Below are 87,117 nucleotides of genomic sequence, written 5' to 3' on the forward strand. Positions count from 1 at the left end.
CATCCACGAACATGCCAGCTTCCCTATGGCAATGGACGGAAGTGGGCGCGCTGTGACGGATCTCTTGCCGTAGTTCCGGAACGCCTAACGTCCTCAACAGGGATGTCGGCTTTCACGCGGCAAGGGTTCGTAGGTGAACGGTCGATTTGGCGGCGCGTTGCTGACAGTCAGCCTTGGGCCGGAAGCAGTAGGTCCGCTTGTGGTCAGGGAAGAACGATAGCGGACCTTCAACTCCAAGGTCCGATGTCGTGACTTGACCCTGAGCTGCCCTTCATCAGCTCATTTCGCTGCCGATAGCCGACGTTCACCGCAACCAGCGTTACTGACCCAACCCGGACATTGAGCAGACTTACTACAAATGTCGGGAATTGGCGCAGAAAGCGATCCTTTGGGCTTCAGGTCGCCTGAGGACCTCGGGAAATGAAACTCGGATCAGGCGCGTTCGAGAATATCCGCCTTGATGGGCTGGTCGAAGACAAGTGAACCTTCACTGTTGTGTTCTGCCGCCGCGAGCACGGCAGCTCTAATTGCAGATTCGTCTTGTACCACAATTTCGCGTCGCGATGGATCGACGGCTACGATGCGATCCAAGAAGCCGTCCACGGTTCGAAAGACCTCACGACGAATGTAGTTCAGCGTCGCCACCCGAAAGAGCACTCCAGACAGTGTGGCCGTTTCGATCGCGCGTTGCGCCGCTTGCCGGACAACGGTCTCGTCTTCGATCAATCGTAGGGCGGAGAAGAAATTGCCGGTCGGCAACGGCTCGACAATGATCACGACGCCATTTGGCCTGATTACGCGCGCTGCTTCGCCAAGCGCTGTCTGCATCGCCATTTCGGGAACATGGTGGAGCGCATTGATCATCATGCCGATGTCGAATGTCGCGCTATCAAAGGGAAGAGCCTCCGCCACGCCTTCGAAGAACTTGGCCTGCGGAACAGCCGCAGTAGCAGCCCGTATGGCATCTACGCCGGGATCAATGCCGACCACCTCTGCGCCCTCGGCAGCAAGCTGCCCAGCAAAGTTGCCCGTGCCGCAACCGATATCGAGAATCTTGAGTCCGGCGATCGAGGATCGCACCGACCGGACGACCGCCAGCGGACTGTCTATGGAATGCATTGCCAGCTCTCTTTTTGCCACCGGTCCCAGCCAGTTCGCTGGCGCGTCGTATGCTTTATTCTCCGACCGAGGTCGGCTTATCTCTTTGCGATATGCTCAACCATAATGGCTGCCTCCCCGGCAACGGCGGGTATCGTGCCCGATTTCCGCGTTGACCCAAAATCGAGACCGGCGAAGTAGAGCCCGGGAATGGTGCCGACACCATCCTCGTGCATGGGTTGGCCAGCCTCATCCAGGGCACCGGGAACCTTCACCCATGAGAAGTCGCCCGAGAAGCCGGTGCACCAGATTATCGAGGAGATGCCACTTGCGGCCAGGTCGATCGCGCGGATCGGCGGATCAGCCAGAATCGGCGCAACCGTTTCGGCAGGATCATCGTCGGCCGGCGGCGCATCGAGGCCGGCGCGCTCGATATACTCGTCGATCACACGCTTCGCGTCCGCCGAGGCCCCGTCTGCGAAGCGCATGTGCTCGCCGATCTCGTCGCCGAAGATGAGGCTGCCGTTCTCCACGCCCCGGAAGCGGCCGAGCAGCACCACCCCTTGCGCGCTCAGCGATTGCAGGCTGATCGTGTGGATTGCCCCGAGCAGCGGACGCGGCGGCAGCCTGCCGTTCTCCAGGATAAGCTCCCGGCGCGGGACGTCGGCAAAGCCGGATACAGTGAGCCAGTTGAACGAGTCGCCGCCGCGATAGCGGCGTACCAGGCGGCCAGTGCGGCTCGTCGCTAGATACACAAGACGTCCGGCATGCACCAAGTCCTCGGCTATCTGGCCGCCCGACTGGCCACTCCCGACCACCAGCACGGCGCCGTCAGCGAACTCGTCCGGCTTGCGATAGGCAGAGGAATCGACCTGGCGAACTGCCGTCGGCAAGTCGGACGACCAAGGCGGTCGGATCTGGCGGCTCTGGTTGCCGGTTGCAATCACGACCGTGCAGGCCAGGAGCGTCTCGCGATCAGTCGTGACTCGGTAGGCTCCGTCTTCTCGATTCAGCTGCTCAACCGCCACTCCGGTGCGCACCGGCAATCGTTGTCGGTCAACATAGCCTTCCAGATAGGCGACGAATTCGTGGTGCGTTATCGCCCCCCACGGATCGGCGCCGTCGTAGGAATCACCGGGCAGTATCGTGCGGATGTTCGTCGAGTTCAGCCGGAAGGAGTCCCAGCGCTGCGTTCGCCATGTCTCTCCGATGCGGCCTCGCTCCAGAACATGGTGCGCGCAGCCGCGTTGTTGCAGGTAGTAGCTGACGCCAAGCCCGGCCGAGCCAGCGCCTATGACGACCGCATCAAGAATCCCTCTCATGCGTTCCCCCCCCGCCAAAATTGTGCTGCCGATAACGATCGCATGTGAGGGCGAACGACACTCCGCTCATCCTACAAATGCGGCAGCATACTGCAAAGAGCTAATTCCGGGCATTCCAAAGGACGGAAGCCACCCCGAGGGCGGGTGCCTCCGAACCTCTGTCGACTGTATCGACTGCCAATCTTTTCTAATTACCGGTGTCGTCCGCCAACGGCTGAAACCGGTCACTCACGAGCGCGGTGCAAGGCTGATCTTGGCGCAACCTTTTTGTTCCACAACCGAAAGAATTGACTCAAACATATGGACCGGCTGCCTCACTTGCGAAAGGCAGCCGGTCTGTAAAAACGCCGTGCCTGGCTCCTATCAGATCCGTGATCGTGTACTGTGACGAGACGTCGGATCGAGGATCAGCGGACATGGACGAGAAGGACTTGGCAGAGATCTCAGCCCGGTATATTCGCTTCGCCGATACGGAGGCTCGCGGTCGCTCGCCGCTCTACGAGGAGTTGGCTCGTGCTGTCGCAGGCGACCGGGAGACACTCGGTTTCCTGTCGACCCTCTCGGACGTGAAGCGGCAACCGAATCTTCTGCTCGCCGCGGTGCGTCACCTGTTCGGCACGCCGACAGGGTGGGCCGAGTTTCGCCAAGCGCTTCAGGCAAATCCCGGAGCTATCCGCTCGCTCATGCTCGAGCGCTCGACGCAAACCAACGAGCCGGGAAGGTGCGCCACATTACTCCCCGTCCTGGCGCAGCTGCCGCAGCCGCTGGCCCTCCTCGAGGTCGGGACCTCCGCAGGGCTCTGCCTCATGCCCGACCTCTACAGCTACGACTACGGGCGCAAGGTGATCCGCGCACCCGCGATGGCCTCGGAGCCGCCTGTCTTCCGATGCTCCGCCAGCGAGACAACGCCATTGCCGACGGCCTTGCCGCAAGTCGTCTGGCGGGCAGGATTGGACTTGAGCCCGATCGATGCTTCGGACGCCTCGCAAGTCGCATGGCTTGAGACGCTGGTCTGGCCGGAGCAGGCAGCGCGGCTCGCCAATCTGCGGGCGGCCATAAAGATCGCTGCAACAGTCAAGCCTCGGGTGGTGAAGGGCGACCTGCGCGGAAGCGACCTCGTGCGGCTCTGTAGCGAAGCGCCGAAGGACGCCACCCTCGTCGTCTTTCACACAGCCGTCCTCGACTATGTCTCCGACCCTGCAGACCGAGAAGCTTTCGCTGAGCAGGCGATGCTTCTCTCTCCTTATTGGGTATCGAACGAGTTCCCACGTGTATTCCCGTCCATCGCCACACGCGCCGGAACAAGCTGGCCACCCGGCCGCTTCCTCCTATCTGCGAACGGCTCCCCCGTCGCTTGGACCGACCCGCATGGTGCCTCGCTCGAATGGATCGCTGACGAGACTTAAGTACCCGGCGGATGCGGAGCACTTGCGCCAAGGCTTGCTGAAGGCCGACCTTCCCGAATGAGCTGGATGTCCGGCTGCCTCCGACTGCGGACGTTGGCCGACGTCGCCTTGAATTTCCGCAAATGGCGCAACGTGCTCGTTCTGGCAGATGAGCCGAGCGGCAACTTTCCACCCAACCGCGACGTAGAACGCTCCATTGCGGTACAATCCGAGCCGATGCGCCGGCCGGCTCGGGCGCGCCATGTTCAGACATTCGCGGTGCTTCTCCAGAGCGGACGTTAGCTCATCGGTAGGAGTCGACCTGCGGACCATGCCTGATGGTAGGTGTAAGGGAACGGCGTGACCCCCATGCGATGAAGCGGCGGTAGGCCGCCGCTCCGAATTTGAGCGGCCCGTCCGGCAACGCTATAATTGACCGGCAGGGGACGTTATCGATGACGCAAATCAGAGCCATGACTGAGCAGGACGTGCCGTCGGTATCGCGGCTCATTGGAGAATCTTGGCGCAGGACGTACTCGCCAATCATGGGTGCCGAGACCGCGGCCCGGATTTCGGATGAAGATCACACGCTGCAGCGGATTGCGGCGGAACTGACAGACACCAACAAAATGTCGTTCGTGGCAGAACGGCCAGACGGCTCGATTGCCGGCTACGCGATGGCTAAGATGAATGAAGCCGGCGACGTCATGCTTGACCGGCTCCACATCGATCAAAGCGAGTACGGCACCGGGCTAGCCGCTAATATATCGCACGCTGTCTTTGCCGCCCATTCCGGCATCCCGAGCATCGCACTCGAAGTGCTCGAGGGAAACGACCGGGCAATGGCCTTTTACCGCAAACATGGGTTCGAAGTGGTCGATCGCAGGGCAGCGTCGCACGGTGCAGAAGGCCATGCATCGTTGATTATGCGCAAACTGCTATCGCGCGCCTAGTCGGAACTCGCGCATCGAACAGTACATCACGTCTTCCGTCCCCAGCGCACCGGCGGCCTCCCCGCTCGCAATCCAAATAGACGTCTTTCAGCTGTTTGATTGGCATGTCAGCGTGAGCGAACGCGAGGTCCTGAGCGTCAGAAGCCGACAATGAAGCCGGACTGATTGCGATCAGCACGGTGCCGAGCGTCACAGGCGCGAGGGACTTAACAACTGACATGATCATTTTGAGATCCTCCCCAGCTCCCGTCGGTCAACATTCAGTCCTTGGGGTCGCAGGTGTAGTGCCGTTCGAAGGTCCCGTCCGCGCGCCGCTGCTTGTCGAAGCCGCGATGTAAGGCTCGATCGCGCGCTCGTGGACCAGCCAAAGGGGATCTCGGCCGAGGCGTAGCCACTGCCGGCGGCCAACCGTTTCGGGATCGAGGCCGAAGCGATCCTGGTGCGCTCGATCGTCGTGCCGGCCGCGCCTGCCTCCGCATGACGGATGGCGCGGCTTCGCAAAGCGCACATGATTTCGTCATGTGAGATGCCGATGTCGCCAAGAACGTCATCGGGTAAACGGCTCAACTGGTCCGTTGCCGACAAGAGAGCTTTTCGCTCGGCGCGGAGGCGTAACCACCTGCGAAATGGACCAATGGCGACAGCATGAATTATAACCATGATCAGATCGTCCCTTCATTGATCTGAATTGACCGGTACGGAACGGCGCGAACGGCACTCCGGGCGAGAGCGTCAGCCGTCCGCGAGGCAAGTTAGGCGTAGTGGTCGATGGATTGGTTTTGCCGCGGCGTGCCCATACGGCGGGCGGTGGCTGGCCCCGGGCCACGCATGTAATAAAGCTCCGGGCGGTAGCGCGGCGCGACGAATTTGCGAAACACCGCAGCAAGTTTTGTGACGGGAGCCAAGAATTTCATGACTGTTCCCTTTCCCTTCGCCGGCTTGCACACGAGCCGGCGGGCCTGACGTTGCAACAAGGATATGACAGTCGAACCAGGCTCGGCTGTGGGAATTCCCACACCGGGGAAAACATTGGCAAAATCCGCTTCCAGTTTGCATCCCGGAAAGCGGGGCCTGCGGCCATCAAATTTCCTTGGATAGGGAGTAAGGTGAAGTACACTTGATTGAACAAGAGATCGTTGTGACAGGCTCTCTGGCCTTCATCTCAAGACTTTGCGATGCCGACCTCGCCGCGCTGACCAAACGGTGGCACGAGCGCAGCTATCGACACAACGAGCTAATCATTTCCCACGGCGACACTGGTCGCGATGTCTTCTTCCTGCTGGAAGGACGGGCTCGCGTGACACTGGTTTCAGCGGACGGCAGGGAGATAGCGTATCGCGATGTCGAACCGGGTGACATTTTCGGGGAGCTCGGAGGCATTGACGGGATTGCACGCTCTGCCAGCGTAGTCGCGCTGGAGGCAACCCGCGCTGCACGGCTGTCCGGCACAGCATTCCGGGATATCGTGATGACCCACCCGACTTTCGCCTGGATGCTGCTTGAGCATCTGTCTGCCCAGCTCCGGCGCATGACCGAGCGGGTATTCGAATACAGCACTCTGGTCGTGCGAAAACGGCTGATCGTCGAGCTCCTGCATCGGGCGGAGAAAGCCGCACTCGTGGACGGCGAGGTGTCCATAAGCCCGGCACCGACGCATTCCGAGCTGGCGGCAACGATGAGCACGCACAGGGAAGCGGTCTCGCGCGAAATGAGCGACCTCGCCAAGAGAGGCCTGATCGAAAAGCGCGGCAGCAGGTTATTGCTGCATGACGTCTCGGCACTACGGGCGCTGGTCGACAAGAAGGAATAGCGAAGGCTGGTTGTATGCCTCGATGTAGGTCGTGGTCGCCCCTCTCGCGGGGGCGTGGATCGAAACGCTGAATCGGTCGCCTGGCCGAGGGCGGACGCCGTCGCCCCTCTCGCGGGGGGCGTGGATCGAAACGTATGCAAGCTGCGCCGCAAGATCGCGGGCTCGGGTCGCCCCTCTCGCGGGGGCGTGGATCGAAACCACTCATAGCCCAGCGGCGCATAGCCGAAGGTTGTCGCCCCTCTCGCGGGGGCGTGGATCGAAACAACGAAGGGTGTCCTAAGCCATGGCTGCAAACGTGTCGCCCCTCTCGCGGGGGCGTGGATCGAAACCTCGACATGTCAATTCAGCTGCCGCGTATTCCAAGTCGCCCCTCTCGCGGGGACGTGGATCGAAACTCTTAAGGGGTATAGAGGCTATGAGGGTGAGTATTGTCGCCCTTCGCGCGAGGGGCGTGGATCGAAACTTCGTAGGTTCATGATGTAGCTCATCTGGTTAGAGGTCGCCCCCCCCTCGAGGGGCAGGGGAATCGCATTTGAGTAGTTGGAAAATGGCTTGCCAATTGCCGGGTTGTGGATTCTTGGGAGGGCTCCGTAATTGNGAGCGGACCGACGGGTTCTAGGTCCGCCTGTCATGATAGCTGCCATTCCTGCTTTCAAGGCACCCAGCTCAGGCGGCGGTGGAGCGAAGTTCAATCGGCGTGCCATGCGCAGGCATAGCGACATTTTGCTTACCGATCCGCGTGTGTAGCCAAACCAATCGCTCCTGATTCTCCAGTTACAATTCGACATTGATAAGATCGTGAATCTCCCAGCCCCGCTGTTGGCCAAGCGCGGTCCTTTGTTCTGCAGAAAGGCGGTCTCGGTGCATTGCGACGCAAACGAGATGTCGCGCTCGACTGGCCGCGACATAGGTCCTCTTCTTGAATGTCGCGCGATTCGATGCGGCGGTTTTCGGATGCTCTGGATCGAACACCGGTCGTTGCAGGCCAGGACCTGAAGCTCGTCCTGCTCGCTCGCGCAACCCGACCAGCTACGCGCGGCGAGCGCTATCCGTCGCGCACTACATCAAGGGGGTCAAAATTGGACGCCGATCCGGGGTCAGTTTTGCAAGCCGTTTGACCGGCGCGGGCAACAGCCAGGCTATCCAGCATCTTGAGGCTCCCTGATCTTGCGGGGAACCATTCCCCGCTTCATGGAACCCGAAAGTCAGCACGGGCCACGATCACCGAGGAAGCGGGGAGGGGACTCACAATTGGGAGCCGAGTGCTGGATACCGCCAGGACACCTGCAGGCGCTGGTTAAGAGAGCGAGGCGTTAATGTGTCGTTACCGGGAACCCCTACAAGGCAGAAACGCGCGCAGAGCGCAGGATCGGCCGTATGCCTGATCGTCGCGCGTCAGGGTTCGTTCCACATCTGAAGCTCATAGTCATGTTCCCGCCGGTCCGTTGGCATAGCGACCGTAGGAGTCTGCGAACCGGACTGCGCAGGCGGCGGCGGAGCGTTTCTCGTCACGGTTTCAATGTGAGTTTGCAGTTCGTATGCCCTGCTGGTGGTAGACCCAGATGCCTGATCGACGGCTGATCCAACTTCCTTAGAGATTGTTGCAACTCCATTCGAGCGCACTGTGGGGGTCGAGTGGACGGCAGGAGCTGCAGTGGCTGACGACGCGGTTGACCCGTCCTTGGCCGCGGATGTTCCCTGGATGGCATCGATGGCGTGCAGCGTTGCGACATGCGCTTCGTGGTCGACAGAGACTTTCTCGATCAGTCTGTCGTACTCGCGTACGATACGGCGGAATTCGTCAACGAGGCTAGCCCCGGTGCGGACGTTTTGCTCGGCCGTGAGCTGTAATTCCCCAAGCTTGTTGACGTAATAGACGTTTACGGGAATGGCTTGGGACACCTTTTGAATCAGGTCCGGAAGCTCGTTTACAAGATTTGACAGGCTGTCATACTGACGCTCCAGAGTGTCGAGGCGGTCAGCCTGCTGCGCGCGGCGCTCTTTAAGATTTTCAAGGAATTTAAGGTCCTTGTCCACGAAATCGGCCCATTCCTGGCGGGCGGCTTGGCGGGTTTCGATGTCCTTTGAGAACACGCGATCTCCCTCTACCCTGGGAGCGGCGGGCGGCTGTGACTGGACCTTAAATCGGCGGGCTCTCTGTTCACGCGCTTGCAGCTCGAAGCTGTCAGACATAAGGCCCGGTACATCGCCCGTCGCCATCTTGCTGGCAGCGTCGAGATTTTTGTAGAGCTTGTCGGCCATCTTGATCGTCTTGCCAACGTCCTTGAGGAAGCTCCACCGCAGAGTCATCTGGCTAGGCGGACCAAGCGCATGGGCCGATAGAACCGGGGTCACGGCGAGCATGACCCCGATCGCGAAAGCTTGTCGTGTCGCTTTCTTGAACATTGTCTCAACCTGCCTTGCATGCCAGGGCAGTGCCGCCCTCGCCCAGATACGCTTCGCGCAGCGCCTTGATTTCCTGGCCGATTTTGGCACGAGCATCGGCCGCGCTGGCGACAAAGCGGGCTTGCGCGTCGTCAATCAGTTGGAAAGCCGGAGCGAACGCGGCATCGGCCCTGCCTTGCTGGCCAGCCTGCGAAAGGCGGCCGCGGGCATCGGCGAGTGAACGATTAAGCTCGGCACGCTGATCCTCGAACACTTTGAGCGAGGCCGCCTGCTCCTTGTCGAACGCAGCAAGGGCGTCCGACTCCGAGCGATCAAGAATGGCCGCGATCTGGTTTTTGGCGTCTTCGGTATTACGGTCGGCGATGTTTGCCGTTCCCTGTTCGAGATCACGGTTGATTTTCTTGATGTTTTCGTTCGCCTTATCAAGCTCTTCGCGATTGTCGCGAACCGTAACGGTCGGCAGATCCCACGAAAACTCGACGGTCTTCATTTTTGTCTCCAGGGTGTCGGGCACCTGGATCTCGACACGGCCCATCCGGAACTGGGGCACACTCCATACGATGTCGCTCTCCCGCCAGCACGTTCCCTTGGTCTTGATTTCACCGCCAAAGGGCAGGTCAGTTTTCCACCAGCAGGATTCCATACGGCCAAAGCGCGTACGGGTTTCCTTCCAGCTCGTCTCGGGAACGTCGAAGCTTTTCGTCGTATAGCGAAGGGTAAACTGCGGAATGTCCATGCTGTATTTCTGACGGCTGCCGCCTCCCTCCCAGCTGAACTCGTCACCCTTCCCAACACGCTTGCCGGCACGGTCGGCTCGATTCTGCGCGTCATCAAGCTCCGGGTCCTTTGCGGCAGCCAGGTCGCCGGCCTGTTTCGCAGCTTTGGCCTTGGCGGCCGCGATGGCGTCTTCAATATCGCAAGGGGCTTCCTGCAGAACACCGCGGGCGGTTTCGCTATCGGTGGCGGCCGTGGCAGAACCGCCGGCCTGACCCGCGTTCGTTAGAACGAGGGACGTGGTTGACAGCAGAAAGGCCATCGCCAGGCTCTTGCCTGTCACATATCGCTGGCGGGATTGTCCGCGAGCATCCGGGGCGGGGGTGATCGTTGCATTCTGCATGATGTTCTCCCTGTGGCGTAAAATTTTGCTTGTTGAAGGACGTGGGGAGATCGCCTGCGAACGCCAAGATTCACGTATTATGAATGATAATTGTATGGGACTTTTGGGACCTTAATTCTGCCCTGCTTAGAATGGTTTTCCGCCACAGTCGCATCAAGCCTCTTTGGCCGACTTCGTCTTGTAGTCTACGACGACCGTCTCCAGCGCCAGGCGAACGTCACCCAGCCAGTCCAGATCCTCAGGATCAACGGGGGTGTGCCGCATGGCGTTTCGCAGCTGCCGGACTACCTGCCCGAGACAAACGAGATAATCCTGGCCCACTTTGAAAAGCCCGATCTTGGCCTCGGCGGAAGGAACCAAGCGGAACGCACTTTTCTTGGCATCCTCCATCCGCACGAGAAATCCCAGTTTTTCGAGCAGGTCCGTCCATTTTGCCGCGGTGCCGGATTCCACGTCAAAGCGGCTTTTTATCATGTCCCGGGCGTCCCCGAGGTTCGGCGGATTGTCCAGCAGAGCGCGGCGGTGAAGCTCGACCAAGATTGTGCGAAGTTCGGGTTGCTTGCGGGGCAAATCCGGAAAGTACGTATCCCAGACGGTATCCGCCATCGCATGACTTGCCACCAACGCCGCCGCGCTGGCCGCGAAAGCCTGTAAATCAGAGATCTCTTTCGACGTATCCGACATCCGTGTTCTCCGGCTTTAGGGCGCGCTGCGGCCCCGAATGAAGCCCGCCCTATGAAAACCGGCAAGTCCTTTCTTTTCATAGGGTTCATTCCGTGCGTGTCGTAGGCGTCTACGGCTCGCGCTCGGCCTGACGTGCCCCCGCTAGATCGGACCGTTTTTGGCTGGAATTTTCCACTCATGATCCGTGGATGGGGAGAAGGAGAGTTCCATGAAGGCATCGAGGTTTTTCGGACGCGCAGATCGCCTTTGTGTTGAAGCAGGCTGAAGACGGAACGGCGGTCGTTGAGAAGAACCGCTCGACGGCGTTGCGCTGTCGATAGACCCAGGCACTGAACGGGAAGGTTTTGACGCGCTTCGTCATGGCGAGGATGTTGGTCCATGCGGCCCAGTTCGGCCATTGCGGCGCGCAAGGCGTCGCCATCATAGGCGCGGTCGGCGAGCAGGATGTGCCCGGCGTTGACGGCCTCGAACATGTCGGCGGCCGCGCGACCGTCGTGGGTATGGCCCTCGGTCAGCAGTTGGGCGCCGGCTAAGCAGCCTTTGTCGATACGCGCACTGCCGCGGCTTGGTTGGCTGCCAATCTGTAAACGGGATAACCACCGCAGCTGGTGGGCGTTCCATGCTGACATTGTGGCTAATTAAACAGCGGGCGATGATCGAGGCCAGAGAAGGCCGCTAGGTGGCCGAGGACCTGTCGTTCGCAACGATTTTTCGAATGGCCGAAATGGGCCGATAGCGGACTGACAGGTTCTGGGGAACCTAGCGATGCAGCCATTCGCTGTGCTCCGCTTCCTAGCGGACACTAGGTTAGGCGAAGCTTTGTCAAATCGAGTGCTGAGTTCGCAGGATAGACTGGCCAGTTGTTGAGACGATCCGGGCGACGAACCCGCAGTCTGGTTTTGGCGTAGCCCTTGTACCCCAAAATTGCTACAACTCGTCTAAACCACTGGAGTTTTTTGCTTCGGTTTGTTGCTCGGCATTCTTCCATCTGGCAGTTCATCTGGCGCGAATTGTGATTTCACGTGCCCAGCATTCACCAATCAAATCAATAGCGGGTGCGTCGGAAGCGCGCTTTGTCACGACTGGGTGTGCAATCCGAAATACGACGACAGACTCACATAGGACTTGCTAAAACTAATAAATGCTCGCATCTTCTGGAGTTGGCTCTATGGTCGAGAGGGAACCATGAAGTGGCCTATTTCTTTCCGAATTACAGCGTTTCTGGGCCGTCTGTTGTATCGGCTTGCACGTTCTTTGATAATCCTAATCGGCTTTATGTTGCTCATCATCTTTATTGCCGAGCCGGTTATTCGTAAGCCGTCCGATTTGGAGTGTAGCGAGCAGAGCACAATCGCGCGACAAACTTTAAATAACTTTCCAACATTTGCCTCATCTGATGCTCTTTTCAGGTTATCGGGCAGTTCATTGCAGAACGCGGTCGATCAAGTCGCGGGTTCTCGACTAATAGCGAATGGCAAAGTGTTCGAGGTCCTTGACGTGGGCGCCCACTTTGGGCGGCCGGCGATATCAATGGATTTTTGCGCAGCGAACGCTCGCATTCCTGTTGACCTACGCGTTTGGCAATTTCCGCTACTTCGCTTGGAAGCTGACAGTTTGCTTGCGTATGGATCGGGACGCTACGTACAGGAGAAGCCGACTGACAATGCCGTGTTTAAAATTGACTTTCGATACGACGTCCAAAAATTTCGGTTGCGATATAGTTGGTGGGAGGCGCTTGCGAACTGGTTCCCTAAGGTTTTTGGGCATATTGAGCAAGCGATGGCAGCGATTTTCCCCAGTACGTCAGTTCCCGTCGAAGTCCCCGCCTCATTCACCATCGATTTGGGCATGGAGAACACCGAAGTAGTCGAGTTCGAAAAGCTGTACCTAAAATCCAGGCCCGAAGGCGCGCCAAGAGAGATCGGTGGCAAGGTCACTTTGGCGCTCACGATTCCATCAAATCCGCTGACTACCTACCTCGATTTTAATAGACCTGTGTTTTCCCCTGCCGGCGTTTGGTTGTTGGCAAAAACGGTCGATCAAATACCAGCAAGCGGACCCACTTCAGTCGCACAGTCAGACCGCGTACCACTCGAGCAGGCGGAGACTTGGTACAAAGCGGCCGGAAATGGATTTACTAACAGTGCTGAAGCATCGCTATGGATCAACAATTCCGCGCTCAACAGGCTGGCAAATCGCATCGCGAATCTGCCTGAGGCGTCACGAACAATCAGCGTGGTGTCGATCGCCCGAGAAGGTAATCTTGGCGAAATCGCAGCTAAAGATGACAATCTTGGTCAATTGTTTTCGTTAAAAGCAGAGGTTCCTGAGGACAATGCCTGGTCGGGCAGAGCGGTAGCCGCTTTAAGTGCTGCCGCAAACGATCGCGCCGTCAGCTTGGCGGGAAATGTGAATGTCAATGTAGATGCAAAGATACGACTAACGGTGAAAGGGCCTATTGGCGGTCCGTTATCCGTGGATTCTAATGTTGCTGGGTCAGCCACAGTTCCGATCGGCGGGGATCTCAAAACGTTCACACAGGATGTCGCTGGTTTCCGTTCAGTCTATTGGGGTATCGACCTATCCTGCACAAGTGCGGATGTTCATCTTTCAACCTCTGGCGGCCAGTTTGAAGGTATCCCCATAAAGTACGGCGACATCAAAGCACAGCTCGCTATACCAATCTTCAAGAAACAAGTCCGACCATCTGTTATCATTGATGGCCTACCTATTAGAATTGCCTTAGCTCAGCAAACAAGCGGCACCGCCAGTGGGCGCAAACCGAACTCGGTTGCGTTCGCGCCGTCTGTCCCTGGGTTAGATATGACATTCCAATTTGGCGACGTTCAGCAGCTGAACGGCGGTACCGAGATCTCCACGAACGTTTCTTTTGCGCCGGCAGACGCTGCCACCTGGTCGGAAGCCCAGTTAGCGGCACGCGTCAAGGCTCGTGATGCAATACGAGTCGTGAGTTTTCCTGGCGAAAGACCGCCGTGTCCGCCCGCAAAACCCTCTTGGTTTTCAGTCGACAGCATCACATCTGACGACGTGGCGAAGGTTATTGAAATATTGGGCAACAGCATCAAAACAGAAGAAGAACGACTCAAGGCCATCGAAGATCTATCTAAGCTAGATTTTTCTGGTGCGGCAGAGCATTATAGGAAATCATTAGAGTCACAGGTTGAACAGTTTAAGAATGTACTTGAACTTGGTAAGGGTCAGGTAGATAAGGTCGCCGATGAAATAGATGAATTTCGTAAAAAGCCGATCGACAAGACGATTGAAACATTCAAAAAACTGAGTCCTTTTTGACCTGCGCCCGCCGTGTTGCCGTGTTGCCGAGTTGGCCAGGGTTGCTGCGGCGAACGGGAAGATCATGATCGCGATCGCACATCGAGGCCGGCCAACCCACGGCTTGAGACGACCCACGCACGTTTGTAGCGGTCCGGCATCCACCGAGCTGTTATAAGCGGAGCCACGGCCCTGCAACGAACAGCGTGGTCCGGCCACGAGTGTCTTAGCTCCTAACAAAGAACATTTCGTTAGCCCTGTTCCGACGTTGCACCCAGCCTGCGGGCGACGATGTCCGCTTTCGGTCAGCGGCAAACAGGTCCGCAACGGCCACAATGAGGCGCAAAGCTGCCGTTCCTTACGCCCGCAGAAACCGTCGCCTATGGGTCAAAACAGGCCGTTCACGGATATCCCATTTCTCTGCATGCCGTGGCTTGAATAAAGACAGTCCTTAACCGAAGCACTTCTTCTCGATCTCGTCCGGAAAAGCCAACGCCGGCTATTTCAGGGTCGAAGTCCGACAGGCACCGCCTTGAGCCGGCATTCGCAGGTTCAGCGTGGGCCGTCCTCTCCCCCCACAACCTCCGTATACACCCTCACCTCGCCATCAAGCCCAGGAATCCACCACGTCTCCCCGTCCCGCGCCTCGACATAGCACGGTCCCAGCGGCACCTTCCCTCTGCCCTCCGCCAGCACGGGATTGCGGATGCCCCGCAGGGCGCACAAGGCGCCGCTCAGCGCCTCGCCTACTCGCACTGCCGGCGCGGGCCGCCCGAATAGGGCTGGTAGCTGTTGTCTTCCGGCCGGTAGGAGCTGTAGCGGGTGAAGCAATATTGCACGTGGTCGGGCGGAAGCCGCGCGGCACCGGCCTCATCCGACGGAACGTTCCCATCCATTGACCACGTGTCGGTCGCCTCGACATAGCTGGCGCCATCGTCGGGAGCGACGCGGTGATGCGTATAGACAGTACAATAGTCAGCTTGGCCACGTCGCAAGCGAACGCTTCGGGGGAGTTCGGCGCTACCGTCGGGCTCATACACGACCCGTTGCCAACTGATAGGGCGTATTCGGCGGCTATTGGCGACGTGTCCACGAACCTCCCAGAGTGCCGGACGGCAGCCCGCAGACCGCATGGCGCAGGCTATTTCTCGCAGAGCCTGCGCGACCCGCGATAGGGCTGAAATGTGCAGTCGGCGGGGCGGAACGAGCGATAAGCGCGTGCGCAGGCTCGAAAATTGCAGGAGGCCGATGCCCCTTCGCCTGAGGAACTGGCCACAGTAGCTTCGTGGTCGCCATCCGGAACGCTGTCGTCAAGTGCGGCAAGGGCGGCCCGCATGAAATCCCTCCAGATTCTCGCCGGCAGCTGGCCGCCCGTCACTTTCTTCATCGGCGTCTCGTCGTCGTTGCCGACCCACACACCCACCACCAGCGGCTCGGTGAAGCCGACGAACCAGGCGTCGCGATGGTTTTGGCTGGTGCCGGTCTTGCCCGCCGCAAACACCTCGAGATCGGCTTCTCGACCAGTCCCCCGCTCGACGACCAGCCTCAACAGGCCGACTAGGTCCCGCTGATGCGGACGAAGATCGGTCGTTGGCTGCTTGGACGGCCCAACGCGAAAGGCGCGCGGCTGGCCGTCGGCATGGAACGACACGATCCCCCACGGCTCGATGGGCGCGATGCCTGCGCGCACCGAAGCGTAGGCGCCGGTGAGGTCGAGCAGGCTGACCTCCGAGGAGCCGAGAGCCAGGCTCGGTGTTTCAGCCAGTTTTGCATCGATGCCCAGCTCCCGTGCAGCGGCAGCGACCTTGTCGATCCCGATCTCCATTGCCAGGGCCACCGTGGCAACGTTCAGCGAGCGCGCGAATGCCTCGGATATGCTGACCCGGCCGCTGTAGCCGCCGCCGAAGTTTTCCGGGGACCACCCGCCTATCTCGATCGGCGCATCCTCGACCTGGTCAAAGGGCGTGAGGCCTGCCTTCAGTGCGGCGTAGTAGACGAACAGCTTGAAGGCCGAGCCGGGCTGGCGCATGGCTGCAGTCGCGCGGTTGAACGTGCTCTTGCCATAGTCCCGCCCGCCGACCACGGCCACCACGGCGCCTTGCGGCGTCATTGCCACGAGCGCGGCCTGCGAAGCGCCTGCTTGCGCGCCTTCCTTGTCGAGTGCTTCGGCCACGACCTTCTCGGCGATCGCCTGCAGCCGCGGCACCATCGTCGTCCTGACCTTAATCGTGCCCCGATAGGGCCCGGCAAGCTCGCGCGCCTCCTGCATTACCCAGTCTGCAAGCCAGCTGCCGGACCTTGTCGCGGGCTTCGTTGGACGGAGTTCGGCGAAGTCGGCGGTCGCCGTCGTCGCCTGCTCGGCGGTTGCCTTGCCGCCCTTGACCATGGCATCGAGCACGAGCTCCGCTTGTTGGCGCGCCCCTTCCGGATTGATCACCGGATTGAGTTGCGACGGAGCACGGATGATGCTGGCCAGCATCGCTGATTCACCGAGGTCGAGTTCGCGCACCTCCTTGTCGAAGTAGATGCGGGCGGCCGCCGGGACGCCAGTCGCGCCTTCTCCGAGATAAATGTTGTTGAGGTACCGCGTGAGAATCTCGTCCTTGCCGAGCTTCTGCTCGAGCCAGAAGGCGATCACGGCCTCCTGGATTTTCCGTTTCCAGGTACGGTCCCGCTCCAGATAGAGGATTTTGATCAACTGTTGCGTGATCGTGCTGCCGCCCTGCACGACCTCGCCGGCTCCGACGTTCCTGTACAGCGCGCGTAATATGCCCTTCAGATCGATGCCGGAATGGTCGTAAAAGCGCCGATCCTCTGAGGTGAGCACCGCATCGATCAGATGAGGCGGAAAATCCTCGCGCGTGGCGTAGGGTCCCTGGATGGGTCCCTGCCTGACCAATGGCTTGCCATCGGTCGTCTCGAGCACCACCACCGGCTCGAGTGAGCCGTCGGCAATTTCGTCCCACGGCACGCCGCTCAGGGCCCACGAAAAGAGGACGACCAGGAAGACGAGAGATGCCGCGCCCAGTGCGACCGCACCTCGAACCAAGATCGATCTCCGATGGCGCTGGTTTCCTCGCGCGACTCCGGTATCGGACGAGTGTGTGCGCCGACGAGTCACCCGCGACCAAACGGCTGAGGTGCGCCCCGCCAACTCGGCGGCTGTTGATCTCGCTCTCGAGAAATCCAGATCACGCAGACGCTGCAGGGCGCCGCTGCCGAGTTCGCGAATCCTCTTGGCCGCTGGGCCCGACGCGACAGCCAGGTCGCCTCGCAATGCCCGGCCAAGTCCGACAAGTGTTCGGCTGAGCTCGGAAAACGCCGTCCGGGTCCGCGCGAAAGGTGCACCGTTGGAATCGGCCGCTGGCTCGTCTCCGCTCTGGGTTTCGCCAGGCTCTTGCCTATCGCGGCTGCTATCGGTAGCGGCGGGAGACTCGCCCATCCGTTTGCCCTCTGCTCAAACGCCGATACCAGAACTACCTGCGCCCGCAGAATGGGCAATCCGGCACCTGGCGTTGAAGGTGCGGCTTATTAGCGATGTGCGCTTTGCTCAAGTGCCGCCGATCGAAGGAGCGACTGCGGTCTAATAGCCGCCATAGTCGTAAATGGGACGCCTCCAGCCGCGTTTGCACTTGATTTCTTCCTTATACTCGTCGTCGTCCCACTTCCGCTCTATCTTGCATCGGCCACGGCGGAATTCTTCCTTATAGCTGTTGCGCTCCCGATAATAGCGCCGCAGGCGGTAGTCTTCGCGATGTTCATAGCGACTGATCCAGCGCCCATGCCCGCTTTCATCCTTCCATGGATCGGCCGCAGCTCCGCCCGCCAATGTGGGGAGGGCGATACTGACGGCTGTCATCAAACCGAGAGTTTTCGCGGTAGAGCCCCTGTATGCGCACCCGCCCACGGGTGGCATTTGCGTCAGTTTCGGAATTTGAACCTGAACATCAGCTGAACAGCAGCATCCCCCGACCGGGCACAATGGAACGCGCAAACATCCCTTCCGTTCCCACGTGGGGCCTGAAACAATACCGACAGCGGCAGGTTGGGTTCGATTTCGGCCGGAACCATTCCGACTCTATGATGTTAAGCCCGCTGGTTGAGCCGGGCCTGCGAGATACGCGGGGAGACCCCCAGGCTCGAGAGCCCGCCGCCTCTTCGGGTTTGCGGCGGGCTTTGTGCTGGGGAGAGCGGAACAATGGCCAATTGGTTACCGCTCGCTGGTATCGTGCTGACACTATGGGTCGTGCTGTTCCTGATCTACTTGGTTGTGAGGTGGCGGGGCGGAGCGGGTTGACCGCCGGAACCACGGAGACAGCTGACAAACTGCTGGCCGATACCACTCCAACCTCGCTCTACCGGTAACCGCAAGAAGACGCCCCCACTCTACGCAGCACGGCTAGCCCTCGGCCTCCATGGCCGCGCAAGATCGCGACGTCTTCGTTGTTGAGCGCGATCGTCGCCAACGCGGTCCGGTACTCAAGAACGGTCGCATCAGCCTCTGGCCGGGGGGCTTGGGGTTTAGAGCCTGACGCGACCTGAGCTTCGTGCTGACGAAGCGGCGGCAGACAGACCACAGGCACGCTGCTAGTGCAACCAACCTATGCGAGCGCGGCCGTGCGCGGCATTGATCCAGAGACCCCCATAGAGTTCCGACAACATTGCCGCTGCGCCAATCTTCGCCGACTGCGGCTTTGATTGCGGCTATGCTTTCCCAAATCTGAACCATGCAACGGGCGCGCTCACCGCTGTCAGGCAGCGGCCTCCCCGCGTAGAAAGCGATCAGGCCGGGCTGCTTGCGCAGCCATGGGTGGCTCTTCTTGAATGCGAATTCTCTGAATTCCGCCTCTTTGCCAGCAACGACAGAGCAGCGGTAGACGCGCATTATCATCTCACTACCTCCATCACCTCTGCCCAACAGGATGCGTCGGACGAGCCACGTTGCGCGATTTCGGTTTGATGCGCAATTGAGGTGTTGGGACTGCAACGTCGCCCAAGAGAGCCGCCTGTGCGGTCATGCTCCCCGGCGGTTTCGGCAATTGTCCGCTAAGGTCGTTTGCCGAATGTCCGCTTCAGCCAACTGTGTTTCGAAAACGGACCGGAAGATTTCGGCCCAAGTTCGCCCGGAACGACTACAATCTAGTGGTCGGAAAAGTCGTCAGTTCAGTCGAATCCTGTGTGTCTCACATGGGCCGAGGTTGTCGAGGTTTCCCAACCTTGCACTCGAGCGCAGCCCTGTCCCAATCACCAAGTTCAGCAGCGGCGCGATACGTGCTTTCCAAAAAGGTCATGAGCATGTCTTCTGGATTGTTGGCAAGCCGGACCGCATCATAGGGCAGCAGAAATTCTCCGAGGTTTTCATCGTAATATGCGGCTTCAGGAGAAATTCTTGCAGCTGCAAAACCGGTCGGCATCGGGTATGCATAGGAATAGAATGCGGGAAAGTCGATTGCTCCCCCACCTGGCCAGAAGCCAGCTGACGAGACTTCGTGGCTGTAGGCCTCGCGGGTGATCTCGTCAGGCAGGGCCGGAATACCACCTGGATGTGAGGGCGCGCGTCGACCGGAAAAGCGTGTCACGGCAATGTCAAAACTTCCCCAGAAGAGATGCACCGGGCTCACCTTGCCGAGATACGCCGTACGGAAGATCTGGAGCACGTTCGTCACTGCCACACATGCCCTGAAGAACCGTGTCACAGCATTGGCATCGTAGGGGCGTTCCATCCTGTCTTCGGCGAACGGAATAGCCTCCGGAATCTCGTTCGGCCTGCCATGCAACTCCGGCGTCCCACCGAGAGTACGAATGAGATCCAACGCGCGCCCATGAAAGAAGGCGACCGACATCGGCTCAAGCGGGAACCGGGCAATGCGTCCATCGGTTGCTCGTCCGACCACCTCATGGTTGATCAGATCGAGGCTCAATTCGATCCCGCCTGGTCCATCTGGCACTAGGCCGGTCGTGAAACCGCGAGCGTCAGTGTAAAGGGTCGCATGCCAGGAATGGTTCACCCACGGTGAGCGGGCGAGCCGATATTTCCCTATGATCTGAATATAAAGATGCAGCGCGGAACACGTACTGCGCCAAGGACCGTACGGTATATCCGGCCACCTTTCCTGGATGCGTTCATTCATTGGGCCAACCTAACTCGATGGAGCTTGAATAGAATCTCATTACCACCCGTATTCATATCACCATCGATGCTGGCAAAGAGGAAGCTTCTTGCTGGCGGCGACGGCGTGGGGGGCCAAGGGGAGACGACCTCTCGGGCAACGTAGTGGGCCGGCCTGCCGCTGCACGCTAGCTGTTGTCTTCCGGCCGGTAGGAGCGGTAGCGGCTGAAGCAATATTGCACGTGGTCGGGCGAAAGCTGGGCGGCGCCGGTTTCATCCGGCGGAACGTCCCCGTCCATTGGCTACGTGTCCCTCGCCTCGACATAGCTGGCGCCATCGTCGGGAGCGGCGCGGTGATGCATTTAGAGAGTAAAATAGTCCGCTTGGCCACGTCGCAAGCGAACGCTTCGTCACTGAAAGGTTGATGCCGCTTGCGCGAGGTGCATCAGCTACGGTTCTGAACAATTTGCGTACCGTGCTAAATCCCGCACCATGTTCTCGTATGTCCGGCGCAGAGATGCGTGGCCGCAGTCCTCGCAGGCTCGCCAGGCATCCGGCGCGGCTGGCTGGCAAGCGACGGCACGCCCCCTCAATGCCTCTTGAAATACTGCACCTCGCGTTCGTGCTTCTCCGCAGCCTCGCGGGTGTCAAACGTCCCGAGATTGCGGCGCTTGCCGGTCTTTTCGTCCTTCTTGCGCGAATAGAGGCGGTATTTTCCGTCTTTGAGCTTTCTGATCATCTGTCACTCCCCGAGCCGCTGCTTCCCCTTGAGGTTGCGCGCGGCTTGTTCGATCGCCGCCCGGTCGTTGCCCAGCCTGTCGATCAGCTCCTGCGCCTGTTCGCCCGATATGCCGGTGCGCACCGCCAGGGCCTCCACCGTCAAGACGTCGGAGCTCGCGACCTCGCGGGTTTCCGGCAGGGCATCGCCTGCTGTCAGCGGCAGGGCTGCCTCCCTGTCGATCTCGGCCTCGGCCCGGTGCCAGTGCCGCTCGGGATCGTCATGGATCCCGCCTTCACGTTCCCAGATCTGGTATGCGCGCTCACGAATCTTGTCTTCCCGGTCGTCGCCCATGTTGATTCCTCCTTTGGGTATCGGATGAACGCCGCGCCATCCCGAACGATCCAAGAAATCTGCGGGATCGTTGGTCGCGCAAGGCGCCATGCACTGCGGCGGCCCGCCACCCGCCCCCTGCCCTACTCGCACTGCCGGCGCGGGCCGCCGGAGTAGGGCTGGTAGCTGTTGTCTTCCGGTCGATAGGAGCGGTAGCGGCTGAAGCAATAGTCCACGTGGTCGGGCGGAAGCTGGGCGGCGGCGGTTTCATCCGACGGAACGTCGCCATCCATTGGCCACGTGTGGGTCGCCTCGACATAGCTGGCGCCATCGTCGGGAGGTTGTGCGGCGGGCTCGACCGGGCCGGCATCGAGATAGGGCGAGATGCAGGGACGCTGCTCTCCGCTGTAGGATGTGTAGTGGTCGTCGCCTGGCCTGTAGGAGCGGTAGCGGCTTGCGCACCATTGCACATGGGCGGCGGGCATGGCCTGCTGCTCGTCCGTTGCCGGCTTGATAGAGCCGGTTACGGTGGGTTCGGGCGCCGGAGCTGCTGCATCGGCAGGTTTCGAGGTGCGATCAACTGGGATCTCTGGGAACTCGCGTGGGACCTCGGCGGCGGGAAGGCGCTCAAGATGCTGCGAAGCGGGGTTCACCTTCCGCGGCTCCCTTGGCCACAGTTCGGCGACGCTGGAAGTCGGAGCGGCCTGCCGCACCGGCTCGGCGGAAAGAATCCAGACGGCGAAGGCCAATCCGCTGGCGAAAACCGCCAACGTCAGCACGAAGCCGCCAAGTACCGCCGATAAGGCTTTCACGCCACGCTCCTTTACCCCGTCATCTTTAAAATGCGAGGCATTGGATCCGGTTCCAACGAGGCGCGGCAGTTTGGGGCTTGTGGCGCTGAAGGGAAAGTCTCCGTTTCTCGAAAGGCCCCCTCTCCGTCTCGGCTTCGCCGAGCCACCTCTCCCCCGCTTTGCGGGGGCGAGGAACCGAGCTTTCAAGGGTCGCCAACAAGCTCCGTATAGGTCCTCAGCTCGCCATCCTGCCCGCGAATCCGCCAGGTCTCGCCGTCCTGCGCCTCGACATAGCACGGGCCGAGCGGCACTTTGCCGCCGCCGTCCGGCAGGTCCAGTACATAAACGGGGTTGCAGATTCCCGACAGGCGCGCCCGCAAGGCGCTGACCAGCGCCTGTCCCTGGTGAATAGTGGTGCGCCGGTGCGCCATGCCGCGGGCGAGGTCGCCGTGGTGCAGGTAATAGGGTTTGACGCCGAGGCGGTACATCAGCTCCCGGCACAGCTCCTCCAGCACCTCGACCGTGTCGTTGACGCCTTTCAGCAGAACGCTCTGGTTCAGCAGCACGAAGCCGCCTTGCCGCAACGCGCTGCAGGCCTGCTCGGCGGCATCAGTGATCTCCCGCGCGTGGTTGAAATGGGTGACGACCGTGACCATCAGCCGGCCCTGCAGGGAGCGAACCAGCCCCGATGTGACGCGCGAGGGCAGCGCGACGGGCACACGCGTGTGGAGGCGTAAGAGCCGCACATGCGAAACCGCCTCGATGCGGGCGCGGATTTCCGCCAGCGCCTTGTCCGGCAGCGACAGCGGGTCGCCGCCGGTCAGGATCACCTCGCGGATTTCGGGGTGGGCCGCGATATAGGCAAAGGCCGGCTCCAGCGCCTCGCGCGAAAAACCGCGGCCGATCGAGGTGAGGGATTCCTTGCGGAAGCAGAACCGGCAATAGACCGCGCATTGATAGGTCGGGAACAACAGCACCCGGTCGGCATGGCGATGCGTCAATCGCGGCACCGGACTGAAGGCATGGTCGGCGATCGGATCGTCGAGCTCGCCTTCCTGCTCGGTCAGTTCTTCGGGCGACGGGATGACCTGCGCCCGGATGGGATCGGCGGGGTCGGTCCAGTCGATCAGGTCGAGATAGGCTTTTGGGATGCGAACCTTGTGGCGCGTGGCCGCGGCTTGAGCCGCCGAGCGCTCGGCTGGCGACAGCGGCAGGGAATCCAGATCGCGCACCTGCCGCACGCCCGCGCGAACATCGCCCTGCCACGTGATGTCATCGTCGGCAGACACGCCGACTGCATCCATGCTGGCGTCGTCGCGGTGTGAGGTCATCGAAGGCTCCTTGAGTTCGAGGCTGGATACAGCATTGGAGCCAAGGCTTGAAGGCAATAAGCGTTGCCGGGATGGCAGGGACGAAAAGGCCGCGCTCGCGAAAGACCCCCTCTCCGTCTCGGCTTCGCCGAGCCACCTCTCCCCCGCTCCGCGGGGGCGAGGAACCCAGGCTTTCGACGGCTGCCACTCGCGATAGGCAATCTCTCGACCCTTCTCCATAGTGGAGGTGGTGATGTGGGAAAGTGGCGCGGCCTTGCAGAACCTGGGTTCCTCGCCCCACAAAGTGGGGAGAGGTGGCTCGGCTAAGCCGAGACGGAGAGGGGAAGTCCCGCCGAGGGCATGAATCCCTCCAGCGTCAGTTCCAGCACGCGCGAGAGTGCTGCGAGACGGCTCCCCGGCGCGACGCCGGAGGCAGCGAGCATCCCGCTCGAAACCCATCAGCGCCCGCGTGATTTCCCGGCGCCGCCATCCGGCTTCATGATGATCTCGCGATGCGGATAGGGGATGTCGATGCCGTTTTCCCTAAAAGTGTCCCACAGCGCCAGCAGGACCCTGCCGCGCACGTTGGTCAGACCTTGCTGAGGGTCGTGGATCCAGAAGCGCAGCACGAAATTGAGCGAGGACTCGCCGAAGTCCGTGAGCCAGCAGACCGGCCGCCGGTCCGCTTCGACCCGGCCGACGCTCATGGCGGCCGCTATCGCCAGTTCGCTGACCTTATGCGGGTCGGCGTCGTAAGAGACCCCGAAATTCACGTCGAGCCGCACAAGGTTATCGCTGAACGACCAGTTGATGACCCTTTGGGTGATGAAGTCTTCGTTCGGGATCAGGTATTCGCGGCCGTCGCGCGTCACCACCGAGACAAACCGCGCCCGCAATTCGCGTACCCAGCCGAACGTGCCTTCGAGCGAAATGGTGTCGCCCGGCTTGATCGACTTGTCGAGCAGGATGATCATGCCGGAGACGAAATTTGAAACGACCTTTTGCAGCCCGAAAGCCAGGCCGACGCCGACGGCACCGGAAAATATCGTCAGAGCGGTCAGGTCGAGACCGACGGAAGACAGGGCGATGGCACCCGCCACCAGCACAAGGCCGACCTTTGCGACCTTGCCGACGAGGACGCGGATCGAGGGTGTCAGCTCTTCGGAGATCCGGACGCGCTCATCGACATACTTGCCGACGACCACCGCAAGCCAAACCGTCGCGATCAGCAGCAGCGCCGCCTTCAGCACCATGAGCGCCGAAAGGCGCACTGCGCCCAAAGGTATTGCCAGGCCGTCAAGGAACGCCGCGGTGTCGTCATCGATGCCCAGGATGACGAGGGCCGCATAGATCCAGGTCAGCCAGCCGAGAGCCCGCGCGACAAAGCGATTGCGGATGATGCGCGACAGCACCGACGCGAACAGCCACGCGAGGGATAGCGAGAGCGCGATATAGATGAAATGGCTCCGGCTTGGCCAGGTGACGGCGCGCATGAGAATGAGCGCGGCAAGCAGGAAGACCGTGAACAGGATCCAGTCGGTGCGCCGCAGCAGGGCAACCACGACCCTCAACAGTCCGGGATGCCCCTTGATCTGGCGTGCCCGGTTCTCCACGAGCGGTTCGATGCGCTGCGCCGCGAGCTTCGCGACCAGGAAGAGCACGACGATGATGGCAGCCTGATAGAAGAACCACGGCGTGACGGCGTAGTCGAACCATCGGCTGGCCCAGGCCAGCGATTCATCGATGGCGTTGCGAAAATCCATTCCCACACGACCGCTATGGACTGGCGAACAGCAACATCACAATGTCGCCGGCCTCGTGAACGGTCAAGCCGGCGATCGAGACGCCTTCAGCGCCCCCGCTCTGCGCCTCAGCCCCGCAGTCCCGGCGCCTCTGGCCGGTGCGCTGGACATGTCAGCCGCCGCCACGGATGCCCTCTGGCGCCAGTTCCAGCACCCGGTTTAAGCGCGCGGCCAGCCGGAAACATCCATTGATTAGAAACAACCGCTGGAAAGCGCTAACGCATAACATTAGCTTGCGCTTAAATTAGCTTGGGGGTATGTATCTAAGTGGCCGGTGATCTACCCCCCAACCGGTTAGGCTCGGCGCCAGTCCCCCCCTCAGGTCAACGACGCCGAGCCGCTCCGCCCCCTGTTGCCCTCGCGGCAGCTTAGCTCCGCAGCCCAGGCGCTTCCTGCCCGGTGCGCTCGACATACTCCGTATAGCCGCCGCCATAGGTGTGGATGCCCTCGGGCGTCAGTTCCAGCACGCGGTTCGACAGCGCCGCGAGAAAATGCCGATCGTGCGAGACGAACAGCATGGTGCCCTCATATTGCGAGAGCGCTGTGATCAGCATTTCCTTGGTGGCGATGTCGAGGTGGTTGGTCGGCTCGTCCAACACCAGAAGGTTGGGCGGGTCGAACAGCATCAGCGCCATCACCAGCCGCGCCTTCTCGCCGCCCGACAGCACCCGGCATTTCTTCTCGATCTCGTCGCCGGAAAAACCGAAGCAGCCGGCAAGCGCCCTGAGCGGCGCCTGGCCCGCCTGCGGAAAGGCGTCCTCCAGCGTCTGGAACACGGTGCGCTCGCCCTCCAGCACTTCCATGGCGTGCTGGGCGAAATAGCCCATCCTGACGCTCGGCCCGCGCGCCACCGTGCCATTGTCCGGCTCGGATGCGCCGGCCACCAGCTTCAACAGCGTCGACTTGCCGGCGCCGTTGATGCCCATCACGCACCAGCGCTCGCGGCGGCGCACCTGGAAATCCAGCCCCTCGTAGATCGAGCGGCTGCCATAGCCCTTGTGGACGTTCTTCAGCGTCACCACGTCCTCGCCGCAGCGCGGCGCCGGCTGGAAGTCGAACGACACTTTTTGGCGGCGCTTGAGCGGCTCGACGCGGTCGATCTTCTCCAGCTTCTTCACCCGGCTCTGCACCTGGGCGGCATGCGAGGCGCGCGCCTTGAAGCGCTCGATGAAGGCGATCTCCTTGGCCAGCATCGCCTGCTGGCGCTCGAACTGCGCCTGCTGCTGCCTGTCGGCGATCGCCCGCTGCTGCTGGTAGAATTCATAGTTGCCGGAGTAAGCGGTCAGCGCGCCGCCATCGATCTCGACCACCTTGTTCACGATGCGGTTCATGAACTCGCGGTCGTGCGAGGTCATCAGCAGCGCGCCGTCATAGTTCTTCAGGAACTGCTCCAGCCAGATCAGGCTTTCCAGGTCGAGATGGTTGCTCGGCTCGTCGAGCAGCATGGCGTCGGGCCGCATCAGCAGGATCCTCGCCAGCGCCACGCGCATTTTCCAGCCGCCGGAAAGTTTTCCGACGTCGCCGTCCATCATCTCCTGGCTGAAGCCGAGGCCGTCCAGCACCTCGCGGGCGCGGCCATCCAGCGCATATCCGTCGAGCTCCTCGAACCGCGCCTGCAGGTCGCCGTAGCGGGCGATGATCGCGTCCATCTCATCGGCGCGATCAGGATCGCCCATGGCGGCTTCGAGTTCGCCCATCTCGGCCGCCACTTCGCTCACCGGCCCGGCGCCGTCCATCACTTCGGCTACCGCGCTGCGGCCCGCCATGTCGCCGACATCCTGGCTGAAATAGCCGATGGTGACGCCGCGATCGACGCATACCTGGCCCTCGTCGGGCTGCTCCTCGCCGTTGATCATGCGAAACAGCGTCGTCTTGCCGGCGCCGTTGGGGCCGACCAGCCCGACCTTCTCGCCCTTCTGCAAGGAGGCGGAGGCCTCGATGAAGACCATCTGCCGGCCGTTCTGCTTGCTGATGCTTTCCAGTCGAATCATGCTTTTCACGCGTGCCCAAGGGATTTTCACCGCGCCAATACGCGATAGGCCGCGCCTGCGGAAGCCCGCAAAGCATGAGGTTGCGTGCCAAATTGTCCGAACCGGGCTAATATATATGGTTGGCTGACCCTGCGGGACGTCCAATGGACATTCCCGGAACGGACCGGTCTCGAACTGATGGCCTTCGGTTCCGGTCTCAGCTAGAGCGGATGCGTTCAAACCAAATTGGGCTTCCCGCTCTATCTATTTGTTTTAGCCGCATTTCTACGGCGCCAAGTGATTTCACTTGGCTGAAAAAAGGCTCTAGAGCCGGACACCAGCTCCATGGCCGAGCCAGGTAGTGCTCTCGGAGTGGCATCTTCTGCGGCTTCCGCTCCGGGCCTATTGGCCGCCCAGAGGAGGTACGCAAAATACCCAATTTGCAAAACGATCAAGGCAATGACCGTTCCGCCGGTCGCCTTCCAGATTGAACCCGTTGCCCAATAAGTCGAGATCGCCACGATGAACGACATGGTGAGCATGCCCACCAGGAACTGCAGAACATTCATGAACTTTCAAAGCCGTCCGGGAACTTACAACAGCCGAGACGCCTTCCCCCTTACCCACTCGTTACCCAATACCCGGAACCAGCATCCCATTATTTTAGGTGCGGCGCAAGTACCATGTCGAGCAGCGGCTGCCATGGTGCAACTTATGGTTTACGGGTTACTTGGCTCCGTTTCGGAAGGTCCGCGGGACGTTCAGATTCGAGGTTCGAACTGAATAGCGGAACCTCGGATAGTGCCAGCAGTTTAGAAAGACAGCCTCAAACACCGAAAGGAGAATGAGATGAAGACGTTTACCGCTATTTTGCTCGCCACCTCTATGATCGGCCTGAGCGCCGGCACGGCAAGCGCCACCTGCCATGAGACGACCGCATCGATCGAAGCTCAATCAGGCGTCGCAAAAGACGCAACGCGTGCGCCCCTCGAAACTGATGCGAATGCCGGCAACAGGGTAGAGGGCGGCCCGACCAACAAGACCGGCAACACCATGCCGCTTGCCAACCAGGAAGCCGGTGGGGATAAAAACCTTGCCACTTCGCAGCAGGATGTCGAGGCGCAGCAGGAGGGTGAAAAGACAGCGGCGGCCAAGGCCGACCCCTGCAAGCCGGATTAACGCGGATTGAGGGGCTGGCCGCAGACGTGCTGCATGCCGCAGCACAAGGCGAAGCGCGGTGATCATCCAATTCCACCGGTCACCACGTAGGCGCCTGCGGCGCGTCCGTCTTCCAGACGCACGACGGCGGTGACGATCGAGCCGTAGGAGCCGCGCCAGACGCTGTGGATTCTCTCGTGCTCTTTGGCCGGTACGACTGCACGCCCGGTGAAGCGCGCGGCGGTCCGCTGCATGCGAATGGGCTCGCCGTTGACATGGACTTTCACGCTGGTCTCGATTCCCGTTCCGGCCACATCTAGCGTGACTGTTATCTCGTCTTGATCACCCCCATTACGCGTCTCGGCGGCAAGCGTGACGGTCAGCGGCGGCGCCTCGCCGGGCTGGCGGGCGGCAGGCCGGGCGGGAAAGATATCGTCGGGAAGTTCCGGAGTGCGCGGCGGCCGGTTGCGGCGCTGGCCAAAACGCTCGAAGTCGCCGGCCAGCCGCAGCAGCCGGGTGTCGTCATATGCCTTGCCGGCGAAGCTGAGGCCGACCGGCATGCCGATATCGGCCAACGTGCCCATCGGCACGGTGACGGTCGGAATACCGAGATGGCGCCACACCAGATTGCCGTTGGCGACCCAGGTGCCGTTGCGCCACGCCAGCGCTGCGGACGCCTCGTTGACATCCGCATCGGCCGCCCCGACATCGGCGACGGCGGGAAACACCACCGCGTCGAGCCCTTGCGCGTCGAGCCAGTCCTCGAAGTCGATGCGCCGCGTCGCCTCAAGGCCCTTCAGCCCAGCCTCCAGCTCGGGAATGGCCAGGAATTGGGTGACGCCGCGTTTGGCCCGCTCGACATATTCCGCCAGATCGAAGCTGTCGCCATAGCGGTCCGGCAGCGCGCCCGGCGGCTGCGGAAAGATTTTTGGGCCGTCGACCGAATCGAGATCGGGGATCGCGGGGTCGGCATTGGTGCGCAGAAAATCGTCCCAGGCGAAGACGCACAGATCCCATATCTCGCGTTCGCCGAATTCTTCCGGCACCAGCCGGCGATCGACCATGTTTTTTGTGCCCGGCCGGTCGCGCTCGTAGTTGGAGACGACAGGGAAAACGACCTCGACCACATCAGCGCCGAGCCGCCGCAGATCCGCTGCCGCCTGCTCCCACAGCTCCAGCACCGAGGCGCGGGTCTGGATCGGCACGTCAGCCTCCATATCGCGGCCGATATACATGCGGGGCACGCCGAGCCGCACGCCTTGCAGCGCGCCCTCCAGTCTGAGCCCGGTGTAGCGCGGCGGCCGCACGGCCGAGCTTTTTGGCAGCGCCACCCAGGGCTGCGCGCGCCAAAAATCGCCGGTGGTGTCGGGGTCGTCGGCGACGATCACGTCGAGCAGTTCGAGCATATCCGGCACGCTGCGCGTATGCGGCACCACCACGTCCATCGTCGGCACCAGCGGCCAGTTGCCGCGCACCGAAATGACGCCGCGCGACGGCGTGTAGGCGACCAGAGCATTGTTCGACGCCGGCGCCCGGCCGGACGACCATGTCTCCTCGCCGAGCCCGAAGGCGGCGAAGCTGGCGGCGGTCGCTGTCCCGGAACCGTTCGACGAGCCCGACGCGAAGGCGGCGGTCAGGTATTCGGCATTGTAGGGGCTCTCCGCCCGGCCGTAGACGCCGCGCTGCATGCCGCCATTGGCCATCGGCGGCATGTTGGTGAGCCCGATCAGCACCGCGCCGCCGGCCCGCAGCCGCCCGATGGTAAAGGCGTCCTCGTTGGCCGTGAGGTGCTCGAAGGCGGGCGAGCCGGCGGCGACCGTCAGGCCTGATACCTTGTAGCTGTCCTTGGCGGTGTAGGGAATGCCGTCCAGCGGACCGAGGGTCGCGCCATTCCTGCGGCGCCGGTCGGACGCGGCCGCCTCCTCGAACATTTTGGGATTGAGCACAGGAACGGCGTTGAGGGCGATGCCATGGCGATCGTAATGCGCAATCCTGCGCAGACAGGCGCCGACGAGCTCGACGCTGGTGACGGTGCCAGCCTCCAGCGCCCGCCGCAGCTGTTCGATCAACGCCTCGACGATGTGGAGATTGGTCATGGTGTCCCCAACGCTTGGTCTTCAGGCGGTATTGGCCTCGAAAACCGATGCCGTAAAGGGGTTTTGCGAAGGCGGCTGTGACAGCCGATCTCCCCCCTTGTGGGGGAGATGTCCGGCAGGACAGAGGGGGGCGCTGTCCCGCCGACCTGTCAACCATTCGTAGCTACGCCCGCAGACTGGTTCCTGGAGGAGAATGAGTTAGAGCAAAGGCTGGCGATCCTTCGCGCCCCCCTCTGCCCTGCCGGGCATCTCCCCCACGAGGGGGGAGATTGGCAGCGTCGGCGGCGGCGCTGCTTTCTGTAACGTCGAGCGTCGCGCGCCACCTTCGCACATCACTCCGGCGCGCCCGGGAACAGCGCCACGGCATCACCGCCGCCCGCCGGCCAGTCCCGGATGGTGCGGTCGTAGCCGCCGGTCAGCACCGTGCCGTCGGCGGCGAACGCCACCGCGTAGACCGGTCCGGACCGGCTGTCGAACAGGGCGATCTCGTTGCCTGTTTCCATGTCCCACAGCCGTGCCGTGCCGTCGAGCGAGCCCGACAGCAGCCGCTTGCCGTCGGCCGACAGCGCCAGCGCATAGACCGTACCCGAATGGCCCTCGAGGCGGCGGACTTCGCGACCGCTGTCGAGATCCCAGAGCTTGATCGTATAGTCGCCGCTGCCGGTGATCAGATGGCGCTCGGCGGCCATGAACAGGACGCCATAGGGGCCGCGCTCATGCCCGTGCCAGCTGCGCAGCTGCTTGCCGGTGCCGATGTCCCATAGTTTTAGCGTGCCCTCGATACTGCCGCTGATCGCGCGTGTGCCGTCGGGCGAGACGGCGACCCCGCTGATCGACCAGTCGTGCCCCGGCATCACATGCAGCACCGAGCCTTTCTCGATATCCCAGACGATGACCCTGCCGGTGTCGTGCCCGCTGACCGCACGTTTGCCGTCGGGGCTGATCGCCAGCTTGTTGACGCCGCCGTTCTGGCCTGACGAGAAGACATGCAGCACCGCGCCATCAGCTAGCTGGCGCAGCACGATCTCGCCGTCGTCGCCCGCCGTCAGCGCCCGCGCCCCATCGGGCAGGAAAAGCGCGGTACGCGCCATGTCCTTGTGGATGCCGAGGGTGCGGATCAGGCGCTTGCCATCGATATCCCAGAGCTTGATCGTGCGGTCGGTGCTGGCGCTCAGGATCGAGAGACCGTCGGGCGCCACCGCCAGCCAGACGACGGGCTCGCGGTGGCCATCGGGCTGCGTCGGCTGCGGCGGCGGAGCCTGCGGCAGCGGCGCGACGGTCTGCGGTGGCGCAGCCGGGGCTGGAGCAGCCTCCGGCGGTGAGACAGGTGGGGCCAGCGCGACCTCGGATGGCGAGGCAGGCGCTGGCGGCTGTATCGCTTCCGGTTCCGGGGCCGGTGCGCTGGTGACGTCTTGGCCTTCCGGCGCGCTCGGCACTGTTTGCTCGGCGATCAGGCTTTTGCCGGCGTCCTGTGGCTGCCGCGACCAGGGGCCGAGCTGGTCGGCCACCAGAGCGAGCACGGCGAGGAACGGAACGACGGCGAAGAGCCGCCGCAGGCGTGGTCGTCCGCCGGGTTGCGTTTCGGCGCCCCTGCCGAACAGCGGCGTCTTCGGATCGTGCGTCGATCGGCCCGGCAACAGGCCCGCCCAGAACAACAGGGCTGCAAGAGCTGAGACAACACCCGCCGCGCCGAAGAAAGCCAGGCGCGCGGACGCGAAAGCCTCGCCGGCGCCCCCGCCGCCCAGCGCGAAATACACACGTGTGAAGCAGAGCATGCCGATCGCCAGCAGCAGCATTGCGAGCAGCCTGTCGGCAAACCTGTTCATCGGGCTCCCCCTCGGGCGCTTTCGCTTTGCCCGCAATGATGCCGGTCAGCGCCGGGCTTGTCGATGCCCGGTTCAATTCCGAGGATTACCAGCCAAACAGCGAGCGCAAAACGCTCACCTGCGCCAAAGCGCCGGATCTGCCCGGGAGACTCTCTCGGTCGCCGCAATGTTGCCCGGTCGTGCGCTAGGATCGCTCGGCAGGGCTCAAGACCGATCGAGGCCAAACGATGGATGAGTGGAAATTACCTTGGGAAGGCGGCTGCCTGTGCGGCGGGATACGCTTTCGGATAAGCGCGCCGCCCTTGCTGACAATGGCCTGTCATTGCACCGGCTGTCAGAAGCTGAGCGCGAGCGCTTATTCCCTGACCATGGCCGTGCCAAGCAACGGTTTCACCATAACGCAGGGCGAGCCGGTGGTCGGCGGCATGCATGGGCCGCACCGGCAACTCTACTGCCCGCATTGCAAGAACTGGATGTTCACGCATCCGCACGGGCTAGACTTCTTCGTCAATGTTCGAGCGACCATGCTCGACGAACACCATTGGTATGTACCCTTCGTCGAGGTCTTCACTTCGGAAAGGCTGCCCTGGGCAACGACCGCCGCCAGCCACAGCTTCGCCACCCAACCCGACCTTGAGGGATATGCGCCTTTGATCGAGGCCTTCGCACGCGAAGGGGCGCGACCGGTGTGAGGAGTAAGGCGAAAGCGCCGATGACGGCCAATCTCCCCCCTCGTGGGGGAGATGTCCGGCAGGACAGAGGGGGGCGCTGTCCCGCCGGCCTGCGCCCCTATGTCACCCGATGAACCGGCCGGCGATCCTTCGCGCCCCTCTGCCCTGCCGGGCATCTCCGCCCTCGTGGCAGGGGCTATCGCGGGTGGAAGGCCGAGGCTTTGGCTCTACGATGTACCCCCACCCCCAACCCCTCCCCACAAGGGGGAGGGAGACTTGCGTTGGCACCGACCTCAGCAAATTGCCTGCCTTTCAGCGCCAAAGGGGAGTTAAAAGCCCGCGGCAGCGTTCCCTCCCCCTTGTGGGGAGGGTTAGGGTGGGGGTCCACCTTCGCAAGAATCCAAACGCGGTTGCCCTGCCCCACAGGGGGGAGATTGGCTCCCCGCCCTCACCGCAACTCCACCCATACCGGGGCATGGTCGCTGGCGCCGGTCTCGCCGCGCACATAGCGGTCGATGCCTGCCGCGGCCAGCCGGCGCGCCAGCTTCTTCGAGAGCAATATATGGTCGAGCCGCAGGCCGGCGTCGCGCTGCCAGCGGTTGCGGCGATAATCCCAGAATGTGTAGAGCGTCTCCTTCGGGTGCTTCTTGCGCAGTGAGTCGGTCCAGCCCTGGTCGAGCAGTGCTGCGAAGGCGGCGCGGCTTTCCGGCTGCACCAGCGCATTGTCGTCATAGGAGCGGGTTGGGTAGATGTCGCGCGGCTCGGGCACGATGTTGTAGTCGCCGGCCAGCACCACCGGCAGCCCGGTGTCGAACAGTTCCGCCGCATGCGCGTTCAGGCGCTCATGCCAGGCAAGTTTGTACTGGAATTTCGGGCCGGGCTGCGGGTTGCCGTTCGGCGCATAGAGGCAGGCGACGACGATGCCACTGACCGCTGCCTCGATGTAGCGGGCCTGCTGGTCCGCCTCGTCGCCGGGCAACGCCTCGCGGGTCAGAACGGGTTCTGAACCCCGCGCGAGTATGGCGACGCCGTTCCAGGTCGGCTGCCCCACCCACACCGCGCCATAGCCGGCCGCGGCGAGTGCTGTGCGCGGAAACTGCGTCTGCCTCGCCTTCAGCTCCTGCAAGCAGACGATGTCGGGCTTGGCGACAGTCAGCCAGGCGAGCAGGTTCTGCAGCCGGCCGTTGATGTTGTTGACGTTGAAGGTGGCGATCTTCATCGGCCTGCTTCAGCGCACGATGCGCTCGGTCCACGCCTTCACCGCATCAGCGAGTGTCTTCAGATGATCGGCAGTGGAGAAGCCGGAGATGCTCTTGCGCGGCTTGAGATCGTGGTCCCCGTCTTCCAGCCAACGCATCTCGATGCGGTCGGACAATGCGTAAGTCGCTACCTCGTCCCTGGTGCCGAACTCATCGCGCGTGCCTTGGAAAATCAATGTCGGCGTCCTCAGGTCGGCGAGGTGTTTTGTCCGAAGCTGCGTCGGTTTGCCCGGCGGATGGAAGGGATAGCCGAGGCAAAGCAGCCCTGAAATCTCACCCTTCGAAAACATCTCGTCGGCGATCATCGAGGCGACGCGTCCGCCCATCGACTTGCCGCCGATGATGAGCGGCCCCTTCACGCCCTTCGACCTGAGGTCGGCGATCGCCTTGATGTATTCGGGATTCACCGTCTCGGCGCGCGGCGGCGGCTTGCGGTGGCCGTAGCGGCGGGCCGCCATGTAGTGGAATTCGAAGCGCGCAACGCGGAAGCCGGCTTCGGCCAGAGCCTTGGCGGTGGCATTCATCGACGCAGAATCCATCGGCGCACCGGCGCCATGGGCGAGCAGGATTGTGGTGGGGGCGGTTTCGGGGCCGTCGAGGAGGAAGGTGGTCATGGGGCGTACAACTCCAACGTTGACGACCCCTTCTCCCCTTGTGGGAGAAGGTGGCCGAGCGAAGCTCGGTCGGATGAGGGGTGTTGGACGGAGCGCCAACGCCTCATTTCTTCCAGCACCCCTCATCCGTCTCGGCGCTAACGCGCCAGTCCACCTTCTCCCACAAGGGGAGAAGGAAGCGCCATCGCCTCACCCCGCCGACATCCGCGCGAGCTGCAAATCGACGAACTGAATACCCTTGGCCGCCATGCGCGCCCATTCGGAGTTGGCGTCGAGCTCGAGATAGCGCGACCAGTGGCGGCGCGCCTCGGCGAGGTTGCCGGCGTCGAACTCCAGCCGGGCGAGGTTGAACACCGCGTCGGCATAATTGGCATCGAGCGCGATCGCCTTTTGCAGGTGCCGCCGCGCCGAGGCGTCGCGGCCCTGCTCGGTCATCAGCCCGGCGAGGTTGAACCAGGCCTCGACAAAGCCGGGGTCACATTTGATGGCGCGGGCATAGTCGTGCGCCGCCTCGGCCGCGCGTCCAGCGGCGCGCAGGCAGTTGGCGCGGTTGAAGGCGGCAATGGCATCGCTCGGGTCGATGGCGAGACAGCGCTGGTAGAGTGCGGCCGCCTGCTCGTGGTGTTCAGCCTCTTCCGCGGCTTCAGCGTCGGCGAACAGTTCTTCCAGCGTGTCGTCATCCGGCGACCCCAGGTCGAACAGCAATTGGCCGTCGAGTTCGCTCTGGCCGCCCTCGAGATAGATCGCATCGGCGCGCCCATGCTGCGAGCCGACATTGAGCGACTTGGCGGTCAGCGAGGCGACCGGGCCGCAGCGGTGCACCGAGCGCGCGATCGCCCCCCATGAGGCGCCGCCGGCAATCAGCCCGGCATATTTGCGGGCCAGGATCAGGTCGCGGAAGGAATAGGGTTCGCCGTCGTGCTCGAAGGCATCGAAAAGCGACAACAGGTCGAGATCGGCGGCGGCAAGCCGCGACTGGTCAATGAGCGACTGCCGCGACAGCGCCGAGGCCTCCGGCGCCTTCATCAGCCCGAGCAGGCGCAAAAAACCGTTTTCGCTGATGAGCTTGCGGCCAGCCGTTCGCTCGGCCGCGACACGGCGCTCGATCTCGGCCTCCCCTTTGGTGAGATACAAGCGGCCGAACACGACATGGCTGGTGCGCCTGTTAACGCCGCGCCGCACCTGGCCCTGCTGGCGCTCGACCTCGCGCGCGGCCAGCCTCAGCGGGAACGCCGCCAGCGCACCGATGGTGCCGAAGACGGTGCCGGCGAGAGCCGTCACGCCTTGCTCTTGCCGACGGCCTTCAGAAGGTTGGCCTTAAGCGGATTTTCCTTGGCCGCGCCGGCGCCAGCCTTGGCGGATTTCGCTGCAGGCTTGGCTGCCTCATCGGCCTTGCTCTTGCTCTTGGCCGGCGGCTTGGCCGACTGCGACAGGCTGGCCTTCAGCGCATCCATCAGGTTGATCACATTGCCGCGCTCGGGGGCGGCGGCGATGATCGGCTTGTGACCCTTGAGCTTCTCGCGGATCATCGCCATCAGCGCGATCTCATAGCGGTCCTCATAGTTCTTCGGGTCGAAGGTGGTTTCCTTCTGCTTGATCAGCGCTTCGGCGAGCTGCAGCATTTCGGGGTCTGGATTGCCGGCCGGGATGTTGCCGAAATATTCAGCCGTGCCGCGCACTTCGTTCGGGTTCCTCAAGGTGCAGACGAACATGCCGTTCTCACGCGCGCCGATCGTCACCACCCGTTCACGGCTGGACAGCACCAGCCGGGCGATCGCCAGCTTGCCGGACTTGCGCATGGCTTCGCGCAGCACGGCGAAGGTTTCCTCGGCCATGGCGCCATCGGGCGCCAGGTAATAGGGCGCGTCCTGGTAGATGACGTCGACCGAACGCTCGTCGACGAAGGCCTCGATGTTCATCGTGTGGTTGGATTCGATGCGCACCGCCTCGAGGTCGGCATCGTCGATGATGATGTACTGCTTGTCCTCGTATTCGTAGCCCTTGACCAGATCCGAGCGCTCGACCAGCCCCAGCTCGGGGTCGACCGGCTTCATGTTGATGCGGTTGTGGGTGTCCTTGTGCAGCTGATTGAAGCTGATCCGCTCGCTCGCGCTTGTCGCCGGATATAGCCGGACCGGACAGCTGACGAGGCTGAGCTTGAGGTAACCTTTCCAACTTGCCCTGGGCGCCATGAAACTCTCCTACGCGGCCGTGCACTGTCGAACTGTTCGCAGCGCTTCGTCCAAAGGACGAACGACGCTGCGCAAAACCTACATCGCCCTCACAATACCGGCAAATCCCTAGCGAAATCTTCCATGTCGGCCCATGGATCGCCGGAGGTGGCAAGAAGGCCCGGCAGCGAAGAATAATTCAAATCTTCCGGAGCGTCGATGGATTCCAGATCGGACCAGCTCACCGGCGTCGAGGCCGGCAGGTTTGTGCGGGCGCGCAGCGAGTAAGGCGCCGCCGAGGTGTGGCCGCGCGCATTGCGATGGTAGTCGATGAAGATGCGCCGCTTGCGGTTGTCCTTGCCCATGGTGGTGGTGAAGGTGTCGGGCGCGGAGGCGGCCAACGCCGAGGAGATGGCGCTGGTCGCCTGGTGCAGTTTCTTCCAGTTCTGTTTTTGCGTCACCGGCACTGATATGTGGATGCCCTTGCCGCCCGAGGTTTTCGCGAACGGCACCAGCCCCAAAGCCTCCAGCCCGGCGCGGATATGCACCGCCGCCTCGACCACCTCGCGCCAGCTAACTCCCTCGCCCGGGTCGAGATCGAAGACGATCAGGTCGGGCTTGTCGAGCCGCGTGCGGTGGGTGCCCCAGGTGTGGAACTCGACGACGCCGAACTGCGCCAGCGCCAGATAGCCCTTGGCATCTTCCACCGACAGATAGGATTTGGTCTCGCCCTCGGAATTGGTCGCCTCGAAGGTCGCAACCGATGAAGGCATGCCGGTGAAGGCATGGCGCTGGAAGAAACAGTCCTGCGGCCTGCCTGTCGGGCAGCGCACCAGCGACACCGGGCGGCCCAAAATATGCGGCAGCATGAAGTCGCCGACCAGCGCGTAGTAGACGGCGATGTCGAGCTTGGTCGGTCCGGTCTTGCCGAACAGCCGCCGCGTCGGGTTGGTCACCCAGATCGTGGCGAGGTCGGCCTCGGCGATCAGCCGCTTGCGCCTGGCCGACACCGGCGTCGACAGGCCGACGTCGCGCAGTCCGCGGAACACCGCATGGCGCAGCGCATTATCGGCAGTGCGGTTGGCATAGTGGATATGGGCCGAAAGCAGCGGCCGCACCCAGTTCATCTCGCGCATGATCTCGCGCGGAACCCCTTCGGGTGCAGACGCGCCGGCCCGCAACGGCTCCAGCCGGGCCAGCAAGTCGGTGGCGGTAGCGGCGTCGAAGCCGGTGCCGACCTTGCCGCGATAGTGCAGTTCGCCATCCTCGAATTCGCCGAGGCCGAGTGCGGCCAGTCCCTCGGCTGCAGCGGAGACTGTGTAGCCGGCGATGACGAAGTCGCCGTTCTTCAGCGCCTTGATCTTGGTCCAGGTTTTGGTGCGGCCGCTCTGGTAGATTGCCGTGGCGCGCTTGGAGACGACGCCTTCCAGTCCCATCTCGGAAGCCTGGTCGTAGAGCGCCTGGCCATCGCCTTCGACGTGGTCCGAGAACTGGATGGCGGCGTTGGCGCCCAGCCCGGACAGCAATTGCGACAGCAGCGCCTTGCGCCGGCCGAGCGGCGCTTTTCTCAGGTCCCAGCCGTCGAGATGCAAGAGATCGAAGGCGTAGAAGTGGAGCTTGTTGCCGGCGCCTTCGGCCAGCGCGTCCTGCAAAAGAGCGAAGCGGCTGATGCCCTTGGCGTCGAGCACGACGATCTCGCCGTCGATGACAGCCTCACGGCATGGCAGCCGGGCGAAGGCATGCGGCAGGTCGCCATAGCGCCTGGTCCAGTCGAGGCCGGCGCGTGTGATCAGCCGCACCTCGCCCTCAGCCAGATGCGCCATGGTGCGATAGCCGTCGAACTTGATTTCGTGCAGCCAGGTTTCGCCGGTGCGGCTCGCGGGGGCATCGCCGCCCGGCGGCTTTGCCACGGTCGTCGCCAGCTGCGGCTCGATGCGGGAAGGCGGCGGCGCCTTGATCGCACCCGGCAGCGCACCGGGTTTCAGCACCACCGGCTTGGCAGGTTTGGGGGCTGGCTTCGGCGCTTCGACCAGTTCCTCGATGCGCCGTCCCGTTTTGACGCTTTCCGGCCGCTTGGCAAGGATGTCGAGCGCTGGATCGGCGGCGAGATCGCGCTCCTTGAACAGCAGCCAGTTTTTCTTCTCGCCGTCGCCGGGCTTGGCCTTTAGCCTGGTCAGCATCCAGCCGCCATTCAGCTTCTCGCCGGCGAGACGGAACTTGAAGGAACCGGTGCGCAGGCTCTTTTCGACATCGTCCATCGGCGCCCAGACGCCGGTGTCCCAGACGATCATCGGCCCGCCGCCATATTCGCCCTCGGGAATGACGCCTTCGAAGTCGATATATTCGAGCGGGTGGTCCTCGGTCTCGACCGCCAGCCGCTTGTCGGCGGGATTGAGCGACGGGCCGCGAGGCACCGCCCAGCTCTTCAGCACGTCGCCGACCTGCAGGCGAAGGTCGTAGTGGTCGGCAGTGGCGTGATGCTTGTGCACGACGAAGCGGTTGCCTTCTCCGGCAACCAGCCCGCCGACGGGTTCCGGCGTCTTGCTGAATTCGCGCTTGGCGCGATAGGCCTTGAGTTTGGAGGGAGCTGGCATGTCAAAGACCGAAGCGCGCGGCAGTCAGGAACCAGCGCCTCATTCTTTCGCGCTGTCCCGCCAGCATCAAAATTCCATCGCAGCGGCGCTTACAGGTCACGGCATGGATCCCAGGGTCTCGGCGACGTCGCTTCGCTCCTGCTCCGCCCTGGGATGACGAAGGGTAGAGGTCACACCGCTCAATCGTCAGTGGCCGGCGTCAATTCGAGCTCGGCCGGCGACAGACCCTGCTGGAGCTGGCTCAGCCGGAATTCGTCGACCCAATAGGCCTCGCCGTCGACGAGGACACGCGCCTTGTAGGCGCCGGCGGAAAAGCTCTGTGCGGTGATATAGACCTTGTGGCGGTCGAGCGCCTTGCGCACCGCGGCGCGCTTGGAATTCTGGCTGGTGACGGAACTGGCCATGGACTCGCTCATACACACGCCGCCGCAGGAAAAGGCGGCTGGCATAAGGATGGCCGAGACAGACGGTTGTGTCAATTTCGCGCATGATCGGATGGCGAGACGGATAATCTACTGTGATTGGCGGCCGGGCATTGATCTGATCAGGCAATTTATTCTCATATTTCACGAAATCTAATTCATGGGATCAATTTTCATATGATAGTTTCATTTTTCACAGAATGTGCATCTGCGGCTTAACTTTTCAGACCCGAGACCCAAATTTCATGACCGAACTGAGTGAGCATCGATTTTCAGGTCCAGTGACCGTTTTTCAGGACATGCGCCTTCCTGAAACGGCAACCCCGGCCGGGTACAGCGCGTTGATTGACGCTTACAAGCTCGCTGTCCCGCTGCCCCGCATGCTTTCCGCGACCGGCGAGCATCACCGTATCATCGAGAAGGACGGCTGGCGCATCATGACACCGCGCCACGCCCCCCATCCGACACTCGAAGGCCACCTTACTTTCGCTCTGAAATATGAGGGCCTCGACCTCGCTGTCCTCAAGCGGCTGTTCCTGGAGACAGGTCCCGCCGCCATTGAAGCGCTCGTGCGCAAAAGTCCGACCGGCAGTTACGCCCGCCGCATCTGGTTCCTCTATGAGTGGCTGAAGGGTACCCGACTGGATCTCCCCGACGCGACCGCCGGACGCTACGTCCCGGTCGTCGACCCCGGGCTGCAGTGGGCAGCGCAGGAGAAGACCGCTCCACGCCACCGCGTGAAAGACAATTTACCTGGAACGCCGGATTTCTGTCCGCTGGTGTTTCGCACCGAGGTTCTCGATCAATTCATTGGCCTCGACCTGCCCAGGCGTGCGCAAGACATCATTGCAGACGTGTCGCGCGATCTTCTAGCAAGGACCGCAGCGTTCCTCCTGCTCAAGGACTCGCGGTCCAGCTATGCGATCGAGGGTGAGCGGCCGCCGCAGGACCGCATTCAGCGCTGGGGCCGCGCCATTGGCGAGGCCGGCCGTCAGCCGCTCGATCGCGATGAGTTGCTGCGCCTGCAAAGGATCGTGCTCGGCGACGCCCGTTTCGTGAAGCTCGGCTTCCAGCAGGAGGGCGGTTTCATCGGCGAGCATGATCGCGACAACCGCATGCCACTGCCCGATCACATCAGCGCCCGGCCCGAAGATTTGGCATCGCTGATCGATGGAATGGTTGCATTCGACCACGGTCCGGCCCAAGGCATCGATGCGGTGATCGCCGCCGCGATCCTCGCCTTCGGCTTTGTCTATATCCACCCATTCGAAGACGGGAACGGCCGCATTCATCGCTACCTGATCCACCACGTCCTTGCCGCGCGCGGTTTCAACCCGCCTGGCGTCGTATTTCCCGTCTCCGCCGCGATACTTGAACAAATCGACGAGTACCGGCGGGTGCTCAAGAGCTATTCGCAGCGCCTGCTACCACTGGTCGAATGGGAGCCGACGCCGCAATTCAACGTCCGTGTCCTGAACGACACCGGCGATTATTATCGGTTCTTTGACGCAACACCGCACGCCGAATTTCTCTATGCCTGCGTCCAGAGAACGATCGAGCAGGACCTTCCCAACGAAACCGAGTTCCTGCGCCGCTATGATCAATTCCGGCAGCAGGTCGATGCCTTCATCGACATGCCGGAGCGGCTGATCGATCTCCTCTTCCACTTCCTGAAACAAAATGGCGGGCGTCTGTCGAATCGCGCCCGGGAAAAGGAATTCGCCGCGCTGACCGATGAAGAGGCCGAACGAATCGAGGCGATCCACAGGCAGGTCTTTGGCAACGCTCGCGAGAGGTGAATGGTGAAGATTGCACACAAGACGTGACGAAATCACAGCTCACTATCACCAACCACCATTCACCATTCACTATTCGATCCTCCTCCGACGCTCACGCGATCGTGCGTCCGGCCCAGAGCTGAGCGACTGTGGAAACCGAGCGAGCGCTCTATATGGTCCTGACGCAATAGTCCTGATGCCCACGAACCCTGACATTGTCCGGAGATCTCATCCATGACCTTGAGCACACGCAAGCTGGGCAGCCAGGGGCTGCAGGTATCGGTGATCGGCCTCGGCTGCATGGGCATGAGCCAGTCCTACGGCCCGGCCGACGAGGCGGAATCGATTGCCACACTGCACCGCGCCATCGAGCTCGGCTGCACCTTCCTCGATACGGCGGAAGTCTATGGCCCGCACACCAATGAGGAACTGCTCGGCCGCGCCCTGAAGGGCCGGCGCGACGAGGTGACGATCGCCACCAAATTCGGCTTCCGTATCGAAAACGGCAAGCAGATCGGCACAGACCGCAACAGCCGGCCTGAGCATATCCGGGAGGCGGTGGACGGCTCGCTCGGCCGGCTCGCCACCGACCATATCGACCTGCTCTACCAGCACCGCGTCGACCCGGCGGTGCCGATCGAGGATGTGGCGGGTGCTGTTGGCAAACTAATTACTGAAGGCAAGGTGCGCTTCTTCGGCCTGTCGGAGGCGGGTGCGGCCAACATCCGCCGGGCGCATGCCGTGCATCCGGTGTCGGCGGTGCAGAGCGAATATTCGCTGTGGGAACGCAATCTGGAACCGGAGATCATCCCGCTGCTCAGCGAACTCGGCATCGGCCTGGTGCCGTTCGCGCCACTTGGCCGCGGCTTCCTCACCGGCGACGTCAAGCGCGCCGAAGACTATCCGGAAGGCGACTTCCGCCGCGGCGATCCGCGCTACCAGGGCGCCAACTACGACGCCAATGTGCAGGCGGCCGGAATTGTCCGCGACATCGCGGCGGCCAAGGGCGTCAAGCCGGGCCAGATCGCGCTGGCCTGGCTGCTGCACAAGGGCAGCGATTTCGGGCTGGACATCGTGCCGATCCCCGGCACCAAGCGCAGAAAATACCTCGAGGAGAATGTCGCCGCTGCCGCGATTGAGCTCGACGCCGCCGCAATGCAGGCGCTCGACGATGCGCTGGCGCCGGGCAAGGTCGCGGGTGAGCGCTACAACGAACGCGTCATGGTGACGATCGACCGGTAGGTAGCGTCTACGGCAGCTTCGCCAGTTCGGCGGCGCGGCGGATGGCAAGCAACGCGTTCCGGTTCGTCACGGGATGGCCTGCGATGAAGCGTTCGACCGAAAAGCCCGGAAATTCGGCTCTCAGGCGGGCTGTGGCGCGCGCCGCCTCGTTAGCCTCGCCCATGGCCGCATGCGAGAGCGCCAGGAACATCAGCACGTCCGGTGACTCCCGCGAACTCCTGCGGAGCGCCGCAATGGCTTGCCCGTGCCTGCCGGCGACGAACAGGATGCGGCCTTGTATGCCGAAATACCAGGGCGGGGCCAATGGATTGAGGCGCATGGCACGCTCGATGAGCGGGATCGCCTCGACCGGATCGCCGACGACAAGCGCCTTGCTGCCGGCCAGCAGCGTCAGTATGCCGGCGTGGTTGGAGCCGTGTTCGAGAGCGTGCCGGTGCGCGCGCTCCGCTCCTTCGAGATCGCCAAGGCATGCCCTGAGATCGCCAAGGCATGCGTGGGCGCAGCTGTCCGTCGGGTCGAGGCGCAAGGCGTTTTCGGCCGCCGTCCGCCAGTTCTCGATCGACGTCAGCATGTCGTCGCCAAAGCCGTTGCAGGCCTCGATCGAATAGGCGTAGGCGAGCTCGGCCCAGGCGTTGGCGAAAGTAGGGTCAAGCTCCAGCGCGCGTGAAAACAGACGGATCGCCTCGGCATTGCTGGCGCGGCTGGACGTGGTGTGCTTTTCGAGGGCGAGCAGATAAAGGTCATAGGCCCGCAAGCTGGCCGGCGGCTTGCGGCGAACCGCATTGCGGCCGACCGTGGCCAGCGTTCCGTAACTGCCGGCGAACACATTGATGATGCTTTCGGTCAGGCTGTCCTGCAGCGCGAAAATATCCTCGACCGGGCGGTCGTAGCGCTCCCTCCACAGGCTGACGCCGCTACGGGCATCAGCAAGCTCTATCGTCAAGCGAATCCTCTGGTCGTCCGCGCGCAACTGGCCCGATACGAAATAGGTGACGCCGAGCGCCTTGCCGTCCGCCGCAAAATCGGCCGGCTTGCTGCCCAGTGATTTCATCGTGTGGAAGGCGATGACAGGCAAGCCCGCGTATCGTGCCAGGTCGATGGTGATGTCCGACGACAGGCCGTCGGCAAAGCGGCGCCAACGCTCTTCGGAATTCAGGCATTCGATCGGGAATATGGCGAGCACCGGCGGGGCGCCTGACAAGGACCGAGCCGGCTGTCCGCTGGAAGCGCCGGCAAAATACGCCGCAAGCCCGATCTTGGTACGCACCCCAAGTTTTTCGTAGATGGCCGCAAGGTGGGTGCGAACAGTGGTCGGGGCAATGAACAGCGCCTCGCCGATTTCGCGATAGGTCATGCCGGCTGCGAATTTTCCCGCGACCGCGCGCTCGCGACCCGACAAGGCATCGAGCGCCTGCACTTTCGAAGCGTTGTTGAACACCATCGTGGAAACCGTCCCATGACAGAATACTACAAATGCAGGAGGTCGAATACTGCATCTGCCCGATCCCGCCGCCGGCGCACAAATTGCAAGATCGCTTTCAGCAACAAGCTGCAATCAGGGGAGGTTTCCATGCGTCCTGTTTCGATAATGCTGGCATGCACGATCCTGAGTTTTTCCGCCGCCCAGTCGCCGTCGTTCGCAAGAGGATGCAGGCAGGTGCTGGAATCGGATGTGAAAATCACGAGCATGCGCGTCTATGCCGACATCCTGGCCAATGCCGCCCGCAACGGCTGGGACTACACGCCTGAATCGATCGTCAGCGGCTCAAAGCGGCATTTCGAGGAGATGAAGCTCCAGTTGAACGACGCCGGCTATGAGATCGTCCCCGTCGGCGTCCGCCTGTATTGCAACCGGTCGGACAAGCTCGCCGCCCGCTAGCAACCAGCGATCCGCCCTTTGCGGCGCAAGCTTTCGGCAATGTTGCGCAGAAAAACGTGCCGGATCATTTCGATCCGCTCAGCGCCGTGGGCATGCGCTGTCTGATCGCGGGGCTCGTTTGTCAAAGAGCGTCCATGATCTTCCCGATGCCGCCGTGCCGCGGGGTTCAGGCCCGAGTGGCCCTGCCGCGCGGCCGGAGCAGTCGGTGCTGCGGTCGTATCAAGGGCCCTCAACCGAGCCTTGCCAGCTTTGCGGCGTCGCGTATAGCTTGCATGGCATGCGGGTTTGTCACGGGATAGGCTGCGATGAAGCGTTCGACCGAAAAGTCCGGGAATTCAGCTTTCAAGCGGGCTGCAATCCTGGTCGCCTCGCCGGATTCGCCAACCGCGGCATGCGCGAGCGCCAGGAACATCAGCACGTTCGGAGAGTCCGGCGAACTCCTGCGGAGCGCTGCAATGGCTTCGCGATGCCTGCCGGCGACGAACAGGATGCGGCCTTGCATGCCGAAATACCAGGGCGGGGCCAGTGGATTGAGGCGCATGGCGCGCTCGATGAGCGGGATCGCCTCGGCCGGATCGCCGGCGACAAGCGCCTTGCTGCCGGCCAGCAGCGCCAGCGTGTCGGCATGGTTGAAGCCGTGTTCGAGAGCGCGCTGCTGCGCACGCTCCGCCCCCTCGAGGTCGCCAAGGCATCCCCTGAGATCACCAAGGCAGGCGCAGGCATGGCTGTCCGTCGGGTCGAGTTGAATGGCATTTTCGACTGCCGCCCGCCACTTCTCGATCGAGCCCTGCACATTGTCGCTAAAGCCGCTGGAGGCCTCGATCGAATAGGCATAGGCAAGCTCGGTCCAGGCCTTGACCAGGGTGGGATCGAGCTCCAGCGCGCGTGAAACCAGGCGGATCGCCTCGGCATTGCCGGCACGGCTGAACGTGTCTTGCTGTTCGACGCCAAGCAAATAGCAATCGTAGGCCCGCAGGCTGGCCGGCGGCTTGCGGCGAACCGCGTTGCGGCCCACGGTGGCCAGCGCTCCGTAGCTGCCAGCGAGCACATTGATGACGCTTTCGGTCAGGCTGTCCTGCAACGTAAAAATGTCCTCTACCGGACGGTCATAGCGCTCGCTCCACAGGCTGACGCCGTTGCCCGCGTCAGTAAGCTCGATTGTCAAGCGAACCCTCTGGTCGTCCGCGCGCAACTGGCCCGACACGATATAGGTAGCGCCAAGCGCCTTGCCGTCCGCCGCGAAATCGGCCGGCTTGCTGCCCAGCGATTTCATCGTGTGGAAGGCGATGACAGGCAAGCCCGCGTATCGCGCCAGGTCGATGGTGATGTCCGACGACAGGCCGTCGGCAAAGCGGCGCCAACGCTCTTCCGAATTCAGGCATTCGATCGGAAAGATCGCGAGCACCGGCGGAGCGTCCGATAGAGGTGACAGCCCGTCCGGCCGAGCACCGGAGGCACCGGCAAGATGCGCTGCGAGGGCGACCTTGTTGCGGACGCCAAGCTTGTCGTAGATCGAGGCGAGATGGGTACGCACGGTCGAGGGGGCGATGAACAGCGCCTCACCAATCTCGCGATAGGTCAGGCCGGCGGCAAATTTCTCCGCCACCGCGCGCTCGCGGTCAGATAGAGCCGGCGAAGACGTCGCGATGCGGTTCATGGCAAATTTCCTGCCACCGGACGGAGAGACGGGCTCAACTGCTGCCGACGCAGAATACTACAAATGGAGAACCCTAAACACCGCATCTGACCGATTGTGATGTCGCGCTTCGAAGCCGAAAGCTTCTCGCACGCCCTTCCGACCAGCCGCTGCGACTGGCCGGGCCGTGGCTAACGCCTGAGGCTGAGCGGCACCGGTGGCGTTGGCCGCTTGACGCGGCCATGAGTGGAATCGTCCCGTTCTTGCGCAAACCTCCGGCCTTGGCTAGCATCCGCGCGCCGGAGCCGAGCGGAGGAGAACGTCGCGGTGGACCGGCTGGAGCGCCGTTGCGTCCCCTTGGGCGCTCAAAGGACACTCCATTTCTGGATCGACGCATGAACCTGCCGGAGACTTATACCGGTTTTCGGGGTCGTGCGCTCATGTGGAGGAGACTAAATTGATCAACAGACGTGAATTCCTGCTGTCGTCCGTGGCGATCGGCACATTGGCTCTGGCCGCTCCGCAACTGGCGATCGCCCAGGACAAGCTGACCATCCTGGGTTCGGTGCCGAGCCTCGGCTTTCCGTTCTTCGTTCACATGCTGAACCAGATCAAGGCGGAGGCGCAGGCGCAAGGCGTCAACCTGACCGAGAGCGACGGCCAGAACTCGGCGCCCAAGCAGACCGCCGATATCGAGGCGGCGCTTGTGCAGAAGGTCGACGCCATCGTCATCTCGCCGCTCGACGTCAACGCGCTGGCGCCAGCCATCGAGCAAGCAGTGCAGGCCGGCATTCCCGTCGTCACCATCGACCGCCGCGTCGACGGCGTCGAAGGCATCCTCGCCCATGTCGGCGCCGACAATGTCAAGGGCGGCGAGGCCGAGGCGCAGGCCATGGTGGCGGCGTTCCCGAATGGCGCCAAGATCTTCCATCTGCAGGGCCAGCCCGGCGCCGGCCCGGCGATCGATCGCAACAAGGGCGTGCACAACGTGCTCGATCCGCTGAAAGACAAATACCAGATCGTCTTCGAGCAGACCGCCAACTTCGCCCGCGCCGAGGCGCTGTCCGTCACCGAGGCCGGCCTTGCCGCCAACGGCAAGCCCGACGCGATCATCTGCGCCAATGACGACATGGCGCTTGGCGCGGTTGAAGCCTGCGCGGCGCGCAACTTCACCGACGTCAAGATCTACGGCTTCGATGCGCTTCCCGAAGCGCTGGTCGCGGTGCGCGACGGCAAGTTGGCCGGCACGGTCGAACAGTTCCCCGGCGAGCAGTCGCGCACCGCGGTGCAGATCGCCGTCGCCTATGCCAAGGACAAGACCGAGCCGAAGGAAAAGCTCGTGCTGCTGACGCCGATCGTCATCGGCAAGGACAATCTCGACAAGGCGGAAAGGCTTGGCGAGACGAAGTAGGCGACGCCGAGGGCGCATAGCGGCAAAAGTAGCGTTCTGCCGCGCCCCCCTCTGCCCTGCCGGGCATCTCCCCCACTTGGGGGGAGATCGGCAGCTTCGCCGATAGCGCCTTTTTTGCAACGCAGGAGATTGGCGAAAGCCAAGGTGACATCCAATCTCCCCCCTCGTGGGGGAGATGTCCGGCAGGACAGAGGGGGGGCGCTGTCCCGCCGGCCTGCGTGTGAATCGGAACTCAAGGAGGATCGCTTGTCTCCAGCAGAAGCCGCAGCGCCGTCGCCATCTCCCGCCCTCCTCGCCGTAGAAGGCGTGACCAAGCGCTTTGCCGGTGTGACCGCACTCAGCGATGTCTCGCTCGAGGTTCGGCCCGGCGAAATCCTCGGCCTGCTCGGCGAGAACGGCGCCGGCAAGTCGACGCTGCTCAAGATCCTGTCCGGCGTGATGCCGCCCTCCAGCGGCCGCATCGTCTTCGACGGCGTCGAATTCAATCCCCACAACCCGCAGGATGCCAAGCGTCTCGGCATCGTCACCATCTACCAGGAACTGAGCCTGATCCCGACGCTCACCGTGGCGGAGAATATTTTTATCGGCCGCGCGCCGCTCGGGCCGCTCGGCCTGGTCAGCTGGCGGAAGATGGAGGAAGACTCGCGCGCGATCATCGCCCGCGTTGGTCTGGACCTCGACCCGACTACGCCGGTGTCGGCACTGTCTGTCGCCGAACAGCAGCTGGTCGAGATCGCCCGCGCGCTGTCGCTGAAGAGCCGCCTCATCATCATGGACGAGCCAACCTCGGCGCTGACCGAAACCGAAGTGCAGAAGCTGATGTCGATTATGGGCCGACTGCGCAAGGATGGTGTCGCCATCATGTTCGTCACCCACAGGCTGGAAGAGGCCTCTGCCATCTGCGACCGCATGACGGTGCTGCGCGACGGCAGGCTGGCCGGCCATCTCGACCGCGACGGCGGGCCGATCAAGCTGCCGAAAATCATCGAGAAGATGGTCGGCCGCGCCGCATCCGAGCTTTATGCCAGGCCGACGCTGCGCGACGTCGCCGGCGACGTCAGGCTCTCCGTGCGCGGCCTGCGCACGGTGCGCGATCCGCAGGCGCCGCACGCCATCGTGCTCGAAGGCGTCGATCTCGACCTCAAGGCGGGCGAGATCCTCGGCGTCGCCGGCCTCGTCGGCTCCGGCCGCACCGAACTTGCCCGCGCCATCTTCGGCGCCGACCGCATCGCCGCCGGCACCATCACGCTCGACGGCAAGACGATCGCACCTGAAACACCCGCCGACGCCATCGCGCTCGGCATTGGCCTGGTGCCGGAAGACCGCAAGCACCAGGCGATCTTCGCCGCGCTCGGCATTCTCACCAATTTTTCCATCGCCGCGCTCGGCCGCTACTCCAACGCCGCCGGCTTCATGGCCGAGCGCCGCGAGCGCGAAGCGCTGGCAAGCTACAGGAAGACGCTGTCGATCCGCATGGCCTCGCCCGAGCAGCCCATAGAGGGGCTATCCGGCGGCAACCAGCAGAAGGTCATCCTTGCCCGCTGGCTGGCGCGCGACCCCAAGGTGCTGATCGTCGATGAACCGACACGCGGCGTCGATGTCGGCGCCAAGGCCGAGGTGCACCAGATCCTGGTGCAGCTTGCGGCGCGCGGCATCGCCATCATGATGATCTCGTCGGAATTGCCCGAAGTGCTTGCGGTGTCGGACAGGATCGTCACCATGCGGCGCGGACGTATCACCGGCGAGATGCCCGGCATCGAGGCGACCGAGGAAAAACTGATGGAACTGATGGCGCTCGATCAAACGCAGGAAGCGACGCAATGACCAGCACGACCGAACAGACCCAGCGCGGCGGCATCAATGTCGCGCGCCTGCTGATGAGCTTCGGCCCGCTGATGTTCCTGGCGCTGCTGATCGTCGTTTTCACCGTCCTGAAGCCGAGCTTCATCGACCCCATCAACATCTTCAACATCATGCGGCAGATCTCGATCACTGGACTGATCGCGCTCGGCATGACCTTCGTCATCCTTACTGCCGGCATCGACCTGTCGGTCGGTTCGCTGCTGGCTTTCTGCGGCATGGTCGCGGCGGTGGTGGCCAAGGGCGGCACCGCCAACACGCTGTCGCTGTCGACGTCCGGCACGCAAGGCTTTGGCTGGTTCGCAGCCCTATTGGCTGCCGTCGTCGTCGGTGCCATGGCCGGCGGCGTCCAGGGCTTTGCCATCACCAGGCTGAAGGTGCCGCCCTTTGTCGTCACGCTCGGCGGCCTCACCGTCTTTCGCGGCCTGACGCTGACGATCTCCAACGGCGGCCCGATCTCCGGCTTCGACGCCTCGATGCGCTGGTTCGGCACCGGGCTGATCGGCCCGGTCCCGGTGCCGGCGATCATTTTCGCGGCGGCGGCGATCCTCTGCCACATCGTCTTGCGCTACACGCGCTACGGCCGCGCCGTCTACGCGGTCGGCGGCAATGCCGAGGCGGCGCGGCTGTCGGGCCTGCGCGTCGACCGTATCCTGATCTCGGTCTATGTCATCGTCGGCTTCTTCGCCGGCCTTGCCGCCTTCGTGCTGTCGGCCAGGCTCAATTCCTCGGAAGCCGTCGCCGGCATCGGCTACGAACTGACGGTAATCTCGGCGGTCGTCATCGGCGGCACCTCGCTGTTCGGCGGCATCGGCTCGGTCGGCGGCACCGTGGTGGGTGCGGCGCTGATCGGCGTGCTGCAGAACGGGCTGCAGTTCAACAACGTCTCGTCCTATACGCAAAGCATCGTCATCGGCCTGATCCTGATCCTCGCCGTGGCCTTCGACCGCTGGCTGAAATCGCGGGTGCGGCGGTGAGGATGCGAGGTGCGACCTTGCCTTCTCCCCTTGTGGGAGAAGGTGTCGCCGAAGGCGACGGATGAGGGGTGTTGGAAGAAACTCAACGCCTTACTTCGTCCAGCACCCCTCATCCGACCGAGCTTCGCTCGGCCACCTTCTCCCACAGGGGGAGAAGGAGTAGGCGCACTCACGCGGGGGCATTGACGCGCTGCCAACGCGTTGCCCAATCGATGACCGTCCCGCCCGCAACGGTAGAGCTCGGCTGCGGCGCGAGAAGATCGTTGCGGCGGGCAAACGCCACGAAGGTTGCCCGCGCCGTTTCGGCGTCGATCTCTCCGTCCATTGCGGCCCGGCAGGCCTTGGCGGCGATGTCGTGCGCGGCCGTCCGGCTCGTCGACGGCCAGTCGGCAAGCAGCGCATAGGCCTCAGCCGCGCTTTCTATCTTCGTCGGGCTACCGAGGCCGGTGAGGATGGTGACCGGCTTTTCAAAAGAAGAACGATCCATGACACTCTCCTTTCGGGGTTCAACTGGCTCCTTTCGGGGTTCAACTGTCCGGCCGCTGCGATCCTCGAGAGCGGCCTGCGGGACGACAGCGCCGATCAGCGAATGCAACGCGGCCGGCTGCGGCGGCATGCTCGGCCGTGGCAGTAACCGGTGCACTTTGGCCAGCGTCTCCAGCCAGGCCATTACGACAAGGGGCGGATGTTCACGCCCGTAGAGCCAGGCCTTTGCCTTGGCGACCGGATAGCCCGCCTCTTCGGCGAAATCGGTTTCCGACCACCTCAGCAGGCGCAGACACTCACGCATCCGCGCTGCAATCATTTGCGCTCCTCCTTGCCGGCTCCTAATTGCTGAGCCGACAGGAACATCAACGTATAGGCCGCCTTGCGACGGTCCCAGCCGGCCGACTCGACCGCGTCCAGCAATCCGTCGACAAGCGGCGCCAGCGCCGTCTTGCACTCCGTTTCGTAGTTGAAATCGGTCCTGGGAAGGGTTGGTGCGGCGATCTTTCCAAAACTGTTCATCATGTCCATGGCAACACCTGCATATGGTCCGGGCACGGCGGTGCCCGCCTTTGCGTCGGCGGGCACGGTCGTTTGTCCTCAGAAGCCTGGCGTCAGTAATCCATGCCGGCACCGGCAGGCATCGCCGGCGTGGCCCCTTCTTTCTTCGGCTTCTCGGCCACCATCGCCTCGGTGGTGACGAGCAGGCCGGCAACAGAGGCGGCACCCTGCAGCGCGGTGCGCACGACCTTGGCCGGATCGATGACGCCCTGTCCGTACAGGTCACCAAACTCGTTGGTCTGCGCGTTCCAGCCATAGCCGAAGTCGGTCGTCTCGCGCAGCTTGCCGACGATGATCGAACCCTCCGCACCGGCGTTCTCGGCGATCTGGCGCACCGGCGCTTCGATGGCGCGACGCACGATCTCGACACCGATCTTCTGATCGGGATTGTCGACGACGACGCCGTCGAGCGCCTTCGCCGCCCTGAGCAGCGCCACGCCGCCGCCGGGCAGGATACCCTCTTCGACCGCAGCGCGGGTGGCGTGCATGGCGTCGTCGACTCGATCCTTGCGCTCCTTGACCTCGATCTCGGTCGAGCCGCCGACGCGGATGACGGCGACACCGCCGGCGAGCTTCGCCAGCCGCTCCTGCAGCTTCTCGCGGTCGTAGTCGGAGGTGGTTTCCTCGATTTGCGCCTTGATCTGGCTGATGCGCGCCTGGATTTCATCCTTGCGGCCGGCACCGTCGACGATGGTGGTATTCTCCTTCTCGATCAGCACCTTCTTGGCGCGGCCGAGCATCTCCAGCGTGACGTTCTCGAGCTTGATGCCGAGGTCCTCCGAGATCGCCGTGCCGCCGGTCAGGATGGCAATGTCTTCCAGCATCGCCTTGCGGCGATCACCGAAGCCTGGCGCCTTGACGGCTGCAACCTTCAGGCCACCGCGCAGCTTGTTGACGACCAGCGTCGCCAGCGCCTCGCCTTCGACGTCCTCGGCGATGATCAGCAGCGGCTTGCCGGATTGCACGGCGGCTTCGAGCACCGGAAGCATGGCCTGCAGGTTGGAGAGCTTCTTCTCGTGGATCAGCACATAGGGTTCTTCGAGTTCGACGCGCATCTTGTCCTGGTTGGTAATGAAATAAGGCGAGAGATAGCCACGGTCGAACTGCATGCCTTCGACCACTTCCAACTCGGTCTCGGCGGTCTTGGCTTCCTCGACAGTGATGACGCCCTCATTGCCGACCTTTTCCATCGCTTCGGCGAGGAATCGGCCGATCTCGGCATCGCCATTGGCCGAGATCGCGCCGACCTGGGCAATCTCGTCGTTCCTGGTCACCTTGCGGGCATTGGCCTTCAGGTCGGCGACGACGGCGTCAACCGCCTTGTCGATGCCGCGCTTCAGGTCCATCGGGTTCATGCCGGCGGCAACCGCCTTGGCCCCTTCCCTGACGATGGCTTGAGCAAGAATCGTCGCGGTCGTGGTGCCATCGCCGGCGGTGTCGCTGGTCTTCGACGCGACCTCGCGCACCATCTGCGCGCCCATGTTCTCGAACTTGTCCTCAAGCTCGATTTCCTTGGCGACGGTAACGCCGTCCTTGGTAATTCGCGGGGCGCCGAATGGCTTGTCGAGGACGACATTGCGGCCCTTGGGACCGAGCGTCACCTTCACCGCATTGGCGAGGATATCGACGCCGCGCAACATCTTCTCGCGGGCTTCGGTATGGAATTTCACATCCTTGGCAGCCATTGGATAACTCCTTCAATAGGCAGCTGTTCGTTGACTGATTGCTTGTCCAGGCCCCGCTCAGGCGGCCTTCTGCATCTTGTCGGTCGATTCGATCACGCCCAGCACGTCGCTTTCCTTCATGATGAGCAGGTCCTCGCCGTTGAGCTTGATCTCGGTGCCCGACCATTTACCGAACAGGATACGGTCGCCGACCTTGACGTCGAGCGGCTGCAACTGGCCGCTATCGTCGCGCGCCCCGGGACCGGCGGCGATGACCTCGCCTTCCTGCGGCTTTTCCTTGGCGGTGTCGGGAATGATGATGCCGCCCGCGGTCTTCTCGTCGACCTCGATGCGGCGGACCAGGATACGGTCATGCAATGGACGGAACGCCATGTCGTTCTCCTCATAGGACAAACAGATTTTCTTGGACCTCCCTCGCCGACCGGTGCAACGGCCGACGCGACGGTGCGCGACCCCTGCTCGGGCATCGCGCGCTTATCGAATTAGTCTGCCGATCCAGGCTTTCAAGAGGATGCCAAAAAAATTTTAGCACTCGCCGCGGTCGAGTGCCAACGCACTGGAATGATGGCGCTATCCCAGGAATTGACACGTCGGATACGGCTTGAAATCGCGGCCCAACCTTCCGACATCGTCGTCGATCCCGGCACCGTCTGCCGGCAGCCGGAACCGATGAGGAAGCGGAGGCGTTTTTGCATGCGGAGGAAAGTGATGGAACGCGAAGCCGCAACGATTTCGATTGCGCCGGAATATCCCGATCTCAGCCGGCTGCTCGATCCGGCGCGGCATTTCGACCGTCCACAAGACGTACTGGCCGACGCGACGCTGGACGTCGGGGAAAAGCGCGCGATCCTGTCGTCATGGGCCTCCGATGCCTGCACGGTCGAATCCATGCCGGCGCTGCGCAAGCCACCCGGCGCCAAAGCTCCAATCACCTTTGAAGAGATCATGGACGCGCTGCAGGCACTTGATGGCGCAGGTCCATCTCAAGGCGCCGGCCGAAGCCGCCATGGCGGCCCCCACCGCGTCGACGCCTGATTGTACGACAGAAAGGAGAAAAGGAGACGTGCATGGTCAGCAACGAGTTCCGGCTCCAGATGCAAGGCTTTGGCCTGACGACGGCGGAGATCCATTATCGTCTTCCCGATTATCGGGACCTGCTGCAGCTCTTCATCTGGCAGGAATACGACATCGCCCCGGATTTCCCGACGCTAAAGCATTTCCTCGACTATTGGGAACGTGAAATCGAAGGCCCGCTGCATTCCGTGCGCGTCGCCCATCACCGTCTGATCCAGCCCTCCGAATGGCGGGCGGTGGACGGTGTTATTACTCTGCAGTGACACAGGAAGGGCGGCGCTTTTCATGAAAGGCGCCGCCTCTGCAGCCCGCGCTGACGTTCAGGTGGATTGGCGTTCAGGTTGATTGGCGTTCAGGTGGATTGATGTTCAGGTGGATTTACGTCCCGTGACAAGCAGTCCGGCCGTGCGAGCCGCCTTGACGAAGGCCGTGCGAGCCTCGCGGGCGGTGCGCCAACCGTCGAGCGCGTCGCGGCAGGCGCGATAGGCTGCGCGCCAGTTCCGGCCGCGCGCCCGGTCCGGCCATTGCTGCATGCATTCGATGGCTTCCCAGCTGCTGGCGACCTTTCGCTCTCCGACGGATTGGAGCTTGAGCGTGATCGGCTCGGAAAATGGGACGTCGTTCATCACTTCCTCCTTCTTTCTGTTTTTTAGAGCAAGTAACATCCTCGATTATGCAGGAGGGCGGCCCGATCGGCGCCGATGGACGAGACGGTTCGTCTGCCTGCGCGCTTCAAGACCTCCCCGCCTCAAACCCAGCTTGCCTCAAACCCTGCTTGCCCCACCCCTGCCCCGACGCCCCGCCCTCGACTGCAACGGCCGGCTATATGTCGTCGTCAGGCGGTTCGAGAAGCCCGATCAGCGTCGCCACCCTTGCCGACGGCAGAGGGCGGCCCTCGTTGACCAGCGCCTCATCGGCGCCGACCCAGGCAAAGGCCTCGCGCAACTCTTCGATCGTCGCGCCGGTCGAGGCGATGTCGGCGATAACGGCGTCGTCCACCGGGCCCAGCACCGAAATGATGTCGTCGCGTGTCATGGTCATGATATCCTCCATGCGGCGTGCCGGCGCGACCCTCAAATGACGGTTGAAACCGGCATTACAGCTACAATCTGGCAACAAAAAATCTGGCAGCGGACAGAATCTGGGTCTTGATTTCGGGCTGACAATAACCAAATCAAAATTGCCGGTTGCCGAATGGGACCGGCAGAACCCAGGGAGCGCCAGCTCTTTGGCGTTCCTCGTACTATGTTGCTCTAAGGAGGATGTAGCTATGAGAACCGCATCCGATTTTTCCCCGCTCTATCGGTCGAGCATCGGTTTCGACCGCATCTTCAACCTGCTGGAAAACGCGCCTCAGCCAGTCGAGACCTGGCCGCCTTATGACATCGAGCGAAGCGACGAGAACAGCTATCGCGTGAGGATCGCCGTCGCCGGCTTCTCCGAAGACGATCTCGACATCAGCCACGAGCCGAACCTTCTAATCGTCTCGGGCGAGCGCAAGGAACAGGACGAGGTGGAATATCTCCACCGCGGTCTTCCGGTGCGACCGTTCACACGGCGCTTCGAGCTTGCCGATCACATGACGGTCACCGGCGCCTCGCTCGACAACGGCCTGCTGACGATCGACCTCGTGCGCGAAGTGCCCGAGGAGATGAAGCCGCGGCGCATCACGATCGCCAAGGACGACGGCGCGCGGAAGGCCGGGCAGGTCGAGAAGCCGAAGCAGGCCGCCTGAGCGAAGGCGATCTCTGGGCGTCGCCTTTGGCACAACCAGTCGAGAAAGGAGAACAGCAATGGCTATTCGTGATCTCATTCCCTGGGGCCGGGAGAACAGTCCGGTTCCCAGCCTCTATCGTGACGAGGACCGCGACCCGTTCATGGCGTTGCATCGCGAGATGAACCGCCTGATCGACGACGCGTTCCGCGGCTTCGAAACGCGCATGCCTTCGCTCAGCGGATTTTCGTCGGCGCGCGGCAGCTGGCCGAGCGTCGAAATCTCCGACGGCGAGAAGGAGATGCGCGTGACCGCGGAAATTCCCGGCATGGACGAGAAGGACATCGAGGTGATGCTCGATGACGGCGTGCTGACCTTGCGTGGCGAGAAGCGCTCCGAGACCGAGGACAAGGGCAGGCAGTTCTCCGAGCGGTTCTACGGCCGCTTCGAGCGCCGCATCCCGCTCGGCTACGAGGTCGAGGAGGACAAGGTGAACGCCGCCTTCCACAACGGCGTGCTCACCGTGACGTTGCCGAAGACCGAGCGCGCGCAGGCGAAGGCCAAGCGCATCGCGATCAGTGGCAGCGCCGCCAGCCCCGGCAAGAGCAAGCACTGACAACACCGGCAGCCGGACGCGCAAGCCGCGCCCGGCTGCGCAGATCGGGCTGCATGCCGATCGGCCCGCGCTCTCCGCCAAAGGCGCGGGCTTCATTTGTTTAGCCGATGCGCCTGACGGCGCGAAGGCCGCATATTGAGTATCTGCGGGAGCATTTAGTAGCAGAGTCGCTACCGTGGCGTTCCTGGCGGCCAGGCAACGGAGCCCGTCATCCGAAAGGGTGGCGGGCTTTCGTATCAATTGTCGAACTTTATCGGCCTGTCGGAGCCGAGCGAACAGTCCTCGCCATCCGCTTGTTGTCGCCTGTTACGATCAACGGCGGAGGCGGCCACCGGTCTCAGGTCGCTCGCGCTCCCGTTCCGGCGTGGCGACCAGCAAGGCCGCGGCGGCGTTGGCGGCAGCGATGGCGGCCTCGACCTGATGCCCGCGGGCAAGGCCTGCCGCGAACGTGCCGACGAATTCGTCGCCGGCGCCATGGGTGCTGACGACCTTCACCGGGATGGCCGCCAGCGCGAACGCCTGACCGTCGCGGCCGCAATAGGCAACGCCCTCCCCGCCGGCCGTGACAATCGCGGCCGGGTAGAAATCGGCCAGCATGCGTGCCGCCTCGGCAGCCCCCTCGAGCGTGTCGACGACCGGAACGCCGGCCAGAAATTCCGCCTCGATGGCGTTGACGATAACGATATCGGTGAGTGCGATCAGTTCGCCGGACAGTTTTCGGGCGGGCGCGGCGTTGAGCACGACGCGACCGCCATGCGCCTTCACCGCCCGCGCCGCGGCAATGTTGGCGGCTTCCGGCACCTCGTTCTGCAGCAGCAGAACCGACGTTTGCGCAATCACATCAGTAGCTTCCGCGACGTCTTTCTTGCCCAAGGTGAGATTGCTGCCTGACACGATCACCGCGCCATAGTCGCCGCCGTCGTCGAAGATCGCCACGCTCATGCCCGAGCCGGCGCCAGCCGCGACCCGCACGAAGCGGCTATCGACGCCGCAGCGGTAGAGATTATCGAGAAGCAGGCGGCCGAAATCGTCATCGCCGACGGCGCCGATCATCGCCGAGCCCACGCCGGCTCGCGCCACCGACACTGCCTGGTTGCCGCCCTTGCCGCCGCATTTCGGCTGCCAGGCATGGCCGGTCACCGTTTCGCCCTTGCGCGGGCGGTCAGGCGCTTCGACCATGATGTCGTAATGCAGGCTGCCGAACACGGTCACCAGCGGAGCCGTCATGTACCCCTGTCCCGGCGTTTCGACGTCACCGCCGACATGGTGCGGCCGAGATTGCGCTCCGCCGCCTGATAGTCGCGCTGCGCCACCGCGACGAACAGCGCGTCGAGAATGTTGAGCTGGGCGATGCGCGCCGCAGCGTTCTCGCCCATCAGCGGCGAGCCCTGCGCTGTCGAGCACAGCACGATGTCGGCAACGGCGGCCAGCGGCGAGTTGTCGTAGTTGGTGATCGCCAGCGTCCGCGCCCCGCTCTTGCGGGCGAGATGGATGGCATCGATGACGGCGCTGGTGTTGCCGGAATGCGAGAAGCCGACGGCGATGTCGTCGGCGCCGAGCAGCGAGGCCGACATCAGCATCATGTGCGAATCGTCGTAGACTGATGCGCGGATGCCGATGCGCAGGAATTTATGCGAGACGTCGCGCGCGATCTGCGCCGAACCGCCGACGCCATAGAAATCCCGGTTCTTGGCGCGGTAGAGAAGATCGGCGGCGCGGTCGAAATCGTCCATGTCGAGGATGGCCAGCGTTTCCTCCAACGCCTGGATGGAGGTGCGGAACACTTTTTGGACGATCTCGGCCGAACTGTCGTCGACCGACAGTTCCTGATGCATTTCGGCGGTCGGTAGGCGACTGTATTCATAGACCGCGGTGCGGAAGTCGCGATAGCCGGAAAAACCCAGTTTCTTGGCGATCTTGACCACCATCGCCTCCGACACGCCGGCCTCTTCGGCGATCTGCTTGAGCGGAATGGTCTCGTCGAAGCCACGCCGCCCGAAGACGGTTTCCACCACCTTCGCCTCGAGCGGCGTCAGATGCGGCATCATCATGCGGATGCGCGGTCCTACTGCTTTCAGATCCAGGTTGGTCAAGATCATCCACGTCCCCTCGTCACGCGATCGATAAGCATCGCGGCGAGGATTATAAGGCCAGTTGCCAGGAGCTGATAGAAGGACTGGACATTCATCAGCGTCAGGCCGTTGCGCATGGTGCCGAGGATGACGGCGCCCAGGATGGTGCCGACGACGCTGCCCTTGCCGCCCATCAGCGAGGCGCCGCCGATGGCCGCCGCGGCAATCGCATCGAGCTCCCAGAGATTGCCGAGAATGGGCTCGGCGGCACCCAGCCGGCCAATCAGGATCTGCGCGGCAAGGGCCGCCAGCAGACCCGAAATCATGTAGGCGGCGATCTTGGTGCGCGCGATCGGCACGCCTGCTATGTAGGCGGCCTCCTCATTGCCGCCGACGGCGAGCAGATATTCGCCGAACGGCGTCTTCTTGAGGATGATCCAGGCGATCAGCGCGACCACGGCCACGATGATGACCGCCAACGGCAATCCGAACAGAGATCCGTTGAAGATGGCGCGGAAGCCGGCCGGCAGGCCGAGCACCGGATTGCCGCCGGTATAGATCAGCGCCAGTGCCCGGTAGGTGCTGAGCGTTCCCAGCGTGACGATGAAAGGCTGCAGTCCGACATAGGCGACCAGCACGCCGTTGAGCAGCCCGCAGACAAGGCCGATGGCGAAGCCGGCGGCGATGGCCAGCGGAAACGGCACGCCGGCAACCAGCATCGAGGCCGAGATGACGGCCGAAAGGGCCGCCGTCGGCCCGACCGACAGATCGATGCCGCCCGAGATGATCACCAGCGTCATGCCCAAGGCCAGGCAGGCATTGATGCTCGACTGCTGCAGGATGTTGATCAGGTTGCGCTCGGCAAAGAAGCCCGGGACCAGCACACCGAAGACGGCGAGGATCACGACCAGGCCGATCAGCGTGCCGGCGTCGCGCACGGAAAACCGGTGCAGGAATTCAGCCCTTGGGCGCGCTGCTGTGTGTTCGGTTATATCGGTCATCCGTCGGTCCTGTCCGTTATGCACCGGCCCGATGGCCTTGCGCCTTGCCGGCCTGAGTCTCCGATTGGGGTATGGCGTGCGCCGCGATCGCCTGTTCGTTGAGATCGGCCCGGTCAAGTTCGGCCGCGACCGTGCCGTCGCGCATGACCAGCACGCGGTCGGCGAGCCGGATCACCTCGGGAAGCTCGGACGACACCACGACGACCGAATTGCCTTCGGCGGCGAGCTCCTCGATCAAATGATAGATCTCCGCCTTGGCGCCGACATCGATGCCGCGCGTCGGCTCGTCGAACAAAAGGATGCGCGTTCCCGCCGCCAGCCAGCGGCCGATGATCGCCTTCTGCTGGTTGCCGCCGCTGAACAGCCGGATCGGCCGGTCGAGCAGGAACGGGCGCAAATTGACCCGCTTCATCTTCTCGGCCGCGACCCGTTTCAGCCTGGTGTGATCGATAACGCCGCGCGGTGCGAACACGCCCATCGACGCCAGCGCCATATTGTTGGAGATCGACCGCAACGGCACGATGCCTTCGCGTTTGCGCTCCTCCGGCACCAGGCCGATGCCGGCGGCGATGGCGTCGCGCGGATTGGAAAGTTTTACCGCCTTGCCGTCGATCTCGACCGTGCCTGATGAGGCGCGGTCGGCGCCGGCCAGCAGCCGCAGCAGTTCGGTGCGGCCCGAGCCGACCAGGCCGGCAATGCCCAGCACCTCGCCGCGATGCAGGTCGAACGAAACGTCACGGACCTTGGTTGCCGAGGCGAGGCAACGCACGCTCAGCCTTACTTCGCTGGAAGCGTGCGAACGGTGCTGTTCCTGGGCAAGCTCGCGGCCGACCATCATCGAAACGACGGCTTTTTCCGACACCTGCGCGAGATCGACGGATCCGACCACGACGCCGTCGCGCATGATTGTGGCGCGCTGGCAGATGCCGAACACCTCGTCCAGCTTGTGCGAGACATAGACGACCGCGACACCGTCGCGCGCCAGTCTGGCAATGACTTCGGCCAGGCGCTTGAACTCGCTCGGCGTCAGGCTCGATGTCGGCTCGTCCATCGCCACGATGCGCGCCCGATCGAGCAGCGCCCGGGCGATCTCGACGATCTGCCGCTGCGCGACCTTCAGGCTGCCGAGCGGGGCCGCCGGATCGATCGTTGGGTCGAGGGCGGCGAGGGCTTCCGCAGCGCGGCGTTCCTGCTCGCGCCGTGCGACGAAGATGCCGCCGCGCGTCAGCGGATGGCCGAGAAACATGTTCTGGGCGACGCTGAGACGCGGCACCTGCTGCAATTCCTGATGGATCATGGCGACGCCCGCGGCGCGGGCGGCGACCGGATTGTTCAGCATCACCGGCCTGCCGTCGATCAGCACGCTTCCGGCTGTCGGCCGGTAGACACCAGACAGGATGCGCAGCAGCGTCGATTTGCCGGCGCCGTTCTCACCGAGCAGGCCATGGATTTCGCCGGCGCCGACCGAAAAAGACACGTCGCTCAGCGCCCGCACGGCCGGAAACACCTTGGAAATGCCCTTGAATTGCAGCCGGGAGATGACTGACATTGCTTCGGTTCTCCAGGCAAAGTGCCGGCAGAGCACGATGCTCTTGCCGGCACCCGCCCTTGTGCCTTAGTTGCCCGTCGCCGCGTCCTCGAGCAGCGCCTTGCGCACGGCGTCGCCGGCGCCGGAATAGCGGTCGGCATTGTCCTTGGTGATCAGCGCCTGCGGCGTGGCGACGACGCGCGGCAGCTTTTGCCCGGCCACCAGTCGCAGCGCCGATTCCAGCGCCACTTCACCGGTCAGCACCGGGAAGCTGTCGACGGTGCCGGTCAGCTCGCCGGCGCGGATCGAAGCATAGGCGTCGGAGATGCCGTCGGTGCCGAAGACGGCAACTTTGTCCTGCAAGCCGGCGGCCTTGACCGCCTCGACGATGCCCAGCGCCATGCCGTCATTGTTGGCATAGAAGCCGATCAGGTCGGGGTGCTGCTGCAGGATGTTGGTGGCCGCGTCGTAGGAGGTCTGGCGATCCCAGTTGCCGGGCACGCTGGCGACGACCTCGAACTTGCCGGCCTCGGTGATCGTGGTCTTGAAGCCGTCGGTGCGCTGGACGGCGGCATAGACGCCGGCCTGGCCTTCGACGATGGCGACCTTGCCGCCATCCGGCCGGTTCTTGATGAACCATTTGGCGACGCGCACGCCATTGTCGCGCTGGACATTGCCGACATAGTGCTCGGCCTGCGGGATGACTGCGTCATTGACGTTGACCACCGGCACGTTGGCGGCCTTGGCCTGTTCCATGATCGGCTGCAGGTTGGAGTCGGTCTGCGGCGAGACGAGAAGCACGTTGTAGCCCTGTGTGACCAGGCCTTCGGCGATGGTGAGCTGGCCGAGCTGGTCGCCCTCGCTCTGCGCCGCCTGGTAGACGACCGGAACGGCGACGCGGTCGCCGAACGACTTGTAGCCCTCACCCAGCGAGCGCCAGTATTCGTTGGTCAGCGTCTTGGAGACGGCGCCCGCCTTGGTGCCGTCGGGCAGCTTGGGAAACGCGCCGAACTTGGCCTCGAGCTGCGACCAGTCGATGCGATCCTTCTCGGTATCGGAGTTGAGCGGCGCGAGGTCCGCGGAAAAAGCCGAGCCGATGGACAGCGCCATCAGGGCAGCGGCAGCGGTGGCAAGCAGAAATTTCATGGTCTTCCTCCCTTGTTGAACGATGTTGAGGCCGAGCCTAACTGTCCGGCCCGAGCATGGCTTCCTGGATGATGGCCTGCGACGCGACCGCGTCCTGGCGGTCGACGGCGGTGGACAGGCGATTGTCCTTTTCCAGTCGCTCGACGACACGCAGCATGCGTTTGACGGTGGCGATGTTGACTTCGCATTCGTGGACCGGGTCGAGGCCGGTCATGTCGGGGAACGTGTCGAAGTAGATGGCGCCGTCGTAGCCGTCGCGGCGGATCTGCCGGAGCAGCTCGATCGTCTGCAGCGTGTGCACAGCGCCGACCATCAGGCCGTCGTCGCGCTTGGCATAGCCATCGTTGAGATGGACGCCGAGCAGCTTGCTGTGGCGCGCGACGAGTGCTGCGGCAAAGGCCGGCTGCTCGTCGGCATAGAGCACATGGGCGAAATCGAGCGTCACGCCGAGATTGGGCAGTCCGATCTCGCGGATCGCCAGCAATGTCGTCGCCGCGTCGGGCATCAGGCTGTAGGAGCGCGGCTCGTTGGGCTTGTATTCCAGGCTGATCTGGCAATCGGGGTCATGCGCTGCAACTTCACGAATTCCATCGATCTCGTGTTGCCAGAGCGCCGCATAATCGGTCTGGAAGGCATAGTCGAAGCCATCCTGCCCGAGCCACAGCGTCATCAGATTGGTGCCGGCCTCACGCGCGGCATCAATGCCGGCCTTGGTCAGGTCGATGGCTTCGCGGCGAACTGCCGGGTCCGGATTGGTGAAGGCGCCGAGCTTGAAGGCCGGATTGGAGTAGTAGCGCATGGCGAAGCCATTGACGGAAAGGCCAAGATCGCCGAGCTTTCGCGCCATTTCCGCAGGTTTTTCATCGACATGATCGGGAAAGTTGAGGTCGAGGTCGGTCAGCCCCGCAACCTTCGCCGCACGCGCCGCCATCTGCAGCACGGACGGCTTGCCGACAAGATCCGGCCATTCGGCCTGTGGCCGCGAGGCAAATGAATTCAGGCGAGTGGCGAAACGATTGGTTGTCATGGATGACCCTTTGATGGACATCACTTCACATATTTTTGAATATTTGTAAAGTCCTCATTTGAGAGGTGAACCATGCCCACCAACGGCGGGGGCTGTTTCGACCCGGATGATGGTGGCCGCAGTGCGCGCATCGGATGGGTATGTTGGGAAGGAAAGGCGGACTGCCGACAGGTAATTTTCGGCCCGCGTCCACGCAGTTCGAAGCGGAGTTGTTACCGTTTTCGCGAAAACGGAAACAACGCACCTGCAGCAGAGTCCCCACACATATCAGGCGCTCTATTCCGAGCTCGCACAGCGGTCGGTTGTTGCCTCGTCCAGCGCTGCTAATCGTAACCATGTACAACCGCTCGCCGCCCTTGCGTCTTGCGCGCCAATTGACCATCCTCGCTGACGTTAGTTGCACCGCGGCCGGGGGGTTCGCACATGCCGACGCTTTATACGCTGAAACCGGCCTTCCAGGCGAAGCTGCGGCCGCTTGCCGACTGGCTGGCCGGGGCAGGCGTCACAGCCAACCAGATCACGCTGCTGGCTGCCGCCCTGTCGGTTGCCACCGGCGTTGTGGTCGCGGCCCTTGCCGGCCATCGCGCGGTCTTCCTGCTGATGCCGGTGGTGCTGTTTGCGCGCATGGCGCTGAACGCCATCGACGGCATGCTTGCGCGGGAACATGGCCAGGCCTCCAAGCTCGGCATGTATCTCAACGAACTCTGCGACGTCGTTTCCGACCTGGCGCTGATCCTGGCCTTTGCCGCTCTCTTCCCTGCCTGGGGCGTCGTCGCCTTTGCCGTCACAGCAGTGCTTGTGGAATTCGCCGGCGTGCTCGGCATAGCGGCGGAAACGGGGCGCAATTATGCCGGGCCGTTCGGCAAGAGCGACCGGGCGCTGGCGCTCGGCATCATCGCCTTTCTCATCGCCTGCGGCCTGTGGATGGAAGCGATCACGCCGTTTGTGTTTCCGGCAATGGCTACACTCTCGCTGGTGACCGCCATCAACCGGATACGCAGCGGCCTTAACGGGAGCGGTGGCTGAATTTCGGTCGGGTCCGCTAGGGAAAAAACATGCTTCAGGAACAGAAGATTGCCGCCTCGGCTTTGGCGCAGCCTCGCGTGGCGCAGGAGCGCACCTTCCGCACGCATGACGGCACCGAGATATTCTACCGTTATTGGCCCGCGGTCGGGCAACCCGCCAAGGGCGCGGTTGTGCTGCTCCACCGTGGCCACGAGCATGGCGGCCGCATGGCGCATCTGGTCGATGAACTCGACATGCCCGGCCATGCCTTCTACGCCTGGGACGCGCGCGGCAATGGCCGCTCGGCCGGCGAGCGCGGCTATGCGCCGTCCTTTGCCGCGCTGGTGCGCGACATCGATTGTTTCGTGCGCGAGATCGGCAGAGACGGGTTCGGCCAGCGCGACATCGCGCTGATCGCGCAATCCTTCGGCGCCGTGCTCGCCGCCGCCTGGGTGCATGACTATGCGCCTGACATCCGCGCACTGGTGCTGGCCTCGCCGGCCTTCTCGGTCAAGCTCTACGTGCCCTTCGCCAAGCAAGGCATTGCGCTGTGGCAGAAGATCAAGGGCCGCTTCTTCGTCAATTCCTACGTCAAGGCCAAGTTCCTGACGCATGACCCCGAGCGCATCGCCTCCTTCGAGGCCGATCCGCTGATCACGCGGCCGATCGCCTCCAACATCCTGGTCGAGCTCTACGACCACGCCGCGCGTATCGTCGCCGACGCCCGCGCCATCACCGTGCCGACGCAATTGCTGATCTCCGGCAGCGACTGGGTGGTGCGGCATGGACCGCAGCACGAGTTCCTCGTCAATCTCGCCAGCCCGGCCAAGGAGCGGCATGTGCTGCCCGGCTTCTTCCACGACACGCTCGGCGAACGCGACCGCCGCAAGGCACTCGACCTGATCAAGCCGTTCCTCGAAAGACAGTTCGCGACGCCGGAGAAGCCGGTCGACCTGACCACGGCCGACCGCGCCGGCTACACACGCGACGAGACCGACCGGCTCGCCTCGCCGCTCGCCCTGCTGTCACCGAAAGGCCTCTACTGGGCAATGAGCCGCGCCTCGATCCGCATGGGCGCCTGGCTGTCGTCAGGCATGAAGACGGGGATTGCCACCGGCTTCGATTCCGGCTCGACGCTCGACTATGTCTACGAGAACGAGGCGCGGGGCACCGGTCCGCTCGGCCGCGTGATCGATCGCACCTTTCTCGATGCCATCGGCTGGCGCGGCATCCGCCAGCGCAAGCTGCACCTGGAAGAGCTGATCGGCAGCGCCGCTGAGACGCTGAAGGCCGCCGGGCGGCCGGTCCATGTCGTCGATATCGCCGCCGGCCACGGCCGCTACGTGCTCGACGCCGTCGCCAAATGCATTGTGCCGCCGGCCAGCGTGCGGCTGCAGGATTTCTCCGAGCTCAATGTCTCGCTCGGCCGTAAGCTGATCGCCGAACGGCACCTGCCGACCAGTGTCTCATTCCACCAGGCCGACGCCTTCGACGCCCAAATGCTTGCCGGGCTGGAGCCGGCGCCGGACCTCGCCATCGTCTCCGGGCTTTACGAATTGTTTGCCGACAACGCCATGATCGCCCGCTCGCTCAGCGGGCTGGCCAAGGCGATGCAGGCGGGCGGGCTGCTTCTCTACACCAACCAGCCCTGGCATCCGCAGCTCGAAATGATCGCGCGCAGCCTGACCTCGCATCGCGGCGGCCAGGCCTGGGTGATGCGCCGGCGCACGCAAGGCGAGATGGACCAGCTGGTGGCGGCGGCCGGCTTCGAGAAGCTCGACCAGCGCATCGACCAGTGGGGCATCTTCACCGTCTCGATCGCGCGGCGCGTCTGAGCATGGTCTTGCCTGTCCTTGGCCCTGCCGATGCCCCTGCCCTTTCTGGCTCCGCGCGCGAGCCGTACGCCGGAATCGTGCTGCGGGCGGCGCTGTGGCTGGCGTTTCTGGCGCCGTTCTTCTACGCGACCTACGGCTTCGCCAACTGGCTGGCGTCGCAGCGCGACGATGTCGGCAGCATCGTCTTTGCTTGGGAGCGCGGCATCCCGTTCATCGCCTGGACGATCGTGCCCTATTGGTCGATCAACCTGTTCTACGGCCTGTCGCTGTTGTTGAACGATACCAAGCGCGGCGTCGACCGTCTTGCCGGCCGCTATCTGACGGCGCAAATCGTCGCCGTTGCCTGCTTCATCCTGTTCCCGCTGACGGCGACCTTCACGCGGCCGCAGACATCAGGCCTGCCAGGCTTCATGTTTGCGGTGCTCGGCGGCTTCGACAAGCCGTTCAACCAGGCGCCGTCGCTGCACATCGCGCTGCTGGTCATCATCTGGGATCATTGGCGCGGTCGGCTCAAAGGCATGGCCGGCATCTGGCATGCCTGGTGTTTGCTGATCGGCGCCTCGGTGCTGACGACGTGGCAGCACCATGTCATCGATATCCCGACCGGCGTTTTGCTCGGCTTCTTCGCCCTGTGGCTGTTTCCGCGCGACGGCGAATTGCCGTTCGCCGGGTTTCAGCTAGCCGCCGACGCCAGGGCCAGGCGGCTGGCGCTGTTCTACGCGCTCGTCGCAGCGCTGGCGCTGGCCGGCGCCGTTGCCGGCGCCTTCGTCTCGGCGCTGTGGCTGATCCTGCTGTGGCCGGCGCTGGCGCTGGCCATCGTCGCCTTCGCCTATGCCGGGGCCGGCGCCAGAGTGTTCCAGAAAGCAGCCGACGGTAGCGTCTCGTTGGCCAGCCGTGTTTTGCTGCTGCCCTACCGGCTTGGCGCCAGGATCAATGCATTGATATGGACGCGCAAGCTGCCGCCGCATGTCGCCATTGCCGACGGTGTCTTCCTCGGCCGCTTTCCCACCGCCGCCGAGGCCGACGCCTTCGGCACGGTGATCGACCTTGCCGGCGAGCTGGAACGGCCACGCGGCGTGACCTGCCGCTGGACGGCTGTCGCCATGGTCGACCTTTTGCCGCCATCGCCAGAGGCGCAGGCGCAAGCGGTGGCGGCGATCGAGGCGGCCCGCGGCCACGGCACGGTGCTGGTCTGCTGCGCGCTCGGCTTCCAGCGCAGCGCCGGCGTCGTCGCCGAATGGCTGGTTGCCAGCGGCCGCTCGCCAACGCCGGCGCAGGCGCATAAAAGGCTCGCGGCATCGGGCCGGCCGGTGCATCTTCGGATCGCGGCGGACGAGCCGGCATGAGTGCCCATCGAGACAAAGCCGAGGCCTTCGCCGCCAGCTTGATGACGCAGGCGGTGTGGCCGCTGCTGCTGGTGCTCGCCGCGTTGGTGGCCGCGCCGGTCATTGCCGTGGCGGCGCAGCCGCAGACAACGATGCTGTCGGCGGCGGCCTGGCTGATCGCGGCAGCGAGCGGCGCGGTCACCCTCGCCCTCTCGGCCCTGCTTGTCTTCGACGCACTGCTGTTCTGGCTGATGGCGAGCCACATCAGCGAGGCCGCCGGCGGTGCCTCGGTCGACGACGTGCTGGCGCGCATGCGCGTCAAACCGGCCGCTGCCGGCATCCGCTCGCTCGACCGGCGCATCGCGGGCACACAGCGCCTGCTGATGAAGCAGCGCATCGCGCTCGGCCTGTTCGTGACGGCATCCGCTGTCGCCTTGTCCTTCTGAGCCGGACGATGAGCAAGCTCGGCACAAGGACCTTCACCCTGCTGCAGACCGTGACCTCGGTCGGCCTGTCGGCGCTGGCCTGGGCGGTGACCGGCGTGCGGCCGATCTGGAACGGCAGCCAGCCGTCGGACCGGCAGCGCATCTACTTCGCCAATCATGCCAGCCATGGCGACTTCATCCTGCTGTCGGCGTGCCTCAGCGAGAAGGAGCGCGCCCGCACCCATGCCGTCGCTGCCGCCGACTATTGGGGAAAATCGCGGCTGCGCCGGTTCATCGCGCAGGACATGCTGTCCTCCGTGCTGATCCACCGGCAGTGGACCGATGAGGCGCAGAATCCGATTTCGATCATGCTGTCGGTGCTCGATGAGGGCCATTCACTGATCATCTTTCCCGAAGGCACGCGCAACATGACCGACGAGCCGCTGCTGCCGTTCCGCTCCGGCCTTTACAATCTGTCGATGGCGCGGCCCGATGTCGAACTCATCCCGTGCTGGATCGAGAACATGTCGCGGGTGCTGCCCAAGGGCCAGTTCGTGCCGGTGCCGCTGCTCTGCCGTGTGGTCTTCGGCGCGCCGATCGCCATTGCGCCGGATGAGGAACGCCGCGCCTTTCTCGACCGCGCCCGCGAGACGCTGCTGGCGCTGAACCCACGCCCGCTAAGAGACGATTAGAACACGATGCCAATGATGCACGAGACCCTCATTCTGGTTGTCGGCCTCGCTGCGGTGCTGACCACGGCAAGTCTGGTCGCTGGCATCCTGTCGTGGCGCGCGCCGAAGCCGCTGTCTTCGACGCTGGTCAACCTCAACCAGCGCATCAACGCCTGGTGGGTGATGGTGGTGGCGATCACCGTCGCCTTCTTCTTCGGCCGCTCCGGCATGACCATTCTGTTCGCGCTGATCTCGTTTGCCGCCTTGCGCGAATTCGTGACGCTGACGCACAGCCGCCGCAGCGACCATTGGGTGCTGCTCGGCATGTTCGGCATCATTATCCCGTTCCAGTATTGGCTGGTGTGGACCGCCTGGTACGGCCTCTTCACCATTTTCATCCCGGTCTACTGCTTCCTGCTGATGCCGGCGATCACCGCGCTTCACGGCGACACCGAGCGCTTTCTCGAGCGTGTCTCGGCGCAGCAATGGGCGGTCATGATCTCGGTCTACTGCGTCAGCCACGTGCCGGCGCTGCTGACGCTCGACGTTCCCGGCTTCGAGGGCCGCAATTTGTTGCTGATCGCATTCCTGATCATCACCGTGCAAGGCAGCGACGTGCTGCAATACATCTTCGGCAAGCTGTTCGGCAGGCACCTGATGTCGCCCAAGGTTTCGCCGTCGAAGACCTGGGAAGGGCTGGTCGGCGGGCTGGCGACGTCGAGCCTGCTTGGCGCGCTGCTGTCGTTCCTGACGCCGTTTTCGCCGCTCCAGGCGGCGGACGTCGCCTTCATCGCCTGCCTGATGGGATTCCTCGGCGGGCTGGTCGCCTCCGCCATCAAGCGCGACCAGGGGGTGAAGGACTGGGGCCATCTGATCGAGGGCCATGGCGGCATGATGGACCGCGCCGACAGCCTGGTCTTCGCCGCTCCGGTGTTCTTTCACACGGTGCGTTACTTCTGGACGTGAGAACGAGCTACGGTCTCATTTTGCAGCTGCAAGCGGCGCCTTCTCGGCAGGGCGCGGCCGGCGGCGCATGCGGCGCTTGGCAGCGACCTTCAGCGCAACCGGCGGATCGCTCGACAACGCGCCCAGAACGGCTTCGACCATGCCATGCGCGACAAAATCGGCGTTGATGTCATTGGCCAATTTGACGGCTGTCTCTTTGTCGACGCCGCCCTCCGACCAGAACACGATGCCTACCCGCAGCGCCGACTTGGCACGTTTCAGCCGACGAACCAGGAAACGGGCGTGCTTGACGGAGTCGCGGTTAAGGAATCCGACCACCACGGTGTCGACAGCATCGAACTTGAGCCGGCGAATGCTTGCCGGATCCATATCGGCAAAGCTCGCCTTCGAGACCGTCGCCCCCTGGACTTCGAGCACCTGCGCCAGCATGGCGGCGGCGGCATCGTCGAGTTCGCCGCGTCCGCCGGCACACAGAACCGAGATGTCCGTGCCATCCGGCAGTTCTGTGTCGTCCTCGCCCTCCGCTTGAGCCTGCTTGTCCTCGTCCGCTGTGGCAGGCTCTGTTGCGGCTGGGTCGTCCTCCTCCGCCTCCTCCCGTGCGCTGTCCTCAAGATTCGCCACCAGCGTCTGCGCACTGGCCGCCACCTGCTGTCTTTGCTCATCGCCCATGACACCCCGCACCCGATCCTGTTCGCCGAGCAGAAGTGCTGGAATGGCGACCTTGGCATAGAATTCGAACAGATATTTTTCCTCGAGGATCTCCTCGGCGTGGTCGGTGGCTTCTTCCGGATCGCCGGCCAGCAGCCGCTGGTAGAGCCGAGCATGCGGTTCGAGCACGGGTTCGTTGCCGAACAGGACGTCGAGGAATTCGAACTGCGGCACGTGCCTGCCGAGCACCACGAGACAGACTGTGAGCGGCGTCGATAGAACCAGGCCCAGCGGGCCCCAAAGCCAGGTCCAAAAGATCGCCGCAACGATGATGGCCAATGGTGAAAGCCCCGTTCGTGAACCGTAAAGCCATGGTTCGACGACGTTGCCGGTTATCATTTCCATGGCCACGAACAGCCCGGCGGTCCACAGCACGAGCGACCAGCCGGGCGCCACGGCGAGCGCCAGGAACAGAGGCAGCAGCGCACCAATGATCGGGCCGATATAGGGAACAAAGCGCAGCGCCAGCGCCAGCAATCCCCACAGCAGTGCATTGGGTATGCCCAGAACCCAAAGCCCTGCTGTAATCGGTATGGCATAAAGGATATTCACGACCAATTGCATGAGAAGATACCGGCCGACGCGCTTGCCGGCATCCTGGAGCGCCTCGGTGGTTCGATGAAGGTCGCCATAGCCGACAAGGCGTATGAAACGATCGCGAAGGTCCTCGCGCTCGAGCAGCATGAAAATAACAACGACGATGATCAGGCCGGCCGATGCCAGCGGGCTGATCAGCGGGCCGATCAGGTTCTGGAGAACCTGGAGCGGCCTTTCGCGCGCGATGATCTCGACTGGTACCGGCTCGCGCCGCGGCTGATCCGCGGCGGGCTGTGAGGCTTCCTGCCTGTCGAGTTCCTGGCCAACGCGTTCGATCACCTCGCCCAGCCTGGCGATGATGCCGCCGCCGACGCCGGTCTCCTTCAGGGATCGGATCTTGGTCAGGATATTTGACTGGTAAAGCGGGATGTTCTGCGCCAGTTCGCTGACCTGCGTGGCAACAATGAAGGAGAACAGCGCAAGGACCGTGAATGCGCCCAGCACACTGGCGATGACGGCCGGAAGACGGGGAATGCCGACTCGCTTGAGTACGGAAACCATGGGTGCAAGCGCAAAGGTAAGCAGCAGAGCGATTGCGATCGGCAGGAAAACCTCGCGCCCGAAATACAGGGCCGCAACTGCCGCCACGACAGTCGCGACTGTGGGCAGTGACATGCGCGGGAGAGCCATGGCACCGGAAACAATGCCCACCAGCCCGGGGTCCGACGGGTGCATGCCGCTTCGACGATTGGCCGTCACTTGATGTCTCCACCCTGCCAATCACCATGATCGGGCATATTGAGCCGGCGCGCAACTTCGCTTCCTTCACGCCCTTCACACCCGGGGGCCAGACGGCGAGCGGCAAGGGGCGCGCTTCGCCGACCGGCTGCTCACTCCACAAGGGCAGAGGCAGGCCGATGTTTAGCTGATTCATTTCGCGACATCGGCCCGGCAACAGTATATAGGCCCTCAAGAGGGCCAAAATACCCAGATCGGCTGCAAGCCTTGTTTCATCCCATTGCCAATATCGAAGATGTGCAGACGCTGGCGCAGGCCATCGTCAACACGATCGCCGAGCCCTTCCTCGTCCTTGACGAGAAGTTTCGCGTGCTGGCGGCCAGCCGCTCCTTCTACCAGACCTTCAAGGTCGACCCTGAGCAGACGCGCGGCTCGCTGCTCTATGCGCTCGGCGACGGCCAGTGGGACATTCCGGCACTGCGCCTGCTCCTGGAGACGATCATCCCCGAGAAGACAGCCATGGACGGCTTTGAGGTCGAGCATGATTTCCCGAATATCGGCCCGCGAACAATGCTGCTCAACGCCCGAAAGGTTCTCTACGACCACAGTTCAGCCGTGACCATCCTGCTCGCCTTCAACGACATCACGGCCCGCCGTGCCATCGAGAGGGAAAAGGAAGAGCTTCTCGGCCGCACCGAAGATCTGCTGCGGCAAAAGGATGTGTTGCTGCGCGAAATGGAGCACCGGGTCGCCAACAGCCTGCAGATCATCGCCAGCATCCTTTTGTTGAAGGCCCGCTCCGTCACATCAGAGGAAACTCGTCAGCATTTGAAGGATGCCCATCAGCGGGTCCTGTCGGTCGCCGAAGTGCAGCGCCACCTCCACACTTCGACCGGCGTCGAAGAGATCGACGTCGTGTCCTATCTGTCGAAGCTGTGCAGCAGCCTGGCCGTCTCGATGGTTGGTGAAGACCAACCGATCGCGGTCAACGTCACGGCACAAGGCGGCAGGATAGACTCGCAGAAGGCGGTGAGCCTCGGCCTGATCGTCACCGAGCTGGTTCTCAACGCGATCAAATATGCCTTTCCGATGGAGAAGGCCAAAGCGCTGATCCAGGTATCTTACGAAACCGACGGCGGCGACTGGAAGCTGACGGTCTCGGACAATGGCACCGGGAAAGCCGCCGGCGAGCCGTCGAGCGCGGGCCTGGGGACAGCCATCGTCGAGGCGCTGGTCAAGCAGCTGGAGGCCAAGATCGAGGTCATCAGCGACACCAAGGGCACCAGCGTGTCGGTGACCAGGGCGACGTTCACCTCGCGCATACCGCGGGCAGCATAGCCTGATCCATCGCTATGGAATCGCAGCGCTTCCAGGGGTCATGGTTCAGACGCACCCTATGGCGAATTCGGTGATTCCAAGTGGAACCAATCCTTCGCTGCTGTGTTGATAGACACATCGAACGCCCGAGCGTTCGGTCGTTAAAGAGCCCGCTTCCCGACCCCCCTCCGGAACGCGGGTTTTTTTGCGCCTTCCGTCTGGTAACGGGTACGTCATTTGACATAGACCTGGGCGCTACCCGCGCCTTAGGCAGGTTCTCGAGACGACGACGCTCTTCCAGCCTTGGACGCTGCCGACATCGTCCAGGCAGACGTGAGGGTTGCCCTGATATTCATCGCGATTTTCTTTCGATAGGTGTTCGCGTCTGCTGCCGATCAGGCAAGCTGGTCGATACGCCGGATGGCCTTGACTGCCTCTGCTTCGGCGACGCCGATCAGCGCATCGATGGCCTGGATCGCCTCGATGTGACCACGGGCTGCCACCGTCCTGCGCAGGGCGTGCAGATCGTCTCGAATGGTGCAGAGCGTGGTTCGGACCGTGAGGGGCATGGGCCCCGACACAACCGCTGAACATGGCGATAGGTTCCGCCTTTCGGTCTGGCATCGCTGGTGCGGCCCCCCACCAGCTTTATCTGGGCGACCTGACAATCAGCAGGAAATGATCCTGAACGCCAAGTTGCTTTGCATGGGCGCGATGGCGCGAAATGTCCCGTCATAGTGATGGACGACACCGGCCGGCGCGTTGCTGCGGTCAGACCTAGCCGGAATGACGCAGCCAATGACGGTCGAACACGTCGAGGATGGATCGGAACTCGGCCGGCGGGATCTGGCTGGCACCGCCGTCCTTGCTGTCTCCGACGAGGAATTGCGCCAGCTGCCGGTCGACCATTTCCGGCTGCTCAATTGCCACGCCGAGCGAAGCCAAATCCCTAGCGATCGACGCATCGGGCGGCAGATATCCGCCCCAGGCCTCGGGCGCCGGATCGCGCAAGCGGACGATCAGGATCCTGGTCAGGGATGGCTGCGGCTCCGGGCCGATGATGGCGCCGCCGACCATATAGCCGCCAAGCACGCTTCCTGGCCGCGAGTGCGGGAACAGGCAAAGGAAGAAATGGGCATCGCCGCCGGTTTCCTTCAGAAACGCATAGAGCCCGCGTTTTGCCGGGCTCACCAGTCCGCCGACCTGCAGTTGTCCGGTCGGCAACACCTCGCGATAGGCGGCAGTCAGGCCGTGTGCACCCGGCCCGGCCTCTATCGACAGGCTGCCCCTGATTAACCGGCCGCGATAATAGGGCGACAAGGCATGCGAATAACATGCGTAGGTTCCGGCAAGGGCCAATCCAAGGATTCGCTCCTCATGCCCCGACGCCGTCTCGAAATGCGCACCGGCGCGGCGTTCTAGTTCGGCCCTCTCGACGCCGTGGCGGGCGCAGATCGCCGCCGTGAAGCCTGGCAGGTCGCTCTCGGCGATCCAGGCGCCGGGCTGCTCCAGCTTGAGAAGCTTCGACCAGTCGTCGTAGACGCTGAGCTCGCGTGGCTGGGCACGGCCCTGCAGCCATTTGTCGGCACGGCCGAGATCGAACGCCGTCTTCGGGTTGACGCCCCGGAACGCCGCCGCCAAATCCTTGCGGGCGACGGTTCCCAGCAAGGCTGCAGTCAACCGTAACTTCTGCGCGATATGCTGTGCCATCCCCACCTGCCCCCTTATGCCACCGCAAGGCATAACATGTGCCAGCACTTGCTCCCACCGCATTCATTGCCGGCCGGACCTCTCCTAAAGTCCATATTCCAAGAAATCCGCAGAATTCCACGCCGCTCCACGCGCCTGCCCTTTTCGCCCCGCCGGGCGGCGCTAAGGTCGCGCAGGGCAAGGGCAAGTTATGAAACTCACGCTACCTAGCTTGAATACCAACACCCTTCCTCAGCCATTTGAACGACGGCGAAGCCGAGCTCTCGCAACCAGCACAAACCAGCATAGATGCCGCCTCAACAAGGAAGGAATAATTCGATGTCCTGGATTGCTTCCCCCAAAATCCCATTCACCGCGGTTGCGGCTGGATCCGCTGCACTGCTGCTGCTGACCTTCGGGCCGGATGGACCGTCGCGTGCCGCTGCCGGCTCGCGCGCGGCAGCGACATATGGCAAGGCGGCTCCTGCGGCGCCGGTCATCGATCCGACGCGCATCGAAGTCGACGCCGGCGCGCACGTGATACGCTTTTACATCGACGGCAAGCAGGTCGCCCTGCTCGACTCGACCGGCTTCAGGGATTGATCTTCACACCAGCGCTGGCCGCGTCATTGAGCGGCCAAGCGCAGGATGTCTGGGTTCGGTCGCGGCCGCTCCAGGCTTCGGCCTGATGCGGCTGCAAGCCTACATGCGCCGGCACCTGCTCCGTTCCCCCCGCGGCCGCACTTTCCACAAGCCATATTCCAGGAATTCCAGAGAATTCCACGCCTTTCCACACTGCGGCAGTGTTCGGGCCGGCGGCTGGGATTAACCTTAGGTTAACCATTGAGGGACGCCGTCATGAAACTTGCTCTGTCTGCACTTCTCGCCGTGCTCGCCCTTTCGCAAACCGTGGAGGCTAAAACGAGAGTCATTGCCACCGATGCGAAAGCGGCCACAGCCGAGAAAAGCCGGCCGCAGCTAGACAATAAGTCCACAGGCGGGATCACCGCGTCGTCCGGTGCAATGGCGGCGCCGGCCGACAAGAATGTGTCCAGTCCGTATCCGCCGGCGATCTATTTCGATTTCTAGAGTTTCATCCATCCCTGATGGAGGGGCTCTATCTTTTTATTTCGACCGCACCACGCTTGCGGTACCCGGGATCGGCGGGCCCGGGGATCGACAAGCCCGATCGACAGGCCTCGGGATCAACAGACTTGGCGGCGCACCAAGCCGTGATAGGATTGTTCCGTTCGCCTCCGGCCTCAGCCGACCCTGACGACGAAATGCTTCGTCACCGGCTCGATGATTTTCCACGTTCCCTTGAAATCGGCTTCAACCACGAAGGCGTCGCCGGGGCCGACTTCGACGGGCGCGCCGCCATCGGGCGTGATGACGATGCGCCCAGCGATCATGTGCACGAATTCATAGTCGCTGTAGGTTGCGTGGTAGGTACCGGGGGTGGCCTGCCAGGTTCCCGACATGACTTTGCCGTCCGCTGTGGTGTGCTGGACGGCGGTCTTCATGGTCGGTCTGCCGTCGACCACGACCCAGCCTGCGAGATCGCCCGCCTCGGCGTTTTCGACCGCGCCGAATTTGAGGATGGTCTTCTCTGTCATGGTCGGGCTCCGTTTGGAACTGTGCCGGCATTGGCTGCCGGTCAGTAGCCGAAGCGCCTGAGATGAGCAACGCGGATGCCCTGTCCGGTTCACGAGCAAGCGATGGCACCGTTTGCCACGTGCCATCGCTTGACCTTGCCGCCATCCGCCGGATAGTCCGTTGTCCGGCTTCGATGAAAGACCCCGATATGACAGACGCGATCGTAAGAGACAGCAACGGCGCCCAGCTGAACGAGGGCGATTCCGTGACCCTGATCAAGGATTTGAAGGTCAAGGGCACCTCGGAGACGATCAAGCGCGGCACGCTGGTGAAGAATATTCGCCTCACCGGCCATCCCGGCGAGATCGAGTGCAACACCAAGCAGGTGAAGGGCCTGGTGCTGAAGACCGAGTTCCTGAAAAAGGCGTGATCGCGTGGAGTCTTGACCCGTGATCCCGGGCGTTGCGGCCTCCGAAACCGGCGCGGCGCCTCTAAGTTGAGCAGACGGATGACGGCACTGACGGAGCCTGGCTAACCGGCCGCCGGAGCCACTCCTTGAAAGCCGTCGAAAGTGCGATATATCAATGACTAAGCGTGCACTGCACGCGACGTAGTGCTTTGGTCAAACTTCACCTGTGGAGGTTGTCATGGCAAACGGTCTGATGGAAGGAAAGAAAGCCCAGGACTGGATCAACCTGATCCTTGCGGCATGTCTGTTCATCTCACCCTGGGTCATCGGCTTCGTTGCTGAAACCACTCCTGCGTGGAACGCCTGGATTGCCGCAGTCGTGCTCGGCGCCCTGGCTCTCGCGGCGCTTTCGGTATTCGCCGAATGGGAAGAGTGGGTGAACCTTGTCGTCGGGCTCTGGCTGATCGTCTCGCCCTGGCTGCTTGGCTTCGCGGCAAACGTCAACGCGATGGGAACCCATGTGGTCCTCGGCGTGCTGGTGGTTGCGGCATCGGCCTGGGCGGTCTGGGACTCCCGTCATCATCCGCCAGCGCATGCGTGATCGGTGACGACCAAGGGGAGGAGCCCGGCGCGCGAGCGGCGGGCTCCTCCTAAGCCTGAGATCGGTACGCAGGCCCGCTAGCCGGGCCAATTACCTTCCTTGTGCTCAAAAACCAACCGCCCGGCGGGTGCAGATGGCAGCGCCGCCGCGGCGCTTCCTGGTATAGACGCCGACGAGCACCCCGCGCCGCACTCCGCGAACTTCCGCTTATGTTGCATTGCGTTAGATTTGTTGCATTGCAATATCAATGCATTGCGTCGAGTCTTCGCAACGGGGCTTTTTCAACGACCTATGTGAGGTTTTCGCCGTGTCAGCATCGTTTCGGCCTGATATCGAAGGGCTGCGTGCGCTGGCGGTGTCGGGCGTCGTCGCGTTCCATTTCGGTCTGTCGGACCTGCCGGGCGGCTTCACCGGCGTCGACATCTTCTTCGTCATTTCCGGCTATCTGATCACCGGCCAGCTGCTGCGGGAAATCGCCGAGGACGGCAGGCTGGACCTGTGGCGGTTCTATGCAAGGCGCGCCCGACGCCTGCTGCCGGCCTCGCTGTTCGTCATCTTCGCCACGCTGGTCGCGGGCTACTTCATCCTGTCGCCGGACGAACAGTCGCTCTATTCGAAAGGCGCCATGTATGCCTCGGCCTATGCGATCAATTTCTGGCTGATCCGCTGGTCGTTCGACTATTTCGCCCCCGATGCGGCGAACAACCCCTTCATCCACTTCTGGTCGCTCTCGGTCGAGGAGCAATTCTATCTCGTATGGCCGGGGCTGCTTCTGCTCGCGGCATGGCTGCGCCCGGGCAAGCGCACTGCGATCCTGGTGATCGGCCTCACCGGCGCGGTGTCGTTCGCCGTCTGCGCCTGGCTCACCACCGTGGCGCAGCCCTGGGCCTTCTATTTCTCGCCGCTCAGGGCCTGGGAATTCGCCGCCGGCGGCCTGGCGACGATGGCGCCGGCAAAATTCTGGCGAGAGCGCCCGCAACTGGGCGTAGCACTGGCATGGCTTGGCCTGGCGCTGATCGCCGGCGCCTATCTGACCTTCAGCGAGGGGGACACCCCCTTCCCCGGCGTCGCGGCGGTGGTGCCGGTGGCCGGCACCGTGCTCCTGCTGCTCAGCGGCTCCGGCAATGTCCAAAGAGGCCCGAGTGCCATGCTGGCGCTGCCGCCTTTGCAATGGGTGGGGAAACTTTCCTACTCGCTGTATCTCTGGCACTGGCCGGTCATCGTCTATACGACGATGATGGTGCCCGACCTCTCCTGGCCCGGGCGGCTTGCCTGCGCGGCATTGACGCTGGCGCTGTCGATCTTCACCTATAATTTCATCGAAAACCCGATCCGTCGCAACGGCTGGCTGATGGCGAACGCGGCGCGCGCGCTTATCCCCGCCGCAATGCTGACCGGCGCCGGCGTCATGGCGACCTACGCCAATGCGCGCCTTGCCGTGGACGACCTCGATCCCTCACAACGCATCATTGCCGAAACTGCCGCGCAGCCCTCCACCGCGCGCGCCAAGGTGGGCTGCGTTCTCGACTACGAGACCGTGACGCCGAAGCCCTGCGAGTTCGGCGCCAAGAATGCCGAGCGCTCGATCGCGCTGTTCGGCGATTCGCATGCCGACCACTGGTCGACGCCGCTGATCGAGGCAGCGAAGAAGAACGACTACAAGGTCGTCACCTGGCTCAAAGCCGCCTGCCGGGCGTCGCGGCTGACGGTCTGGAGCTCGAAGCTGAAGCGCGACTACACCGAGTGCGATCAATGGCGCGAGCAATCGATCAAGGAGATCATCGCCCTGCGCCCGAGCCTGGTGGTGATCTCGGAGATCTCGCTGACCGGCTCGCGCAAACTGTCGCCCGACGCGCAGCAATCCGACAGCCTGAATCAGGACTGGCAGGCCGGCCTTCGCGCAACGCTGGAGGCGTTCAGCCAGGCCGGCCTGAAAGTCGCCTTCATCCGCGATGTGCCGTTCAACAGCATGTTTGTCGACACCTGCGTGGCCCGCGCGCTGTGGCGTGGACAGACGCCATCGGTATGTGACGCGCCGCGAACCGACGCCGCCAACGACGCCATGGCCGCCGTGGAGCGCGACATCGTGCGCGCCGTCCCCAACGCGACCTATATCGACATGACCGACCGGTTCTGCGACGCCAAGACCTGCCATGTCTTCATCGACGGCAAGCTGGCCTACCGCGACCGCCACCACATGGCGACGCCCTTTGCGCAAACGCTGGAGCCGCCGGTCGAGCGCGCGCTGTTCTCGACCGGGGCGGCGGAGAAATAAGGGCGGCGCAAGACGCGCCTTTCACCCGCTGTCTCAGTGCAAGCCAAACTCGCGCAGCAGTTCTTCGCGATAGCGCACGAACCGGCTTTCGCTGCGATCGCGGGGGCGTGGCAGTTCAACGTCGACCCAGCCGTGCCGTGCCGCCTTTCTCCCTGGGATCAGCACCCTGTCCGCAAGATAGATCGCTTCTTCCAGATCATGGGTGACCATGATCATGGTGACGTTCTCCTCGCTCCAGATGCGCGCTTCGACGCGAATGCGAACGCCAAGGGCGTCTTGACCGCATTCCGGCCACGCGTTGATGATCTCAAGCGCACCAAAGCCATCGGCCCGGGGGATTCGCATGAAAACAGCCGTTCTGACATATCTGCTGCTGGCCTGTTTGCTGGCATCTCCGGCGCAGGCGGGATGGAAGCCGATCGAGAAGGTCGAGACCTACGCCGTTTCAGGGCAGACCGGTCCCCAGCTCCATGCCTCGATGGGCGAGCGCGGGCCGATGATCGGCAAGGGCAAGGTCCGCGCCATGGCCTACACCAATTTCAAGCTGACCTGGTTCAGGGACTATCAGCGACAAGGCAACGCCTGCGTGCTGGTGTCGGCGCGGCCGAAGCTCATCATAACCTACACCTTGCCCAAAACGTCCGGGCCGGTGCCGGCCGCCGTGCAGAAGAGTTGGGACGTTTTTGCCGCCGGCCTCGCCGCCCACGAAAAGGTGCATGGCGACATCATCGTCGACATGGTCCGCAAGATCGAGACGGCGACCATCGGCCTGTCCGCCCCCGACGATCCCGGCTGCAGCAAGATCAGGACCGAAATGACCAGGCGGCTTGCCGAACTCTCCCAGGCGCAGCGGCAGGCAAGCCGCGATTTCGACCGGGCAGAATTCGCCCCGCGCGGCAATCTTCAGCAGCTCATCGTTAATTTGCTGATGGGGCGGTAGGGGAGGATGGAGCGAAGCACCCCCCTCTGCCCTGCCGGGCATCTCCCCCTCAAGGGGGGAGATTACGCCTTCGCATCGCTCCGGCCTCAATCGCCGATGTTGAAGGACGAGGTGCGGCGTTGCGGTCAGCCGATCTCCCCCCCTTGAGGGGGAGATGCCCGGCAGGGCAGAGGGGGTCGGCGGCGATGAGCCACTATCCCGTGCCGCCAGTCAACCGCCGCAATGCGCGCAAGATGCGTAAGGCCATGACGGATGCCGAACTGAAACTCTGGAACGAGATCAGAGCGCATCGCCTCATGGGACTGGCGTTTCGGCGCCAGATGCCGATCGCTGGCTACATCGTCGATTTTGCTTGCCCGGACAAAAAGCTGATCGTCGAACTGGATGGTTCCCAGCATGCCCAGGCCGAAGCCTCGGCGTCGGATGCCGCGAGAACCGCAAGGCTTGAAGCACTGGGCTGGATCATCCTGCGCTTCTGGAACGACGACGTCATTCGCGACATCGACAATGTCTGCCAGCACATAATCATCGAGGCCGGCGCGGACAGGCGCTGACTTTCACCCCGCCACCGGCGTCCACATCACATCCTCGACCCGCATCGCCCCCGTCGCCAGCATCACCAGCCGGTCGAAGCCGAGTGCGGCGCCGCTCGCCTGCGGCATGATGGCGAGTGCGGCGAGGAAATCCTCGTCGATCGGATAGCGTTCGCCATAGATACGCTCCTTCTCGTCCATCTCGATGATGAAGCGCTGGCGCTGCTCGGCGGCGTCGGTCAGCTCGCCGAACGCGTTGGCCAGTTCGACGCCGCAGCAATAGAGCTCGAAGCGCTCGGCGACCCGCGGATCATCTGCGCTCGGCCGGGCAAGGGCGGCCTCCGAAATCGGATAGTCGTAAAGGATGGTGGCGCGCCCCTGCCCCAGCGCCGGCTCGATCTTTTCCACCATCACCCGGCTGAACAGATCGGCCCAATTGTCGTCGGGCGCGGTGCGTAAGCCCGCCTTGATTAGCGCCGCGTGCAGCGCTTCGCGATCGGTGCTGCCGTCGGCGGCGACCGTGGCCAGCAGGTCGATGCCGGCATGGCGCATGAAGGCCTCGGCGACGCTCAACCGTTCGGGCTCGGCGAACGGATCGGCCTCGCGGCCGCGAAAGGCGAAGCGTTTTGCACCGGCGCGCTCGGCGGCCAGCGCGACAAGACCGGCGCAATCCTTCATCAGGCTCTCATAGGTCTCGTTAGCCCGGTACCATTCGAGCATGGTGAAGGACGGATGGTGCAACGGACCGCGCTCGCGGTTGCGATAGACGGCGCTCAAGCTGAAGATGCGCGTCTCGCCGGCGGCGAGCAGCTTCTTGCAGGCGAATTCCGGCGAGGTGTGCAAATAGAGCGGCAGACGCTGTCCGTCCGGCCCGATCGCCTCGGTGGCGAAGGCCGACAGATGCGCCTCGTTGCCGGGCGAGACCTGCAGCGCCGCCGTCTCGACCTCGATGAAATCGCGGCGGGCAAACCAGTCGCGCAGGGCCGCAGTGATGGCATTGCGCAGGATCAGCCGCGGCCGGCGGTCGGCGTGAACATCAGGCGTCCACCAGGGCGAGGCGGTGGTCATGACGACAGGATTTGCATGGAGGACTGGCGATTGCCGCCAAGATGCGCTAGGCCGCACCGAACGGCTCCCGCAGTCGATTTGCGCCGGTCGGCGCTCCCAGGCCAGTCAACGCTCTTAGGAATAAAGCCCGTGAAGGTCATCGCCAGTTCCCTACGCAAAGGCAATGTCGTCGAAAAGGACGGCAAGCTCTATGTGATCCTCTTTGCCGAAAACATCCATCCGGGCAAGGGCACGCCGGTGACCCAGCTCGACATGCGCCGTATCTCCGACGGGGTGAAGGTTTCGGAGCGCTACCGCACCACAGAGCAGGTCGAGCGCGCCTATGTCGAGGAGCGCGAGCACACCTTCCTCTACCGCGACGCAGAAGGCTTCCATTTCATGAACCCGGAAAGCTACGACCAGGTCGCGGTGCCGGAAAGCGTGGTCGGCGAGACGGCGCCCTATCTCAAGGAAGGCATGGCGGTGCAGATTTCCCAGCACAACGGCATCGCCATCTCGCTGGTGCTGCCGCAGCGCGCCACCTTCGAGGTGGTCGAGACCGAGCCGGTGACCAAGGGCCAGACGGCGTCCTCGTCCTACAAGCCGGCGACGCTATCCAACGGCGTGCGCACGCTGGTCCCGCCGCACATCAGCGCCGGCACCCGCGTTGTGGTGATGACGGCCGATGGCGCGTATGTTGAGCGCGCCAAGGATTGAGGCTGGTGGATCGCTTGCGGGCGACAGGCCTCGCGTGCTGGAAGCCGGCTGGGCGCGCGGCGGCTAGTAGCGGGAGCAGATCGCGTACACAGCTGCCAGATATGTGAGTGCAATCGTGACGTAGGAGACCGCGAGTTCGGCCACGATCGAGGAGATTTGAAGCAGCGTCACCGGAAAACCCTTTGTTAACCCTAACTCACTCATACGCGTTAACCCTGTCTCTTAACAGTCCCCCCATAAGTACGGGTGAGCGAGATCCGCCACGGCGCCTGATCGTCGCAGAATGCTAAGGTAGAGGCCCACCCCGCGATTGCCCCGTGCCATGATGCGCGCCGGGAAGAGTCTGCTTCACTGGACAGTGCAGCGGGGAATTCAGCCAAGGATGAAACCCGCTACCAGAACCGTAAGGATCATCGACAGCGGAACGGCAAGAAGGCAGCACGCCTCCAAAGTGTTGATTTGCCAAGAGTTCATCGGGCGCTTTTCCATATTGATTTCCTAACTAAACGGGCAGACCGGGACGGCAGTTCCACGGAAAATATCCGGCGTCTTCCATCCGCACCGCTCATAGTGCCGATCGGCGCCAACCCTCATTCCCGCTCATCCAGCGGGCACGCGCCAGATGCGTCGCCCAAGCCCGGAATGCCCGTTCCGGCTCTTGCTCCGGGTCAATGTGCAGAACGGTGTGTGCGACGTCACGCCAATCGGCGCCGTCCGCCGAAGCATCGAGCAGCCGGATGTATGTCAGCACGCAGTGCTCGTCATACGCGGTTAGCACCGAAGACGTCGGCGCCACGTCTGCGAAATGGGGGTTTGGCGGTGGCTTTAGCATTGCGATCTACCAGCAATAGCGCACCGTAACAGGCGGTCGAAAAACCCGCGCCCTTCAATTGGAGGACGCTGGCGGATCGAGGTTCGCTGCGCGCCCCGAAAATCAGGATGCGGCTTAGCTACATTCGTTTCTGGGGCTTTAGATGAGTCCATAGCACTGCGGCGGCAAACAAGAGCGCAAAGACAAGCGAGACATTAAAAATCGGATGGGCGCTGGACACAGCCGCCGTTGCCGCAACAATGCCGACGATCGCTAAGATTGCCCCCAAAACAACGCCCATGAAACGCATTGCCAACCTCTCATATCTCTTGGTCAGGTAGGCAGCCTCTGATGGCATGACAAGTTCATAGCGCCCGCCCCGTTTGCCCTCTACCCACGCGGCCGCCGCATCAGCATCATCCCATAATGCACGGCCAACAAATCCAGCCCGATCTTGAGCAGTTTAGATAGAACATCCCGCGGCTCGCCGGTCTGTTCGGCCAGGCTCTTTACCGTTTCGCCGGCGCAGCAGACTTTTTGCACCACGCCCGACACCTCCCAATGCGAAAGCGCCCTGGTGGCGTCGGCATAGGCGCGGCCGGCGGACAGGATGCGGTCGGCAACGCCGCCGCCGATGCGGCCGCCGTCGACGCGCTCGGTCAGCGCCATCGGCCTGACGCCGTCCTGTGCCGAGACGCGAAAATCCTCGCGGTAGCGCATACCCGCCTCGCGCTGCTGGCGCGACAGCGAGGTGATGCCGGTCAGCGGGTCGACATTGCGCACCCGCACAATGCCGCCGGTCGCGGTGTGGCCGTCATTCGACACCTCATAGACCCGCCTCGCCTCCAGCGTGCCGGTCGCCAGCCGCTTGCGGCCGAAGGCGTCGTCCTTCAGCGCGAAATCATGGCCGACCTCCTTGCGGATGCGCACCTGCTCGGCCTCGCCCTTGGATAGTTTGGGTGCCTTCGGCGCCTTGACCTTGGCGGCCTTCTTGCTCATGGACAGTCTCCTCGTTTGATTTGCTGCCTTCGCAGAACCTGGGTTCCTCGCCCCACAGAGTGGGGAGAGGTGGCTCGGCGAAGCCGAGACGGAGAGGGGCTATCGCGCTGCGCTGGCGATTTCGTCGTTGAAGAGCTCACGTCTTCATCGGTTTGGCCCTTGCAATTCCTCATCCGGCTTTGGCTTCGCGTAGGGGCCCCCTCTCCGTCTCGGCTTCGCCGAGCCACCTCTCCCCCGCGCAGCGGGTGCGAGGAACCAGGCCGCCGTGCTTGGCGAGAAGAATCTCGACCGATGCCGCTTACGCTGCGTCCGGCAGAGCCGTACGGCGATGGTCGCAGAAACGTGCCGCGTGATAGGCGCAGTAGCTTTTCAGCGGCCGCGTGCGCAGGCCGCAGCACAGCATATCCAGTGCCGGCCGGCTGCCCGGCGCGTCGTTTTCGGGATCTTCCTCCAGCGTCAGATCGAGCGGCGCGCGGCAGCGGTTGAACAGGCAGTCGATGAAGCGCATGGCCGCGACATGCGGCGGGCGCCCGACGGCGCCAACCGGGCGCGGCGCCGGCACCTTGAGGGCCTCGGGCCCGTGGATCTCGCGCACGAACTGGCGCTGCGGCAGCCAGACCGGCGGCGCCAGCCTGGCCGGGGTGATATGCCTTGCAGGCCCGTTTTGCTTCGCCAACTTCGCTTGAACGGGCAGCTCTGCTTGCCCAGGCAGCTCTGCTTGCCCAGGCAGCTCTGCTTGCCCAGGCAGCTCTGCTTGCCCAGGCAGCTCTGCTTGCCCCGGCAGCTCTGCTTGCCCCGGCAGCTTTGCTTGCACAGGCAGTTCAGCTTGCACAGGCAGCTTCGCTTGTCCCGGCAACTTTGCTTGCGATCCGTCCGGCCCTGCAGGTTTGCCCGGCCTGGCAAGCTTTGCCGGGTTTTTCCTCGGCCGGCCACCAGTCCTGCCGCCCCTGGGATTGGCAAAGCCGATGGCACGCAAGTCAGCGTTGCGGTGCACGATGATGATGACCGCGTTGCGCGAGGCCGGGCCGCCACGCAGCGCGCTCAGCCGGTCGGCGATCCGGGCGGCGGACAGTCCGTCCTTCAGCCAGCGGGCGATGCTTTGCAATTCCGTGTCGGTATAGCCGGGCATGGTGTTGGTCCGTCTCAAGAGTTGCGTGAAATGCCGAAGAGAAGGGGCTACCTCAGGCGGTCAAGCTTCGCCTCGGCTGCCGCGCGGGTGGCGCCGGAAACCGCCCTGCCCGTTTGCCGGTCGAAGACGATGACCGTGCCGTCCTCGGTGCGGACGCATGAAAGGCCCGCATGACACTGGCGGAAATTCCTGGCCGGAGCCGTGGGGAGAACGGCTCCGGCCGTTCCGGTCGCCGCCGGTGACGGCAGGGGGACCGGATCCGAGGCGCTAGCCTCGGGCTTCGTCCCGGCCGGGGAGGAAGGCAGCCGGGACGGACGGGAAAACGAGATGGGGCAACGCGGCTTGTGCATGGCCGTATATAAGCATAACTCGAAAATATATGCAAGCCATTCTTTCATGGACGAAACCGATTCTTATGTTTCAGATGGCGCCATGGCGAAAACCTCATTGTCGATCAAAGTCGGTGCGGCGATCCGCAAGGCGCGCAAACAGCGCGGCCTGGTGATGCGCCACATTGCCGAGCACAACGAAACCGACGTCGCCGCCGTCGGCAATTGGGAAACCGGCCGCAACCTGCCCAAGACCGAGAACCTTTTGAAGACCGCTGCCTTCCTGCGCGTCGACCCGGTGGCGCTCGGCAGGGGCGAGGTCGTCTTCCTCGACGACGCCGACAATGTCGCCGACGCAGAGATCGTCACCGACGCCGCCCCCCTGCCCGCCGGCCCGATGGACATCGAGCTTCTGGGTGCTGCGGTCGGCGGCGACGACGGCGATTTCACCTTCAACGGCGAGGTCGCCGGCTATGTCCAGCGCCCGCCCGGCATTGCCCATCTGCGCAAGGTGTTTGCGCTGCATGTGCTTTCCGACTCGATGGTGCCGCGCTACGAGCCCGGCGAGATGCTCTATTGCGGCGGCCGCGACGCCGTGCCCGGCGACCACGTGGTGATCGAGATGTTTCCCGAGGAAAACGAGCGCAACGGCAAGGCCTTCATCAAGAAGCTGGTCAAGCGCACCGCCGCCGAGCTGGTCGTCGAGCAGTACAATCCGCCGAAGACGCTGATCTTCAACCGCTACGCGATCAAGCACGTCTGGCGCGTTATCCCGCTTAAGGAGCTGCTGGGGTACTGAGGGCGGCGGCGGAGCGCGCTCCCTTCTCCCCCTGTGGGCTAGCGTGCGCACACATTTGCGTCTTGGGGATGTCAAGCGGGAAGGTCGGCGGCTGCGAAAGGGGCTTGAAGGGT

Annotated in this window: 83 protein-coding genes and 2 pseudogenes; 33 read left to right on the forward strand and 52 right to left on the reverse strand. The window is 63.2% G+C overall.

Going from position 1 to position 87,117, the window contains the following annotated elements:
* Window positions 1-432 precede the first annotated feature (432 nt).
* Complete coding sequence (locus CIT26_RS14155) at window positions 433-1,119, reverse strand: class I SAM-dependent methyltransferase (RefSeq protein ID WP_095493175.1); 687 nt, start codon at window positions 1,117-1,119, stop codon at window positions 433-435.
* 77 nt (window positions 1,120-1,196) lie between these two features.
* A complete protein-coding gene (locus tag CIT26_RS14160) occupies window positions 1,197-2,420 on the reverse strand; it encodes a flavin-containing monooxygenase (protein ID WP_095493176.1) in 1,224 nt (407 codons plus the stop codon).
* Window positions 2,421-2,836: 416 nt separating this feature from the next.
* Here CIT26_RS14160 and CIT26_RS14165 point away from each other — a divergent pair, with 416 nt between their 5' ends.
* Together CIT26_RS14165 and CIT26_RS14175 are read left to right on the forward strand one after the other, a co-directional pair.
* Window positions 2,837-3,826: a DUF2332 domain-containing protein gene (locus CIT26_RS14165; RefSeq protein ID WP_095493177.1), complete on the forward strand. Its 990-nt coding sequence runs from the start codon at window positions 2,837-2,839 to the stop codon at window positions 3,824-3,826.
* Window positions 3,827-4,260: 434 nt separating this feature from the next.
* Window positions 4,261-4,758, forward strand: a complete 498-nt coding sequence (locus CIT26_RS14175) for a GNAT family N-acetyltransferase (protein ID WP_095493179.1) — start codon at window positions 4,261-4,263, stop codon at window positions 4,756-4,758.
* Window positions 4,759-5,510: 752 nt separating this feature from the next.
* On the opposite strand, the gene CIT26_RS36590 is transcribed toward CIT26_RS14175, so the two are convergent.
* Entirely contained in the window at window positions 5,511-5,672 is a 162-nt protein-coding gene (locus CIT26_RS36590) for a hypothetical protein (RefSeq protein WP_167391405.1), read from the reverse strand.
* Between the two features lie 224 nt (window positions 5,673-5,896).
* Here CIT26_RS36590 and CIT26_RS14180 point away from each other — a divergent pair, with 224 nt between their 5' ends.
* Window positions 5,897-6,568, forward strand: coding sequence for a Crp/Fnr family transcriptional regulator (locus CIT26_RS14180; RefSeq protein WP_029356805.1), 672 nt, complete (start codon window positions 5,897-5,899; stop codon window positions 6,566-6,568).
* 1,395 nt (window positions 6,569-7,963) lie between these two features.
* On the opposite strand, the gene CIT26_RS14185 is transcribed toward CIT26_RS14180, so the two are convergent.
* The 3 genes from CIT26_RS14185 to CIT26_RS14195 form a co-directional block, all read right to left on the reverse strand.
* A complete protein-coding gene (locus CIT26_RS14185) occupies window positions 7,964-8,974 on the reverse strand; it encodes a hypothetical protein (protein ID WP_095493180.1) in 1,011 nt (336 codons plus the stop codon).
* A gap of 4 nt (window positions 8,975-8,978) precedes the next feature.
* Window positions 8,979-10,091, reverse strand: a complete 1,113-nt coding sequence (locus tag CIT26_RS14190; RefSeq protein WP_095493181.1) for a hypothetical protein — start codon at window positions 10,089-10,091, stop codon at window positions 8,979-8,981.
* 153 nt (window positions 10,092-10,244) lie between these two features.
* Complete coding sequence (locus CIT26_RS14195; RefSeq protein WP_095493182.1) at window positions 10,245-10,775, reverse strand: hypothetical protein; 531 nt, start codon at window positions 10,773-10,775, stop codon at window positions 10,245-10,247.
* A gap of 359 nt (window positions 10,776-11,134) precedes the next feature.
* On the opposite strand from CIT26_RS14195, the gene CIT26_RS38765 reads away from it, so the two are divergent.
* Together CIT26_RS38765 and CIT26_RS14205 are read left to right on the forward strand one after the other, a co-directional pair.
* Window positions 11,135-11,308: a hypothetical protein gene (locus CIT26_RS38765; protein ID WP_167391406.1), complete on the forward strand. Its 174-nt coding sequence runs from the start codon at window positions 11,135-11,137 to the stop codon at window positions 11,306-11,308.
* A 652-nt stretch (window positions 11,309-11,960) separates the two neighbouring features.
* Window positions 11,961-14,087: a hypothetical protein gene (locus tag CIT26_RS14205; RefSeq protein ID WP_095493184.1), complete on the forward strand. Its 2,127-nt coding sequence runs from the start codon at window positions 11,961-11,963 to the stop codon at window positions 14,085-14,087.
* A gap of 725 nt (window positions 14,088-14,812) precedes the next feature.
* Here CIT26_RS14205 and CIT26_RS14215 read toward each other — a convergent pair.
* From CIT26_RS14215 to CIT26_RS14275, 13 genes and pseudogenes are all read right to left on the reverse strand, one after another.
* A pseudogene (locus CIT26_RS14215) lies at window positions 14,813-14,932 on the reverse strand (BA14K family protein); the annotation flags it as partial.
* Between the two features lie 275 nt (window positions 14,933-15,207).
* Window positions 15,208-17,508: a PBP1A family penicillin-binding protein gene (locus CIT26_RS14220; protein ID WP_095493186.1), complete on the reverse strand. Its 2,301-nt coding sequence runs from the start codon at window positions 17,506-17,508 to the stop codon at window positions 15,208-15,210.
* 141 nt (window positions 17,509-17,649) lie between these two features.
* The gene (locus tag CIT26_RS14225) at window positions 17,650-17,925 is read right to left on the reverse strand and encodes a hypothetical protein (RefSeq protein ID WP_095493187.1); all 276 of its coding nucleotides are present in this window, start codon (window positions 17,923-17,925) and stop codon (window positions 17,650-17,652) included.
* A gap of 540 nt (window positions 17,926-18,465) precedes the next feature.
* On the reverse strand, window positions 18,466-18,957 hold the full coding sequence (locus CIT26_RS38770; protein WP_095493188.1) for an antibiotic biosynthesis monooxygenase: 492 nt from the start codon (window positions 18,955-18,957) through the stop codon (window positions 18,466-18,468).
* 292 nt (window positions 18,958-19,249) lie between these two features.
* Window positions 19,250-20,197, reverse strand: coding sequence for a DUF5996 family protein (locus tag CIT26_RS14235; protein ID WP_095493189.1), 948 nt, complete (start codon window positions 20,195-20,197; stop codon window positions 19,250-19,252).
* Window positions 20,198-20,363: 166 nt separating this feature from the next.
* Window positions 20,364-20,474 (reverse strand): BA14K family protein, encoded by a 111-nt coding sequence (locus tag CIT26_RS14240; protein ID WP_095493190.1) that lies wholly within the window; start codon window positions 20,472-20,474, stop codon window positions 20,364-20,366.
* 290 nt (window positions 20,475-20,764) lie between these two features.
* The gene (locus CIT26_RS14245; protein WP_023677295.1) at window positions 20,765-20,914 is read right to left on the reverse strand and encodes a hypothetical protein; all 150 of its coding nucleotides are present in this window, start codon (window positions 20,912-20,914) and stop codon (window positions 20,765-20,767) included.
* Between the two features lie 3 nt (window positions 20,915-20,917).
* Entirely contained in the window at window positions 20,918-21,247 is a 330-nt protein-coding gene (locus tag CIT26_RS14250; protein ID WP_095493191.1) for a DUF2934 domain-containing protein, read from the reverse strand.
* A gap of 122 nt (window positions 21,248-21,369) precedes the next feature.
* Window positions 21,370-22,038: a BA14K family protein gene (locus CIT26_RS14255; protein ID WP_095493192.1), complete on the reverse strand. Its 669-nt coding sequence runs from the start codon at window positions 22,036-22,038 to the stop codon at window positions 21,370-21,372.
* A gap of 182 nt (window positions 22,039-22,220) precedes the next feature.
* Window positions 22,221-23,348, reverse strand: a complete 1,128-nt coding sequence (locus CIT26_RS14260) for a KamA family radical SAM protein (protein WP_095493193.1) — start codon at window positions 23,346-23,348, stop codon at window positions 22,221-22,223.
* A gap of 437 nt (window positions 23,349-23,785) precedes the next feature.
* Window positions 23,786-25,090 carry a mechanosensitive ion channel family protein gene (locus tag CIT26_RS14265; protein ID WP_095493194.1) on the reverse strand — a complete coding sequence of 435 codons (1,305 nt, stop codon included), beginning with the start codon at window positions 25,088-25,090 and terminating at the stop codon, window positions 23,786-23,788.
* A gap of 407 nt (window positions 25,091-25,497) precedes the next feature.
* Window positions 25,498-27,120, reverse strand: a complete 1,623-nt coding sequence (locus tag CIT26_RS14270) for an ABC-F family ATP-binding cassette domain-containing protein (protein ID WP_095493195.1) — start codon at window positions 27,118-27,120, stop codon at window positions 25,498-25,500.
* A 239-nt stretch (window positions 27,121-27,359) separates the two neighbouring features.
* The gene (locus tag CIT26_RS14275; RefSeq protein WP_095493196.1) at window positions 27,360-27,668 is read right to left on the reverse strand and encodes an exopolysaccharide production repressor protein; all 309 of its coding nucleotides are present in this window, start codon (window positions 27,666-27,668) and stop codon (window positions 27,360-27,362) included.
* Between the two features lie 280 nt (window positions 27,669-27,948).
* On the opposite strand from CIT26_RS14275, the gene CIT26_RS14280 reads away from it, so the two are divergent.
* Complete coding sequence (locus CIT26_RS14280; RefSeq protein WP_095493197.1) at window positions 27,949-28,278, forward strand: hypothetical protein; 330 nt, start codon at window positions 27,949-27,951, stop codon at window positions 28,276-28,278.
* A gap of 62 nt (window positions 28,279-28,340) precedes the next feature.
* Here CIT26_RS14280 and CIT26_RS14285 read toward each other — a convergent pair whose 3' ends face one another.
* Together CIT26_RS14285 and CIT26_RS14290 are read right to left on the reverse strand one after the other, a co-directional pair.
* Window positions 28,341-30,353, reverse strand: coding sequence for an amidase (locus CIT26_RS14285; RefSeq protein WP_095493198.1), 2,013 nt, complete (start codon window positions 30,351-30,353; stop codon window positions 28,341-28,343).
* A 332-nt stretch (window positions 30,354-30,685) separates the two neighbouring features.
* Window positions 30,686-32,179, reverse strand: a complete 1,494-nt coding sequence (locus CIT26_RS14290) for a WD40 repeat domain-containing protein (RefSeq protein WP_095493199.1) — start codon at window positions 32,177-32,179, stop codon at window positions 30,686-30,688.
* A gap of 227 nt (window positions 32,180-32,406) precedes the next feature.
* On the opposite strand from CIT26_RS14290, the gene CIT26_RS14295 reads away from it, so the two are divergent.
* Entirely contained in the window at window positions 32,407-32,871 is a 465-nt protein-coding gene (locus CIT26_RS14295; RefSeq protein ID WP_095493200.1) for a GFA family protein, read from the forward strand.
* A gap of 427 nt (window positions 32,872-33,298) precedes the next feature.
* Here CIT26_RS14295 and CIT26_RS14305 read toward each other — a convergent pair whose 3' ends face one another.
* The 6 genes from CIT26_RS14305 to CIT26_RS14330 all read right to left on the reverse strand — a co-directional run bounded on the left by CIT26_RS14305 (window position 33,299) and on the right by CIT26_RS14330 (window position 39,892).
* The gene (locus tag CIT26_RS14305) at window positions 33,299-34,069 is read right to left on the reverse strand and encodes an exodeoxyribonuclease III (RefSeq protein WP_095493201.1); all 771 of its coding nucleotides are present in this window, start codon (window positions 34,067-34,069) and stop codon (window positions 33,299-33,301) included.
* Window positions 34,070-34,078: 9 nt separating this feature from the next.
* On the reverse strand, window positions 34,079-34,723 hold the full coding sequence (locus CIT26_RS14310; RefSeq protein ID WP_095493202.1) for an alpha/beta hydrolase family protein: 645 nt from the start codon (window positions 34,721-34,723) through the stop codon (window positions 34,079-34,081).
* A gap of 189 nt (window positions 34,724-34,912) precedes the next feature.
* Window positions 34,913-36,004: a tetratricopeptide repeat protein gene (locus CIT26_RS14315; protein ID WP_095493203.1), complete on the reverse strand. Its 1,092-nt coding sequence runs from the start codon at window positions 36,002-36,004 to the stop codon at window positions 34,913-34,915.
* The gene (gene ku / locus CIT26_RS14320) at window positions 36,001-36,915 is read right to left on the reverse strand and encodes a non-homologous end joining protein Ku (RefSeq protein WP_095493204.1); all 915 of its coding nucleotides are present in this window, start codon (window positions 36,913-36,915) and stop codon (window positions 36,001-36,003) included. Before ku ends, CIT26_RS14315 begins: the two co-directional genes overlap by 4 nt.
* Window positions 36,916-37,004: 89 nt before the next feature.
* On the reverse strand, window positions 37,005-39,488 hold the full coding sequence (gene ligD, locus CIT26_RS14325; RefSeq protein ID WP_095493205.1) for a DNA ligase D: 2,484 nt from the start codon (window positions 39,486-39,488) through the stop codon (window positions 37,005-37,007).
* A 179-nt stretch (window positions 39,489-39,667) separates the two neighbouring features.
* Complete coding sequence (locus CIT26_RS14330; RefSeq protein ID WP_029351283.1) at window positions 39,668-39,892, reverse strand: hypothetical protein; 225 nt, start codon at window positions 39,890-39,892, stop codon at window positions 39,668-39,670.
* A 263-nt stretch (window positions 39,893-40,155) separates the two neighbouring features.
* Here CIT26_RS14330 and CIT26_RS14335 point away from each other — a divergent pair, with 263 nt between their 5' ends.
* Together CIT26_RS14335 and CIT26_RS14340 are read left to right on the forward strand one after the other, a co-directional pair.
* Window positions 40,156-41,709 (forward strand): Fic family protein, encoded by a 1,554-nt coding sequence (locus CIT26_RS14335; protein ID WP_095493206.1) that lies wholly within the window; start codon window positions 40,156-40,158, stop codon window positions 41,707-41,709.
* 213 nt (window positions 41,710-41,922) lie between these two features.
* Window positions 41,923-42,930 (forward strand): aldo/keto reductase, encoded by a 1,008-nt coding sequence (locus tag CIT26_RS14340; RefSeq protein ID WP_095493207.1) that lies wholly within the window; start codon window positions 41,923-41,925, stop codon window positions 42,928-42,930.
* A 7-nt stretch (window positions 42,931-42,937) separates the two neighbouring features.
* On the opposite strand, the gene CIT26_RS14345 is transcribed toward CIT26_RS14340, so the two are convergent.
* Both CIT26_RS14345 and CIT26_RS14350 read right to left on the reverse strand, forming a co-directional pair.
* A complete protein-coding gene (locus CIT26_RS14345) occupies window positions 42,938-44,371 on the reverse strand; it encodes a LuxR C-terminal-related transcriptional regulator (RefSeq protein ID WP_095493208.1) in 1,434 nt (477 codons plus the stop codon).
* Window positions 44,372-44,397: 26 nt separating this feature from the next.
* Complete coding sequence (locus tag CIT26_RS14350) at window positions 44,398-44,619, reverse strand: hypothetical protein (RefSeq protein WP_095493209.1); 222 nt, start codon at window positions 44,617-44,619, stop codon at window positions 44,398-44,400.
* Here CIT26_RS14350 and CIT26_RS14355 point away from each other — a divergent pair.
* Window positions 44,603-44,809, forward strand: coding sequence for a hypothetical protein (locus CIT26_RS14355; protein WP_143747842.1), 207 nt, complete (start codon window positions 44,603-44,605; stop codon window positions 44,807-44,809). The two genes, CIT26_RS14350 and CIT26_RS14355, sit on opposite strands and share 17 nt — an antisense overlap.
* 229 nt (window positions 44,810-45,038) lie before the next feature.
* Here the strand turns inward: CIT26_RS14355 and CIT26_RS14360 are convergent, their stop codons facing one another.
* On the reverse strand, window positions 45,039-46,466 hold the full coding sequence (locus CIT26_RS14360; RefSeq protein ID WP_095493211.1) for a LuxR C-terminal-related transcriptional regulator: 1,428 nt from the start codon (window positions 46,464-46,466) through the stop codon (window positions 45,039-45,041).
* 439 nt (window positions 46,467-46,905) lie between these two features.
* Between CIT26_RS14360 and CIT26_RS14365 the strand changes: the two genes are divergently transcribed.
* The 3 genes from CIT26_RS14365 to CIT26_RS14380 all read left to right on the forward strand — a co-directional run bounded on the left by CIT26_RS14365 (window position 46,906) and on the right by CIT26_RS14380 (window position 50,693).
* Entirely contained in the window at window positions 46,906-47,856 is a 951-nt protein-coding gene (locus tag CIT26_RS14365; protein WP_095493248.1) for a substrate-binding domain-containing protein, read from the forward strand.
* A gap of 246 nt (window positions 47,857-48,102) precedes the next feature.
* A complete protein-coding gene (locus CIT26_RS14375; RefSeq protein WP_095493212.1) occupies window positions 48,103-49,680 on the forward strand; it encodes a sugar ABC transporter ATP-binding protein in 1,578 nt (525 codons plus the stop codon).
* On the forward strand, window positions 49,677-50,693 hold the full coding sequence (locus CIT26_RS14380; protein ID WP_095493213.1) for an ABC transporter permease: 1,017 nt from the start codon (window positions 49,677-49,679) through the stop codon (window positions 50,691-50,693). The genes CIT26_RS14375 and CIT26_RS14380 overlap by 4 nt, the downstream gene beginning before the upstream one ends.
* Before the next feature lie 169 nt (window positions 50,694-50,862).
* On the opposite strand, the gene CIT26_RS38775 is transcribed toward CIT26_RS14380, so the two are convergent.
* The 4 genes from CIT26_RS38775 to CIT26_RS14400 are packed head-to-tail and all read right to left on the reverse strand — an operon-like array spanning window position 50,863 to window position 53,797.
* Window positions 50,863-51,498, reverse strand: coding sequence for a DUF982 domain-containing protein (locus CIT26_RS38775; protein ID WP_425350346.1), 636 nt, complete (start codon window positions 51,496-51,498; stop codon window positions 50,863-50,865).
* Window positions 51,495-51,767 (reverse strand): hypothetical protein, encoded by a 273-nt coding sequence (locus CIT26_RS14390; protein WP_095493214.1) that lies wholly within the window; start codon window positions 51,765-51,767, stop codon window positions 51,495-51,497. Before CIT26_RS14390 ends, CIT26_RS38775 begins: the two co-directional genes overlap by 4 nt.
* A 26-nt stretch (window positions 51,768-51,793) precedes the next feature.
* Window positions 51,794-53,425 carry a chaperonin GroEL gene (gene groL / locus CIT26_RS14395; RefSeq protein ID WP_095493215.1) on the reverse strand — a complete coding sequence of 544 codons (1,632 nt, stop codon included), beginning with the start codon at window positions 53,423-53,425 and terminating at the stop codon, window positions 51,794-51,796.
* Between the two features lie 57 nt (window positions 53,426-53,482).
* On the reverse strand, window positions 53,483-53,797 hold the full coding sequence (locus CIT26_RS14400) for a co-chaperone GroES (RefSeq protein ID WP_095493216.1): 315 nt from the start codon (window positions 53,795-53,797) through the stop codon (window positions 53,483-53,485).
* Window positions 53,798-54,133: 336 nt separating this feature from the next.
* Between CIT26_RS14400 and CIT26_RS14405 the strand changes: the two genes are divergently transcribed.
* A complete protein-coding gene (locus tag CIT26_RS14405; RefSeq protein ID WP_206072764.1) occupies window positions 54,134-54,460 on the forward strand; it encodes a hypothetical protein in 327 nt (108 codons plus the stop codon).
* Window positions 54,461-54,492: 32 nt separating this feature from the next.
* Complete coding sequence (locus CIT26_RS14410; protein ID WP_095493217.1) at window positions 54,493-54,762, forward strand: usg protein; 270 nt, start codon at window positions 54,493-54,495, stop codon at window positions 54,760-54,762.
* Window positions 54,763-54,867: 105 nt separating this feature from the next.
* Here CIT26_RS14410 and CIT26_RS14415 read toward each other — a convergent pair whose 3' ends face one another.
* Together CIT26_RS14415 and CIT26_RS14420 are read right to left on the reverse strand one after the other, a co-directional pair.
* Entirely contained in the window at window positions 54,868-55,125 is a 258-nt protein-coding gene (locus tag CIT26_RS14415) for a DUF982 domain-containing protein (protein WP_095493218.1), read from the reverse strand.
* A gap of 196 nt (window positions 55,126-55,321) precedes the next feature.
* The gene (locus tag CIT26_RS14420) at window positions 55,322-55,540 is read right to left on the reverse strand and encodes a hypothetical protein (protein ID WP_023799042.1); all 219 of its coding nucleotides are present in this window, start codon (window positions 55,538-55,540) and stop codon (window positions 55,322-55,324) included.
* A 229-nt stretch (window positions 55,541-55,769) separates the two neighbouring features.
* On the opposite strand from CIT26_RS14420, the gene CIT26_RS14425 reads away from it, so the two are divergent.
* Both CIT26_RS14425 and CIT26_RS14430 read left to right on the forward strand, forming a co-directional pair.
* Window positions 55,770-56,234, forward strand: a complete 465-nt coding sequence (locus CIT26_RS14425) for an Hsp20 family protein (RefSeq protein WP_095493219.1) — start codon at window positions 55,770-55,772, stop codon at window positions 56,232-56,234.
* 58 nt (window positions 56,235-56,292) lie between these two features.
* Window positions 56,293-56,829 carry an Hsp20/alpha crystallin family protein gene (locus CIT26_RS14430; protein ID WP_095493220.1) on the forward strand — a complete coding sequence of 179 codons (537 nt, stop codon included), beginning with the start codon at window positions 56,293-56,295 and terminating at the stop codon, window positions 56,827-56,829.
* A 312-nt stretch (window positions 56,830-57,141) separates the two neighbouring features.
* Here the strand turns inward: CIT26_RS14430 and CIT26_RS14435 are convergent, their stop codons facing one another.
* The 6 genes from CIT26_RS14435 to CIT26_RS14460 form a co-directional block, all read right to left on the reverse strand.
* Entirely contained in the window at window positions 57,142-58,056 is a 915-nt protein-coding gene (locus tag CIT26_RS14435; protein ID WP_095493221.1) for a ribokinase, read from the reverse strand.
* Complete coding sequence (locus CIT26_RS14440; RefSeq protein WP_095493222.1) at window positions 58,053-58,928, reverse strand: MurR/RpiR family transcriptional regulator; 876 nt, start codon at window positions 58,926-58,928, stop codon at window positions 58,053-58,055. The genes CIT26_RS14435 and CIT26_RS14440 overlap by 4 nt, the downstream gene beginning before the upstream one ends.
* On the reverse strand, window positions 58,925-59,902 hold the full coding sequence (locus CIT26_RS14445; RefSeq protein ID WP_167391408.1) for an ABC transporter permease: 978 nt from the start codon (window positions 59,900-59,902) through the stop codon (window positions 58,925-58,927). Before CIT26_RS14445 ends, CIT26_RS14440 begins: the two co-directional genes overlap by 4 nt.
* A gap of 16 nt (window positions 59,903-59,918) precedes the next feature.
* The gene (locus CIT26_RS14450; RefSeq protein WP_095493223.1) at window positions 59,919-61,451 is read right to left on the reverse strand and encodes a sugar ABC transporter ATP-binding protein; all 1,533 of its coding nucleotides are present in this window, start codon (window positions 61,449-61,451) and stop codon (window positions 59,919-59,921) included.
* Window positions 61,452-61,517: 66 nt separating this feature from the next.
* Complete coding sequence (locus CIT26_RS14455; RefSeq protein WP_095493224.1) at window positions 61,518-62,576, reverse strand: sugar ABC transporter substrate-binding protein; 1,059 nt, start codon at window positions 62,574-62,576, stop codon at window positions 61,518-61,520.
* Window positions 62,577-62,613: 37 nt separating this feature from the next.
* Window positions 62,614-63,603, reverse strand: coding sequence for a sugar phosphate isomerase/epimerase family protein (locus CIT26_RS14460; RefSeq protein ID WP_095493251.1), 990 nt, complete (start codon window positions 63,601-63,603; stop codon window positions 62,614-62,616).
* Window positions 63,604-64,026: 423 nt separating this feature from the next.
* Between CIT26_RS14460 and CIT26_RS14465 the strand changes: the two genes are divergently transcribed.
* Genes CIT26_RS14465 through CIT26_RS14490 form a run of 6 tightly spaced genes read left to right on the forward strand, consistent with a single transcriptional unit; the run spans window position 64,027 to window position 69,830 of the window.
* A complete protein-coding gene (locus CIT26_RS14465; protein ID WP_095493225.1) occupies window positions 64,027-64,629 on the forward strand; it encodes a CDP-alcohol phosphatidyltransferase family protein in 603 nt (200 codons plus the stop codon).
* 29 nt (window positions 64,630-64,658) lie between these two features.
* A complete protein-coding gene (locus CIT26_RS14470) occupies window positions 64,659-66,443 on the forward strand; it encodes a bifunctional alpha/beta hydrolase/class I SAM-dependent methyltransferase (protein WP_095493226.1) in 1,785 nt (594 codons plus the stop codon).
* A 2-nt stretch (window positions 66,444-66,445) separates the two neighbouring features.
* Complete coding sequence (locus CIT26_RS14475) at window positions 66,446-67,789, forward strand: phosphatase PAP2/dual specificity phosphatase family protein (protein WP_095493227.1); 1,344 nt, start codon at window positions 66,446-66,448, stop codon at window positions 67,787-67,789.
* Window positions 67,786-68,214 (forward strand): hypothetical protein, encoded by a 429-nt coding sequence (locus CIT26_RS14480; protein WP_095493228.1) that lies wholly within the window; start codon window positions 67,786-67,788, stop codon window positions 68,212-68,214. Before CIT26_RS14475 ends, CIT26_RS14480 begins: the two co-directional genes overlap by 4 nt.
* An 8-nt stretch (window positions 68,215-68,222) precedes the next feature.
* Window positions 68,223-68,885, forward strand: a complete 663-nt coding sequence (locus tag CIT26_RS14485) for a lysophospholipid acyltransferase family protein (protein ID WP_095493229.1) — start codon at window positions 68,223-68,225, stop codon at window positions 68,883-68,885.
* Window positions 68,886-68,900: 15 nt separating this feature from the next.
* The gene (locus tag CIT26_RS14490; protein ID WP_425350347.1) at window positions 68,901-69,830 is read left to right on the forward strand and encodes a phosphatidate cytidylyltransferase; all 930 of its coding nucleotides are present in this window, start codon (window positions 68,901-68,903) and stop codon (window positions 69,828-69,830) included.
* A gap of 15 nt (window positions 69,831-69,845) precedes the next feature.
* Here the strand turns inward: CIT26_RS14490 and CIT26_RS14495 are convergent, their stop codons facing one another.
* Entirely contained in the window at window positions 69,846-71,810 is a 1,965-nt protein-coding gene (locus tag CIT26_RS14495) for an AI-2E family transporter (protein WP_095493230.1), read from the reverse strand.
* Between the two features lie 270 nt (window positions 71,811-72,080).
* Between CIT26_RS14495 and CIT26_RS14500 the strand changes: the two genes are divergently transcribed.
* Window positions 72,081-73,151: a sensor histidine kinase gene (locus CIT26_RS14500; protein ID WP_095493231.1), complete on the forward strand. Its 1,071-nt coding sequence runs from the start codon at window positions 72,081-72,083 to the stop codon at window positions 73,149-73,151.
* 374 nt (window positions 73,152-73,525) lie between these two features.
* Here CIT26_RS14500 and CIT26_RS36600 read toward each other — a convergent pair whose 3' ends face one another.
* Both CIT26_RS36600 and CIT26_RS14505 read right to left on the reverse strand, forming a co-directional pair.
* Window positions 73,526-73,699 carry a hypothetical protein gene (locus tag CIT26_RS36600; protein ID WP_167391409.1) on the reverse strand — a complete coding sequence of 58 codons (174 nt, stop codon included), beginning with the start codon at window positions 73,697-73,699 and terminating at the stop codon, window positions 73,526-73,528.
* 208 nt (window positions 73,700-73,907) lie between these two features.
* Complete coding sequence (locus CIT26_RS14505) at window positions 73,908-74,840, reverse strand: hypothetical protein (protein ID WP_095493232.1); 933 nt, start codon at window positions 74,838-74,840, stop codon at window positions 73,908-73,910.
* A gap of 318 nt (window positions 74,841-75,158) precedes the next feature.
* Between CIT26_RS14505 and CIT26_RS14510 the strand changes: the two genes are divergently transcribed.
* Together CIT26_RS14510 and CIT26_RS14515 are read left to right on the forward strand one after the other, a co-directional pair.
* A complete protein-coding gene (locus CIT26_RS14510; protein ID WP_095493233.1) occupies window positions 75,159-75,422 on the forward strand; it encodes a hypothetical protein in 264 nt (87 codons plus the stop codon).
* Window positions 75,423-75,677: 255 nt separating this feature from the next.
* On the forward strand, window positions 75,678-75,908 hold the full coding sequence (locus CIT26_RS14515) for a hypothetical protein (RefSeq protein WP_095493234.1): 231 nt from the start codon (window positions 75,678-75,680) through the stop codon (window positions 75,906-75,908).
* Window positions 75,909-76,081: 173 nt separating this feature from the next.
* Here CIT26_RS14515 and CIT26_RS14520 read toward each other — a convergent pair whose 3' ends face one another.
* Window positions 76,082-76,435, reverse strand: coding sequence for a cupin domain-containing protein (locus tag CIT26_RS14520; protein WP_095493235.1), 354 nt, complete (start codon window positions 76,433-76,435; stop codon window positions 76,082-76,084).
* Between the two features lie 188 nt (window positions 76,436-76,623).
* Between CIT26_RS14520 and CIT26_RS14525 the strand changes: the two genes are divergently transcribed.
* The 3 genes from CIT26_RS14525 to CIT26_RS14535 all read left to right on the forward strand — a co-directional run bounded on the left by CIT26_RS14525 (window position 76,624) and on the right by CIT26_RS14535 (window position 79,700).
* Window positions 76,624-76,845 (forward strand): alkylphosphonate utilization protein, encoded by a 222-nt coding sequence (locus CIT26_RS14525; RefSeq protein ID WP_095493236.1) that lies wholly within the window; start codon window positions 76,624-76,626, stop codon window positions 76,843-76,845.
* 217 nt (window positions 76,846-77,062) lie between these two features.
* The gene (locus tag CIT26_RS14530; RefSeq protein WP_095493237.1) at window positions 77,063-77,425 is read left to right on the forward strand and encodes an SPW repeat protein; all 363 of its coding nucleotides are present in this window, start codon (window positions 77,063-77,065) and stop codon (window positions 77,423-77,425) included.
* Between the two features lie 307 nt (window positions 77,426-77,732).
* On the forward strand, window positions 77,733-79,700 hold the full coding sequence (locus tag CIT26_RS14535; RefSeq protein WP_095493253.1) for an acyltransferase family protein: 1,968 nt from the start codon (window positions 77,733-77,735) through the stop codon (window positions 79,698-79,700).
* A 33-nt stretch (window positions 79,701-79,733) separates the two neighbouring features.
* On the opposite strand, the pseudogene CIT26_RS14540 reads toward CIT26_RS14535, so the two are convergent.
* Window positions 79,734-79,943 (reverse strand): annotated as a pseudogene (locus tag CIT26_RS14540) (ABC transporter ATP-binding protein); the annotation flags it as partial.
* 100 nt (window positions 79,944-80,043) lie between these two features.
* Here CIT26_RS14540 and CIT26_RS14545 point away from each other — a divergent pair.
* Both CIT26_RS14545 and CIT26_RS14550 read left to right on the forward strand, forming a co-directional pair.
* A complete protein-coding gene (locus CIT26_RS14545) occupies window positions 80,044-80,640 on the forward strand; it encodes a DUF922 domain-containing Zn-dependent protease (RefSeq protein ID WP_095493238.1) in 597 nt (198 codons plus the stop codon).
* 185 nt (window positions 80,641-80,825) lie between these two features.
* A complete protein-coding gene (locus CIT26_RS14550) occupies window positions 80,826-81,194 on the forward strand; it encodes an endonuclease domain-containing protein (protein WP_095493239.1) in 369 nt (122 codons plus the stop codon).
* A gap of 3 nt (window positions 81,195-81,197) precedes the next feature.
* Here CIT26_RS14550 and epmA read toward each other — a convergent pair whose 3' ends face one another.
* Window positions 81,198-82,241 (reverse strand): EF-P lysine aminoacylase EpmA, encoded by a 1,044-nt coding sequence (gene epmA, locus CIT26_RS14555; protein WP_095493240.1) that lies wholly within the window; start codon window positions 82,239-82,241, stop codon window positions 81,198-81,200.
* Window positions 82,242-82,370: 129 nt separating this feature from the next.
* On the opposite strand from epmA, the gene efp reads away from it, so the two are divergent.
* A complete protein-coding gene (gene efp / locus CIT26_RS14560; RefSeq protein WP_095493241.1) occupies window positions 82,371-82,937 on the forward strand; it encodes an elongation factor P in 567 nt (188 codons plus the stop codon).
* Window positions 82,938-83,502: 565 nt separating this feature from the next.
* On the opposite strand, the gene CIT26_RS37595 is transcribed toward efp, so the two are convergent.
* The 4 genes from CIT26_RS37595 to CIT26_RS14580 form a co-directional block, all read right to left on the reverse strand.
* A complete protein-coding gene (locus tag CIT26_RS37595; protein WP_095493242.1) occupies window positions 83,503-83,769 on the reverse strand; it encodes a DUF2285 domain-containing protein in 267 nt (88 codons plus the stop codon).
* 118 nt (window positions 83,770-83,887) lie between these two features.
* On the reverse strand, window positions 83,888-84,058 hold the full coding sequence (locus CIT26_RS36605) for a hypothetical protein (protein ID WP_167391410.1): 171 nt from the start codon (window positions 84,056-84,058) through the stop codon (window positions 83,888-83,890).
* 80 nt (window positions 84,059-84,138) lie between these two features.
* Complete coding sequence (locus CIT26_RS14575; protein WP_095493244.1) at window positions 84,139-84,747, reverse strand: DUF6456 domain-containing protein; 609 nt, start codon at window positions 84,745-84,747, stop codon at window positions 84,139-84,141.
* Between the two features lie 298 nt (window positions 84,748-85,045).
* Window positions 85,046-85,876, reverse strand: a complete 831-nt coding sequence (locus tag CIT26_RS14580; protein WP_095493245.1) for a GcrA cell cycle regulator — start codon at window positions 85,874-85,876, stop codon at window positions 85,046-85,048.
* Window positions 85,877-86,308: 432 nt separating this feature from the next.
* Between CIT26_RS14580 and CIT26_RS14590 the strand changes: the two genes are divergently transcribed.
* Window positions 86,309-87,004 carry an XRE family transcriptional regulator gene (locus CIT26_RS14590; RefSeq protein WP_167391411.1) on the forward strand — a complete coding sequence of 232 codons (696 nt, stop codon included), beginning with the start codon at window positions 86,309-86,311 and terminating at the stop codon, window positions 87,002-87,004.
* Window positions 87,005-87,117 lie beyond the last annotated feature (113 nt).

The organism is Mesorhizobium temperatum (genome assembly GCF_002284575.1).
GTDB classification, from domain to species: Bacteria; Pseudomonadota; Alphaproteobacteria; order Rhizobiales; family Rhizobiaceae; genus Mesorhizobium; species Mesorhizobium temperatum.

Bases quoted from the DNA above. Each gene is read 5' to 3' on its own strand.
- CIT26_RS14155 (WP_095493175.1), bottom strand. From the start codon at position 1,119: ATGCATTCCATAGACAGTCCGCTGGCGGTCGTCCGGTCGGTGCGATCC.
- CIT26_RS14160 (WP_095493176.1), bottom strand. From the start codon at position 2,420: ATGAGAGGGATTCTTGATGCGGTCGTCATAGGCGCTGGCTCGGCCGGG.
- CIT26_RS14165 (WP_095493177.1), top strand. From the start codon at position 2,837: ATGGACGAGAAGGACTTGGCAGAGATCTCAGCCCGGTATATTCGCTTC.
- CIT26_RS14175 (WP_095493179.1), top strand. From the start codon at position 4,261: ATGACGCAAATCAGAGCCATGACTGAGCAGGACGTGCCGTCGGTATCG.
- CIT26_RS36590 (WP_167391405.1), bottom strand. From the start codon at position 5,672: ATGAAATTCTTGGCTCCCGTCACAAAACTTGCTGCGGTGTTTCGCAAA.
- CIT26_RS14185 (WP_095493180.1), bottom strand. From the start codon at position 8,974: ATGTTCAAGAAAGCGACACGACAAGCTTTCGCGATCGGGGTCATGCTC.
- CIT26_RS14190 (WP_095493181.1), bottom strand. From the start codon at position 10,091: ATGCAGAATGCAACGATCACCCCCGCCCCGGATGCTCGCGGACAATCC.
- CIT26_RS14195 (WP_095493182.1), bottom strand. From the start codon at position 10,775: ATGTCGGATACGTCGAAAGAGATCTCTGATTTACAGGCTTTCGCGGCC.
- CIT26_RS38765 (WP_167391406.1), top strand. From the start codon at position 11,135: ATGGCGAGGATGTTGGTCCATGCGGCCCAGTTCGGCCATTGCGGCGCG.
- CIT26_RS14205 (WP_095493184.1), top strand. From the start codon at position 11,961: ATGAAGTGGCCTATTTCTTTCCGAATTACAGCGTTTCTGGGCCGTCTG.
- CIT26_RS14220 (WP_095493186.1), bottom strand. From the start codon at position 17,508: ATGGGCGAGTCTCCCGCCGCTACCGATAGCAGCCGCGATAGGCAAGAG.
- CIT26_RS14225 (WP_095493187.1), bottom strand. From the start codon at position 17,925: ATGACAGCCGTCAGTATCGCCCTCCCCACATTGGCGGGCGGAGCTGCG.
- CIT26_RS38770 (WP_095493188.1), bottom strand. From the start codon at position 18,957: ATGATAATGCGCGTCTACCGCTGCTCTGTCGTTGCTGGCAAAGAGGCG.
- CIT26_RS14235 (WP_095493189.1), bottom strand. From the start codon at position 20,197: ATGAATGAACGCATCCAGGAAAGGTGGCCGGATATACCGTACGGTCCT.
- CIT26_RS14240 (WP_095493190.1), bottom strand. From the start codon at position 20,474: ATGGACGGGGACGTTCCGCCGGATGAAACCGGCGCCGCCCAGCTTTCG.
- CIT26_RS14245 (WP_023677295.1), bottom strand. From the start codon at position 20,914: ATGATCAGAAAGCTCAAAGACGGAAAATACCGCCTCTATTCGCGCAAG.
- CIT26_RS14250 (WP_095493191.1), bottom strand. From the start codon at position 21,247: ATGGGCGACGACCGGGAAGACAAGATTCGTGAGCGCGCATACCAGATC.
- CIT26_RS14260 (WP_095493193.1), bottom strand. From the start codon at position 23,348: ATGACCTCACACCGCGACGACGCCAGCATGGATGCAGTCGGCGTGTCT.
- CIT26_RS14265 (WP_095493194.1), bottom strand. From the start codon at position 25,090: ATGGATTTTCGCAACGCCATCGATGAATCGCTGGCCTGGGCCAGCCGA.
- CIT26_RS14270 (WP_095493195.1), bottom strand. From the start codon at position 27,120: ATGATTCGACTGGAAAGCATCAGCAAGCAGAACGGCCGGCAGATGGTC.
- CIT26_RS14275 (WP_095493196.1), bottom strand. From the start codon at position 27,668: ATGAATGTTCTGCAGTTCCTGGTGGGCATGCTCACCATGTCGTTCATC.
- CIT26_RS14280 (WP_095493197.1), top strand. From the start codon at position 27,949: ATGAAGACGTTTACCGCTATTTTGCTCGCCACCTCTATGATCGGCCTG.
- CIT26_RS14285 (WP_095493198.1), bottom strand. From the start codon at position 30,353: ATGACCAATCTCCACATCGTCGAGGCGTTGATCGAACAGCTGCGGCGG.
- CIT26_RS14290 (WP_095493199.1), bottom strand. From the start codon at position 32,179: ATGAACAGGTTTGCCGACAGGCTGCTCGCAATGCTGCTGCTGGCGATC.
- CIT26_RS14295 (WP_095493200.1), top strand. From the start codon at position 32,407: ATGGATGAGTGGAAATTACCTTGGGAAGGCGGCTGCCTGTGCGGCGGG.
- CIT26_RS14305 (WP_095493201.1), bottom strand. From the start codon at position 34,069: ATGAAGATCGCCACCTTCAACGTCAACAACATCAACGGCCGGCTGCAG.
- CIT26_RS14310 (WP_095493202.1), bottom strand. From the start codon at position 34,723: ATGACCACCTTCCTCCTCGACGGCCCCGAAACCGCCCCCACCACAATC.
- ku (WP_095493204.1), bottom strand. From the start codon at position 36,915: ATGGCGCCCAGGGCAAGTTGGAAAGGTTACCTCAAGCTCAGCCTCGTC.
- ligD (WP_095493205.1), bottom strand. From the start codon at position 39,488: ATGCCAGCTCCCTCCAAACTCAAGGCCTATCGCGCCAAGCGCGAATTC.
- CIT26_RS14330 (WP_029351283.1), bottom strand. From the start codon at position 39,892: ATGGCCAGTTCCGTCACCAGCCAGAATTCCAAGCGCGCCGCGGTGCGC.
- CIT26_RS14335 (WP_095493206.1), top strand. From the start codon at position 40,156: ATGACCGAACTGAGTGAGCATCGATTTTCAGGTCCAGTGACCGTTTTT.
- CIT26_RS14340 (WP_095493207.1), top strand. From the start codon at position 41,923: ATGACCTTGAGCACACGCAAGCTGGGCAGCCAGGGGCTGCAGGTATCG.
- CIT26_RS14345 (WP_095493208.1), bottom strand. From the start codon at position 44,371: ATGGTGTTCAACAACGCTTCGAAAGTGCAGGCGCTCGATGCCTTGTCG.
- CIT26_RS14350 (WP_095493209.1), bottom strand. From the start codon at position 44,619: ATGCTCGTGATTTTCACATCCGATTCCAGCACCTGCCTGCATCCTCTT.
- CIT26_RS14360 (WP_095493211.1), bottom strand. From the start codon at position 46,466: ATGAACCGCATCGCGACGTCTTCGCCGGCTCTATCTGACCGCGAGCGC.
- CIT26_RS14380 (WP_095493213.1), top strand. From the start codon at position 49,677: ATGACCAGCACGACCGAACAGACCCAGCGCGGCGGCATCAATGTCGCG.
- CIT26_RS38775 (WP_425350346.1), bottom strand. From the start codon at position 51,498: ATGATTGCAGCGCGGATGCGTGAGTGTCTGCGCCTGCTGAGGTGGTCG.
- groL (WP_095493215.1), bottom strand. From the start codon at position 53,425: ATGGCTGCCAAGGATGTGAAATTCCATACCGAAGCCCGCGAGAAGATG.
- CIT26_RS14400 (WP_095493216.1), bottom strand. From the start codon at position 53,797: ATGGCGTTCCGTCCATTGCATGACCGTATCCTGGTCCGCCGCATCGAG.
- CIT26_RS14405 (WP_206072764.1), top strand. From the start codon at position 54,134: ATGGAACGCGAAGCCGCAACGATTTCGATTGCGCCGGAATATCCCGAT.
- CIT26_RS14410 (WP_095493217.1), top strand. From the start codon at position 54,493: ATGGTCAGCAACGAGTTCCGGCTCCAGATGCAAGGCTTTGGCCTGACG.
- CIT26_RS14415 (WP_095493218.1), bottom strand. From the start codon at position 55,125: ATGAACGACGTCCCATTTTCCGAGCCGATCACGCTCAAGCTCCAATCC.
- CIT26_RS14420 (WP_023799042.1), bottom strand. From the start codon at position 55,540: ATGACCATGACACGCGACGACATCATTTCGGTGCTGGGCCCGGTGGAC.
- CIT26_RS14425 (WP_095493219.1), top strand. From the start codon at position 55,770: ATGAGAACCGCATCCGATTTTTCCCCGCTCTATCGGTCGAGCATCGGT.
- CIT26_RS14430 (WP_095493220.1), top strand. From the start codon at position 56,293: ATGGCTATTCGTGATCTCATTCCCTGGGGCCGGGAGAACAGTCCGGTT.
- CIT26_RS14435 (WP_095493221.1), bottom strand. From the start codon at position 58,056: ATGACGGCTCCGCTGGTGACCGTGTTCGGCAGCCTGCATTACGACATC.
- CIT26_RS14440 (WP_095493222.1), bottom strand. From the start codon at position 58,928: ATGATCTTGACCAACCTGGATCTGAAAGCAGTAGGACCGCGCATCCGC.
- CIT26_RS14445 (WP_167391408.1), bottom strand. From the start codon at position 59,902: ATGACCGATATAACCGAACACACAGCAGCGCGCCCAAGGGCTGAATTC.
- CIT26_RS14450 (WP_095493223.1), bottom strand. From the start codon at position 61,451: ATGTCAGTCATCTCCCGGCTGCAATTCAAGGGCATTTCCAAGGTGTTT.
- CIT26_RS14455 (WP_095493224.1), bottom strand. From the start codon at position 62,576: ATGAAATTTCTGCTTGCCACCGCTGCCGCTGCCCTGATGGCGCTGTCC.
- CIT26_RS14460 (WP_095493251.1), bottom strand. From the start codon at position 63,603: ATGACAACCAATCGTTTCGCCACTCGCCTGAATTCATTTGCCTCGCGG.
- CIT26_RS14465 (WP_095493225.1), top strand. From the start codon at position 64,027: ATGCCGACGCTTTATACGCTGAAACCGGCCTTCCAGGCGAAGCTGCGG.
- CIT26_RS14470 (WP_095493226.1), top strand. From the start codon at position 64,659: ATGCTTCAGGAACAGAAGATTGCCGCCTCGGCTTTGGCGCAGCCTCGC.
- CIT26_RS14475 (WP_095493227.1), top strand. From the start codon at position 66,446: ATGGTCTTGCCTGTCCTTGGCCCTGCCGATGCCCCTGCCCTTTCTGGC.
- CIT26_RS14480 (WP_095493228.1), top strand. From the start codon at position 67,786: ATGAGTGCCCATCGAGACAAAGCCGAGGCCTTCGCCGCCAGCTTGATG.
- CIT26_RS14485 (WP_095493229.1), top strand. From the start codon at position 68,223: ATGAGCAAGCTCGGCACAAGGACCTTCACCCTGCTGCAGACCGTGACC.
- CIT26_RS14490 (WP_425350347.1), top strand. From the start codon at position 68,901: ATGCACGAGACCCTCATTCTGGTTGTCGGCCTCGCTGCGGTGCTGACC.
- CIT26_RS14495 (WP_095493230.1), bottom strand. From the start codon at position 71,810: ATGCACCCGTCGGACCCCGGGCTGGTGGGCATTGTTTCCGGTGCCATG.
- CIT26_RS36600 (WP_167391409.1), bottom strand. From the start codon at position 73,699: ATGCCCCTCACGGTCCGAACCACGCTCTGCACCATTCGAGACGATCTG.
- CIT26_RS14505 (WP_095493232.1), bottom strand. From the start codon at position 74,840: ATGGCACAGCATATCGCGCAGAAGTTACGGTTGACTGCAGCCTTGCTG.
- CIT26_RS14510 (WP_095493233.1), top strand. From the start codon at position 75,159: ATGTCCTGGATTGCTTCCCCCAAAATCCCATTCACCGCGGTTGCGGCT.
- CIT26_RS14515 (WP_095493234.1), top strand. From the start codon at position 75,678: ATGAAACTTGCTCTGTCTGCACTTCTCGCCGTGCTCGCCCTTTCGCAA.
- CIT26_RS14520 (WP_095493235.1), bottom strand. From the start codon at position 76,435: ATGACAGAGAAGACCATCCTCAAATTCGGCGCGGTCGAAAACGCCGAG.
- CIT26_RS14525 (WP_095493236.1), top strand. From the start codon at position 76,624: ATGACAGACGCGATCGTAAGAGACAGCAACGGCGCCCAGCTGAACGAG.
- CIT26_RS14530 (WP_095493237.1), top strand. From the start codon at position 77,063: ATGGCAAACGGTCTGATGGAAGGAAAGAAAGCCCAGGACTGGATCAAC.
- CIT26_RS14545 (WP_095493238.1), top strand. From the start codon at position 80,044: ATGAAAACAGCCGTTCTGACATATCTGCTGCTGGCCTGTTTGCTGGCA.
- CIT26_RS14550 (WP_095493239.1), top strand. From the start codon at position 80,826: ATGAGCCACTATCCCGTGCCGCCAGTCAACCGCCGCAATGCGCGCAAG.
- epmA (WP_095493240.1), bottom strand. From the start codon at position 82,241: ATGACCACCGCCTCGCCCTGGTGGACGCCTGATGTTCACGCCGACCGC.
- CIT26_RS37595 (WP_095493242.1), bottom strand. From the start codon at position 83,769: ATGCTAAAGCCACCGCCAAACCCCCATTTCGCAGACGTGGCGCCGACG.
- CIT26_RS36605 (WP_167391410.1), bottom strand. From the start codon at position 84,058: ATGCGTTTCATGGGCGTTGTTTTGGGGGCAATCTTAGCGATCGTCGGC.
- CIT26_RS14575 (WP_095493244.1), bottom strand. From the start codon at position 84,747: ATGAGCAAGAAGGCCGCCAAGGTCAAGGCGCCGAAGGCACCCAAACTA.
- CIT26_RS14580 (WP_095493245.1), bottom strand. From the start codon at position 85,876: ATGCCCGGCTATACCGACACGGAATTGCAAAGCATCGCCCGCTGGCTG.
- CIT26_RS14590 (WP_167391411.1), top strand. From the start codon at position 86,309: ATGGCGAAAACCTCATTGTCGATCAAAGTCGGTGCGGCGATCCGCAAG.